Origin of the sequence: Mariprofundus erugo (assembly GCF_005818865.1) — a bacterium.
GTDB classification, from domain to species: domain Bacteria; phylum Pseudomonadota; class Zetaproteobacteria; order Mariprofundales; family Mariprofundaceae; genus Mariprofundus; species Mariprofundus erugo.
Window position 1 is genome coordinate 171,142 of the sequence record NZ_VBRY01000002.1, and the last position, 115,343, is coordinate 286,484.

The 115,343-nt window shown below is 56.5% G+C and carries 102 protein-coding genes, 3 tRNA genes and 1 other RNA gene (2 of these 106 only partly in view); 58 read left to right on the forward strand and 48 right to left on the reverse strand.

Annotated elements, in window-relative coordinates; translation table 11 throughout:
• Positions 1-677, forward strand: partial view of a hypothetical protein gene (locus tag FEF65_RS02770; RefSeq protein WP_138238264.1) — the 3' portion only. The gene continues 373 nt to the left of window position 1, outside the view; the window shows 677 of its 1,050 coding nt (coding positions 374-1,050); its start codon lies beyond the left edge, outside the window; it ends in the stop codon at positions 675-677.
• Between the two features lie 2 nt (positions 678-679).
• Here the strand turns inward: FEF65_RS02770 and FEF65_RS02775 are convergent, their stop codons facing one another.
• From FEF65_RS02775 to FEF65_RS02790, 4 genes are all read right to left on the reverse strand, one after another.
• Entirely contained in the window at positions 680-1,087 is a 408-nt protein-coding gene (locus FEF65_RS02775) for a DUF5615 family PIN-like protein (RefSeq protein ID WP_138238265.1), read from the reverse strand.
• Complete coding sequence (locus FEF65_RS02780; RefSeq protein WP_138238266.1) at positions 1,084-1,752, reverse strand: DUF433 domain-containing protein; 669 nt, start codon at positions 1,750-1,752, stop codon at positions 1,084-1,086. Before FEF65_RS02780 ends, FEF65_RS02775 begins: the two co-directional genes overlap by 4 nt.
• A gap of 113 nt (positions 1,753-1,865) precedes the next feature.
• Positions 1,866-3,086: a tyrosine-type recombinase/integrase gene (locus FEF65_RS02785; protein ID WP_138238267.1), complete on the reverse strand. Its 1,221-nt coding sequence runs from the start codon at positions 3,084-3,086 to the stop codon at positions 1,866-1,868.
• 191 nt (positions 3,087-3,277) lie between these two features.
• Positions 3,278-3,364 (reverse strand) — tRNA-Leu (locus FEF65_RS02790).
• Positions 3,365-3,434: 70 nt separating this feature from the next.
• Here FEF65_RS02790 and rnr point away from each other — a divergent pair.
• The 3 genes from rnr (at position 3,435) to FEF65_RS02805 (ending at position 8,712) form a co-directional block, all read left to right on the forward strand.
• Positions 3,435-5,519 (forward strand): ribonuclease R, encoded by a 2,085-nt coding sequence (gene rnr, locus FEF65_RS02795; RefSeq protein ID WP_238701130.1) that lies wholly within the window; start codon positions 3,435-3,437, stop codon positions 5,517-5,519.
• Positions 5,520-5,610: 91 nt separating this feature from the next.
• Positions 5,611-8,514 carry a PAS domain S-box protein gene (locus tag FEF65_RS02800; RefSeq protein WP_138238269.1) on the forward strand — a complete coding sequence of 968 codons (2,904 nt, stop codon included), beginning with the start codon at positions 5,611-5,613 and terminating at the stop codon, positions 8,512-8,514.
• A gap of 111 nt (positions 8,515-8,625) precedes the next feature.
• Positions 8,626-8,712, forward strand: a tRNA-Leu gene (locus FEF65_RS02805).
• Between the two features lie 475 nt (positions 8,713-9,187).
• Here FEF65_RS02805 and gcvPB read toward each other — a convergent pair.
• The 5 genes from gcvPB to folD all read right to left on the reverse strand — a co-directional run bounded on the left by gcvPB (position 9,188) and on the right by folD (position 14,720).
• Entirely contained in the window at positions 9,188-10,678 is a 1,491-nt protein-coding gene (gcvPB, locus tag FEF65_RS02810; RefSeq protein WP_138238270.1) for an aminomethyl-transferring glycine dehydrogenase subunit GcvPB, read from the reverse strand.
• Positions 10,675-12,021: an aminomethyl-transferring glycine dehydrogenase subunit GcvPA gene (gcvPA, locus tag FEF65_RS02815; RefSeq protein ID WP_138238271.1), complete on the reverse strand. Its 1,347-nt coding sequence runs from the start codon at positions 12,019-12,021 to the stop codon at positions 10,675-10,677. The genes gcvPB and gcvPA overlap by 4 nt, the downstream gene beginning before the upstream one ends.
• Positions 12,022-12,318: 297 nt before the next feature.
• Positions 12,319-12,696, reverse strand: a complete 378-nt coding sequence (gcvH, locus tag FEF65_RS02820; protein WP_138238272.1) for a glycine cleavage system protein GcvH — start codon at positions 12,694-12,696, stop codon at positions 12,319-12,321.
• Between the two features lie 60 nt (positions 12,697-12,756).
• Positions 12,757-13,848: a glycine cleavage system aminomethyltransferase GcvT gene (gene gcvT / locus FEF65_RS02825; protein ID WP_138238273.1), complete on the reverse strand. Its 1,092-nt coding sequence runs from the start codon at positions 13,846-13,848 to the stop codon at positions 12,757-12,759.
• A gap of 2 nt (positions 13,849-13,850) precedes the next feature.
• Positions 13,851-14,720, reverse strand: coding sequence for a bifunctional methylenetetrahydrofolate dehydrogenase/methenyltetrahydrofolate cyclohydrolase FolD (folD, locus tag FEF65_RS02830; protein WP_138238274.1), 870 nt, complete (start codon positions 14,718-14,720; stop codon positions 13,851-13,853).
• Between the two features lie 49 nt (positions 14,721-14,769).
• Between folD and FEF65_RS02835 the strand changes: the two genes are divergently transcribed.
• The 4 genes from FEF65_RS02835 to FEF65_RS02850 all read left to right on the forward strand — a co-directional run bounded on the left by FEF65_RS02835 (position 14,770) and on the right by FEF65_RS02850 (position 17,481).
• Positions 14,770-15,666, forward strand: coding sequence for an ROK family protein (locus FEF65_RS02835; protein WP_138238275.1), 897 nt, complete (start codon positions 14,770-14,772; stop codon positions 15,664-15,666).
• The gene (locus FEF65_RS02840) at positions 15,666-16,028 is read left to right on the forward strand and encodes a VOC family protein (RefSeq protein ID WP_138238276.1); all 363 of its coding nucleotides are present in this window, start codon (positions 15,666-15,668) and stop codon (positions 16,026-16,028) included. The genes FEF65_RS02835 and FEF65_RS02840 overlap by 1 nt, the downstream gene beginning before the upstream one ends.
• Positions 16,029-16,162: 134 nt before the next feature.
• Entirely contained in the window at positions 16,163-16,969 is an 807-nt protein-coding gene (locus tag FEF65_RS13585; RefSeq protein WP_238701131.1) for a glycine zipper domain-containing protein, read from the forward strand.
• A gap of 5 nt (positions 16,970-16,974) precedes the next feature.
• On the forward strand, positions 16,975-17,481 hold the full coding sequence (locus FEF65_RS02850; protein ID WP_138238277.1) for a PaaI family thioesterase: 507 nt from the start codon (positions 16,975-16,977) through the stop codon (positions 17,479-17,481).
• 36 nt (positions 17,482-17,517) lie between these two features.
• On the opposite strand, the gene FEF65_RS02855 is transcribed toward FEF65_RS02850, so the two are convergent.
• The 5 genes from FEF65_RS02855 to FEF65_RS02875 all read right to left on the reverse strand — a co-directional run bounded on the left by FEF65_RS02855 (position 17,518) and on the right by FEF65_RS02875 (position 22,112).
• A complete protein-coding gene (locus FEF65_RS02855) occupies positions 17,518-17,883 on the reverse strand; it encodes a Rieske (2Fe-2S) protein (protein WP_238701132.1) in 366 nt (121 codons plus the stop codon).
• A 167-nt stretch (positions 17,884-18,050) separates the two neighbouring features.
• The gene (locus tag FEF65_RS02860; RefSeq protein ID WP_138238279.1) at positions 18,051-19,208 is read right to left on the reverse strand and encodes a tetratricopeptide repeat protein; all 1,158 of its coding nucleotides are present in this window, start codon (positions 19,206-19,208) and stop codon (positions 18,051-18,053) included.
• Entirely contained in the window at positions 19,208-20,332 is a 1,125-nt protein-coding gene (locus FEF65_RS02865) for a hypothetical protein (protein ID WP_138238280.1), read from the reverse strand. Before FEF65_RS02865 ends, FEF65_RS02860 begins: the two co-directional genes overlap by 1 nt.
• Positions 20,332-21,321 (reverse strand): porphobilinogen synthase, encoded by a 990-nt coding sequence (hemB, locus tag FEF65_RS02870; RefSeq protein WP_138238281.1) that lies wholly within the window; start codon positions 21,319-21,321, stop codon positions 20,332-20,334. Before hemB ends, FEF65_RS02865 begins: the two co-directional genes overlap by 1 nt.
• A 2-nt stretch (positions 21,322-21,323) precedes the next feature.
• Positions 21,324-22,112, reverse strand: a complete 789-nt coding sequence (locus tag FEF65_RS02875) for a uroporphyrinogen-III synthase (protein ID WP_138238282.1) — start codon at positions 22,110-22,112, stop codon at positions 21,324-21,326.
• A gap of 125 nt (positions 22,113-22,237) precedes the next feature.
• Here FEF65_RS02875 and FEF65_RS02880 point away from each other — a divergent pair, with 125 nt between their 5' ends.
• The gene (locus tag FEF65_RS02880) at positions 22,238-22,570 is read left to right on the forward strand and encodes a DUF190 domain-containing protein (RefSeq protein ID WP_138238283.1); all 333 of its coding nucleotides are present in this window, start codon (positions 22,238-22,240) and stop codon (positions 22,568-22,570) included.
• Complete coding sequence (locus FEF65_RS02885; RefSeq protein ID WP_238701133.1) at positions 22,557-23,246, forward strand: Crp/Fnr family transcriptional regulator; 690 nt, start codon at positions 22,557-22,559, stop codon at positions 23,244-23,246. The genes FEF65_RS02880 and FEF65_RS02885 overlap by 14 nt, the downstream gene beginning before the upstream one ends.
• A 111-nt stretch (positions 23,247-23,357) precedes the next feature.
• Here the strand turns inward: FEF65_RS02885 and FEF65_RS02890 are convergent, their stop codons facing one another.
• The 7 genes from FEF65_RS02890 to FEF65_RS02920 all read right to left on the reverse strand — a co-directional run bounded on the left by FEF65_RS02890 (position 23,358) and on the right by FEF65_RS02920 (position 32,770).
• Positions 23,358-24,203 carry a radical SAM protein gene (locus FEF65_RS02890; RefSeq protein ID WP_138238284.1) on the reverse strand — a complete coding sequence of 282 codons (846 nt, stop codon included), beginning with the start codon at positions 24,201-24,203 and terminating at the stop codon, positions 23,358-23,360.
• A 3-nt stretch (positions 24,204-24,206) separates the two neighbouring features.
• Positions 24,207-24,509 (reverse strand): hypothetical protein, encoded by a 303-nt coding sequence (locus tag FEF65_RS02895; RefSeq protein ID WP_138238285.1) that lies wholly within the window; start codon positions 24,507-24,509, stop codon positions 24,207-24,209.
• Positions 24,510-24,550: 41 nt separating this feature from the next.
• Positions 24,551-25,837, reverse strand: coding sequence for an adenosylmethionine--8-amino-7-oxononanoate transaminase (gene bioA, locus FEF65_RS02900; RefSeq protein WP_238701134.1), 1,287 nt, complete (start codon positions 25,835-25,837; stop codon positions 24,551-24,553).
• Between the two features lie 2 nt (positions 25,838-25,839).
• Complete coding sequence (gene holA, locus FEF65_RS02905; protein WP_138238286.1) at positions 25,840-26,829, reverse strand: DNA polymerase III subunit delta; 990 nt, start codon at positions 26,827-26,829, stop codon at positions 25,840-25,842.
• Positions 26,830-26,871: 42 nt separating this feature from the next.
• Positions 26,872-27,393 carry an LPS-assembly lipoprotein LptE gene (locus FEF65_RS02910; protein ID WP_238701135.1) on the reverse strand — a complete coding sequence of 174 codons (522 nt, stop codon included), beginning with the start codon at positions 27,391-27,393 and terminating at the stop codon, positions 26,872-26,874.
• Positions 27,390-29,846: a leucine--tRNA ligase gene (leuS, locus tag FEF65_RS02915; protein ID WP_138238287.1), complete on the reverse strand. Its 2,457-nt coding sequence runs from the start codon at positions 29,844-29,846 to the stop codon at positions 27,390-27,392. Before leuS ends, FEF65_RS02910 begins: the two co-directional genes overlap by 4 nt.
• 104 nt (positions 29,847-29,950) lie before the next feature.
• Complete coding sequence (locus FEF65_RS02920) at positions 29,951-32,770, reverse strand: hypothetical protein (protein ID WP_138238288.1); 2,820 nt, start codon at positions 32,768-32,770, stop codon at positions 29,951-29,953.
• A 217-nt stretch (positions 32,771-32,987) separates the two neighbouring features.
• Between FEF65_RS02920 and FEF65_RS02925 the strand changes: the two genes are divergently transcribed.
• Complete coding sequence (locus FEF65_RS02925) at positions 32,988-33,548, forward strand: YajG family lipoprotein (RefSeq protein WP_138238289.1); 561 nt, start codon at positions 32,988-32,990, stop codon at positions 33,546-33,548.
• Between the two features lie 16 nt (positions 33,549-33,564).
• On the opposite strand, the gene FEF65_RS02930 is transcribed toward FEF65_RS02925, so the two are convergent.
• The 6 genes from FEF65_RS02930 to FEF65_RS02955 all read right to left on the reverse strand — a co-directional run bounded on the left by FEF65_RS02930 (position 33,565) and on the right by FEF65_RS02955 (position 39,540).
• Positions 33,565-34,389: an RNA polymerase factor sigma-32 gene (locus FEF65_RS02930; protein ID WP_138238290.1), complete on the reverse strand. Its 825-nt coding sequence runs from the start codon at positions 34,387-34,389 to the stop codon at positions 33,565-33,567.
• A gap of 99 nt (positions 34,390-34,488) precedes the next feature.
• Positions 34,489-36,498 (reverse strand): NAD-dependent DNA ligase LigA, encoded by a 2,010-nt coding sequence (gene ligA, locus FEF65_RS02935; protein ID WP_138238291.1) that lies wholly within the window; start codon positions 36,496-36,498, stop codon positions 34,489-34,491.
• A 265-nt stretch (positions 36,499-36,763) separates the two neighbouring features.
• On the reverse strand, positions 36,764-37,321 hold the full coding sequence (locus FEF65_RS02940; protein ID WP_138238292.1) for a peroxiredoxin family protein: 558 nt from the start codon (positions 37,319-37,321) through the stop codon (positions 36,764-36,766).
• Positions 37,318-37,599 carry a glutaredoxin family protein gene (locus FEF65_RS02945; RefSeq protein WP_238701136.1) on the reverse strand — a complete coding sequence of 94 codons (282 nt, stop codon included), beginning with the start codon at positions 37,597-37,599 and terminating at the stop codon, positions 37,318-37,320. Before FEF65_RS02945 ends, FEF65_RS02940 begins: the two co-directional genes overlap by 4 nt.
• Positions 37,596-39,008, reverse strand: coding sequence for a DegQ family serine endoprotease (locus FEF65_RS02950; RefSeq protein ID WP_238701137.1), 1,413 nt, complete (start codon positions 39,006-39,008; stop codon positions 37,596-37,598). The genes FEF65_RS02945 and FEF65_RS02950 overlap by 4 nt, the downstream gene beginning before the upstream one ends.
• Positions 39,009-39,081: 73 nt before the next feature.
• Positions 39,082-39,540: a SoxR reducing system RseC family protein gene (locus FEF65_RS02955; RefSeq protein WP_138238293.1), complete on the reverse strand. Its 459-nt coding sequence runs from the start codon at positions 39,538-39,540 to the stop codon at positions 39,082-39,084.
• Positions 39,541-39,675: 135 nt separating this feature from the next.
• On the opposite strand from FEF65_RS02955, the gene nadB reads away from it, so the two are divergent.
• The 5 genes from nadB (at position 39,676) to FEF65_RS02980 (ending at position 47,313) form a co-directional block, all read left to right on the forward strand.
• Positions 39,676-41,262, forward strand: coding sequence for an L-aspartate oxidase (gene nadB / locus FEF65_RS02960; protein WP_138238294.1), 1,587 nt, complete (start codon positions 39,676-39,678; stop codon positions 41,260-41,262).
• Positions 41,262-41,540 carry an acylphosphatase gene (gene yccX, locus FEF65_RS02965; protein WP_138238295.1) on the forward strand — a complete coding sequence of 93 codons (279 nt, stop codon included), beginning with the start codon at positions 41,262-41,264 and terminating at the stop codon, positions 41,538-41,540. Before nadB ends, yccX begins: the two co-directional genes overlap by 1 nt.
• A gap of 78 nt (positions 41,541-41,618) precedes the next feature.
• The gene (locus FEF65_RS02970; protein ID WP_161595162.1) at positions 41,619-42,728 is read left to right on the forward strand and encodes an efflux RND transporter periplasmic adaptor subunit; all 1,110 of its coding nucleotides are present in this window, start codon (positions 41,619-41,621) and stop codon (positions 42,726-42,728) included.
• Between the two features lie 56 nt (positions 42,729-42,784).
• Entirely contained in the window at positions 42,785-45,895 is a 3,111-nt protein-coding gene (locus tag FEF65_RS02975; RefSeq protein WP_138238297.1) for an efflux RND transporter permease subunit, read from the forward strand.
• Positions 45,892-47,313 carry an efflux transporter outer membrane subunit gene (locus FEF65_RS02980; protein WP_138238298.1) on the forward strand — a complete coding sequence of 474 codons (1,422 nt, stop codon included), beginning with the start codon at positions 45,892-45,894 and terminating at the stop codon, positions 47,311-47,313. Before FEF65_RS02975 ends, FEF65_RS02980 begins: the two co-directional genes overlap by 4 nt.
• Here FEF65_RS02980 and FEF65_RS02985 read toward each other — a convergent pair.
• Positions 47,297-48,310: an alpha/beta hydrolase gene (locus tag FEF65_RS02985; protein WP_138238299.1), complete on the reverse strand. Its 1,014-nt coding sequence runs from the start codon at positions 48,308-48,310 to the stop codon at positions 47,297-47,299. The two genes, FEF65_RS02980 and FEF65_RS02985, sit on opposite strands and share 17 nt — an antisense overlap.
• Before the next feature lie 122 nt (positions 48,311-48,432).
• On the opposite strand from FEF65_RS02985, the gene FEF65_RS02990 reads away from it, so the two are divergent.
• From FEF65_RS02990 to FEF65_RS03010, 5 genes are all read left to right on the forward strand, one after another.
• Complete coding sequence (locus FEF65_RS02990) at positions 48,433-48,717, forward strand: hypothetical protein (protein ID WP_138238300.1); 285 nt, start codon at positions 48,433-48,435, stop codon at positions 48,715-48,717.
• Positions 48,714-48,899, forward strand: coding sequence for a hypothetical protein (locus FEF65_RS02995; protein ID WP_138238301.1), 186 nt, complete (start codon positions 48,714-48,716; stop codon positions 48,897-48,899). Before FEF65_RS02990 ends, FEF65_RS02995 begins: the two co-directional genes overlap by 4 nt.
• Before the next feature lie 139 nt (positions 48,900-49,038).
• Positions 49,039-49,365, forward strand: coding sequence for a hypothetical protein (locus FEF65_RS03000; protein WP_138238302.1), 327 nt, complete (start codon positions 49,039-49,041; stop codon positions 49,363-49,365).
• Between the two features lie 3 nt (positions 49,366-49,368).
• On the forward strand, positions 49,369-49,986 hold the full coding sequence (purN, locus tag FEF65_RS03005) for a phosphoribosylglycinamide formyltransferase (RefSeq protein WP_238701138.1): 618 nt from the start codon (positions 49,369-49,371) through the stop codon (positions 49,984-49,986).
• A gap of 130 nt (positions 49,987-50,116) precedes the next feature.
• Positions 50,117-50,914 carry a hypothetical protein gene (locus tag FEF65_RS03010; RefSeq protein ID WP_238701139.1) on the forward strand — a complete coding sequence of 266 codons (798 nt, stop codon included), beginning with the start codon at positions 50,117-50,119 and terminating at the stop codon, positions 50,912-50,914.
• A gap of 9 nt (positions 50,915-50,923) precedes the next feature.
• On the opposite strand, the gene FEF65_RS03015 is transcribed toward FEF65_RS03010, so the two are convergent.
• Positions 50,924-52,456 (reverse strand): sensor histidine kinase, encoded by a 1,533-nt coding sequence (locus FEF65_RS03015; protein ID WP_238701140.1) that lies wholly within the window; start codon positions 52,454-52,456, stop codon positions 50,924-50,926.
• A complete protein-coding gene (locus tag FEF65_RS03020; RefSeq protein ID WP_138238303.1) occupies positions 52,437-53,120 on the reverse strand; it encodes a heavy metal response regulator transcription factor in 684 nt (227 codons plus the stop codon). Before FEF65_RS03020 ends, FEF65_RS03015 begins: the two co-directional genes overlap by 20 nt.
• A gap of 68 nt (positions 53,121-53,188) precedes the next feature.
• On the opposite strand from FEF65_RS03020, the gene FEF65_RS03025 reads away from it, so the two are divergent.
• Positions 53,189-53,794, forward strand: a complete 606-nt coding sequence (locus tag FEF65_RS03025; RefSeq protein ID WP_238701141.1) for an NUDIX domain-containing protein — start codon at positions 53,189-53,191, stop codon at positions 53,792-53,794.
• Positions 53,795-53,866: 72 nt separating this feature from the next.
• Positions 53,867-55,225, forward strand: a complete 1,359-nt coding sequence (trmFO, locus tag FEF65_RS03030) for a methylenetetrahydrofolate--tRNA-(uracil(54)-C(5))-methyltransferase (FADH(2)-oxidizing) TrmFO (protein WP_138238305.1) — start codon at positions 53,867-53,869, stop codon at positions 55,223-55,225.
• A 51-nt stretch (positions 55,226-55,276) separates the two neighbouring features.
• Here trmFO and FEF65_RS03035 read toward each other — a convergent pair whose 3' ends face one another.
• From FEF65_RS03035 to FEF65_RS03075, 9 genes are all read right to left on the reverse strand, one after another.
• Positions 55,277-55,996, reverse strand: coding sequence for a hypothetical protein (locus FEF65_RS03035; protein WP_138238306.1), 720 nt, complete (start codon positions 55,994-55,996; stop codon positions 55,277-55,279).
• Positions 55,993-56,550 (reverse strand): CDP-alcohol phosphatidyltransferase family protein, encoded by a 558-nt coding sequence (locus FEF65_RS03040; protein ID WP_138238417.1) that lies wholly within the window; start codon positions 56,548-56,550, stop codon positions 55,993-55,995. Before FEF65_RS03040 ends, FEF65_RS03035 begins: the two co-directional genes overlap by 4 nt.
• Positions 56,550-57,554, reverse strand: coding sequence for a hypothetical protein (locus tag FEF65_RS03045; RefSeq protein WP_138238307.1), 1,005 nt, complete (start codon positions 57,552-57,554; stop codon positions 56,550-56,552). The genes FEF65_RS03040 and FEF65_RS03045 overlap by 1 nt, the downstream gene beginning before the upstream one ends.
• Positions 57,554-58,060, reverse strand: coding sequence for a ClpXP protease specificity-enhancing factor SspB (locus tag FEF65_RS03050; protein ID WP_138238308.1), 507 nt, complete (start codon positions 58,058-58,060; stop codon positions 57,554-57,556). The genes FEF65_RS03045 and FEF65_RS03050 overlap by 1 nt, the downstream gene beginning before the upstream one ends.
• A 52-nt stretch (positions 58,061-58,112) precedes the next feature.
• Positions 58,113-58,479, reverse strand: an RNA gene (gene rnpB, locus FEF65_RS03055) — RNase P RNA component class A.
• 90 nt (positions 58,480-58,569) lie between these two features.
• The gene (locus FEF65_RS03060) at positions 58,570-59,073 is read right to left on the reverse strand and encodes an RDD family protein (RefSeq protein ID WP_138238309.1); all 504 of its coding nucleotides are present in this window, start codon (positions 59,071-59,073) and stop codon (positions 58,570-58,572) included.
• A complete protein-coding gene (locus FEF65_RS03065) occupies positions 59,043-59,927 on the reverse strand; it encodes a metal ABC transporter permease (RefSeq protein WP_238701142.1) in 885 nt (294 codons plus the stop codon). Before FEF65_RS03065 ends, FEF65_RS03060 begins: the two co-directional genes overlap by 31 nt.
• Complete coding sequence (locus FEF65_RS03070; RefSeq protein ID WP_138238311.1) at positions 59,878-60,666, reverse strand: metal ABC transporter ATP-binding protein; 789 nt, start codon at positions 60,664-60,666, stop codon at positions 59,878-59,880. Before FEF65_RS03070 ends, FEF65_RS03065 begins: the two co-directional genes overlap by 50 nt.
• The gene (locus FEF65_RS03075) at positions 60,666-61,475 is read right to left on the reverse strand and encodes a metal ABC transporter substrate-binding protein (protein WP_138238312.1); all 810 of its coding nucleotides are present in this window, start codon (positions 61,473-61,475) and stop codon (positions 60,666-60,668) included. The genes FEF65_RS03070 and FEF65_RS03075 overlap by 1 nt, the downstream gene beginning before the upstream one ends.
• A 116-nt stretch (positions 61,476-61,591) precedes the next feature.
• On the opposite strand from FEF65_RS03075, the gene FEF65_RS03080 reads away from it, so the two are divergent.
• From FEF65_RS03080 to glmM, 7 genes are all read left to right on the forward strand, one after another.
• Positions 61,592-63,808 carry a hypothetical protein gene (locus FEF65_RS03080; protein ID WP_138238313.1) on the forward strand — a complete coding sequence of 739 codons (2,217 nt, stop codon included), beginning with the start codon at positions 61,592-61,594 and terminating at the stop codon, positions 63,806-63,808.
• Between the two features lie 59 nt (positions 63,809-63,867).
• Positions 63,868-64,782, forward strand: coding sequence for a tRNA lysidine(34) synthetase TilS (gene tilS / locus FEF65_RS03085; RefSeq protein ID WP_238701143.1), 915 nt, complete (start codon positions 63,868-63,870; stop codon positions 64,780-64,782).
• 107 nt (positions 64,783-64,889) lie between these two features.
• A complete protein-coding gene (gene ftsH / locus FEF65_RS03090; RefSeq protein WP_138238315.1) occupies positions 64,890-66,821 on the forward strand; it encodes an ATP-dependent zinc metalloprotease FtsH in 1,932 nt (643 codons plus the stop codon).
• Entirely contained in the window at positions 66,821-67,657 is an 837-nt protein-coding gene (folP, locus tag FEF65_RS03095) for a dihydropteroate synthase (protein ID WP_138238316.1), read from the forward strand. Before ftsH ends, folP begins: the two co-directional genes overlap by 1 nt.
• 69 nt (positions 67,658-67,726) lie before the next feature.
• A complete protein-coding gene (cdaA, locus tag FEF65_RS03100) occupies positions 67,727-68,533 on the forward strand; it encodes a diadenylate cyclase CdaA (protein ID WP_238701144.1) in 807 nt (268 codons plus the stop codon).
• Positions 68,533-69,222 (forward strand): CdaR family protein, encoded by a 690-nt coding sequence (locus tag FEF65_RS03105; protein WP_138238317.1) that lies wholly within the window; start codon positions 68,533-68,535, stop codon positions 69,220-69,222. The genes cdaA and FEF65_RS03105 overlap by 1 nt, the downstream gene beginning before the upstream one ends.
• Positions 69,219-70,562 carry a phosphoglucosamine mutase gene (gene glmM / locus FEF65_RS03110; protein WP_138238318.1) on the forward strand — a complete coding sequence of 448 codons (1,344 nt, stop codon included), beginning with the start codon at positions 69,219-69,221 and terminating at the stop codon, positions 70,560-70,562. Before FEF65_RS03105 ends, glmM begins: the two co-directional genes overlap by 4 nt.
• A 252-nt stretch (positions 70,563-70,814) precedes the next feature.
• Here glmM and FEF65_RS03115 read toward each other — a convergent pair whose 3' ends face one another.
• From FEF65_RS03115 to ubiG, 5 genes are all read right to left on the reverse strand, one after another.
• On the reverse strand, positions 70,815-71,372 hold the full coding sequence (locus FEF65_RS03115; protein ID WP_138238319.1) for a YqgE/AlgH family protein: 558 nt from the start codon (positions 71,370-71,372) through the stop codon (positions 70,815-70,817).
• Positions 71,373-71,484: 112 nt separating this feature from the next.
• Positions 71,485-72,507 (reverse strand): 4-hydroxythreonine-4-phosphate dehydrogenase PdxA, encoded by a 1,023-nt coding sequence (gene pdxA / locus FEF65_RS03120; protein ID WP_138238320.1) that lies wholly within the window; start codon positions 72,505-72,507, stop codon positions 71,485-71,487.
• Entirely contained in the window at positions 72,504-74,213 is a 1,710-nt protein-coding gene (locus FEF65_RS03125) for a peptidylprolyl isomerase (protein WP_138238321.1), read from the reverse strand. Before FEF65_RS03125 ends, pdxA begins: the two co-directional genes overlap by 4 nt.
• A gap of 121 nt (positions 74,214-74,334) precedes the next feature.
• Positions 74,335-76,419 (reverse strand): LPS-assembly protein LptD, encoded by a 2,085-nt coding sequence (locus FEF65_RS03130; protein WP_238701145.1) that lies wholly within the window; start codon positions 76,417-76,419, stop codon positions 74,335-74,337.
• 36 nt (positions 76,420-76,455) lie between these two features.
• Complete coding sequence (ubiG, locus tag FEF65_RS03135; RefSeq protein WP_138238322.1) at positions 76,456-77,160, reverse strand: bifunctional 2-polyprenyl-6-hydroxyphenol methylase/3-demethylubiquinol 3-O-methyltransferase UbiG; 705 nt, start codon at positions 77,158-77,160, stop codon at positions 76,456-76,458.
• A 125-nt stretch (positions 77,161-77,285) separates the two neighbouring features.
• Between ubiG and FEF65_RS03140 the strand changes: the two genes are divergently transcribed.
• Positions 77,286-78,497, forward strand: a complete 1,212-nt coding sequence (locus tag FEF65_RS03140) for an EAL and HDOD domain-containing protein (protein WP_161595163.1) — start codon at positions 77,286-77,288, stop codon at positions 78,495-78,497.
• A gap of 50 nt (positions 78,498-78,547) precedes the next feature.
• Positions 78,548-79,480, forward strand: a complete 933-nt coding sequence (locus FEF65_RS03145; protein ID WP_138238324.1) for an ABC transporter permease — start codon at positions 78,548-78,550, stop codon at positions 79,478-79,480.
• A 71-nt stretch (positions 79,481-79,551) separates the two neighbouring features.
• On the opposite strand, the gene FEF65_RS13350 is transcribed toward FEF65_RS03145, so the two are convergent.
• Both FEF65_RS13350 and lipB read right to left on the reverse strand, forming a co-directional pair.
• Complete coding sequence (locus FEF65_RS13350) at positions 79,552-79,722, reverse strand: hypothetical protein (protein WP_161595164.1); 171 nt, start codon at positions 79,720-79,722, stop codon at positions 79,552-79,554.
• Between the two features lie 107 nt (positions 79,723-79,829).
• A complete protein-coding gene (lipB, locus tag FEF65_RS03150) occupies positions 79,830-80,459 on the reverse strand; it encodes a lipoyl(octanoyl) transferase LipB (RefSeq protein WP_138238325.1) in 630 nt (209 codons plus the stop codon).
• A 129-nt stretch (positions 80,460-80,588) separates the two neighbouring features.
• Here lipB and FEF65_RS03155 point away from each other — a divergent pair, with 129 nt between their 5' ends.
• The 6 genes from FEF65_RS03155 to hemC all read left to right on the forward strand — a co-directional run bounded on the left by FEF65_RS03155 (position 80,589) and on the right by hemC (position 88,889).
• Complete coding sequence (locus FEF65_RS03155; RefSeq protein WP_138238326.1) at positions 80,589-81,914, forward strand: M16 family metallopeptidase; 1,326 nt, start codon at positions 80,589-80,591, stop codon at positions 81,912-81,914.
• Positions 81,911-83,233 (forward strand): M16 family metallopeptidase, encoded by a 1,323-nt coding sequence (locus FEF65_RS03160; RefSeq protein ID WP_138238327.1) that lies wholly within the window; start codon positions 81,911-81,913, stop codon positions 83,231-83,233. The genes FEF65_RS03155 and FEF65_RS03160 overlap by 4 nt, the downstream gene beginning before the upstream one ends.
• Positions 83,230-83,763 carry a 16S rRNA (guanine(966)-N(2))-methyltransferase RsmD gene (rsmD, locus tag FEF65_RS03165; RefSeq protein WP_138238328.1) on the forward strand — a complete coding sequence of 178 codons (534 nt, stop codon included), beginning with the start codon at positions 83,230-83,232 and terminating at the stop codon, positions 83,761-83,763. Before FEF65_RS03160 ends, rsmD begins: the two co-directional genes overlap by 4 nt.
• Before the next feature lie 74 nt (positions 83,764-83,837).
• Positions 83,838-86,405 (forward strand): bifunctional lysylphosphatidylglycerol flippase/synthetase MprF, encoded by a 2,568-nt coding sequence (gene mprF / locus FEF65_RS03170; protein WP_161595165.1) that lies wholly within the window; start codon positions 83,838-83,840, stop codon positions 86,403-86,405.
• Complete coding sequence (locus FEF65_RS03175) at positions 86,402-87,802, forward strand: AcvB/VirJ family lysyl-phosphatidylglycerol hydrolase (protein WP_138238330.1); 1,401 nt, start codon at positions 86,402-86,404, stop codon at positions 87,800-87,802. The genes mprF and FEF65_RS03175 overlap by 4 nt, the downstream gene beginning before the upstream one ends.
• Before the next feature lie 163 nt (positions 87,803-87,965).
• Entirely contained in the window at positions 87,966-88,889 is a 924-nt protein-coding gene (gene hemC, locus FEF65_RS03180) for a hydroxymethylbilane synthase (protein WP_138238331.1), read from the forward strand.
• 230 nt (positions 88,890-89,119) lie between these two features.
• Here the strand turns inward: hemC and FEF65_RS03185 are convergent, their stop codons facing one another.
• A complete protein-coding gene (locus FEF65_RS03185) occupies positions 89,120-89,488 on the reverse strand; it encodes a translation initiation factor (protein ID WP_138238332.1) in 369 nt (122 codons plus the stop codon).
• A gap of 221 nt (positions 89,489-89,709) precedes the next feature.
• Between FEF65_RS03185 and pdhA the strand changes: the two genes are divergently transcribed.
• From pdhA to FEF65_RS03215, 6 genes are all read left to right on the forward strand, one after another.
• The gene (gene pdhA, locus FEF65_RS03190) at positions 89,710-90,759 is read left to right on the forward strand and encodes a pyruvate dehydrogenase (acetyl-transferring) E1 component subunit alpha (protein ID WP_138238333.1); all 1,050 of its coding nucleotides are present in this window, start codon (positions 89,710-89,712) and stop codon (positions 90,757-90,759) included.
• 2 nt (positions 90,760-90,761) lie between these two features.
• A complete protein-coding gene (locus FEF65_RS03195; RefSeq protein ID WP_138238334.1) occupies positions 90,762-91,739 on the forward strand; it encodes a pyruvate dehydrogenase complex E1 component subunit beta in 978 nt (325 codons plus the stop codon).
• A 13-nt stretch (positions 91,740-91,752) separates the two neighbouring features.
• Entirely contained in the window at positions 91,753-91,989 is a 237-nt protein-coding gene (locus FEF65_RS03200) for a hypothetical protein (RefSeq protein WP_161595166.1), read from the forward strand.
• Positions 91,979-93,265, forward strand: a complete 1,287-nt coding sequence (locus tag FEF65_RS03205) for a pyruvate dehydrogenase complex dihydrolipoamide acetyltransferase (RefSeq protein WP_138238336.1) — start codon at positions 91,979-91,981, stop codon at positions 93,263-93,265. Before FEF65_RS03200 ends, FEF65_RS03205 begins: the two co-directional genes overlap by 11 nt.
• Before the next feature lie 81 nt (positions 93,266-93,346).
• Positions 93,347-95,176 carry a dihydrolipoyl dehydrogenase gene (gene lpdA / locus FEF65_RS03210; protein WP_138238337.1) on the forward strand — a complete coding sequence of 610 codons (1,830 nt, stop codon included), beginning with the start codon at positions 93,347-93,349 and terminating at the stop codon, positions 95,174-95,176.
• A gap of 220 nt (positions 95,177-95,396) precedes the next feature.
• Positions 95,397-98,324 (forward strand): methyl-accepting chemotaxis protein, encoded by a 2,928-nt coding sequence (locus tag FEF65_RS03215; RefSeq protein WP_138238338.1) that lies wholly within the window; start codon positions 95,397-95,399, stop codon positions 98,322-98,324.
• Between the two features lie 342 nt (positions 98,325-98,666).
• Here the strand turns inward: FEF65_RS03215 and FEF65_RS03220 are convergent, their stop codons facing one another.
• Positions 98,667-99,818, reverse strand: a complete 1,152-nt coding sequence (locus FEF65_RS03220) for an MFS transporter (protein WP_138238339.1) — start codon at positions 99,816-99,818, stop codon at positions 98,667-98,669.
• Between the two features lie 143 nt (positions 99,819-99,961).
• Here FEF65_RS03220 and FEF65_RS03225 point away from each other — a divergent pair, with 143 nt between their 5' ends.
• The 14 genes from FEF65_RS03225 to FEF65_RS03290 all read left to right on the forward strand — a co-directional run.
• Positions 99,962-100,573, forward strand: coding sequence for a hypothetical protein (locus FEF65_RS03225; RefSeq protein ID WP_238701146.1), 612 nt, complete (start codon positions 99,962-99,964; stop codon positions 100,571-100,573).
• 73 nt (positions 100,574-100,646) lie between these two features.
• Positions 100,647-101,456, forward strand: coding sequence for an HDOD domain-containing protein (locus FEF65_RS03230; RefSeq protein ID WP_138238341.1), 810 nt, complete (start codon positions 100,647-100,649; stop codon positions 101,454-101,456).
• Between the two features lie 101 nt (positions 101,457-101,557).
• A complete protein-coding gene (locus FEF65_RS03235; protein ID WP_138238342.1) occupies positions 101,558-103,354 on the forward strand; it encodes a chloride channel protein in 1,797 nt (598 codons plus the stop codon).
• Positions 103,347-105,440, forward strand: coding sequence for an ATP-dependent helicase (locus tag FEF65_RS03240; protein WP_138238343.1), 2,094 nt, complete (start codon positions 103,347-103,349; stop codon positions 105,438-105,440). Before FEF65_RS03235 ends, FEF65_RS03240 begins: the two co-directional genes overlap by 8 nt.
• Before the next feature lie 76 nt (positions 105,441-105,516).
• Positions 105,517-106,266 (forward strand): triose-phosphate isomerase, encoded by a 750-nt coding sequence (tpiA, locus tag FEF65_RS03245; protein ID WP_138238344.1) that lies wholly within the window; start codon positions 105,517-105,519, stop codon positions 106,264-106,266.
• Between the two features lie 13 nt (positions 106,267-106,279).
• On the forward strand, positions 106,280-106,657 hold the full coding sequence (gene secG / locus FEF65_RS03250) for a preprotein translocase subunit SecG (protein ID WP_138238345.1): 378 nt from the start codon (positions 106,280-106,282) through the stop codon (positions 106,655-106,657).
• 44 nt (positions 106,658-106,701) lie between these two features.
• Positions 106,702-106,788, forward strand: a tRNA-Leu gene (locus FEF65_RS03255).
• Positions 106,789-107,154: 366 nt separating this feature from the next.
• Positions 107,155-108,300, forward strand: a complete 1,146-nt coding sequence (locus FEF65_RS03260; protein ID WP_161595167.1) for a Card1-like endonuclease domain-containing protein — start codon at positions 107,155-107,157, stop codon at positions 108,298-108,300.
• A gap of 59 nt (positions 108,301-108,359) precedes the next feature.
• On the forward strand, positions 108,360-111,971 hold the full coding sequence (locus tag FEF65_RS03265) for a tetratricopeptide repeat protein (RefSeq protein WP_138238347.1): 3,612 nt from the start codon (positions 108,360-108,362) through the stop codon (positions 111,969-111,971).
• 82 nt (positions 111,972-112,053) lie between these two features.
• Entirely contained in the window at positions 112,054-112,311 is a 258-nt protein-coding gene (traT, locus tag FEF65_RS03270) for a complement resistance protein TraT (RefSeq protein ID WP_138238348.1), read from the forward strand.
• Positions 112,312-112,624: 313 nt separating this feature from the next.
• Positions 112,625-113,125 (forward strand): ATP-binding protein, encoded by a 501-nt coding sequence (locus FEF65_RS03275; protein ID WP_138238349.1) that lies wholly within the window; start codon positions 112,625-112,627, stop codon positions 113,123-113,125.
• Positions 113,122-113,451, forward strand: coding sequence for an STAS domain-containing protein (locus FEF65_RS03280; protein ID WP_138238350.1), 330 nt, complete (start codon positions 113,122-113,124; stop codon positions 113,449-113,451). Before FEF65_RS03275 ends, FEF65_RS03280 begins: the two co-directional genes overlap by 4 nt.
• Positions 113,448-114,908, forward strand: a complete 1,461-nt coding sequence (ubiD, locus tag FEF65_RS03285; protein ID WP_138238351.1) for a 4-hydroxy-3-polyprenylbenzoate decarboxylase — start codon at positions 113,448-113,450, stop codon at positions 114,906-114,908. Before FEF65_RS03280 ends, ubiD begins: the two co-directional genes overlap by 4 nt.
• 22 nt (positions 114,909-114,930) lie before the next feature.
• Positions 114,931-115,343, forward strand: partial view of a tetratricopeptide repeat protein gene (locus FEF65_RS03290; RefSeq protein WP_138238352.1) — the start only. 1,489 nt of this gene lie beyond the right edge of the window; the window shows 413 of its 1,902 coding nt (coding positions 1-413); its start codon is at positions 114,931-114,933; its stop codon lies beyond the right edge, outside the window.

Below are 115,343 nucleotides of genomic sequence, written 5' to 3' on the forward strand. Positions count from 1 at the left end.
GGAAGTCGAGAGTTCCACGCGAGCTTCTTCTACAAGAAGCGGACGTAACACCTGTGACTATTGCTTCTGAGGAAAAGCCAAACCAAGTAAACGTTTTACTGATCAGCCCCATTGATAATGCATCGCTGGGTAAACAAATCAGCGAGTTTGCGACTGAGATTAGGCGCGCGGCCTATTTGGTGATGGACCCAAACCATGTAGCTGAGACTGCGAAAAAGAAAAAATCTGGCAGTTCTCCAGCCAAATCACCCTTGGATGCTGCATTGTCGGATTATTTCGATGAATTTACCGGTAAGACAGTCATACGACGTTCCTCGCAGGTCACCATGAACTGCAGGCATGGCTCCGTCGTCAAAGCCCTTCGAGAAGCCCTAGAGCCAAGAGGAACAGTATATAAGTCCCAGGCTATCGACCTGGCCGTTGAAACCGAAAAGGAAGTATTGCTTTATGAGGTGAAGACCGGTTCTGACAGCCAGTCGATTTATACCGGCATCGGCCAGTTATATTTCCATGCAGCTGCTCTTACCCGCAAATTCCGAGGAAAAAAAGTGATTCGGCACTTGGTCATACCTTATGCCCCTGCTGCCGCAAATCGGGAAAAAGTATGCAAAGAACTTGGGATAGAAATCATTACGTTTACGACTAGTAGTAAACGCATCGACCTTCCAGAACTATAAGATTAAATTTTTGTCTGTTCGAATTTTCCATTTCGGTAATTCCACTTAACTGTGAAGGCAGCACCGCCAGATATGCGTTCTGCTTGGTCGATGATCGCAGGCCACCATTGCACCAGGCGCTGGGCCTTATCCCAGTAGTTGTGATTGCTCCAACTTTTATCCAGAAAAAAAACAATCAGTCCGGCGCATCGTAAAGCTTCACGCTCTAGTCCCTTGTTTAGTTTATCATGGGTAATAACAGCCCAATCGCCTTCTTTAGCCAAAGACTCAATCCATTCCAAATCGCTAGTGTTCTGGAGAAATTTGTCTCTGAGGTGGGCCACTTCATGGTGGTCGCCTTCGTGCAGGGTCAGTTCGTGCAAAGCCCGTGCAAGGGCTGGAGGAAGATTATTGTCTACAAAGAATTTCAAGCAGCCAGGCGTTCTTCGAAGTGGATGGCAGCATTCACCGCCTGAATCGGCACTTCGAATTGACGGGCAACTCGCTGCTTGTCTTTGCCCTCTGCAAGCCAGGCTTCAAAGAGGATGTCTGTGCGAATGCCTGTGTCGGCGACGATCGGCTTTCCGAAGGCAATGGCTGGATCAAGCACTACCTTTCTGTTCTTCTCAGGGAACCAGCGCGCGGCGCGATCCCCGGCATCGAACTCGATGCCTTTATAGAGAGAAGGCTGGATCACCTTTTCGAAAACGAACTGCTTGTTGCGCAAATCCAGCATGTCCTGCTCGCCGCTTTCCCGGGCAGCCTCCCAGAAGATGGTTTTTCCGTCGGTCTGAAAACGATGACAGGTGAACGGATAAGGGCTGTTGAACATCTCGCGGGCATGGCGAGCGGCGATGCGAATGGTTTGCAGGCTTACATCGTACTTGCGAAAAGCCTTCACGAATTGCACTTCCAACAGATCATGGAAGCTCAGACCATCAAGATCAGCTTCTGCTAATTCAGCCTGCCAAAGCGGAGGCATATCTTTGCCGCCGGCTTTGTAGCCGCAAAGCCAACGACGCAACTCACCGGACTTGATGCCGGTCAGCCTTGTCGCTTCCTGAAATGTGTAGAGTCCAATCCCGGTTAATTGCATGAATCTGTGAACCCCGCTTGCGGCACCAGAGCTATTTCACGGCACACGCTTCACATCCCGGAATATAGCAGTATTCGAAGTGGATAACCAAGGAGGGTGCTTTCCCCATCCGCTTATCCATCCCGCTTGATTGGAATCACCTGAGCCCCTTCGCGTAAGGCATCCAGATAATCCGCCCACTGCTGCATCATTGTCCGGCGCTCAGGAAGATGGCGGGCATGATTGTAGGCCCCTTTAATTGCATTCCCCTCTTTGTGGGCCAATTGCCGCTCAATAACATCACTGTTCCAGCCTTGTTCATGCAGGATGGTTGAAGCCATGGCTCGGAATCCGTGGGCACAAATCTCTGATTTATCGAAGCCCAGTCTGCGGAGGGTGGCATTGACCGTATTCTCGCTCATCGGGCGATGCATGTTCCGGATCGATGGAAAGACGTATTTGCCGTTTCCGGTCTGATTTTTCAGGTCTCTCAGGATTTCGACAACCTGCGTAGCCAGAGGGACAATGTGCATGACGCGCATTTTCATCTTCTCGGCAGGGATGCGCCATTCGGCCGCATCGAGATCGATCTCTGACCATTCCGCGCGACGTAGTTCGCCCGGGCGTACAAACACATAGGGTGTGATCTTCATGGCGCACTGCACAACGAAGGTGCCCTCAAAGCCATCGATTGCCCGGAGTAGTTCACCAACCTTTTTCGGGTCTGTAATTGTTGCCCTGTGCTCATTCACGATAGGCGTTAAAGCGCCTTGCAGGCCAGCCGTGGGGTCATGCCTGATGCGCCCGGTCGCGATGGCATATCTAAATACCCTGCTACAAACCATCTTGAGCCTGTGAGCAGTCTCCACGGTGCCTCGGCTCTCAGCTTTCTGTACTACGGCGAGAATGTCCGGCGCTTCAATCTCATCAATAGGCAGTGAACCAATCCATGGGAACAGATGCTTATCGAGTTTGGCCTGGGTGTTTTTGATCGTTGTCTCAACCCACTTCTTCGACTGGCGATCCATCCATTCTCTGGCAACTGATTCAAAGGAAACAGACTTCTTCTCTCGCGTGAGCTTGCGCCTTTCTGACTGCTTGTGCTGGCTGGGATCGATATTTTCATCGAGCAGCTTCTTGGCTGCCTCCCGCTTATCTCGCGCCTGCTTCAGCGAGACTCGCGGATAGACGCCTATCGCCAGAGTTTTCTGCTTCCCTCCGAAGCGATAGTTCATGCGCCAATACTTTGCGGTGGGGGTGACTTGAAGATAGAGGCCACCGCCATCGGACAATTTGATCTGCTTTTTGCCTTCCGGAACTGTGGCTGCCTTCAATTTCGCATCAGATAACGCCATAACGACACCTCCGACTTTGTTGGTACATAGTACTTCAGAAAACTGGAGTCGAATTGAGATACCAACGAAAATACCCGCTTTTTGTTGGCATCTCGTTAAACATTATAGAACATGAATGGAAATGAAGGCAAGAAAAAAGCCCGCAAACATTACGTTTACGGGCTCTTCTTGAATCCTGTTGGATTCCGTCATGGTACCGAGGACTGGAGTCGAACCAGCACTTCCGTGAGGAAACTGGCACCTGAAGCCAGCGCGTCTACCAATTCCGCCACCTCGGCGTAGTCTCTCGCCGTCACACCTCTCGATATGCCTTGCGGGAGGCGCGCAACTATAAGGTGGAGAATAGCCGTGTCAACAACTAAAAAAAAGAATCGCAATAAAACGAAATGGCCGGGGAAACCGGCAAGCCGCCACGACCACTCCAAGCGTCAGGACACCCGGGGGGAAAACGGGCGGGAAGATCGCCGTGACCGCCGTCCGCCCCGCCCCGGAGCAGCCAAGTCCCCCTGGGAAAAGGTGGCTGGCAAGGAGCAGAAGACATTCACCGGCAAAGTCTCCGCCCACCCGGATGGATTCGGTTTTGTCGATGTTGCCGGTGTAGAGAAGGGATTTTTCCTGCCCCATGAGGAGATGTCCGGACTGATGCACGGTGACACCGTCGAAATCAGGCCGGTCCGCTCCCGTGGCCGTCAGTCTGCCGAGGTGGTTCGCATCGTCGAACATGCACCATCGATCATCACAGGTCAGTTTCTGATACAGCGGGGGCTCGGCATTGTGCAGCCGCGCGCACGCAACATGCCGCAAAGCATTCTGATCAAGCGCGGCGATGCCGGTGAAGCGCGTGATGGTGACTGGGTAAGGCTGGAAATCAGCCGCGACGGAGGCCATGTACGGGGCCGCATTATCGCGGTGCTCGGAGAGGATCTGACCCCGTCACAGCTGATTGATCTGATCGTCGCCGAACAGCAGCTGGATGCCACCTTTCCAGCGGCCGAAATGGCGGAAGCCAATGCCCTGTCCGATCAGGTCAGCGAAAAGGATATCGCCGGCCGCAAGGATCTGCGCCACCTCCCCTTTGTCACCATTGATGGCGAAGATGCACGCGACTTCGATGATGCCGTCTGCGTCATTCCGCGCGGAGAGGGTTTTGAAGCCTGGGTTGCCATTGCCGATGTATCCCACTATGTAAAACCGGGCTCCGCACTCGATGCCGAAGCCCTCAGGCGCTCCAACTCATTCTACTTTCCCGACCGGGTCATTCCGATGTTGCCGGAAAAGCTCTCCAACGGACTGTGCTCACTGAATCCCGATGTGCCACGACTGGCCATGACCGTACGCATGCGTTTTGATGCCAACGGCAAACGCCACTCCATCCATGTCTATGAGTCGGTCATCCATTCACAGGCTCGTCTGACCTACACCCAGGCGGCCAGATGGCTGGAGGAGCGCGACAGCTCGGCCATCGGCAGTGAAGAGGTGCGCAACATGCTTGATCAGACGGGCAAACTGTTCCGCAAACTGGAGAGCAAACGCAAACAGCGCGGTGCACTGGATCTTGATATGCCGGAAGTGCGGGCAAAGCTGGAAAACGATACGGTGATCGATATCTGCGAAAGCCCCCGCAACATGGCCCATCGCCTGATCGAGGAGATGATGCTGGCTGCCAATACCGCCGTTGCCGAATATATGGAAGCACACGAATGCGCCCTTCTCTACCGGGTGCATGCTCCGCCCGAGCGTCAGGCCATCGAAACACTCAACGAGTTTCTTGCCCCATTCGGCATGTTCGTCAAACTGCCAAAAGCCCGGGATGAAGAGGCATTTGTCAGGCCGGAAGATGTGCAACAGGTCCTGGAGAAGTCAGAGGGCAAACCTTTTGCCCACGTTCTGCATCGCCTGGTGTTACGGTCGATGCAGCAGGCCAAATACACACCGGTCAACGAGGGGCACTTCGGTCTCGCCTATCAATCCTATACCCACTTCACCAGCCCGATCCGGCGTTATGCCGACCTGATTGTTCACCGCCGCCTGAAAGAGCTGATTCATGGCCGCGATGCCAACAAGGTTCAGCATGAAAAAACACTTGTTGCCATCGGAGAGCAGACATCCATACAGGAGCGCAAACAGCAGCGGGCCGAGTGGGATACGCAGGCGATGCTTGCCGCCCTCTTCCACCACAAGGATATTGGCAAGGTGATGCAGGCTCGCATCGCCGGCTTAAGCAAACGGCGCATCTTCTTCGAGATTGAACCAACCATGGCGGAAGGATCGCTGGCCATCGATGATCTGCCCGGCGCTTTTGTACTGGATGAAAGCGGCCATCGCCTGACAGCCCGGCGCGGCGGCGCCTCCTATCATCTCGGCGATCAGCTTGATGTCGTCATTGAATCGACCGATCCGGTACGCGGCTCGATCAATGTGCGCCTGGCCTGAATGCAGCGCGTGCGTCATGGCGTCATTTGCCATGGCGCACACCTGCAGACTATATTGCAAACCACGCTATTGAAACGCAGGTCGTGAGCCTATGAGCCAACAACATATCAGGGAACTGATGGATGAGAATCAGCGTCTGAAAGATGAGCTTGCCCGTCTTCGCAGCCAGCTACCTGCCACACCGGAGGCGGACGGGGGGATTCAGCATAGCGAACGCCATTTCCGCCAGCTGGCGGAATGTATCGGGGATGCCTTCTGGATCGTTTCTCCGGACTGGAACCAGTTGTACTACATCAGTCCGGCCTATGAAAAAATCTGGGGCAAAAGCTGCCAGAGCCTCTACGAGAATCCCCACGCATGGATGGAAAGCATTGTCCCGGATGACTGCCACAGGGTTGCGGCCGACATCGCTATAAAAAGCACCGGCAACTTTGATAACCCGGCCTTTCCTGAATACCGGATCAGGCGCCCGGATGGCTCGATACGCTGGATTCTGGCCCGTGCCTTTCCGGTCAGGGATCATAGCGGCGCCATTTGCTGCATTTCGGGCATCGCCGAGGATATCAGTGAACGCAAGGAAGCTGAGGCGGCACTGCTGCAGAGCGAGGCCCGTTACAAAGTCCTGTTTGAGCAGACAGCCGACTATGTGTTCGTCCTTGATCCCTCGTCAGGCGATATTCCACTGATTGTCGATGGCAATGAGAATGCCTTCAAACAGCATGGCTATACGCGGACTGAACTGGTCGGACAGCCGGTCAGCCTCATCGATCCCCGGGCCACGCCTGAAGAACACCGGCAAAGAACCGGCCGGATCAAAGCCGGTGGCCTGGTCCATTTCGAGGCCGAGCACCAACGCCGGGATGGCTCCACATTCTTTGTCGATATCGCCATTCAACAGGTCCGCTTTGGTGACAAGGAGCTGCTCTATTCGGTGGAGCGCGATATAAGCGAGCGCAAGCAGGCGGAGAACGAGCGTATCGCCTATATCGATATGCTGGAGGGGCTGCAAAGCGTATCGGATGCAATCAACTCCCCCGATCCGGCCGACAAGGTCATTGATCGAGCTATCAGCATCGTTCGCGAAATATTTTCTGCTGATCGCGCCTGGCTGCTGTTTCCCTGTGATCCGGACAGCGACACATGGGAGGTCCCGGTAGAATCAACCACCCCCGAATATCCCGGCGCCCTGAGTTTAAAGAAAAGATTTCCGGCCAGTGACATATCCACCCGTATTTTTAATGAGCTGCTGGACTCAAAACATCCGCTGACCTATGCCCCCATACCGGACTGGCAGAAGCAGGGGGACAGCTTCGACGTTCGCTCGCAAATGGCGATGGCCATACGCCCGCGGCATGGCCAGCCATGGGTACTGGGCCTGCATCAGTGCAGTCATCAGCGCCAGTGGAGCAAGGATGAGCAGCGCCTGTTTGAGCAGATTGGCCTGCGCATCGCCGATCAGCTCAGTGCCGCCTGGCAGGAAAAGATGTTGCGCAACCTCTCCTCAGCCGTCGAGCAGGCGGGTGAATCGGTCATGATTACCAGCCGGGAGGGTACCATTGAATATGTGAATCCCGCATTCACCGCTATCACCGGCTATAAGCCTGAGGAGGTCATCGGACGTGACCCATCCATTCTCAAAAGCGATGCACAGGATCCGGCCTATTATCAAAAGCTGTGGCAAACCATCACACGCGGAGAGGTATGGTCCGGCACGCTGATTGACCGGAAAAAGGATGGCAGCTTCTATCCCGCCCTGATGACGATTGCGCCTGTACATAATGAGGAAGGCAGCATCACACACTTTGTCGCCACCCAGCAGGATATATCCGAGCATAAAAGGCTGCAGGAGCAGTTTTTCGAGGCCCAGAAGCTGCAGGCCATCGGCACACTCGCCGGCGGCATTGCCCATGATTTTAACAATATGCTGGCCGCACTTCAGGGCAACACCTTTCTGGCCGCCCGACTGGCAGGCGATGACCCAAAGCTGGGCGAGCGCCTGAGTAATATTGATACCATTATCCAGCGAGCTGCGGCCATGGTCCGACAGCTGCTGACTTATGCACGCAAAGACCATATCAGCATGGCTCCGTTTACCCTCAACCTGTTAATCAAGGAAGGGTATAAAATGGCCAGAACAGCGATCCCGGAAAATATCGAATACACCTGTGATCTCTGCCCTGAGCTGATGATCGTGAATGGCGATGCCAACCAGCTGCAACAGGTGTTGATTAACCTGCTTATCAATGCCCGCGATGCGGTCGAAGAGACCATCAACCCGAAGATCAGCTGCTCGCTGACTCCTTTTGTGGCCGATGAGCCGTTTTTTGACAGCCACCCTGAACTGCGCAACAGACCACTGGTGCGTATGAGCGTGCGAGATAACGGCTGCGGCATCAGCGCTGACAAATTCTCGAAAATTTTCGAGCCCTTCTTCACCAGCAAGGAGGTTGGCAAAGGCACCGGCCTCGGGCTCGCCATGGCCTATGGCTCGATTAAAACGCATGGTGGCGTCATCGAGGTGGAGAGTGAACTGGGCCGGGGCACGGCCTTTCATGTTTTCCTGCCGCTGGAGAAACAGCTGCAGGCAACCGATCTGCCCAAAGAGTCCCACCATATCTCGCAGGGACAATCGGAAACAGTGCTGCTGGTCGATGATGAGGAGACGCTGCGCTCTGTCAGTGCCGAGGTGCTCAGGGATATTGGCTACACAGTGATGGCTGCCTGTAACGGCAGGGAGGCTCTGGAGCTGCTTCGCGAGCATACCATTGATCTGCTGATTACCGACATTGTCATGCCCGAGATGGGCGGCATTGACCTGGCTGAACAGGTACGCCGTCACCGCAGCTCGTTGCCGATTATTTTTGTCACCGGCTACAACAAGGACTACACCCTGAAATTGCAGACCGGCATCGACAACAGCATCGTGCTGAACAAACCCTTCGAGTTTGGCACCCTGAGCCAAACCATCCGGCAACTGCTCGATGGCGCCGCATAAATATCTGGAACCTTCAGCCCTGATGATACGCTGAGCCCAGACCTCGTTAACTGCGCATCCTTGCGCAATCCTGCTGCTTTGGCAGGATTGACGACCTGCAATCGCTGCAGCGCCGGGATGGTGGAATTGGTAGACACAAGGGACTTAAAATCCCTCGGTAGCAATACTGTACGGGTTCGAGTCCCGTTCCCGGTACCACTAAGTGATTATAATAAAACGACTTTAACAGTCCGACTACTATCTTTAGCCACATTTCGCTTCATCGGATTTAAAAGTGCCACTGTGGCAAAAGTGCGGCAATGCAATAAGGGTATCAATGCATTGCCCATATTCCCCTCGCCAAATATGGAGAAGCATCCCTGCATTGATCGTCGGAAGTCACGCGTTGTTTACAGAGTTCTTTCTGAGAATAGCGCAAACTGTACTCGAACCTGGCCATCTAAACCGGCCAACTTCAGTCACTCAACCCAATAAGGGTAGCGTCCCCTTTTATCAAGTAAGCTGCTTTTGCTCTCTGCCAATGTTATCCGGATTTGTGACCAGATTGCGTCCATCTGATTGACAGCACGCACAGATTTCGACTCCCGTTCCCCGCACCAACAAAAGGGGGAGGTGAATCAATCACCTCCCCCTTTTGTATTTGCCCTTCAGGCGTGCATCTTGCGGCAGCCTGTTACTTCGGCCAGACCAGCACCGGTTTCCTTGCTGCCTGGGTTTCATCCAGCCTGCGGCGGAACGGTTTTAGCGGCGCGTCATGCAACATGGCCGTATCACCTGCCTCGCATGCATCGGCAATGTCGATCATCGCATCGCAGAAGGCATCGAGCGTCTCGCGCGACTCCGTCTCGGTCGGCTCAATCAACATCGCACCGTGCACAATCAGCGGGAAGTAAACGGTCATCGGGTGGAAACCAAGATCTATCAGGCGCTTGGCGATATCGATCGTTTTCACGCCATGCTTCTCCTGCCACTCATCGGTGAGCAGGCACTCATGCTTGCACAGCCCGTCAAATGGCACGTGATAGCGTCCCTTCAGGCGATTCAGGACATAGTTGGCATTCAGCACAGCATCCTCGGCAATCCGGTGCAGATGCTGGCGACCAAAGGCCGCGATATAGGCGCTGGCGCGCAGCAGCACACCGATCTGACCGGGAGCCCCCAGCACCGGTCCAACCGATGTTTCACAGCTATGAACCAGTGAATAGGTGTCACCATGCTTTTCAATACGCGGCACAGGCAGGTATGGTGCCAGCGCCTCATTCACCGCCACAGGCCCTCCACCGGGGCCGCCACCGCCATGCGGGGTGGAAAAGGTTTTATGCACATTGATATGCAGGCAATCAATGCCCATATCGCCGGGACGGGCCACACCCACCAGCGCATTGAGGTTGGCACCGTCACCATAAACCAGCGCACCGGCCTCATGCACCAGGCGGCAGATCTCCTTGATATCGGACTCGAATGCACCGGCCGTATTCGGATTGGTCATCATCAGCGCAGCTGTCTCATCATCAAGATGGCGCTTGAGCTCTTCCAGATCGATGCGTCCATCGGCACCGGACTTCAGCTCCACCGTATGCATGCCGCACAGCGTTGCAGAAGCCGGATTGGTACCGTGGGCGGAATCGGGTACCAGCACCTTGCGGCGATGCTGCTGACCACGGGCATCCAGTGCCGCACGGATCATCATCAGCCCCACCAGTTCACCATGCGCACCGGCTGCAGGCTGCAGGGTCACATATGGAAGACCGGAGATCTCTCCAAGCCAGCCCTGCAGCTCATACATCAGCTCCAGTACGCCCTGCGTGGTCTCCTCAGGCTGGTCCGGATGGATATGGGCCAGGCCCGGCAGGCGGACCACCTGCTCATTCACGCGCGGGTTATACTTCATCGTGCACGAACCCAGCGGATAAAAGCCGGTTTCGATACCGTGGTTCCACTGACTCAGACGAACAAAGTGACGCACCGCCTCAGGCTCGGAAAGGCCGGGAATACTGGCCGGGGTTTTACGTGCGAAGGCACTCAGCTCCGGTGAAATATCACCATCTACACCCGGCAGATTGATCGATTCAGGCGCCTCATGTGCATGCTCAAACAGCACCGGCTCCTCATGCTGCATACCAACCGTGCCTGAATATTTGAAGGTTGTATCGCTGATACTCATTTTGCCACCTCAAGCAGGTCCAGATAGTCATTGATATCATCCGCCTCGACCATTTCGGTCGTTGCGATCAGCAGATGGCGTGGTTCAGCCGCAGCATCGATCTGCTCCAGCGGAATACCGGCAAACAACGCACGCTCTTTTGCCGCTGCCAGAAAGCGGTCGCGTGCGGCTGAATCGGCAAAACTCAATACGGTTTCATTGTAGCGGGCACCTTGTGCGGCCCGGACATGCGCCGGCAGGCGTGCAACCAGCGACTGCAAGGCTGCTGCTGAATGACGAGCGACCGTATTCAGCCCCTCATCCCCCATCAGTGCCATATAGGTCACGGCGGCCGTACACATCAGTCCCTGATTGGAGCATATGTTGGAGGTCGCCTTTTCACGACGGATGTGCTGCTCACGGGTGGAGAGCGTCAATACAAAGCCGCGTTTACCGCCGGCATCCGTTGTCAGGCCGCAAACACGACCGGGCATCTGGCGCATATACTGCTGTTTACAGGTAAACAGCCCCAGGTGCGGGCCACCAAAGCCCATCGGAATACCCAGCGACTGTCCGGAACCCACGGCAATATCTGCTCCCAGTGCGCCGGGAGACTCAATCAGGGCAAAGGCGGAAATATCGGAAAATGCCACCACCATCAGGCATTTGGCCGCATCACAGGCCGCCCGCAGCGGGGCAAGATCATACACAGAGCCGTAAAAGTCGGGATACTGGACAATCACGCAAGCGGTCGAGGCATCAATCGCGCCGATCACCCGATCAAGGTCGGTCCCGAAACAGCCCATATCCACTTCAACATAATCGCCATCAAGCCTGGAGAGATAATTGGCCGTCACAGCCCGATAACGGGGATTGACCGAACCCGCCATCACCACGCGACTCTTGCGAGTCACCCGGCGCGCCATCAGCGCGGCCTCGGCTGTCGCCGTTGCCGCCTCGTACATCGAGGCATTGGAGACATCCATGCCGGTCAGGCGGGCAATCATGGTCTGAAACTCAAACAGCGCCTGCAACGTACCCTGTGAAATTTCCGGCTGGTAAGGGGTGTAGGCCGTCAGGAACTCCCCACGCGAAATAATATAATCGACTACCGCCGGCACAAAATGGTGGTAGGTGCCGCCACCGAGAAAATAGCGGGTATTGGTCGCATTGCGGTTCTTATCGGCAGCGCGGGTGAACTTGCGCATGATGGCAGCTTCCGACAATGCGTCACCCAGCGCCAGTGAACCCTGCTCGATATGGAATTCAGCCGGAATATCGGCAAACAGATCTCGGATAGCAGCGACGCCAATGCTTTCCAGCATCGCCTGTCTGTCGCTATCGGTATGAGGCAAAAATCGCATGATTGATTGTCCTGTTATTCAAACCGAAAAAGAGGGCAGGATATGCGGGGCAACCATCCCGGCATCAATGATGCATCCTGCCGGGATGACCCTCGACCGGGTTACCCCTGTGATACCCTGACCTCTTTTGCGATAAAAGTTTTAGGGAAGCGCTGATGTGTCGGCGCTTCCGAGCGAGCCATGGACGGCTCGCCAAATCAGACGCATAAGTGCCTGATTTGTAAGCAAAGGAAAAACAAGGCTTTTGCCTTTGCGGACTGAGTAACTTCAGGACGAAGTTATTCAGAGCTCCCCTGGTTACTCTTCGAGAAAAGTGTTGTACTCGTCGTCACTCATCAGCTCAACGCTGTCATCAGCGGTGATTTTCACCCGGGCAATCCAGCCTGCACCATAGGCATCGCTGTTCACATTCTCAGGCTCACCATCCAGGAGATCATTGACCTCGATCACCTCACCGCCAACCGGTGCATAGACGTCAGACACCGCCTTCACCGATTCAACCACTGCATAAGCCTCACCTGCAGTCAGCACCCGGCCGACTTCCGGCAGCTCAACGAACACGATATCGCCAAGTGCTTCCTGAGCATGATCGGTGATACCGAAGGTGGCCGTATCGCCATCGATACGCACCCATTCATGTTCTTTGGTGTACTTCAAACCAGCAGGAATTGTCATCTCTCGTCCCCCCATATTGACCGCAAGGCATTCATACCTCGCACCAATGGATTTCAGTTATTATTTTCTTACGTTACTGCGTACAAAAGGCAGGGTTGTACGCTCGGCGTCCACCAGCTTGCCGCGAATCTCGACGCTCAGCGCCCCGGCTTCAGCATGCTCCGGTTTCACATAGGCCAGCGCCACACCACCGGCCATCGGGCTGTGCATGCCGGAGGTCACCTCGCCACTCTCGACACCATCCACAAACACCTTGTAGTGCTCACGCGGAATACCGCGTCCGGTCAGTTTAAGTGCGATCAGTCGCTGGCGCGGACCTTCCGCCTTGCGGGCGGCAACGGCAGCACTGCCGATAAAGTCACCCTTATCAAGCTTCGTAATCCACATCAGCTTTGCCTCAACCGGCGTCACTGCATCGGAGATCTCATGGCCATAAAGGGCATAGCCCATCTCCGTACGCAGCATATCACGGGCGGCCAGACCAATCGGCAGAGCCCCGTTGGCGAGCAGCTGTCGCCACACATCCACAGCTATCGCATTGGGAATATAGATCTCGAAACCATCCTCACCGGTATAACCGGTACGGGATACAATCGCATCCACACCCGAGACCTTCACCTCGGCAAATTTGTAGTAACCGATCGCATCCAGATCACCATCCACCAGCGGCTGCAATGCCGCCTGGGCGGCAGCGCCCTGCAACGCCAGCAACGTCGTCTCATCGGACTCATCGACCACAGCAACATCAAAAGAGGCCGCCTGCGCCTGCAGATGGGCAACATCCTTGTGGCGATTGGCGGCGTTGATGCACAGGTAATAGGCGTCATCACTGATCTTGTAGGTTGTGATATCGTCAATAAAGGTGCCCGCATCATCAAGCAGGGCGGAATAGTGCACCTGCCCTTCGGCAAGCTTCGACACATCATTGGTCGTGACATACTGCAGGAAAGCCAGCGCTCCTGCTCCGGTCACCCGTACCTGCCCCATATGGGTGATATCAAACAGGCCGGCACCGCCCTCACGAACCGAGGTATACTCTTTCAACGCACCGTTTTTGTACTGTACCGGCATTTCAAAACCGGCAAAGGGCACCATCTTCCCCCCCAGTGCAACGTGCTCATCAAACAGCGGGGTTTTCGCCAGCTCAGACATGATCATGACTCTCCAAGGTGCTTTCTGAATGCCTGCAGGGTATTGGCCAGCAGCATCGTAATCGTCATCGGTCCCACACCACCCGGCACCGGTGTAATCCAGCCGGCATGCTGACTGGCAGATTCAAATTCAACATCGCCGGTCAGCGAACCATCCTCTCGACGGTGGATACCCACATCGATCACCACCGCACCGGGCCGGATCCATTCACCTTTGATCAGTCCCTGTTTACCGGCTGCCGCGATGATAATTTCGGCCCGCTCGATATGAGCCTGCAGATTTCGCGTAAAACGGTGGCACACGGTCACCGTTGCACCGGCAAGCAAGAGCTCAAGCGCCATCGGGCGGCCAACGATATTGGATGCGCCGACAATCACACACTCCTTGCCGTGCAGATCAAGCCCCGTCTCCTCCAGCAGTTTCATACAACCATAAGGTGTGCATGAACGCAGTGCCGGTTTGCGGGCAGTCAGGCGGCCAACGTTATAAGGGTGAAAACCATCCACATCCTTACCCGGATCAATCGCCTCGATAATGGTTTCCGGATTAATGTGCGCAGGCACCGGCAGCTGCACCAGAATGCCATCCACCTTCGGATCCTGATTCAGCTCGGAGATCAGCCCGAGCAGATGCTGCTGCGTTGTTTCAGCCGGCAGCTCATGGGAAATGGAGTGGATACCTGTCTTTTCACAGCCACTTTTCTTGTTTTTCACATAGACATGCGAGGCAGGATCATCGCCGACAAGTATCACGGCCAATCCGGGCGCACGCCCGTGTTTTTGGGTCAGTTCGGCGGCCTCAAGGCGAATCTGCTCGCGCATACGCGCGGCCAACGCCTTGCCGTCCAGTATTTTTGCAGTAGTAGAGTCCATATGACGCGCATTGTTGCATTAAGAATTCGTTCAGACAATGATAAGCTGCATGCGCATTGGCATTGATCTTGGCGGCACAAAAACTGAACTGATCGCTCTCGACGAAAGCGGAAAAACGCAGCTGCGGCTGCGCAAACCGACGCCTGCCGGCAGTTATACAGAGACCATCGCGCTGATCAGGATGATGGTTCTGCAAGCGGAATCCGAACTGCAATGCACCGCCTCCGTCGGTATCGGCACCCCGGGTGCTGCCTCGACGCGAACAGGGCTGATGAAAAACTGCAATTCCACCTGCCTGAACGGCCGCCCCCTGCAACAGGACCTTGAACAGGCGCTGGGCCGGGAAGTAAGAATCAGCAATGATGCCAACTGCTTCGCCCTTTCGGAGGCAGTCGATGGAGCCGCCCGCGATGCGAATGTGGTATTCGGTGTCATTCTCGGCACCGGCGTTGGCGGCAGCATCATCGCCCACCGGCAGGTGCTGGAGGGCATCAACCGCATCGGCGGCGAATGGGGGCATAACCCGCTGCCCACCCCGGCTGCTGACGAACAACCGGGACCGGCATGTTACTGTGGTCGCTATGGCTGCATTGAGACGTGGCTCTCCGGCCCCGGCATGAGCAGGGATCATGACCGGATAACCGGCAATCACCTCACTGCCGAACGTATTGCGCAACTGGCCGGGGAGGGGGATGCCGCATGCGCGCAGACCATGGCGCACTATCTTGACCGTCTGGCCCGGGCCCTGGCCGGCGTGATCAACATCCTCGATCCGGACGTAATTGTACTTGGTGGCGGCCTCTCCAATATCAACATGCTGTATGAACAGCTGCCGCTGCGATGGGGCCCATATATCTTTTCCGATTCGGTCAGCACCCGCCTGCTGCCACCGATGCATGGTGATTCATCGGGTGTGCGCGGCGCCGCCTGGCTCTGGGGGCAATGATGAAAATGGCGCATATCGCCCTGCTGGTCAGTAACCTGGAACGGGCAGCAGAATTTTATGAAGGTATCCTCGGACTTTCGCGCATTGCGCGCGCGCCGCTGGCCTTTGACGGACTGTGGTACGGACTCGATGAGGGCCAGGAGATTCACCTGATGCTGCTGGACAACCCCTATGCCGCATGCAGCAAGCCGGCGCATGGCGGCAGAGACAATCATATTGCCCTGCAGGTGGATCAGCTTGATATCATACGGCAACGACTGGATGCTGCAGCCATACCTTTTACCGCAAGCAAGTCCGGCAGGATCGCTCTTTTTTGCCGGGACCCGGATGGCAATACCATTGAACTGATGCAGGCCGCCTGAAGCAGCGACAAAACACCCTCCCGGCAAAGACTGAAAGCACTGCCACCGTGCACACTCCACCCTGCCGGCATGAAAATATCACCCCTTGTCTCACTCGTGCAGGCCGGTATGCTGGAACCACCCAAGGAGTGTGTATGAAACGATATCTATCCATTCTGACCATCAGCCTGCTTGCCGGCTGCGCCACTCCCTATCAGGAGCAAACTGCTACACAGGGGGCCGTCATTGGTGCTGCAGCAGGCGCCGTCATCGGCGCCCAGAGTGATCAGGTGGTTGAAGGTGCCATCATCGGTGGCGTACTCGGCGGACTGGCCGGTGCCATACTGGCAGACGACCGTGATGACCGTATCCAGGCATCCGCCCCCCGCTATCACCGCTCGGCCTGCGGCAGAGGGGATATCTATTTTGAGAGGGCACGCAATGAGCGGGCGCTGGAGCGCCGTATCAACCTGATGCGCCAGGGCATTGCCTACTGCCCGAATAACCCGGCCGCCCACAATGATCTTGGCGTCGCACTGATGCTATGGGGCGATCGCGATCGTGCCCGCATGCATTTTGAGCAGGCCCTGCGCTACGACCCGCACTACGATCCCGCCCGGCATAACATCGAGCGCATGGGGCGTTATCATGCTCCCGCTCACTATCAGGCCCCGGCCCATAGAGAGCAGTACCAGCCCCGCTATGAGCCATCACAGCCGCAATACAACCGCCGCGAGGAGAGCCGCCCCGGTTACCCCGCCCAAAGAACATACGATAACCAGCGCCCGCGCATGGAGCAGGAGAGGCCCCGCTATCAGCAGCCGAATCGTGAGGCACAACGCCCATCCGAAGAGATGCGCAATCGCAACATGAACACCCCGCGCAACAACCGCGACCATGAAGATGAATACAATACACAAAGGCGCGACAGGCAGGAGCGCAACAACCGCAGGGACGACTAGTTTGCATGCGCAGCAGCCTGAACCTGCTTGCCAGACTGGATTTTCTTCCAATCAGGCGAAAACTGGAGTTGTTTCCTCCTTTTTTCCTGATGCGGGTGAAAATTATCTCGCTGGCAGATGACTGGAGCAGCATTCGCCTGCACCTGCCGCTGAACTGGGCCTCAGCCAATGCTGCCGGCCACATGTATGGAGGCTATCAGGCCAGCCTGGCCGATCCCATTCCGGCCGTCGCCTGCATGCATCACTTTCCCGGTTATCGGGTTGCCACGCGCAAGCTCGAGATCGATTTCATCCGCAGCGGAAATTCCGATCTGATTCTGCATTTTGATTTTCCGGCGGAGATGGTGGCAGCCATTGAGCAGGAGCTGAAAGCGCACGGGCGCGCAACCCCGTGCTTTCATATGCAGCTTGTCAGAGCAGATGGTCAGATATGCACGGAAATCAGAAACAGCGTGGCCATTCGCCCTGCCGACTATATCTCACCGCATGAGAGCCAGAACCAGCACTCCTGATCGAACCATTACTGTTTATCTTCAGGAGATGCTGATTTATTCAGCGCGTCCTGAATGCAAGTCAGCTTGTACCGGCACCTCAACATGGCCGTCACCTGCATCCCTGAATGGCAATGCATACAGCCCGCGCGGACACGGCCCGGACAGGCAATCGCCTGAGAGCGGATCAAAAAGAGCGTGGTGGGTATGGCAAACCAGCTGTTCTCCGCTTTCAGAAAAAAAGCGGCCGGGAATCCAGTCCAATGGAGATCCGGCATGCGGACATTCATTCCGCCACGCCTTTAGCTGCCCCTGAAAACAGACAAGAAAACCCTGCGCATCCAGCTCAATCAGGCGACCATCGGAAAGCTGCACAGATGATTTCAGGGTAAACAGGGTCGCCTGACCTTCGCCGGGGCGCATTACTCGCTGCCATAGCTCAGCGGACATCACGAAGAAACCGGAGCGACCAAAAAGCGAGGCGGCCACCCGTCGATGACCGCCTCAAGCGGCTCAAGAGAACCGCTAAACCTGTTGACCTTTATATAGACGGATAAAAGCACCATGTCAAACCAGTCGCCCTGTTTAGCTCAGCTCAACTGCTGCCCGACAGCCCGCGCCAGCGCACGATTCAAACAGCTTGCTGCAGCCTGGTATTCACCGGCAGCCTCATACCAGCGCCCAAGACTTTCCCAGGCGGCAGGGTAATCCGCCTCATCCGCAAGCAACTGCATCTGCTCTCTGGCCAGACCATCCAGTTTTACCGATGCCGCAAGCTCTGCACGCATCCAGCGCAGTGAGTGACTGATGCCCGCAGAACCCTTGCGTTCAAGCTTGCGGTAATTTTTCATTGGCTCGTCCTGCTGCAAGAGCAGCAGCAGCGCGCGTGCAATCGCCATATCATCCCGGAATTGCAGATGATTCAGCCATAAACGGGTCGCATTCACACTTTTGCCATCCGCGATCTCGGCCTGACCATAAGCCAGCAACAGCTTTCCGTCATCGGGGTTCAGGCGATAGGCCTTGCGCAGAATTGCAGGAGCCTGCTCGGGCACCGACTCGGCAAATTTGAGGTAGGCATGGACAAGGCGTGGCTTCGTCGCCGCCGCCGACTGCAGCCCTTTTTTCCAGCTCTCCTCCAGCAGGGTCACCAGCTCAGGCCAGTTTTCCTCTTCCTCCAGCACATCCGCCATACGAGCCCGGGCCAGTGCAGCATTAGGACTGCTCTGCAGCCAGGCACGCAGATGGGCCTTGCGAACAGCAAGATCCGGTTTGAAATCGGCAAGCATGGACGTAGCCATACGAGCCGTCAGCGCCGTCAACAAAGGCCCCTTGTCTGCATCAGGGGCAGGCAATTCGCGCGCAGGCGTCGAAATAACCGCAAGCATCTCGATCGCCCATTCGGGAAAAATACCTTTCGAACGCTTGAGCAGCCTGGGGTCAAGATCACCATTGCCATTGAGCCAGCGGGCAATGGCCTCCTGCAAACGCCGCTCACGACGATTACTGCTGCCCAGGCGCAACGACTGCCAGATATGGCCGGGGCCGGACAGCAATGCAACCATCAGACTGCGAACCAGCCAGACCAGCAACAGTATCATAAACAGGGCAATCATAAAGGTTCCCTGGCGCGTTTCAAAAATCCAGCCGAATGCCTCCAGTCGCAATGTCTGGTCGGCGATATCAGGAAATGCAAGCAGCACCACACAGACAGCCAGTGCAAGTACAAGCAGAAATACCAGACGCATCAGACCCCTCCCTGACCGGCAGAGCGCCAGCGCAACGCTGTCTCATGCAAACGGGCAATATCCTGCTGCAACGCATCCAGATTATCCGGCAGGCCAAGCTCCGGCACCGGCTGATCATGCATCCGGTATACCGCCTCCACCTGCAGCAGCAATGCTGCACGCAGTGACTGCCATGCGGCCTTATCCGGCCAGATTTCAAGCGACAGATGCCTTGCTGCATCAAGCAGATCAGCACGCAATACATCCAGCTTCCTCGCCTGCCCGGATGGCGCCTGATAGAGATGAAACTGTCCCACCAACCATGCCAGCCACGGGTGGGCAGGCTTTGGCAGCACATCCTGATAAGCAGGCTCATTCATCGCATCAGCCCATTTCACCAGTGTTTCCCGCCACTGCTGTACACTGCGGAAGCTTTTTCCTGCCAGCTCCTGCATCTGTTGTGCCTCATCCCGCCGGGCTGCAGGCAGATCCGGCAACAGAGAGATTTCCTCCCATGCCTGCTGGGTCTGCGCAAGCGTGCTGGCCGGATCTGTCAGCCAGCGCAGGCGCACCTGCAAGTTCATCTGCTGCTGGCCATGCATACTGGCCATCAACTGCTGTTGTGCCTGCTGCATCACGGCAAGCTGCGAACGCAGGGCATCAATGGTCGCCAGCAGACGGGCCACCTCTTCGCTGCCCGAACCATGCGCCACAACCGACTCCACAACCGGCTCCACAGCAGGGGTAACGGCTGCGGATTGCTGAGGCGCCTGCGGTTCATGCCCGGAAGCAGCAGCCTCCACCTCTGTCACAGCAGCTGTTTCTTTGCCAACCTCGTGCCCCTCCTCTGCGGCAGGCGAGGAGAGAGCCGGTGCAACCACCGCCGCATGAACAGCGGGCTGAGACGTGGATAATGGCTCCACGGAAACAGTGGTAAATCTGGCCAGCAACGGCTTCAGCTGCCCGCCGGCAGCAAGTGCTGCCACAAGCAGCGCCACGACCACAAACAGCACCAGTAAGGCAAGCCAGCCTCTGAACGGCTTGCCGGCAGCCGCCGGCTCAGCCGGGCGGGCACTGTCTGAAATCACCGCATCGACGACTGCATCCACATCCGTGCCCGGCAAGGGCTGCCTTGAATCACTCATTACCGTTTATCTTCGTTCAACCAGCGCGCCACATCCAGCGCGTGGTAAGAGAGGATCAGATCGGCACCGGCACGCTTAAAGCTGAGCATCGTCTCCAGCACGACCCGTTTTTCATCAATCCAGCCCTTCTCGGCAGCAGCCTTGACCATGGCATATTCACCGGAAACATTGTACACAGCCATCGGCAGATTGGTGGCATCCTTCACTTCACGGATGATATCCATATAGGCCAGTCCGGGCTTGACCATCAGCATATCCGCCCCTTCTTCGACATCGAGCCACGCCTCTTTCAATGCCTCACGGCGATTACCCGGATCCATCTGGTAGCTGGCCCGATCACCAAAGGTCGGGGTGGAGTCGGCGGCATCGCGGAAGGGGCCGAAATAGCCGGAAGCAAATTTCACGGCATAGGACATGATCGGTACATTCTCAAAGCCCGCCTCATCCAGCCCCAGGCGAATCGCGGCAATCATGCCATCCATCATGCCCGACGGAGCAACGATATCGACACCTGCCTCCGCATAAGAGACCGCCTCTTTCTGCAAATTGAGCAGCGTCTCGTCGTTGTCGACATCCTCTCCGTGCAGTACGCCGCAATGACCATGGCTGGTATACTCGCAAAAACAGCTGTCCGCGATCACACAGGTCTCCGGACTGGCCGCCTTGGCCGCCCTGATCGCCTTCTGCACAATCCCTTCCGAATCCCAGCCACCGGAACCGATCTCATCCTTCACCGCAGGAATACCGAACAGAATCACGCCCGGAATTCCGAGCGATGCAACCTCTTTGACCAGCTCTCCCACCATCGAAAGCGGAATGCGCGAGACCCCCGGCATACTGGCAACCTGGCGCGGGGCATCGATCGTCTCATCGACGAAGATCGGGTAGATAAAATCATTCACCGATAACGTTGTTTCGCGCACCATCCTGCGAATCGTGGCGTTGCTACGCAGACGACGGGGGCGGACGATCAGATCGGGTAATGACATGTTTAAACTCCTCTTTCAGGACTACTGGGCATATAGTACTCGGCTAGCGCATCGAGCATAGCCTCAAAACTAGCGCTTTTTGCCACAAGCTGCACGCGCAACCCCAGTTTGCGTGCGGCATCGGCCATCGCAGCACTGATCACAACAATCACCGGCCGGGAAGCAAGCTCAACACTGCCAATGCGCTGTACATAGTGACTTGCAGCCCTGGCACTGCCCAGCAGCACGGCATCCACCGCATCCGCTCGCAGCAGCGCCTGCACCGCCGAGGCATCATCATCCGGACAAACCGTGCGATAGGCTGTGACCATCGTCACGCCGACCCCTTGCCCGGCCAGCGCCTCGACCAGAGCATCCCGCCCCTCCTCGGCACGAAAGAACAGCAGCTGGCAGGGCAATCCGCTGCTCACATAGGCATCAATCAAACCATCCTGTGACGCCTCTTCCGGCACAATGGCGGGTTGCACACCATACTGCTGCAAACGGATCGCCGTACGTGCGCCCACGGCAGCAACTCGCATCCCGGCCAGCGCGCGGGAAAATGACTGCCCGCTGCCAGCCACGGCTTGCGCCACCGCATCCACACCATTGGCGCTGGTAAAAACGACATCGCTGTACTGCCCGGCAAGGGAAAGAGCCTGTGTAATTTCATCATGCATCACCTCAACGGCAAGACACGGGAAAAGAAGTGGTATGCCACCCCGGTCCGAAACCTGACCGGCCAGCTCCGGCAGCTGGGCTGCTGCCCTGCTCAACAAAATACGCTTACCGGCAAGTGGCGACGAAGACATGCAGCAATCATGCTACAAGCAGAATCGAAGCACCAGATGCCAAAGCCGACATTGCCCTTGCATGCATATGCCGGCACGCTAAGCTGACCGGCATAATCCACTGTGACCCGGCATGGAGAATACCGATGATAGAAGGCTCGTGTCTGCGCATATACCTGACCGAATCAAGCAGAATCGATGGCAAGCCGGCCATGGAAGCCATTCTGAATCTCTGCAGGGAGGCCGGACTGCGCGGCGTCTCGGTGATGCGTGGCATCGAAGGCATGGGGGAGGGAGGCATTCACACCGCCTCGTTTCTTTCTCTCTCGGCCAACCTGCCGCTACTGGTAGAGGCGATTGATACCAGTGAGCGCATCGAGCAGGCGCTTGCAATCATGCGCCCGCACCTGGGTCATTGTCTGGTGGCCTGCTGGCCTGTTTCATTGATGCGAACGGAGTATCTGCATGGACATGATTAGCCTGCTAAGGAAAGTACCGCTTTTTGCCGAGCTTGATCAGAACGAGCTGGCATCGATTGCCATACTGGCCTCGAGCATTGAGGTGGCAAAAAAGAACATCGTCGTGCATGAGTTCGATCCGGGCGATTCGATGTACGTCATTCTCGATGGCGAGGTCAAGGTTTCCACCTACTCGGCCGACGGCCGTGAGGTTGTACTGGCGCTGCTCGGCAAAGGCTCATTCTTCGGCGAGATGTCGCTGCTGGATGAGGAGCCTCGCTCAGCCACCGTCACGACGATGAAAGATTCCCGGCTTGCCCATATTCGCCGGCGGGATCTGGTCCCGCTACTGATGGAGCAACCTTCAATCACCCTGAAACTGCTGAAAGAGATTGCCTCCCGCCTGCGTCGCACCAGCCGTATGCTTGAACGCATCAGCAGCATGGATGTACCCCACCGTCTCTATGCCCACATCGTCGATCAGTGCCACCGATTCGGCCAGCCGGAGGCGAACGGACGCTATGGCACCATTCTGGCGACCCACCAGCTGCTGGCCGATCAGCTCTCCACAAGCAGGGAAACCATCTCCCGCGCCATCAGCGCCCTGAAAAAGGATGGCATTCTTGTCCAGGGTGAAAGCCGGGGGCGGGTCAGCGTCGATATCGATGCACTTGAAGAGATGCTTGAGGACTTCTGACAGCCGGTGTCATGCCCGCCATCAAAGGCTTCATTGGGTTCATCGCGCATCAGCACCAAAGATGGCTGAAGAAAGGTTTTGATTCCCGGACTTCCGCGATGAAGCTTAAATTTACAGCGACAACCTGACCGGGTAACCGACAGCCTGAATGCGCGCAGCCAGCTGCTCCATCCACAGCGGCTCCAGAGCTGCAAGATGGATAGCCTCCGGCTGCATCGATGGTCGGGCCAGACCATAGAGCAACACCCCCTGCAGCGGCACTGAGTCAGCCTTAAGCCGGGTCAGCAGTGCCAGATAAGCATCCACCTCGGGCGTGGATGGCGGCAGACCATCCCAGGCAAACATACAGGTTTGAATCCAGGCGGGGCAGCCTTCTGACATGCTTTTCACCTGATGAAAGAGGCGCTCTGGCGAGAGCGACACACCATTGATTCGACGTATGCCGTCGACCGTTGCGCTGTCGACCTTGATCCACAGCTCGCCGCCACAGGTGGCCATCAGAGCCAGCCCCTGCTGCACCGTTTGCTTATCGGCATAGGAGCCGTTGGTGATCAGACGCAAGGGAATGGCAAGCCGGAAAGAGCGCATCACCGTCACAATCGTACGGACCACTGCGGCAAAGTCGCGGCAGCCGGTCGGCTCGCCATTACCGGATATCGCAATATCACAAAGCGTTCGACAACTCTCCGGCACATGCTGCTGCATAAAATCACCATGCAAAATACGCTCGAGCATGGACTGCAGCTCTTCGTGCAACAGCTGCAAATCAATAGCCGGGGCACTGCCACGCACCAGCCCGGGCACCTGACAGTAGGCACAATGCCAGTCACAGGCATGGTTGGGATTCAGATTGATACCAACAGAAACGCCGCCGGCACGACGGGAAACCACAGGATAGACATAGGTCATACCAACCACATCGCGGTCATGGTTGGCTGTATTCAGCTGCAACGTCATCGATCAGGCAAACAGGTCGACCGTGCGGCCACTGGCGGAAAAGGGGGAAAATGCACCTTCACCACGACGGGTGTAGGTCAAAGGCTGGCTACTGGCGAAATCCTGATAGGCATGACCACCACGCAAATCATTGCGCAGCCCGCTGCCATCGGCAGAGGCATCAGAAGACTTCGACACCGGCTGCACATCGATAACAGGCTCGCGCAGCTGGGCCTGGGCCGGCTGCAACCCGGAGACAAGCGGCTGCACAGCCACCGCAGGAGGGTAGCTGTCAAAGCGCATGACAAATCCGAGAGTCAATGACATATGATCATCTTAGCCGAATACCATACCACTGCAATCGGGTATTACCGCACCACACTGCACATCGCAGCGGTCACCCGTCCAAGCTCACCGGAAGTAACCACAAACGGCGGCATCGTATACAGCAATCGACCGAATGGCCTGAGCCATACGCCCATCGCAATCAATTGCCGCTGCACTGCAGCCACATCCACCGGCTCAACCATTTCAATTACGCCGATGGCACCTTTCACACGCACATCAGCGACCCGCTCACTCTCACGACAGCAAGCCAGTTCATCGGCAAGCTGCGCCTCAATGGCCGCCACTCGCTGTTGCCACGGACTGGCAAGCAGCAGCTCTATACTGGCACATGCCACGGCACAGGCAAGTGGATTGGCCATAAACGTCGGTCCGTGCATCAATACGCCACGCCCGTCTGCATGAATACCTTCACACACCCGCGCCGTGCACAGCACCGCTGCCAGCGTCATATAGCCGCCTGTCAGCGCTTTACCGACGCACATGATATCCGGATCAACGCCTGATTGTTCACAAGCAAACATCGTACCGGTACGCCCGAAACCGGTAGCAATCTCGTCAATAATCAACAGCACATCAAAACGATCACACAGCCGACGCACCTGCCGCAAAAATTCCGGCGCATAAACACGCATACCGCCGGCACCCTGCACAAGCGGCTCCAGAATCACCGCTGCAATCTCGTGATGGTGCGTTTCAATCAGCTGGCGAAAGGAGGCAATATCATCATCACACCATTCCGCATCAGTGGCTGCTGCCGGTGCATCGGCAAAAAGGTGCTGCGACAACATGCCGGAAAACAGATGATGCATACCGGATACCGGATCACACACCCCCATCGCACCGAAGGTATCTCCATGATAACCGTGGCGGATGGTCAATAAACGCTGCTTTTCACTGCGCCCCTGCGCCTGCCAGAATTGCAGCGCCATTTTGATCGCCACCTCGACCGAAACGGAGCCGGAATCCGCAAAAAACACGTGCTGCATACCTGCCGGCGCAATCGCCAGCAGCTTTTCAGCCAGCTCCGCCGCCGGTCGATGGGTCAAACCGCCGAACATCACATGTGCCATACGCCCGAGCTGCCGCTCAACCGCCGCATTCAGCTCAGGCACATTATAGCCGTGGATCGCGCACCACCATGACGCCATGCCGTCGATCACCCGTCGCCCATCCTCAAACTGCAGGCTAACACCCTCGGCCCCCGCCACGGCATAGACCGGAGCGGGATGGCACATCGATGCATAAGGATGCCAGACATGGGCCTGCTCGAAGCGCTGCCACTCCTGCATGTGATCACTGGCAGTCATATTCACACCCGCAATCGCTGTGGCGCGACAAGATCCAGCACCAGCCGCTCGATCACCACAGGTTTCTCTTCCAGCGATGCCCCCTTGATCAGCAGCTCGGCATCAGCGACCCGGCGGATTGCGGCCGTCAGCTCTGCCGCACGCCAGCAGCGCGCCTCTTCTGTCACCTTCGTTCTCGCCTCGCCAAATACCTTCGCCGCCTGTAACGGGTTACGCTCATGCCGCGACTGGTACCAGCAATACATCAACAGCTGCTGCAGACGCGTACCCAGCCACGAAATCATCTGCACCTCTGCAACCTGTGTCTCTTCGATCAGCCGGCGGGTCATACCCAGCGCCTGCCCCTGACGCATCGCCACAGCATGGCACCACTCCTCCAGCGCACCGGGGGCCCGCTCACCCAAAAGCTCACCGACCACATCCAGCGACAGCAACTCTCTCTGACCGTTCTCGTAACAAACCAGCCGCTCAATCAGCTGTCTGGCCGCCTGACGCATCCCGCGCAATCGTTCACCCAGCCACGGCAGCGTCTCCGGTGCAAGCTGCAGCCCGGCCCGATCGATCTCCCCCTCAAGCCAGCGGGTGAAGGAAGCTGTATCCGGCACCGAAAATTCACACTGCGGCAAGCTCTTCTCGACCTGCAACTTCTTGTGCAGCGCCTTGCGCCACTCAATGCCGGGAGCGCAGATAATCAGCCTGTTTTCGGCAGCGACCGATCCGATCATACGGATTAAATGATCGGACTGTTTCGGATTAGCCGACTGGGCATTGCGCACCATGGCATAGCAGATCGACGGTCCGAACAGACCGCGATTTCGCGACGCCTCCTCGATACGGGCAAGTTCCGAGATATCGACACGCAGGCGCACGGCGGCGCTGTCACCGGCAGCTAGCAACTGCTCACCGGCCTCAAACAGTGCATCCTGATCCTCACCATAAAGGTAGTAACAGCGGTGCTCAGGCGGCAACAGCCTCTGCGGATTCAAGCGCACAGCAGAACCACTGCCTGACCATGCAGGGGGAACATCGTCATATCAGAAACCGGAGCGTATCCGCCCGATCGCATCCGACACCCACTGCTTCTGCAGATCACTGAGCAAACGGGAGCGGGACGCATCGATACTGGCCGGGCCTCCGGAAACAAACAGATCACCATCGCGGGAGATCGTACCGGTCTGCCAGACGGTTTTTCCATCCTGCTCGATCATCAGCGAGCCGCTGAAAATCATATGAAACTGTGTGGCAATACCGGTCGCATCATAGGCCGATGGAACAAAAACAAGCGGGGCAATCGTGATATGCAGCAGTGCATGATGCGCCTGATCGGCAACAGCCATCCCTTCAACCAGCTGGTACTGGTCGGATCCCAGTCGCTGCCTGAGTGCCGACATCACCGAAGCATCGGCATTGCCGCTGACGGTCAATGTATGCACATCAGCCGGTATGGCTCCCGTACCCCCGCCATGGCCCACGAGATGATAGCCGCAAGACGCAAGCATCAGCATACCTGTGGCCACAGCAAGTAACCGCATGCGGACAGGCAGCAGACGGATCATGCCGGTTTCACCACAATGTTCAGCAACCGGCCCGGCACCAGAATGACCTTGACCACCTGCATGCCATCGAGCCACCTGGCAATGGCCGCATCGGCCCTGGCGGCTGCCATCGCAACATCCTGCCCGGCATCCTTCGGCACGGTAATTTCTCCGCGCTTTTTGCCCTGAATCTGCACCACAAGCATGATTTCGTTCTGCTCCAGCGCCGACTCATCGACAGCCGGCCAGTCAGTCACAACGGCCATCTTCGCCATCCCCAGACGCTCGCCGAGTTCACAGGCAAAGTGAGGCACGAACGGTGCCAGCATGGTTGCCAGTGCCTCCACACCCTCACGATAGGCCGCTTTTCCCGCCTCACAGGCAGGGTTAAAGCTGTGCAGGCTATTGGTCAGCTCCATCAGCGCCGCTATCGCCACATTAAAGGCAAAGCCCTGCTCGAAGGCATGGGTCACCTTTCTGATCGTTGCATGGATGCTGAAACGAAGCGCCTTCACATCACCGTCGGCTGTATCAGAAGCAGCATCCAGCTTCTCAAGCAGACGCCATACACGTTTGAGGAAGCGGCTGGCCCCTTCGACACCGGCATCATTCCACTCCAGCTCTTTTTCAGGCGGTGCCGCGAACAGGGTAAACAGACGGGCGGTATCGGCGCCGAACTCCTCGATAATCGCTTTCGGATCGACCGTATTGCCCTTGGACTTGGACATTTTGGTGCCATCTTTCAGCACCATGCCCTGCGTCAGCAGATTGCGGAACGGTTCACTACCAACCACTTCGCCATCAAACAGGCCGGCATCGCGCATCAGCTTATGGTAGAAACGGGCATAGAGCAGGTGCAGCACAGCGTGCTCGACGCCGCCGATATACTGATCCACCGGTGCCCAGCGCTTCATCGCATCAGCATCCACCATCGCCTCACCATTACGCGGGGAGGTATAGCGATTCATATACCAGGAAGATTCCATGAAGGTGTCGAAGGTATCGAGCTCCCGCTCTGCCGGTTTGCCACAACGAGGGCAACTGGTATGACGGAACGCATCACACTCGGTCAATGGCGATGCTCCGCCTGTCGGCTGCAGATCGGTTGGCAACACCACCGGCAACTGCTCATCAGGCACGGCCACCGCGCCACAATCGTGGCAATGAATGACCGGGATCGGGGCTCCCCAGTAACGCTGACGGGATACCAGCCAGTCACGCAGGCGGTATTGTACGCGCTCGGCGCCCTTCTCATTTTCCGCCAGCCAGTTGGTAATGGCAACCTTCGCCTCATCGGAGGGCAACCCGTCAAAGGCGCCGGAATCGATCAGCTTGCCAACCTCGGTAAAGGCTGCCGCATCGATATCCCAGTCGCCGGCATGCGGCGCAATCACCTGCCTGATCGGCAGACCATATTTTTTGGCAAATGCGTGATCCCGCTCGTCGTGTGCGGGCACGCTCATCACGGCACCGGTGCCATAGCCCATCAGTACAAAGTTGGCGACCCACACCGGCACCAGCGCACCGGTAATCGGGTGAATGGCATTCACACCCAGCGCCATACCCTTCTTTTCCATCGTTTCGACATCGGCTTCCTTGGTCGAAATCCGGCTGCACTCATCCAGAAATGCTGCCAGCGCAGGATTGGATGTCGCGGCCTGCTGCGCCAGCGGATGCCCTGCTGCCACAGCCATATAGGTCACCCCCATCAGGGTATCAGGACGGGTGGTAAAGATATCGAGTGTAGCATCGGAGTTTTCCAGCCCGAAAGAGACCTCGGCACCGGTCGAGCGACCGATCCAGTTGCGCTGCATGCCGACCACCTTCTCGGGCCAGCCAGTCAGTTTGTCGAGATCAGACAGCAGCTCCTCGGCATAGGCGGTAATGCGGATAAACCACTGCTTCAGGTTTTTACGTACAACAGGGGTATCACAACGCCAGCAAACACCATCCACCACCTGCTCATTGGCCAGCACCGTATGGCACGGATCGCACCAGTTCACTTCGGCGTTCTGCTGGTAAGCCAGTCCTTTTTCCATCAGGCGGGTGAACAGCCACTGTTCCCAGCGATAATACTCAGGACGGCAGGTCGCGATTTCACGCGACCAGTCATAGGAAAGGCCCAGACGTTTGAGCTGGGCGCGCATCTGATCGATATTGCCATAAGTCCACTCGGCAGGCGGACGGTGATGCTTGATCGCCGCATTTTCCGCCGGCAGCCCGAAGGCATCCCAGCCAATCGGGTGCAGCACATTAAAGCCCCGCATCCGCTTGTAACGCGCGACCGCATCACCCAGGCAATAGTTGCGCACATGCCCCATATGCAGGTTGCCCGATGGATACGGGAACATCACCAGGCAGTAATAGGTTTCACGACTATCAGCCGGATCGTCACTGGCAGCATCAATAGCGGCGACCTCCCACTGCTTCTGCCATCTGGCTTCAATTTCCTGGGCTTCGTAACGATCGGACACCGGCGCAAACTCCTTGCAGCAACTGCATTTACATTAAAATTAGTTGGTTGAAGGGGCGGATGATGAGGCCATCACGCACGAAAGAAAAGCATTGTCCCTGCTCCCTAACGCCTGCGAATCACAATCAGCTCGACAATATGAGACTGATAATGGTTCCATATCTCCAGGCTTTGCGGGTTCCCCAGCGGATTCATCATAATTTCCATCTGGCGCAGGCAACGGAACTCATAGCGCCGTGGAAACAGACGCATCACCAGGTTCGGACGCAAAATATCCGAGGCAATCGCCGTATCGATACGGAAACCGATCCAGATCAACCCCTCCTGCAACAGACGGGCAAACAGCTCGGAAGCATCCAGCCCCTCTTCTGAGGCCGGACAGGGGAGCACATCCAGCGCCAGCGGCACCCCCTCTTCGGCATCATCACTCATCAGGCTGTCGAGCAGATAACGCAGTGAGCGGTGCATGTCATAAACCTGCGGCGTCGCAGATGCATACATCAGATAGGAGGTATGCGCTGCATAGGTACCATAGAACTCCAGCGGTACCAGCACATTCACATCCATCTCAACAGGAAAGCGGTCCAGCTCTTTCTGCAGCATGCGCGCCTGATTGCGCGTATCGACAATGGCGAACATCTCCGGCCGGCATGCCTCCTCCTCAGCCAGCGTAAAGGTATGCGACAACACGGCTGCGACCATGGCATGCGGTTTTTTCACCACACGAGCCGGACGCGAAACAATCAGCTTATCTGCCACCCGCACATGCTCGCGCAATACCTCCATATCGGAAAAATCCCAGCGGCGAATCTCAATGTGCAGGCGTCTGGCCGCCCCTGCCATTTCCGCGATGCGCGCATGGACGTAATCACTCATCTCGGCCAGTTGCTCACGATCCATCTCATCAAGCAACATCAGATGAATCGTCTCATAGGAGTCGAGCAGCCGCTTCAGTATCAACGGCAGCGTTCCAATCCAGCCGACCGCCAGCAAGTGCACCTCCCGCTTGCGCTGCGGCAGGACAATCACCGGCGCCAGCGGCGAGGGTGGTGCCAGCTCGGACTTGCCCATATGAAGACAATACTCGAACTCACCATATAACGAGGCGTTATCGACCGCGATACCCAGCACGGATGTCACCTGCACATCCTCATGCAGCAGCGTCAGCGGGTGCACATGCAGCTTTGCATCCGCGACGGCAACCAGCGTCACCCCGCGCTCAAAGCAGCGACGCATCATCTCGCTGACCCTGACCGCGCGAATGCCATCGACAAAGAACCAGTCCTCCGACTGAAATACCATGCGGCCACGCCACTCAACCACATGCATGGCCGACTCTTCCTCACGTTCAGGGATCATCAGCCGCGACAGCACCTGATCAACATCCTGATAGACCAGCACATTCCGGATCAGGTTGGCCCGCATATCAGGTTCGCTGATCAGCACGGTCGGCTTGTTGTAGTAATCCACCTTGTCCCAGCCAATCTGCAACATGTGCCGGTAAGACTTTAAGCGTGGCTGCACCATGCCCATCACCGTATAGGAGACCGGAATATCAGGGTTAACCTGGCGAATGGCCATCAGCGAAAACATATTCTGGGACAACTCTTCGGCCACACTCAACGAGTCATCGGTACAAATCATGGCCTGCCGGGCAGAGCCCAGATTCACCCTTTGCATCGACTCGGCATCCTCGGTATCGCCCCAGCGAAACGTCACCCAGCTCTCAAGTCCGGGCGGACGCGTCGGCGTCTGACCAAGAAATACCAGCTTCAGACTGGCAAAACGCTGGTCGGACAGCAGCTTGAGCTTTTCGATAATATAGGGGGATGAGCGATTCCAGCCGATCATCACCAGATGATTGGCAATCATCAGCCGCTCGTTGCGCAAGCGCCGCATCAGGCCGGAAATAATGCTGGAGCCAATACCGATAAAAAAGGCCAGAATAAACATGCCAAGCACCACACTGAACACAGAAAACAGCGGCAGACTATCATCTCCCAGCGGATCCCTGACCAGGTTACCGGCAGCCATCAGTGTCCGGAAAGCAAACCATATCTGAACAAAGAGGCTGTCATCGGTCGGGGAGTGCACCCCGTCCTGTGAAAAATCAAAGCCAGCCATGGTAAAGTGCCCCACCACGCCACCGGTAATGGAAAGCATCGCCAGCAGCAGAATCACCAGGGTAATCTCCTGACTGAAATCACCCTCGCGAAACACCCGTATCAGGTTTTTAAAAATGACCATCCACGGCCTGAGCAGGCGCACAAGCCTGAGTGCCCGCAGGGCATTACCGTACGGAACCGAGGTCAGGCCGGGCATCATGACAATCGTCGCCATCACATCCACCACCCAGAAGCCCCACTCACTCAGCCGCGCCCGCTGACTGGCAAACACCATATTCCTCAGCAAAACAAAGCGAATCATGATCTCAACCGTGAAGTAAATGATAATTCCCCATAGCAACTCACCATCGACAAAGAAGGAGAGCATCACCACCAGCGAGATAAACATGCCGTAGCCGGGCGAAAACATCAGGCTCTGCATATCAATATAGCGGAACAACCTCAGCGCCCTGAGCAGATAGAGTGCCCTGAGAAAACGGGTCGCAGCACCTCCTTCGGTCAACATCGACTGCAGATCAAGTGCCGTAATCAGCAGCGATAACAGCGCGATGGCGTCAAAAAACAGAAACAGCATGTCAAGCTTCAGGTTCAGCGACGACTTATAGGGATTGGCCTTGCGCTTGAAGCGCATCAGGGCGATACGCAGTGCCAGCTCGGCAGAAAAAAACAGACTCAGCACGATGGCCAGCCACTGCTGATGGGTAAATGACAGCAACACCAGCCCCAGCATCAACCAGCCGTAACGTTGATGCGACAACACCCATTCAGTGTAATAGTAAAAGTAGCGTCCCTGTAACATATCCACCCCTGCTCAACGTGAATCGGTTGAGCAAGCGGCACGCCAAACAATCCGGCCGGCGGCAAAGCCGTCGATGGCCCGCTCGCAAGCGCCGACACATCAGCGTCTCCTTAACACTCTGGTTCCCGGCCATCGATCATGTCAGCATATCAGGAGTGCACACGGAACATGGCATCATCCATATGTCTGAGCCGGACCACCCCGACAGGAGTAACGCATGTGGCGATTTTCTCAAATAGTGGCGATGACTTTACTGCTGGCAGCAAGCAGCGCACAGGCAGAGAGCATGACGACGGCCATTGCCATGAAGGCAGGGGAGGGTGCAAACACGGCGCTGTCCATCGAGGATGCACGCACCACCACATCTGCAGGTCAGACCGTGGACGGCAACGTACTTGTCACGCCGACCGATATCACCGCATCGCTCTATGACTACATGACCCGCGCCCTGACCACGGCCGGATATCACGTCATTCCATATACCCCTCAGCTCGCGAGCGGCGTCGTCATTCATATTCGAGCCATTGAATACAGCAGCAGCCGTCACATGCTAAAGAGCAAGGTCGAGGTCAGGGTGGTGCTGGATGCAAAGGAAAACAGCTCGGACACCACACGTACCTACAGGATCGAGGTCGAAGACCAGTTTGCCTTCAGCCCCTCATCCGAAGATAACAGTCAAATGCTTGGCAATGGACTGGCTGCGGCCGCGACGGCCGTACTCGGCGACTTTTCTCCGACCATGGCCCCCACGCAGACAAACACTCCGGCTGGCCGGTAAAACCGCACCGGGCAGGTCAACAGGCGCCGAGGACACGCCTCAATTGCTTCATGGCACGCGACTCCAGCTGACGAATGCGCTCCATGGAAACGCCGAGTTCCTGTGACAACTCTTGTAATGTCGCCGGTTCATCCGCGAGATGGCGACGCTGCACAATCATGCGATCACGGGCGGCCAGCCCGCTCAATGCTGCATAGAGAGCTGACTTGCGATGGTTCTCCCAGTTACTGTCGACCACAATCTCTTCCGGCGAGGCCTCTGCCGAGGCCAGCGTGTGAACCATGGCATCGCCGCTCTCGTCATACGCCGCATCCAGTGACAGATCGCGTTGCAAAAATGCACCGGCGGTCTCCCGATAATCGGCCGCATTGATACCATAGTCGGCAGCCACCTCATCCGCCTTGCTGCCATCCATGGCGGCAATGGCATTTTTAGCCTGTTGCAAACCGGCAAAAATCCGCCGCTGCAGCTTGTTCGTACCAAGCTTGACGATACTCCATGAGTGCAGAATAAAATCGTGAATCGATGCCCTGACCCACCAGGAGGCGTAGGTCATCAGCCGGAATCCGCGCTCAGGATCAAAGCGTTTAACGGCATGCATCAGGCCGAGTGTCCCCTCCTGAATCAGATCCATCTCCGGCAATCCGAAATGTCTGTACTCGCGCGCAATCGCGGCCACGCCATTGAGGTTGGCCACCACCAGCTGGCGGGCCGCTTCACGATCACCGTGATCCCGCCAGCGATACGCCAGACGGGTCTCCTCGGCCCGATCCAGCCGGGGAGACTTGCGCAGATCGCGCGAAAACAATGAAAGACTTGAAAGTTCTGCTGCTGCTACCACCGTTATCCTACCTCCACGTTATCGGCCGGACTGCTTTGTCAGCACAGTCGCCTGTTGCCAGCCTGTGTAGGGATCACACACGGATGATTCAAGGTCAGCCTATGACAGGGAGGGGGCGGACCACTCCAGCCAGCTCAGTAACTGAGCCTCATCTGCCACCTCGATGCCGAGCTCACGGGCTTTGGTCAGCTTCGAGCCGGCCTTCTCCCCGGCAATCACCAGATCGGTCAGCTTCGATACCGAGCCGGCCGGTCTGGCACCAAAGCTGCGCAGGCGCTCCTGTGCCTGCCGCCGGTTCACCGCCTCAAAACTGCCGGTTAACACAATCGTTTTCCCGGCCAGCGGATGATCACTGGCCACCACCTGAGCCGCAACAGGGGTTACACCGGCATGCAGCAGGCGGTCAATCACGACCCGGTTGTGCTCCTCGGCAAAGAAGCTGCGGATACTGCCGGCCACTTCCGGCCCGACATCGGGAACGCTTAACAGTGCCTCCTCATCGGCGGAGACCACTGCAGCCAGCTCGGTAAAGTGGCTGGCCAGTGCGGCTGCTGTTGCCGCACCGACATGGCGGATACCGAGGGCATGCAGAAAGCGGGCAAGCGGGCGCGTCTTGCTGACCTCGATCGCCTCCTGAAGGTTGGCGATTTTCTTTTCCCCCATGCCGGTCCAGCCGGCAAGGCGGTGGTAATCGAACTCGTAAATATCGGCGATACTGGCAAGCAGGCCTTCATCCACCAGGCGGGCCAGCAACTTTTCCCCCATACCCTCGATATCCATCGCTCCGCGGGAGACAAAATGGCTCAATCGCTCCTTCAGTTGCGCCGGACATGCGAGACCGCCACTGCAACGAATCGCCACCTCGCCCTCAATGCGGTAAACCGAAGCACCACAGGCAGGACAGAGGTGCGGCGGTTCGGGCATGAGCGCATCGGCATCAATATCGAAAGCGGTCACCACCTCCGGAATGACATCACCGGCACGGCGAACCACAACGGTCGCACCACAATAGACCTGCTTGCGCGCCATCTCATCGACATTATGCAGGGTGGCACGTGATACAATCACGCCTCCCACTGCAACCGGCTCCATATCAGCCACCGGCGTAATCACGCCGGTGCGTCCAACCTGCCAGATGATGTCGCGAACGGTGGTGGTTACCTCTTCCGCCGGAAATTTGTGCGCAATTGCCCAGCGCGGCGAACGTGCCACCGCCCCCATCTGCTGCTGCAGGGAGAAATCATCCAGCTTGTAAACCACACCATCGATTTCATAGGCCAGGTCCGGACGCCGCTGCTGCAGATCACGATAAAAGTTCAGCAGGCCAATCACATCGGCTGCCTGGCCCGTCTGCTGGACAGCGAAACCGTAACCGGCCAGCGCGGCAAGCAGTGCCGACTGACTTGAAGCCAGCTGACGGCCACCTATACCTGCACCATAGGCGAAAAAGGCCAGCTTACGTTTCGCCGTCATCCGGGCATCGAGCTGCCTGAGCGAGCCGGCGGCTGCATTGCGCGGGTTGGCAAACGGGGCTGCACCTTCGGCGTCCTGTCGACTGTTGAGATCGGCAAAGGCGGCCTTCGACATATAGACCTCGCCGCGCACCTCCAGCACTTCCGGTACATCCCCCCCCTGTAAATGCCAGGGGATGCCGCTGATGGTACGGATATTATCCGTCACATCTTCGCCTGTCGTGCCATCGCCGCGGGTTGCTGCCATGCGCAACTCGCCCCGCTCATAACGCAGGTTTACCGCCAGACCATCGATTTTCGGCTCAATAATAAAGCGGATCGCAGCCTGTGGCAGGCTCTCGTCAAGACGGCGCACAAAGCTCTCCACCTCTTCATCAGTGAAGGCATTGGCCAGCGATAGCAGCGGTTCACCGTGCTCACGGGGGGTAAAGGTATGCGAGGGTGGAGCCCCCACCGTCTGCGTCGGGGAGTCAAGCGGAACCGGCTCACCGGAGAGCGCTTCCAGCTGCTCGAGCTCGCGCAACAGAGCATCATATTCAGCATCGCTGATGGAAGGAGCCGACAGGATGTAATAGCGATAATTATGCTCGCGCAGTTCCCGGCGCAAAAACGCTATTCGCTCACCATGAACACTCACATTTCCCCCCAAACCGGATATAGCTGGCCCTGCGCTGATTTATTCAGTGCTTCCGTGCGGGCCATGGACGCCCCGCGCAAATCAGACGCGTAAGTGCCTGATTTGCAAGCAACGAAAAAATGATCCGGGCATCATGCCCTCGCCCTGCGGGCGGCCGTTGGCCGCCCAATCGGCGTCCTGCCTCCTGGTCACGCTTTTGCCTTTACTAACTGATTTTGCCAGGAGGGCAATCAATCAGCACCTCCCTGAAACTCAGAATAACAGGTCAGTTAGCGGCCGCGACCGTCACGCCTGAAGCCATACCCGCAACAGGGGGCTCGGCCAGCATCGCCTCAATCGCACTGACAACAGGCGCCGCCATCCAGTCAACGGCCCCGACCAGATGCTGCCGTACAACACCATGGCGATCGATCAGAAAGGACTCCGGATAGCGGAACACGCCATAACGGTGCGACACAGCATTATCCGCGTCATGCAGCACCTCGAATGGCATCTTGTACTCTTTGACGAAACCGGTCAGATCATCGAGACGCTGATCAACCGATACAGCAACCACCTTCAGCCCCTTCGCTGCCAGCTTCTCGTGCAGCTGCACCATCGACGGAATCTCCCGGCGGCATGGGGGGCACCATGTGGCCCAGAAGTTCAGCAGCACCACCTCGCCCTCGGGCAACTGGCGCATGGTTCCTTCCAGGTCAGGGAGAGTAAAGGCCACACTCTTGCTGCCCGGATCCACAGCCACCGGCGCCTGCGGTAACGTCTGCCAAATGGCAGCCCCGATCATGCCAAGTACAGCCAGCACAATAAGCCAACGCGCAGTCATGCCATTTCCCCGTTCTGTATTTGCAGCAGTGCATCCTGCAGCTCTGTCTCTGTCACCCGGTGTTTGAATAACACCTTATCTTCGCATACCAGCACAGGCACATCCATCCCGTAGCGAACCAGCAGTGCCTTGTCGGTGTCGACATTGACCGCCTCCCAGGTACAAAGCCCCTGTTCGACAGCGGCAACGACCACTGCCTTTGCATCATCGCAAAGGCAGCAGTCGCGGCGCGTCATAAAACGGATATGCGGCAGTGCCACAGTGGTCCCGGAGGTCACTCTTGACCTGCGGCTTTGGGAAGCTTGATCAGGGCAAACACCTGGTCGCCACCGCGATCCAGCATGACTCGCAACACGGCCTCAGGCTCAAAATGGCTGATCATGGACATGAATGAGGCGACATCCTTTACGTCCTCGCCATTGATACGATAAATCACATCACCGCGATTGATACCTGCCCGTGCTGCCGGCATACCCGGTTGCACCTGCTGCACCACGGCACCATGCTTGACCCTGGCCTGCAACTGGCCTGCAATCTCAGGCGTCAGGTCCTGCACAACCAGGCCAAGACGGACCTTGTTCGCCTGCTTGCCATGGCCCTCACTGGCAGAGGCTACCTTGTCATCCGGCATCTCTTCGACCGCGACCGTCACCGTCTTTTCCTTGCCATCGCGAATGATGCCGATCTTCACCTTGTCACCCGGTGTATGGTTGGCCACACGAATAGGCAGCTCGTGCGCTTTCTTAATCGCCACGCCATCAATCGATACAATCACATCACCGGCACGAATACCCGCCTTGTCGGCTGCCGAACCTGATTCCACCTGTGGCACCAGCGCACCGTCACGGTTCTTCAGGCCGAGTGCCTGTGCCGTCTCTTTATCGACATCGCTGATATGAACACCGAGGCGGGCGCGGGTCACATGACCCTTGTCGCGCAATTCATCCACGGCGGACCTGGCCAGATTAATCGGGATGGCAAAACCGATACCATTATTACCGCCACTGCGCGAGTAGATGGCCGTGTTGATGCCGACAACTTCACCGCGCACATTGAACAGCGGGCCACCGGAGTTACCCGGATTGATAGCGGCATCGGTCTGAATAAAGTCATCATAGGGACCAGAGCCAATCACACGACCCTTGGCCGAGACGATACCGGCCGTCACTGTCTGCTCAAGGCCGAACGGATTGCCGATCGCAACCACCCAGTCACCCACACGCAACTGCGAGGAGTCACCGATGGTGACTGCCTTCAGGTTCTTTGCGGCAATCTTCAGCAATGCCACATCGAGTTTCGAATCGGTACCGATCACCTTCGCCTCATGCTCGGAACCGTCCCGCATCTTGACGATCACCTCATCGGCAGCATCAACAACATGATTATTGGTCACAATGTATCCATCGCCGCTGATAATAAAGCCTGTGCCTAGCGCATGCTGCTCCTGTGGCGGCATATTGCGGAAAAAGTCATGGAAGAAATCATCGAAGGGGGAGCCCTGCGGAAAGCCACCGAATCCGGGCGGCATACCCTGTGTATTGCGAACAATTTTGGTGGTACTGATATTGACCACAGAATCAGCCTGTGCCGCAGCAAGATCCGCAAAGCTGTCTGGCATCGCGTGTGCCGGAGAGATCCACATCACCGCGATGAACACGAAAGGAAACAATTGTTTAATCAGGCGCAAATTCAACTCCTTGATGACAAAATGAGAGCGCTTTTTAGCGCCCCGCAGATGAATAAATGATGAAAAAAAGCTTTCAATTTGATGACTGCGAATACGCTTGCGGCCGCTCAACCCGAACCATACGGACATCCAGTCGGGTACGTCCTGACGACACCCGCCGGTGAATCAGGGCGTAGCAGGCCAGTACGGCCACGAATCCGGCAACCGCCGCCAGTGCATCCGCCTGCGGCCAGCCGGCAGCCACGGCGATGCTGCGCACCACCACTCCGGTCACCACAAACGCCAGCATCGGCAGACCGTAGAGCTGGAAAGCCAGCGACAGTAACAGACCATCAGGAACATCCAGAACGATCTCATCACCGACATCTGCCTGCAAACTGTTCCTGACCCGCAATTCAGCCACACGCTCGACCCACGAACCCATCGTTGAGCAGGAACTTTTGCCGACACACTTCCCGCAGGCACTTGCCCGGCGCCCTTGCACCAGCACATGCTCACCCTCAATGGCCACCACCGTAACCTTTTGCTCCACACCGACTCCTGTCATGCCACAAGCGCAATGGCCGGGCAGCACGCATCATTACACAGCGGCTCCCCCTTCACCAGTAGCGCGCGACGTACGGATGCTATCGTCATCGTAAAATTGCGGAGGTATGATGGCGCCAATATGGCGACTCATAAACAGCGACTGGAAACAGATTATCTGATTATCGGAAGTGGTGCCTCAGGCCTGCTGGCAGCAAGCCGACTGGCACCGCATGGCAGTGTACTGCTTGTCAACAAAGGGGGCATCCAGAATTCCAGCACATGGAATGCCCAGGGCGGCATTGCCGGCGTGTTGTCGGACACCGACTCCATCGACTCACATGTACGCGACACACTGATAGCCGGAGCCGGGCTCTGCCATGAAGATGCGGTCAAAGGCATCATCATGCATGGCCGGAAAATTGTGCAGGAACTGATTGAAATCGGCACCGGATTCGACACCTGTAACGGCGAGCTGCACCTGACCCGGGAGGGTGGCCACAGCAACCGGCGCATTGCCCACTCACGGGATGCCACCGGCAAGGCCATTGCCGAAGCACTGCTGGCGAAAATCACTCCGCAGCCCGGTATTCAGCAGCTCGAATACCATACGGCCATTGATCTGATCACCACCCGCCGGCTCGGGCATGCCGGCGACAACCGCTGTCTGGGCGCCTATCTGCTGGCGCCTGATGGCAGCGTTATCACCGTCACAGCCCGCTGCACGATTCTGGCCACCGGCGGGGCCGGCAAGGTATATATGTATACCTCCAACCCCCATGCGGCGACAGGTGATGGCATCGCCATGGCCTGGCGTGCCGGCTGTCCGGTCATGAATCTCGAATTCATCCAGTTTCACCCCACCTGCCTCTATCATCGTGAAGGCTCGAATATGTTGCTTTCCGAAGCCCTGCGCGGTGAAGGAGCCCATCTGGTCGACGCGCATGGCCGTCGTTTTGTGTTCGACTACGACACACGCGGAGAGATGGCATCGCGGGATATTGTTGCCCGAGCCATCGACCACGAGATGAAAAAGCAGGGCGTCGACTGCATGTACCTTGATGCACGCCCGATCGGCACGGAAACCATCTGCAACCACTTCCCCAATATTCACGAGCGCCTGCTGCAGCTGGGACTGGACATGACCGCCGAGCCCATCCCGGTGGTACCGGCCGCCCACTACCTGTGTGGCGGTATCCAGGCCGACATCCATGGTCGCACAGCAATAAACGGACTTTATGCCATTGGTGAAACCGCCTGTACCGGATTGCACGGAGCCAACCGCCTGGCCAGCAACTCCCTGCTCGAGTGCCTGGTCATGGCCGACTATTGCACCACGGACATCATCACATCCGCACCTCCCGTCCCCGCCCATGCCCCTCTGTGGGATGACAGTGGCATCGAACCCGAACAGGAGCGCATCCAGATCAAACAGAACTGGGATGAAATCCGGGCCACCATGTCACACTATGTCGGCATTGTGCGGACGGATGAGCGTTTACGCCGGGCCAGAAGGCGACTGCGCGTCATTCATGAGGAGATCGACTCCTACTACTGGCGCCACCCGGTCAGTCAGGACCTGCTTGAGTTGCGCAATCTCGAACTGGTTGCCGAATTGATTGTCATGAGCGCCCAGAGCCGCCATGAGTCGCGCGGCCTGCATTATTCAACCGATCACCCTGCCACGCTGAACGAGCCGCATGACACCATTCTGATGCCGGACTTCTGATGCAGCCCCGCTGTCTGTTACTGCGCATCAGTGGCCGGGTGCAGGGGGTGGGCTTCCGCTATCATACCCGCAGCGAAGCCATACGCCTCGGGGTCACAGGCTGGGTCAGAAACCTGCCCGATGGCCGCGTTGAAGCCTGTATTTGCGGCAGCGACGGCATACTCGAACACATGCAACAATGGCTACGTCACGGACCGGCCATGGCCAGGGTAGATGATATCGAATACCTGCCTGCCACCCCGACATCGACCTGGACAAACTTTACCATTCTGGAGTGAAGAAAAGCGGGCTATCTGGCAGGGCGGGCATGACCGGAGCAGTATCACAGCTTCCGCTTGCCGGATAGCATGGCGACCATGCCTGCACTCACACAGCCATCGCCGTTAAAACGGCTCCATCGCCTGCACATGCTCTCCTTGTGTCTGCTCCCGCTGCTAACCGCCTGCGACAATCATGATACAGCCCATAAACAGACCGAACCACGTCCGGTTATCGTCATGAAGGCCCACACGCAGCCGGTCAGTGACACGATTGAGGCCCTCGGCACAGCGCAGGCGCGCGAATCTGTCACCATCACCGCAAGTGTGGCCGGCCGGCTTGACGAGATCTCTTTCACTGACGGCCAGGCCGTGCATAAGGGTGACGTCATCGCCCGCATGGATCAGGATGAAGATAAAGCCCAGCTGACCGCCGCCATTGCTCAACTGAGCGAACATCAGCGCGAAATCAAACGTCTGCAGGCACTGCTGGCCCGGAAAGCGGCCGCCACCCGCGACCTGGATGAGCGAAAAACACTGGCTGCCGTTACCGCCAGCAACATTGCCCAGATTCGTGCACGCATGAGCGAGCTGACACTGACCGCCCCCTTTGACGGCCGCCTTGGCATCCGCCGGGTCAGCCCGGGGGCCCTGATCCAGCCGGGCACCGTCATTACCACCCTGGATGCCAGCGACGCCATCGATATCGATTTTTCCATCCCCTCCACCCGCCTGCACGGTCTACAGGTCGGTGACCATATCCAGGCCACCACCGATGCCCGGCCGGGAGAGATATTCAATGGCAAACTCAGCGTCATCGACTCGCGCATCGACCCGATCACCCGTTCGATTCTGCTGCGCAGCCGCATCGATAATCATCAGGGCCTGCTGATTCCCGGCATGTTGATGCGTGTCACCCTCACCACCGCCCCCCATGAGGCACTGGTTGTCCCGGAAGAGTGCATCACCCAGAAACAGGGCGAACACTTTATTACCCTGGTCACCAGTGATGGCAAGGCGGAGATCCGGCCGGTTCAGACCGGCCTGCGCCATCATGGCATGGTTGAAATCAGCCAGGGGCTGAAAAGCGGCGAACAGGTTGTCGTTCGCGGCATGGGCTTTGTAAAGGCAGGCAAACCGGTAACGATCAGCACCACATGGACAGATATCGATCACAGCAATGAGCCACTTGCCGATGAGGCCAGGTAACCGCACCGTGACCCGCCTGCAGAGGATGGTGAAGCGCCCGCTCATGGAGAGGCTCCATGTGGCTCTCTGATACCAGCGTCCGCCGTCCCGTTCTGGCGCTGGTGGTCAACCTGCTGCTGATCGTATTCGGCATACTCGCATTCACCCACCTGCCGTTACGCGAGTATCCGGATATCGACCCGCCCATTGTTTCGATCAACACCACCTACCCCGGAGCCGCCGCCAATGTTGTCGAAACCCGGGTGACCGAGGTGATCGAAGGGCGCATTGCCGGGCTTGAAGGTATCCGCTCGATTACATCAAAAAGCCGTGACGGGCGCTCGGATATCTCGGTGCGCTTCAACATCAGCCGCGATATTGATGCCGCCGCCAATGATATACGCGATCGTGTTTCACGCATCATGGCTGATCTGCCGGACGGCGCCGAAGCGCCGGACATCAGCAAATCGGATGCAGATGAAAAAGTCATTATGTGGATTCATCTCACCGGCAAGGGCATGACCTCGATGGAGGTCACCGATTATGCCAAACGCTATGTCGAAGACCGCTTTGCAGCACTCGATGGCGTAGCGCGAGTTCGCCTTGGCGGCGCCAAGGAGCAGGCCATGCGCATCTGGCTTGATCGCAACAGGCTGGCGGCATTCGGTCTGACGGTGAGTGATATTGAGCAGGCATTACGACAGGAGAATGTGGAACTTCCGGCCGGTACACTGGAGTCACACATGCGCGACTTCACCGTTCGCATGCTGCGCAGCTATCAGAGTATCGACGACTTCCGCGGTCTGGTGCTGAAGTCAGGCAAGGATGGCTACCTGGTCAGACTTGCTGATGTCGCCCGTATTGAGATCGGCCCGACTGAAGAGCGCAGCACCCTGCGCGGCAATGGCATTGCCATGGTCGGTATCGGCCTGGTCAAACAATCCAGGGCCAACACCCTGCAGGTGGCCCGGCTGGCAAAACAGGAGATGGTCCGCATCAATGAGGTGCTGCCGACTCATATGCACCTGGAGCAGAGCTACGATTCCAGTATTTTCATCGACAATGCCATTGATGAGGTGTTCAAAACACTGCTGATCGCCATACTGCTCGTCGTACTGGTCATCTATCTTTTCCTTGGCAATGTCCGGGCCATGCTGATCCCGGCTGTCACGGTCCCCATCTCACTGATCGGCACCTTTTCAGTCCTTTACACCCTTGGCTACTCGATCAACCTGCTCACCCTGCTGGCTCTGGTACTGGCCATCGGCCTCGTCGTCGACGATGCCATTGTCGTCGTCGAAAATATTCATCGCCGCATCGAGATGGGCGAATCCAGACTGGTTGCCGCCTTTCGCGGTACCCGTCAGGTCGGATTTGCCGTCATTGCCACCACCACCGTACTGATCGCCGTTTTCGTACCCATCACCTTTCTTGAGGGGGATATCGGCCGCCTGTTCAGCGAGTTTGCCATCGCCATTGCTGCCGCCGTCACATTTTCTGCTTTTGCGGCATTAACCATCGCGCCGATGATCGCATCCAAATGGCTGGCGGGTGGCCGTGAGGCTGGTCGCCTCGCCATGCGCACCGATCACCTCTTTGATCTATTGCACCAGGGTTATCTCACACAGCTTGCCCGCATGCTGCGCCATCCGTGGCTGGCCATTCTGATCATTGCCGCCATGCTGGCAGCAGCCATCCTGCTGGCCCGGGTGATTCCGCAGGAGTACTCCCCCAAAGAGGATCGCGGCGTTTTTCACATTACCATCAAGGGGCCGGAAGGGGTCTCCTACCGCTATATGCGCGAGCATATGGATGAGGTTGAACGACGGTTACTGCCATTTACCAAAACAGGTGAATTCCAGCGCCTGCTGATCCGGGCACCGGGCACCTTCGGTGCCACATCAAACTACAGCGATGCCCGTGCCACGGTGGTACTCAGCCACTGGAAAACCGGTCGCAAACCGATCTGGTACTACATCAATGAGGTGAAAAAACTCACGGCCGACATCCCCGGTGTACGGGTATCGACGAATGTACGCCAGCCGTTTGGTGGCGGCGAGGTCAAGCCGGTTCAGTTCGTACTGGGTGGCCCGACCTATGAGGAGCTGGCGAAATGGCGCGACATCATCATGGCCAGGGCGGCAGAAAACCCCGGCCTGATCGCACTGGATCACGATTATGATGAGACCCGCCCCCAGATCGGCCTGACCATTCTTCGCGATCGCGCCGATGCGCTGGGCGTCTCGGTCACGGAGATCAACCACACACTGGAGACCTTGCTGGGCAGTCGCCGTGTCACCACCTTCATCGATCGCGGCAAGGAGTATGATGTGTTGCTGGAGAGTGAAAAGACACTCAAGCAGGAGCCCTCGGATATTGCCAACACATGGGTTCGCTCCGCACGCAGTGGCCAGCTGATTCCACTGGCAAGCCTTGTGGAGATGCGGGAATTCGCCGCCAGCAGCACCCTCAATCGCTATAACCGCCAGCGCGCCATCACCCTGGAGGCCAACCTGGCGGAAGGTTATTCGCTGGGTGAGGCGCTCTCTTACCTGCAACGACTGGTACGCGAAAACCTGCCGCCCGGTGCCACCATTGATTACAAGGGGCCGTCACAGGACTTTATCGACAGCGGCTCATCCATGTATCTGGTGTTTATACTGGCCCTGACCGTGGTATTTCTCGTACTGGCCGGTCAGTTTGAAAGCTTTATACAGCCTCTGATCATCATGCTGACGGTTCCCCTGGCCATCACCGGTGCACTGGCGGCGCTGTGGGCGGCCGACATGAGCCTGAATATCTACAGTCAGATCGGCTTGATTATTCTGGTGGGTATTGCCGCCAAGAACGGCATTCTGATTGTCGAATTTATCAATCAGCTGCGTGATGAGGGCGTTGCCTTTCACGATGCCATCCCTGAGGCCGCAGGCAAGCGGCTGCGGCCGATCGTGATGACCGCGCTGACCACGGCCATGGGGGCTGTACCGCTGATTTTATCCACCGGCGCCGGGGCTGAAACACGCCTGGTCATCGGCACCGTGATTCTGGCTGGCGTCACGGTGACCACCTTTTTCACCCTGTTTATCGTACCGGCCATGTACCAATTATGGTCCGCCCGTACCGCTTCCCCCAAAGCCACAGGCAGGCGCCTGGAGCGCGAGCTTGCAGCGTTTGAGGAACAGGTATGAGAAAGCTGCTTCTCATGCTGGCGATGCTGGCCGGCGGCTGTGCAGTCGGGCCGGATTACACACCACCCGTAGCGAGCTACAGCGACCAGTGGCATAGCGACACCGGCATGGATGGATCCGCACAGCCGGCGGCAGGCAGCCAGTGGTGGCAACAGTTCAATGACCCGCTGCTGGTCAGCCTGATTGATGAGACCATGCACAATAATCGTGATCTGGCTGTGGCACTGGCCCATATTGAACGTGCCCGGGGATTACGGCGGGAGGCAGGCAGCGGCTATTTCCCGACACTGAATGCAGGCGGGTCAGCCAATCGCACACGCTTCAGCCGGCAAACCGGTTTTGGTGCCAATACCGGTACCCGCAGCACCTTCAGTGCCGCACTGGATGCCAGCTGGGAGCCGGACCTGTTTGGCCGCACCCGCCGGGCCATCGAGGCCGCAGATGCCCGTCTGCAGGCGAGTCTCGCAGCACAGCAGGGGCTGATGCTGTCGCTGACCGCCGAAGTTGCCGTCAACTATTTCGAGTTACGCGGGCTGCAACGGCAGCTTGTCATGACAGAGCGTGATATCACCCTGCTTAAGGAGATGGAGGAGATTGCGCGCGCCAAAACCGAGCTTGGTGTCGCCAGTGACATGGATATTTCGCAGGCTCAGGGGGAGCGTGAAAACATTGCCGCAACACTGCCGGCGCTGCATGCCGGCATTCAGGCCCGCACCTTTCGCATTTCGGTGCTGACCGGCAAGGCACCTGAGTTCTACAACACGATATTGCTGCAGGCACAACCGCTGCCGGTTGTCACCGATCGGGTACCGACCGGCCTGCGCTCGGAAATCCTGAAGCGTCGACCCGATATCCGGCAGGCAGAACGGGAACTGGCGGCGGCGACAGCCGATATCGGCGTGGCCAAAGCGGAAATGTTTCCGATCTTTTCCCTGACCGGCTCCACCGGCTCCAGTGCACGCCTGTTCACAGATCTGTTTACACCGGCCACCCTGACCCGTTCACTGGGTGCGACCCTGGGCTGGCCGGTATTTGCCGGCGGTGCCATCACCGCCCGGGTTGATATCGCCAAAGCCGATGCCAGGGCAGCTCTGGCCAGCTATGAACAAAGTGTGCTGCTGGCGCTGGAAGATGCAGAAGGTGCTCTGGCCCGCTACGCCGGCGAATGGCAAACATTGCACCAGCTGAAGGCGGCTGAAGCCTCGCGCCTGCAAGCCTTCACCATTGCACGTTTGCGCTATGAGGCGGGAGAAGAACCCTTTCTGGTCATGCTCGATGCCGAGCGGGCGCTGATCACCACCAGAGATGCCATTGTCGGCAGCGAAACCCGCGTACTGACCACGCTGGCCCAGCTGCATAAAGCGCTCGGCGGTGACTGGCAGCCGGCTGATAGCAACAGCGCTAGCGCCCCCCACTGACCAGGGAGCCGGGCAGCCGCATATCATGGCTTAAACCGGCATTGCGGGAAGGGAGTGGCGCGCGCTGCAACCAGGCAAGTACATCCTGCCATACCACCTCCGCCTGCCTGTCACGCAACAGCATGTGATAGCCATTGCGGTACTGCAGCAATTGCAGCCCCTGCTCTCCGGCCACCGGAGCAAATGCCGCCGCCACCGCCGAGGCGGGAATCACCTGATCCTTCTCACCATAGAGCACCAGGGCTGGCCCCCGTATGGCAGATACCGCCTGCGCACCGGCCTGCATCAGTTCGACCAGTCCGTAAATCGTATCCACCCGCGTCGCCTTGATGACCAGCGGATCACGCCCCAGCGCCCTTAACATCTCGATATTGTCGGAGGCCATCACGCCCAGCGACTCGCCGGTAAAACGGGCCCCGGGCATCACGCAAGCAGCCATCCGCAAGCCCCACTGCTGCCAGAGAGGCATACTGCTCCAGCCCCATACAGCCGGTGCGGAAAGAATCACCCCGTTCACCTCAACCGGCTTCGTGGCAAGCGTTTCCAGCACCACGGCCGCCCCCATACTTTCACCCAAAAGATATAGCGGCGTATGAGGATAGTGCTGATGCAACAGCTGCACCATTGCCTGCAGATCAAGTGCAAACGCCTCTTTTCCCGGCCAGCGGCCATGATCGGGGGCGCCCCCGAAGCCACGCTGATCATAGGCATAAACCGCTATACCACGCGCCGACCACCAGCGGGCGGCGGCATCAATAAAGTTCGAGTAATCATTGAATCCGTGCAGTGCGATCACCACCGCCGACGGCTTTTCTGCAGGCAACCACTGCCGCAGCGGTAATCGCATGCCATCAAATGAAATCAAGGATGCATCCGTCATCACGGGCGTCACCTGCAGAGCAGCAGGCGGCATGAAGCGCGGACCACACGCCGTCAGCAACATTAGCGGCAACAGAAGCGCCGCGAATATGCGCGGGCAGGAAAAGCGATCCATCATGCGGCCCAGCCTAACGTAAAGCCGCCCCGGCCCAAACCGGGGCGGATAAGTTCGCCGCCTCACGCCACTCGTCTGCTTTTCATCTGTGACTGGTCAAACGTTTGCATCTTGATGGCTGGCGAGTGGAGTTGATCTATCTCGCCTTGCCGAGTGTGGAGATGTCAAAACTCCGCGTGGTGGAGCGGGTCGCACATGGCGGACATAATATCCCGGTCAGTGATATCGAAAGACGGTTTCCTCGCAGCATACATAATCTTCTGTTTCTGTTCGGAGAAGCCGTAGATCGTTGCCTTTGCTTTGTGAATGATGGTGAAGATCCTGTGTTGGTATTTGAACAAATTGACGAAAAACGTGATATTTTGCACCTCGATTATTATCACGAGCTACTGAACGAGGCAAAGCCATGAACGTATTGAGGAAAGAGATGCCATCCGAAGAGGGACAAATCATGCTCGATACGTTGAAGCAGGCTGTCTCGCATGCACTGGAGCGTAAGCGCCGCCTTGGTCAATATGCTGTAATCTGGAAAGATGGCCAACCCGTTCGCCTCGGTGAAGAACAGCATTCAGAAAATCAAAAGAGCAAATGAACGCCTGACTGGTTGGCCGGATGCAGTTGTTTCTTGCCAGTCGATATCGGGAACTGGATATCGGTAAACAACCATTGGAAAATGAACTCAACCTGCTGAGGACTGAAAACTGTCGCCTGCAAACGCTGTTGCAAAGAACATGGCAGGAACCTGCTTAAGAAAACGAATTTTTGTCCAACCGAACGGGGCCACCTCACCATTAAAACTCAGCCGGCTGCCCGCTCATGCGCAAACTATTTTTCTGGAAGGTCAACTTTCGGCCAAAGTCAGGCATTCTCCTGTGAGTGAGGCGGAAGACCCCGCCAGATTGACCGTTTACACAAAATTCAGGACACCCTCCGTTCCGGCTCAGGCTTCAGGCATGAACATCGATCAAGATGTGAATCTGGCGGAGATCCGCGCAACTATCGCAACCTTGTGCACAGACGTGCATACTTTGACCCATTATTTGCAGGCGGGGTCATAACGCATGAATCACGGAGCAATCGCTATCATGGCTTCAGGCCGTGGCAGCAATCTCAAGGTCATACTGGCAGCGGCAAAGGCAGGGAACTGCCCTGTCGATACACGACTGGTGATCTCGGACAAGGCAACGGCACCAGCATTGCAAACAGCCCGCGATGAGGGTGTAGCGCAGGTGCTGCACATCAACCCGAAAGATTATGCGGACCGGGCATCGTTTGATGCGGCCTGCGGTGATGCCATTGAACAGGCCGGTTGCCACTGGATTGTGCTGGCTGGCTATATGCGCATTCTCTCGGCTGAATTTGTACAACGTTTTGCCGGTCGGATCATTAACATTCACCCGGCACTGTTGCCCGCATTTCCCGGCGCGGATGGTGCCGGCGATGCCCTGAACTACGGCGTCAAAGTCAGCGGCTGCACCGTTCATCTGGTCGATGAGGTACTGGATGGCGGGCCGATTCTGGCTCAGGCCGTGGTCCCCGTTCTCGATGATGATACAAGAGATAGCCTGCATGCCCGCATTCAGAGCGCTGAACACACACTCTATCCTGAAACCCTGCGCCGCATGGTCGAGGATGGCTTTCACATAGAAGGGCGCAGAGTCATCTGGAATCAGGTCTGAGAGCAGACGCCAGAGATCATGATCGCAGGTAACTGAACCCTCCCCCTGCACAGGCTGTGCTACCCGTCACATCTCTCCCGCCCCTCGAAGGCTATGGTTGGGGCTGAAAACAGGGACACGGGAGATCGATATGAAAGGCGGGCAAGTCACATTTTTCAACATGGCGTTTACACGCATCGTCATGGCCCTGCTACTGCTGATACAGGGAGCATGTGCCACCCACACATCGCATCTCACCATGGACAAAAGCACCCAGAAGAGCGTTCGGGTCATCGGCATCCCACAAATTACCGTCAGCAATAAAATCGATATTCGCCAGGAAAACCCTGTCTATGCAGTGATCGGCATCAGTGCCAAGGTCGTGCAGCAGCTTGCCCGTGAAGCCAAACGCATTCAGTACGGCGAAGCCAACCCGAACCTGCTACAGCAGTGTGTCGACCAGATGCGTGAAGGCATGAAGGCCCGGCTGCGCAAACAGGGATATATCGTCAAGGATCTGGACATGACCTACTGGCAGGCACTGGCCGGGTATCGCAAACAGAATAAAGCCGTCGCCGGCATTGATGCACTGTTGCGGATAGAGATCAAACAATTCGGCTACTTTTCCGGCTCACCCTATAAACCCTACCGTCCCGGCATGGTGATGGTCTCCGATCTCGTTTCCATGGACGAGCGCAAACCGCTGGCATCCAACGTCTATAACATCGGCTTCGACCGTGAAGATATTTCACTGTTCTCGTTCCGGGTGAATTACGCCACCAGCGTCTATGTCGCTGATCCGAAGTATTTTTACAAAAACTTCGACACCTTGCTGGCACATGCAGAACAGAGTTCGGGCGGGCTGAAATATGTCGCACGGGTTGCCGCTGAAACCGTCGCCGGTGATCTGAAGAAAAGGGCCTCCTCTTACACCATGGCCAGCCGATAGGCGCCGTTGCTATGCGGCGTCGGCATTCTCCGCCACCACATGACGCAAGCGCTGCTGATGACCTTTATCAATGGCCATCAGCGGCAGGCGGATAAAAAATGCCGCCCCTTCACCCGGGCGACTCTTGACCCAGATATCACCATCATGTGCATCGACAATACGTTTGCAGATCGCCAGCCCAAGCCCGGCGCCCTGCCCATCCTTGCGGCAACGGGCATCATCGGCTCGATAAAAGCGGTCAAACAAACGCCCCTGCTGCTCCTCGGCAATACCCGGCCCCTCATCGCGCACACAAATAATCACCGAACGGTCGGTCACATGGGCGGAGAGATAAATGGTGGAATATTCCGGTGCATGCTTAAACGCATTGGACAGGAGGTTCATCATCGTCCGCTCGATCTGGGTGGCGTCACCCATAATCTCAAGGTCATCCTCAATTTCCATATCCAGCGATATATGCTGGCTGTCAAACAGGATCAGATGCTGCTGCCCGACCTCCTGCAACAACAATGACAGATCCAGCTCCGTCTGGATCATCTCCAGCTGACCGGCATCGGCACTGGCCAGCGTCAGCAGGTCGTTCACAATCCGCTGAATGCGATCAATCATATCCAGCTGCTGACGCAATATCTGCTGATACTCCTGCTCGCTGCGGGGATGGCGCAGAGCCACCTCGATCTCTCCCTTCAGTATGGTCAAAGGCAGGCGCAATTCATGCGACGCATCGGCGGTAAAACGCTTTTGCGTGATAAAACTTGTCTCCAGATCGGCAAACATCTTGTTCAGCACCCGCACCAGCACACCGATCTCTTTTTCCTGGGCCCGCGAGGTCAGGCGACGGGACAGATCGCCGGCAGCAACGGCCCTGGCAATACGCGTAATCTCCTGAATCGGGTCCAGCGCACGCTTGGCCATATAGTAACCGGCTGCAGCACTGATCAGAATGGAGATAATGCCGAGAATGCCGCCGATCAGGTACATCAGATTAAATACGGAGCGAATATCAGCGGTGCTATGCCCCAGCATCAGCGTCGCAACAATGCGCCCGTCGCTAAAAATGGGAAACGCAATCACACGGATATTGGCCTTGTTCAGCAGCGACTCGGTCGAGGCGAAAGCCGGGTGACCACTACGGAAAGCCATACCCAGTGCGCGACTCACATCATTACCGCCACGATCGATCAGGGAGCGGTCGGAGCGGAAAATTTCGATACCATTGGCACTGATCAGCTGAATCGCGCCGGCATAGTGATCGGCAAACTGATTCATCGGGGCTGACCAGAAGTAGATCGATGTGTCTTCCAGCTTGCTTGCCAGAGAAGCGGCCTGATTCACCAGCTGCTCATCCACCTCGTTGTAAACCCGATTGGCCAGTGCCGTGTACAGCACAACGCCGGCGAAGAGCAGAATCCCCAGCTCCAGAGAGACATAAAGCAGCGCCAGTCGACCGCGAAAGGTTCGGAACATATTGGCACGCATCCGGTTTACTACACCAAAGGGGTTAATCGTCAGACCCGACCGCTCAGGCTGGCGGTGTGTCATCAGTCAGCAGATAACCCTGCCCACGCAGTGTGTGCAGCAGCTGTTGTTCGAAACCCTTGTCGATCTTTGAACGCAGATGGCTGATATACACATCAATGACGTTACTTTCCGGGTCAAAATTCATATCCCACACATGCTCTCCGATCAGGGTACGGGACAGAACCTTGCCGGGATTACGCATCAGGTACTCAAGCAGTGCATACTCTTTGGTGGTCAGGCGAATGGAGCTGCCCTCGCGGCTGACGCGGCGGCTGATCGGATCAAGCTCAAGATCCCCGACCTTCAGAATCGGCGACTTGCTCTCGGATTTGCGCCGTAACAGCGCCCGCACCCGGGCCAGCAACTCTTCAAAGGCAAACGGCTTGGCAAGATAGTCATCTGCTCCGGCATCAAGGCCGCGCACCTTATCCTCAACCGAGTCACGCGCTGTCAACATCAGCACCGGTGTGGAGACGCCGCTCGCACGCAATTCACGGCAAACCACAATGCCATTCTTTTTCGGCAGCATCAGATCCAGAATGATAAGATCGTAATCGTTAACCTCAGCCAGAAACTCGCCATCCTCTCCGTCATAGGAGACGTCGACCGCATGCCCCTCTTCCTTCAGCCCTTTCTGAATAAAATGCGCTACGCGCTCTTCATCTTCAACCACCAGAATCTTCATGCGGCTTAGTGTAGCATCCCCCCTGTCATTTCGAGAAGCATCAATTTCGCCACAGGCAGGAGTGCATCATGGAATATAAAATTGTCAGCAAAAAACCGGTATATCAGGGTTTTTTTTCCATGGATGTGTGTACCGTCGAGCATGAGCGCTTCGATGGTCACATGCAGACCATCGTGCGTGAAAATATGGAGCGGGGAGATGCGGCGGCGATGCTGTTGTTCGACCCGGCCACAGATCAGGTGCTGTTGCTGGAACAGTTCCGCATTGGCCCGGCCATGCGCGATGATAACCCGTGGCTGATTGAAATTGTCGCCGGTATTGTCGATGCGGGAGAAAGCATCGAGCAGGCGATTATGCGCGAGGCGCACGAGGAATCCGGCTTTGTTCCCTATCAAACGACCTGGCTGGGCCGCTACTACACCACGCCGGGCGCCTGCTCCGAGCGGATTGATCTCTTTCTCGGACTGGTTGACAGCACCGCTCCGGTTGGCGATGGCGGTGGCATCGCCGATGAACACGAGGATATCCGTATCAGCTGGGTTTCACGTACGGCCGCCATGCAGATGCTGGCGGAAGGACGCATTGCATCCGGTGCCCCGATGCTGGCGATGCTGCTTGCTTTCGGCACTCCCGGCATCGTCAATCAGCAGCTTTTGCAAACACCGCAAGCGTAAACAGGAGGCATGCCGGGATAAGGTGCAACGCTTTTAGCTTGTCTGACCTGCCGGCGCGATTAGCCTGACGCGATGAGCGAATTATCCACCCCCACAGTGACTATTATCGGCGCGGGCCTGGCCGGCTCCGAAGCCGCCTGGCAGCTGGCCCGGCGCGGCATCCGGGTCCGATTGCACGAGATGCGGCCACAGTTGATGACGCCGGCCCATAAAACCGGCAACTGCGCCGAGCTTGTCTGCTCGAACACATTCCGCGCCGATCACCTGGAAAATGCCGTCGGCCTGCTGCATGAAGAGATGCGCCGGCTGGACTCGCTGATCATGCGCTGTGGCGATGAGGCCCGCATTCCTGCCGGTACAGCTCTGGCTGTGGATCGCGAGCAGTTTTCCGAACTCGTAACCCGCGCATTAAAAAATGAGCCGCTGATTGAGTTTGTCGACGGTGAAGTCACCGAAATTCCGGCCGAAGGCCTGGTATTGATCGCATCCGGCCCACTGACCAGCGATACACTGTATGAACGCATCAAGGAGCTGACCGGCGAAGACCGGCTCTGTTTCTTTGACGCGATTGCGCCGGTCGTGGATGCCGAGTCCATCAATATGGATGTGGCTTTCTGGAAAAACCGTTACGACAAAAATGTCGAAGAGGGTGAGGCTGGTGACTACCTCAACTGCCCGATGAATGAACAGCAGTACAAAACATTCATCGCCGAGCTGGTGGCCGCAGAAAAGGTCGCCTTCAAGGGCTTTGAGGATATCCCCTTTTTCGACGGCTGCATGCCGATCGAGGAGATGGCGGAACGGGGTGAGGATACCCCTCGCTTCGGCCCGATGAAACCGGTCGGCCTGGATCACCCGGAAACCGGCGAGCGCTATTACGCCGTCGTACAGCTCAGGCGCGACAATCGCATGGGCAGCCTGCTGAATATGGTCGGCTTCCAGACCAAGATGACCTATGGTGAGCAGAAACGGGTTTTCACCACCATTCCGGGACTCGAAAATGCCGAGTTCTTCAGACTTGGCTCATTGCATCGCAATACCTTCATCAAATCCCCTGCACTGCTCGATGGCACCCTGCGGCTGAAGAGTGATCCGCGCATTCTGTTTGCCGGCCAGATTACCGGTGTGGAAGGTTATGTCGAATCGGCAAGTATGGGGCTGATGGCAGGGCGTTTTCTGGCCGACATCGCCTGCGGCCGCGAGCCCGTCGCCCCCCCCTCCGATACCGCTCATGGCGCCCTGCTGGCCCATATTTCGCAAACACGGGTCGAGGATTTCCAGCCGATGAATATCAACTTCGGCCTGTTGCCAGCCGGTAAAAAGCGCGATGGGAAGCGCCGCTTCTCACGTGCCGAGCGCCGCCATGCCGTATCCGATCGCGCACTGGCTGTGCTGGATCAGTGGCTAAAGGAGCAGCCCCAGGCCGAATAGGTACTCTGCACCGGCAAGGGATACGCTGACGTATTCAGATGACGCCAGGCGTCAGTGGTTCTGCTGCTCCAGCTCCTCGGCCATGCCGGTCAGCTGCTGTTTCAACCATACAGGCCCCGGCCGCAGGTGCTGCTCAAACGAGCGCAGCTCCAGCTCTTTCAGGGCCGGAATGAGAATATCCAGGCGACGGGGCAGATAGGTCAGCATCGTCTGCAGCACCTGCTGGCGAATATCCCACTGCAGACGACCGGCACTGCTGTGCAGTATTTCGAGCAAGGCATCGTCATCCGGAGGAGGGGCCAGCGTACACTGCTTCATCGCCAGCAAGCGCGAAGAGAGCTCCGGCGGCAATGAGGAAAGCTCCCCTCGCCATGCCATCGCCAGCGGTCGCTGCAACTCACGGGCCCGCTCAACACAATGGAACAGCGCCTGCGCCACCGCCACCTCCAGCGTACCGGCCTCGACATCGAGCAGCCACATCGTCTGCCCCTGCAGTCTGATCAGCCACTGCTCAACCAGCTGCCAGGCCGTCAAACGGCCGGCTGAGGCCGCAATATCCAGAGGCACAATGGTGCCGCTCTCACGCCCGACCGTACGCAGGAGGTGCGTTTTGCCAGCCGGCTCCTGCGAACGCAGCCATAAAGAACCGCCATGCACCGACCACAGCGCCATGCTGTTACAGGCATCCTCGACGCCATCATGGCGTATCCACGCACCATAGTCATAACTGACAGGGATACTCAGAGCCAACCGCATCTGTATCTTACTCATGGCTTTTCCGCACGCACGGCCTTCTGCATCCACAACACCATATACTGGAGACCGGAAATACAGGTAAAGGCAAAGGTAAACCAGGTCACCAGCTCAAGCACCATAACACCGGGCTGCTGCCAGGCCATATCCGCCAATACGCACAGCACCAGCATAATTTGCAGGAACGTGGTAATTTTGGAGGTGAATAACGGCGTCATCTCCAGCTTGTGGGTGACCATTTCATAGGCTGTTGCACCAAGAATGATGACCATATCGCGAAACACGACAGCCAGAAACAGAAAGGTCGGTATATGACCGAGAAAATAGAGCGCCACAATCGTACTGATCAGCATCAGCTTGTCGGCCAGCGGGTCCATAAATGCGCCAACGGTGCTGCGCTGGTTAAGCAGACGGGCAATGGCACCGTCCAGCATATCGGTAATGCCTGCAATACCCATCAGAAGCAGGGCCATCACCGCCTCCCTCTCGAGAATCGCATAGACAATAAAGGGCGTAATAATAATACGCGCCAGCGTCAGAATATTGGGAATATTGAGGATACGATCCTGCATCACCGGGTTGGCAACTCCTGTTGGGCCACCCAACCCTCAATGGTCGGAGTTAAGGACATGCCCCGGCGCCGGAACCACTCGCCCAGCCACTGATCATCGGCCCCTTTCAGGTGCAGTCGGTACTGCTGACCATCCTGATTCACCTGCCTGAGCGAGAGATCAAGGATACGCCTGTCATGACGCAGCTCATCCTCAAACAGAATCTGCTCGGGCAAAGAGGCCTGCCGCTGCACCTTCAGCAACAGATAACCATCCTGCACCGGCGGTACAACCGGCAGTGCCGCACCGGCGATGGCAGCTGGCTCCTGTGATGATGCATCATCCGCCACCGGAACAGCTGCGGGCTCAACATAGCTGTCACGCGCACGCAACAACACTTCATCCAGCCATGGTGTCAGCTGTGCAACCGGATCACCGGAACCGAGCGTACGTGTTTCTGCATACTCGCCCAGTGGCGTATTACCCCGCACACTCAGGCTGACCGTACGCCCGTCCAGCCAGTGCCATGCCACAATCAGACCGGAAGCGCTGTCATCCAGGACAAAACCATCCTCCGCAGCAACCTCGCGCGCATGCTGTTCAAGCAGTGCCGCCGATTCTGTCATGGTACGACCTGCCGCACTTTGCAGCTCGACACTCAAATGCCATGCAGGCTGCTCTGTAATAACAGGGATGTTATTCGCCTTGAGCCAGGCAAAAACACGGCGTGGTTGAAAGTCGACGGTCACACCACTCTCACCCGGGATCGCTCGCTGCACCAGCGTAATCGCCTTTACATTGCCGGGGACGTTACGACGGGAGTGAACCGGCACAATGCGCTGAATCAGTCGCGGCAGTGCCAGCTCTGCAGCGCCGGTAATATTGGTCTGCAACGAGGCAAGGGTGCTCCCCTGAGCCTCATCCGGCTCCACCAGCACCTGCATGCGGCTATCCGGCGCAGCCCATGCCGTCTCAACAGCCAGGCAAAGCGCCATCACACAAGCGGTAAAAAGATAGCGTGCCATTATTTAACCACACGCAAATGACTGGTTTTACGCTCTTTCGGTGTCTCGCCGGTCGGCGTGTTGCCACCCTCAATCACCGTCATCGATGCTGACGAGCCATGCTCTGCGGCCACAGAGCCCGCATCACCGCCCTCTTCATCCGGCATATTTTCCTGCAGCGCATCGACAATCGTACGAATCACCTCAGGCACACTCTCATCCCAGATAATACCCTGCTCAAGCTCACCTTCAGGCTGATAGGCAGCCCATATGGTATGCATTGGAATACGGCAGGAGAAAATACGCCCTGAAAATGAAAAATCGGAGTCCAGCCGGTCGTCGCGGATATGGATCTGCTGAGGCATGCGCATATTCAGCACCAGACGCAGCGCAGGATCCCCTTTCAGGTTATCGGGCACCACCACCTCATCACGAGTCGCATCCACAACAATATATATGCGGCCGTAACGGTTAAAATACTCCCGTAACTGCTTGGCCTTGACCGCATCCGAAAAGCTAAGACTCATGGTGGTACCTCCAGTGCAGCCCAAGGCTAACGGCAAAGAAGGGGAAGATAAAATGCGGAGTGGCTCTGTAAGCCGGGTTCTGTTCCATTGCGTTGCCGCAACGGTGATGATCATTCATCTGGGCCTGCCATTACTGACAGGCTCGAGCAGCCTACCCGGAAGCAAACGCGGGCCACGTTTGGCGCTTCCCTATTTGGCCTTGCTGCGAACGGGGTTTACCCTGCCCCGGCCCGTTACCGGACCGGGCGGTGCGCTCTTACCGCACCGTTTCACCCTTACCGGCCATATAACGGCCGGCGGTCTGTTTTCTGTGGCACTGTCCCGGGGTCACCCCCACCGGACGTTATCCGGCGTTCTGCCCTGTGCAGCCCGGACTTTCCTCGACAGGTCGAACCTGCCGCGATCACCCGAGCCACTCCGCCGGCGAAGTGTAGGAAATTTATCCCTCCGGCGCACCCGGATCTTTTTCTTTCAGCGCTACAGCACCCTCACTGCAGCACTGAGGCTGATCACTCGACGCGATAAATGGCCGTACCCGCGATCAGATCATGCAGCGGACTACGCTCCCGGCTGATCGCCATGGTGGCCATACTGACGGCCGGCACCACCGCCGCGACAAAGAAGAGAAAGTGGCCGGTGTCGCGGGTGATCAGGTACCAGAGCGTCATCCCGAGCGAGAGCCATGTGATCATCAGGGCAATAAAGCGCACCGATGCGGCAAACCAGGTCAACGGATCACCACTGTCAGCAACCACGACACGCAACTTCCACGGCCGCATGCCGGTCGTAGCCCCCCCTTTGACCCAGAAACCGACAAAATAGGCATAGGCAATCACGATCTCCAGACTCCCCTTCAGCCACTGCTGCATAGGACCGAGCTGATTCTCAACCGCAGTAATCAGGCTGAAGGCAATAAAAAGAAGACCGAAAAGAATCAGCACATCATATCCGCTGGCCAGCAAACGAATACCAATACCGACCTTTACCCCTTTCTTGCGTTTGATTTCAGCCATACCACCCCCCAGTTCGAAGCCCAACTTAATACAAAAAGAATACACAGTGCCATCACAACCGAAGCGCCCGATGGCCACTCCAGTGCATACGACCAAAGCAGACCAATCCACGTGCCAAGCAGAGAGAACAGTGTCGACAGCAGCCACAAGCCCCCCAGTGAACGCCCCCACAGCCAGGCACATGCGGCAGGCAACACCATCAGGCCGGCAGTCAGCACGATACCCGCCAGCTTGACGCAAAGAATTACAGTCAGGCCCACCAGCCCGTAGAGCAGCAGACGCAAACCGGCCACAGGCAGCCCTGAGGCTTCGGCCGTGACCGCATCAAAAGCAATGCTCCACCATGCCCTCGAGGCCAGCGCCAGGGTTACCAGCACAAAACCGGCAAGCAGATACAACCAGAAACGATCCTCGCCTGAAACGGTCAGAATATTCCCAAACAACAGACCGAAAAGGTCCACCCGGGCACTGCTGGCTGAGGAGATCAAAATAATCCCCAGCGCCATACTGCCGGCAAACAACATCCCCGTACCGGCATCCTCGGAGATCCCCTTGCTGCGCGGCATCAGCGCCAGCAGCAACGCAACCAGCACGGCAAACAGGGTGGCTGTCGGCAACAGTGGCAGGGAAAGCGTCACTGCAAGTCCCAGTCCGGCCAGCGAGGCGTGTGAGACGCCGACCGTCAGATAGGAGAGGCGGTGGGCCATCACCATCACCGACATCGAGGCTGTGACCACGGCAATCAACAGCGATGGCAACAGCGCATCAAGCATCACCGGGCTGGCAAAAAACGAGCGCAGCAGATCAAGCATCCTGATCTCCTGCCACTCCGCAACCGATACATCCGGCATCATGCGAAACAATATGGATGCGATCACCATACATCGCCCGCCATATCTCATCGGGAATATTTTCACCGCGCATGGCGTGATAGTGGATTTTTCCGTTCAGGCAGGCGACCGAGTCCACGTGTGAGCTGATCGCAGCGATATCGTGCTCCACCATAATGACAGCCATGCCGGTCTCATCACACAATCGCCGCAACAATTTGAACAGCTTTTCCTGGCGCACACTGTCAAGCGCCGCCGATGGCTCATCCAGCAACAACAGGCGTGGCTTGCGCACCAGCGCGCGCGCCAGCCGCACCCGCTGCCGCTGACCACCGGAAAGATGGCGGAAATCGGCATCGGCATGCGCCTCCATATCCAGCAGCGCCAGCGCCTCGCCGATGGCCGCACTGCGCACCGAGCGCTGCCAGGGTCGATTATAGGCGGGCAACCCCATCGCAACGACATCGCGCACCCGCATCGGCATCGATGGCTGGTGATCATGCAGCTGATGCAAAAAGCCGATCTCACGCAACAGCTGCAGATGGTTGAAACGGCGCAGACACTGGCCCATCAGGTCAATATGGCCGGCATCCGGTCGGCTCAGGCCGGCCACCATATTCAACAGCGTACTTTTGCCCGCCCCGTTCGGCCCGACAATGCCCAGAAAATGGCCTGCTTCAAGCGTCAGGCATATATCATCCAGCACCGGATGATCCGGCGGGCCAAGGCGAAGATGATTGATCTGAACGACAGGTGCAGTCATCACTGCCCGTGCAGGCGATCGATATTTTCCTGCATCAGTGCCGGCCATGACACACCGCACTGCCCCAGCACATCGAGCGTCACCCGATGAGCAGGCGTTTCGGCATGAGCCGCCAGCCAGTCCAGCGCCTTGCTGTCATGACCACGATCACCCAGCAGCCACACCCCCGGATGCTGATGCATTTTCGTCAGCGCATCCTCCAGCATATGAGGGCCATACTCATGGCCGTGATGCCCCGATTCGAGCACCGCAAGAACCGGCACCCCCATCTCGTCAAGCAGATGGCCCCATGCCGGATGCTGCATCATCACACCTGTCTGCCGGGCAGACTGCAACTGCTGCCGCCACAACTGCTCGATTTGCGTCACCTGCGCGAGCGCCTGCGCCAGGTTACTCCTGATTCTCGCTTCACTCGCCGGCTCCCGACTGATCAGTGCCTGCGCAATCTCTGGCAAAACCCGGCGCACCTCGGCAGGGCTGACCCAGCCATGATCCCGTTGCGGCCAAAGATCCAGCACACCGGATTGAGCCGCCAGCAACGGCCAGCCACCATCGTCACGCGAGGCACGGATAAACAGATCGCTCTTCCTTAAGCGCTCCACCATGCGCGGCTGCATCTGAAAGTGATGCGGATCAGCTCCTGCGGGTAACAGACAGAAGAGCTCTGCCCGCTCATCGAGCATCGAAACCAGACCCGCCAGAGGAGGAAGCGTTACAGCCACTGTCGTTGCACTCGCAACAGCCGGCAGCGCCCCTGAAAACAGGGCTCCCAGCAGCAGTAACCGCAAAAGTGAAAAACATGCACGCATGGCCGGCATGCTATGGGGCCACGGAATAAATGCACCCTGAAGTTTTTACCCGCCGGGTATGATCAGCAGCACAGACACTTGCGCCGCCCCCCATTTCAGTGAACACTGTCAAGCCTATGATTTCACCTGATTATTTTTCTTTCCGCTGGAGCTGGTACCGCCCCATTCTGAATCGTATGGAGCAGCCCTCTGCACGCTGTAAAATAGAGGTGCGGGAACTCCCCATCCGCATCGTTGGCCCGGATGCAGCGGAATACATCCCCTATGTCGTGCATCCGACCGTGGCTCACAACATTTCCACTGCGTTAAACAGGCTGCAGGAGTACACCATCCGTTACATGGTGCGGGGAGAAAAGGTGTCCGCCCACAAACTCCCCTCCATGGATGAGAAGACACGCGCCATGGTCAGTTATCTGCGCAGCCAGAATCCCCATCTGTCACGCGATCTGCTACATCACTGGTGTGCCGATCCGGCCGGAGCCCCGGCACTGCTGGGAGTCTGTGAGGTACTGTGGACACAGGGATGGAAACAGGATCAGGCCGATGCCGCGCCCTGGGTCCCGGCAGTCAATATTCTGCTGCTGAAGCTGATCCGCAATGAAATCGCCACACTGACCGATGAACACAGCGATATCACCTCCCATGTCATGCTGCATATGACCGGTGCGCTATACATCTGGGCGCTGCAGGGCTTTCTCAAACGCTATCTCGAAGGCGCGGTCGAGGTAAGGCGGATTGCCAGTTATGAATCGATGATGATTCCCGCTACACCCATGGTGTTCATGCAATATCAGCCGGACTCATCACTGCTGGCAGATGACAGCAAGGTGATTCGCGCCTACGGCCTGGAGCCTGAAATCGTGCCGCGTATGCGCCAGTTGCGTGCCCAGGTCGGCATGCGCAACGAGGGCGGCATTCTGCAGCTGCTGGCCCAGGATACACTGGGCTCCCATCTGCAACGCCGTACCTGGGCCCGTTTATCGCTGTGGAAGCTGGCCATGGACAGCCAGCAGGGCGGCTGGATGCGCTACGTCCTGAACGCCAAACGGCTTGATCAGCTCCTCGCGGGCCAGATTCAGCCGGAGCCCCCCCTGCTGGAAAACCTGAAGGCCCACGCGGATGTGCCTGTTGCTGCATGGCTGCTCGCCTGCATAAGCGGCGGCCGTGATGCAAAAAATGCCGGTGAACCATGGCTGCATGACAACATCACGCTGATGGCCTTCCGCGTTTTTGATGAAGATGTGAATATCGAAACAGCCAGACGGCAAGCCGAAAAAATATGGCTGGAGCGAAAAGAGGGCGGATCAAAGTCCGGCCCTGCACCGCTGCAAATCGCCGGCCTCCGCCGGACAGGAGGCGTGCGCAGCGTCGAAGGGCGTCAGAACGATGTCGATCCGAATCTGACCAAAGCCTGGCAGGATGGCGAATTTGTCTACATTCAGCCAGACATCACCCATGCCCTGCACAGTGGCAAAAAGGTCGCCATCCGGCATGCCAGCCTGCGCATCGAGTGGTCGGAATACCTGAGCCACATGCAGGCGCTGAATACAGCGGGCATGGATGCGTTTCTCACTGCCACACTGCTGCCCGGCGTCATGTCCTTGCTGGTCGAGCGGGAGGAGATTTTACTCGATGAGTGCTCTGCCTCCGGCTGCCTGCTGCGCGGCCCTGTCACCCTGCTGACCGAAGCCGGCTGCACACTACGCAAGCGCCTGCAACAATGGTTCAGCGATGCGGCAGGAGAGGCCGATCACATTTCGCTCCGGCCCGAAATGCCTCCCGTCTCCATCTGCATAGCCATGGGGGGCGAGTGGAGCTTTGCCGAAATCAGGCAGCCCCGCTCAGGCGATACACGCCGGATTGCCAGTGCCCCCTCGGTTGCCCAGGCCGGTGCCGGCGCCTGTCGCAATCAGGCGGTCGCGCAGCTGGCTGCAGCCCAGGACAGCAAACTTGGCCTCTCCCCGCTGGGCCGCATCCGGATCGAGGCATTACGCACAGCCTCCGGTGAGATTGTGCGCCTGCTGGATAACAGCGGCTTTGCCATCACGGCACCCGCAGTCATCGAGCTCACCCGCGCATTGACCGGAAAAGCCTCCGTACGCGAAGTTCGGCTCGAAGGCGCGCAACTTAAAGGCGTACTCGATGAGTTCCGACTGCCTCCACTGCCAATGGAGCTGCTGCACATTCGCCGCCACAACCATGAAGATCAGCCCTGGTTGCTGATCAAAACAGGAACCGTTCATATTGCCGGCACAGATGTCGCCCTGTTTGAAATGATGGATGAGCACAACAAAGCCATCCGCCTTCTTTTTGAGCGAGGACTGATCCGCTGATTGCTGTCCCTTCTGCCAGCTTTGATCTGCTGCCGGAAGCGGGTAAACTGCCGATCAATGTGGCAGTTGGCTGGTCTGGCGGTGCAGATTCAACCGCGCTGTTACTTGCCCTTGCCGGCAAGGGTTATCGGGTCCACGCATGGCACGTCGATCACGCCTGGCGCAGCTCATCTTCCGATGAGGCGCAGTGGCTGACCAGGCAAGCTGCCGGGTGGGGCATTCCGGTGCTGACAACCCGCCTGCCAGCGCCCGCCGGCCACAACAGAGAGGCTTCGGCAAGAGAGGCGCGCTACCAATGCTTCGAGCGATGGGCACAACAGACAGGCATCGACACCCTCTGTCTTGGCCACCACAGGAATGATCAGGCCGAAACCGTTTGCATGCGGCTGCTGCAGGGGGCCGGCATCTCCGGCTGTCGCGGCATGCTGGACAACCGGAGACAGGGATCGCTGAACATTGTCCGGCCTCTGCTGCACACCCCCGGCAGTAAACTCAGGCAATGGCTGACCGAAACGGGCACCGGCTGGATTGAAGATGCAAGCAACCATGATCTGAGCATCCGCCGCAACCATATCAGACACCGGCTTTTTCCGGCGATCATGGCAACCGGCATTGATCCGGCAGAGCTTTTTTTGCGCTGGCAACAACAGGCCGCACGGCTGACAGAAATGCTTGAGCGCGATGTTGAGCCATTACTGCCGGACACATCGGCATGGCGACATGATGAACAGGGAGCATTTATCAGCTGGCGCCTCTGGTCGGCTGCATCGCCGCCGGTAAGGGCCCGGCTGTTGCAAAAAATGATGGCCTTTGTGCTTGGTGAGGGGGCAACTCCCGGACGACGCCACATCCTGCTGGTGGAGGAGTGGACGCAAAAAAGTGGCCTGGGCGGACTCGATTTGTCACGCTGCCGCCTGCAAAGACGGCGTAAGCACTTGCATCTGTGTCGAACGACGGCAGGCTTGCATTCTTAATCTTGTTTTCATGAAATGGCATGCAAGCTTGGCGCTACCACTCGCATGATTATATAATAATTCGGCAATATATTCACATCAAACTTGCCGGAAAGGATTTGGATTTAATGGGAAAGAATATTCTACTGTGGGTTGTCATCGGTCTGACCATGATGAGCCTGTTTAATATGTTTTCGGCTCCGCTGGTGAAAGGGGACAGAATGCCCTACTCCACCTTCGTCGAAAAAGTTAATCAGGGCATGGTTGAAACCGCTACCATCAAGGACAACCGCGTAGTCGGCCAATATCGCGACTCTTCCGGCGAGCTGAAAAGCTTCGATGTCACCGTTCCGAACGACCCTAATCTCTCCCAGCGCCTGCTGGATCAGCATGTGCAGGTAGACGTCAAGGAGCGCGAAGAGGTGCCGTTTATCATCTCCGTGCTGATCTCCTGGTTCCCGATGCTGCTGCTGATTGCCGTATGGGTCTTTTTTATGCGCCAGATGCAGGGTGGCGGCAAAGGCGGAGCCATGGGCTTTGGCAAGAGCAAGGCCAAGCTGCTGAACGAAAATACCGCCCGCGTTACCTTTGAAGATGTCGCCGGCTGCGATGAAGCCAAGCAGGAAGTCACCGAAGTTATCGAATTTCTCCGCGAGCCGTCCAAATTCACCCGTCTCGGCGGAAAAATCCCGAAAGGCATGCTGCTTGTAGGGCCTCCCGGCACCGGTAAAACACTGCTTGCCCGTGCCATTGCCGGCGAAGCAGAGGTGCCGTTCTTCTCGATCTCGGGTTCTGACTTTGTCGAAATGTTCGTCGGCGTCGGCGCATCCCGTGTGCGCGACATGTTTGAGCAGGCGAAAAAATCTGCCCCCTGCATTGTGTTCGTTGACGAAATCGATGCCATGGGCCGTCATCGCGGTGCCGGCATCGGCGGCGGCAATGATGAGCGGGAACAGACTCTGAACCAGATGCTGGTCGAAATGGACGGCTTTGAATCCAATGAAGGTGTGATTCTGGTTGCCGCCACCAACAGACCGGATGTACTCGATCCGGCCCTGCTGCGACCAGGCCGCTTCGACCGCCAGGTCGTCGTCCCTCGTCCTGATCTGCTTGGCCGCGAACAGATCCTGAAAGTACACATGCGCAAGGTGCCGCTGTCAGGCAATGTGGATGTCAAGGAGCTGGCACGTGGCACGCCAGGATTTTCCGGCGCAGATCTGGCCAATCTGGTCAATGAAGCTGCATTGAATGCCGCACGCTTTGATCGCGACAAGGTCACCCGGGCCGATTTCGAAACGGCCAAGGACAAGGTCATGATGGGCACCGAACGCCGTTCGATGATCATCTCCGATGACCAGAAAAAGACCACAGCCTACCACGAGGCAGGCCATACACTGGTCGCCAAATACCTGAAGAATGCCGATCCGGTCCACAAGGTCAGCATTATTCCGCGTGGCCAGGCACTCGGCATCACCATGCAGATGCCGGTTGAGGATCGCTTTAATCATGACCGCGAGTACCTGCGTGATCAGATCTCGATCATGATGGGCGGCCGACTGGGTGAGGAGCTTGTGCTCGGCCAGATGACCACCGGTGCCTCCAACGATTTTGAACGTGCCACCCAACTGGCCCGCAACATGGTAACCCAGTGGGGCATGTCGGATGAAATGGGCCCTATGGTTTACGGCGAGCGTGAACATGAGCCATTCCTCGGTCGTGAAATCACCCGTCAGACCAATATCTCCGAAGAGACTGCCCGCAAGATTGATATCGTTGTGCGCAAACTGATCGAAGACAACTACGCACGGGCGAAAAACATTCTTGAAGAGCATATGGACCAGTTGCATCTGCTGGCCAACGCACTGATCAAATATGAAACCCTCGATACCACCGATATCGATCGCGCCATGGAAGGCAAGGAACCTCTGTTGATCAAGGAGTCCCAGTCGACCACCTCCACCGGCCCGCTGCCGCCGGAAGAACCATCCGCGCGGGTCGACATCGGCCAGAGCAATGAACAGAACAAGCCTTCCGATAGTGAGGCGGGACAGATTAACTGATGCGCTCACGCTGGCATCGACATAAAGATGCATGGTTGATGGGGGTGCTTAATTGCACCCCCGATTCGTTTTCGGACGGAGGCAACTTTATTGATGTTGAGGCGGCGACCCGCCATGGCCTGCGGATGCGGGACGAGGGCGCTGCCATCATTGATGTCGGCGGTGAATCCACCCGTCCTGGCGCCTGCGCTGTCCCTGTACAGGAGGAGCTGGACAGGGTGATTCCGGTGATCCGGAGCCTCAGCGCCGCCGGCTGCCTGATCTCACTCGATACGATGAAAGCCGAGGTGATGCAGCAGGGCATCGCTGCCGGTGCCTCACTGATCAATGATGTCAGCGCCCTGACCTATGATCCGGAGAGCATGAATGTCGTCGCCGCAGCAGGTGTCGATGTTTGTCTGATGCATATGCAGGGATCCCCCGCCTCGATGCAGGTATCCCCCCAATACCGCAATGTCGTGGATGAGGTCTGCGCCTATTTCGACGCACGCCTGAATGCCTGCCTGCAGGCAGGTATCCGCGAAGCATCCATCCTGATTGATCCCGGCATCGGCTTTGGTAAACGGCTTGAGGATAATCTCGCCCTGATCCGCAATATTCCGATACTCAAGCAGCGCTTTGGCCTGCCCCTGCTGCTGGGAGTCTCGAGAAAATCCTTCCTCGGCGCCATCACAGGCAGCGATGTATCCGACAGGGAAATAGAAACCTCTGTCGCCGGTGGCATGGGCATTGCTTATGGAGCTGACGTGCTGCGCGTGCATAATGTCGCACTGCAAATGAGGGCAATTCAGGTGGCCAGCGCAATCGCCGGGGAGCCATCTTGCATGCCGGAGTAATCCGGCTATTCTGCAGAAATTGATCACACAGGGCCGCCAAGCCCCGGTGAATAAAGGCGCTGTGACGGTATGGTGGTAATGGACAACTGGCAATTCGGTATTACTGACCTCGCTGATATTACGGTCGTTGCGGTTGTGGTTTACTTCTTTCTGCGTCTGATTCGCGGTACGCGTGCCGTTCAGATGCTCATTGGCGTCGCCATCGTTGTCGTTGTTTATCAGCTAGCCCGTGAATTCGGCCTGTTCACCGTTGAATGGATGTTCAGTCACTTCTTCTCGGCCTTCATCGTCATTCTCGTCGTGCTGTTTCAACAGGAAATCCGCCGGGCCCTGATGCGTGTGGCCGTCAATCCGCTAGCTGCCGGCAATACGCCGGGAGAAACCATGATCGCCATGCTGGTCGAATCAACCTACGCCCTGGTTCACCGCGGCTGGGGCGGGCTGATCGTCATCGAGCGGGATACCGGCCTGCGTCATCTGTTCGAATCCGGCGTAGAGCTGGATGCCCCCATTCAGCCGGACATGATTCAGGCACTCTTCTGCCCCGATGCCCCGATGCACGATGGCGCGATCATCGTACATGGCAATCGCATTGTTGCCGCCAGAGTACTGCTGCCACTCGCCCAGGCCAATGCTGTCCCCGGTGACTTTGGTACCCGTCATCGCGCGGCTGTTGGCCTGTCGGAAGAGACCGATGCACTGGTGATTGTCGTCTCTGAAGAGACCGGTGCCGTGCACCTGGTGGAAGAAGGTCAACTCGGCAACAACCTGACCAGTCGCGCACTGCATGATCGCCTGAGCAGTCGCCTGTCATCCCTGCAAAGCCATGCCCATAAAGACCATGAGCAAGATGAATCTGAGGCTGGAATCGACTGATGCAACATTTCATTAAACTGTTCCGCCGTTATAACCTCCACTTCTGGGCGATTATGATCGCTATTGCCCTGTGGCTGCAGGTGCACGGGCAGGGGGATGGCTCGCTGAGCATGGACGTTCCCTTGCAGGTACAGGGGCTGCCGGCGGATATGGTGATCGTCAATGACTTTCCCGAACATGTCCGTATTACCATCAAGGGGTTGCAAACACGCCTGAAAGACCTGCGCCAGCAGGATCTTACGGTACCACTGGATGTTTCGGACCTGACCACACCCGGCGTCGTTGAACGAAGTCTGCAGATCGGTCTGATTTCACTCCCTGTCGGCCTGCGTATTGAAAAGGTCAAACCAGAGCGTCTGCAGCTGCAGGTTGACCGGCGCGTCACCCGCTCGATCCCTGTCCATGCCCACTTTGAATTGCCCGAAGGCTGGCAGGTAACACAGGTAAATATTGAACCGGCCCAGGTCAAACTGACCGGACCTGATGTCTGGCTGGAGACACTGCGCGCGGTTGAGACCACACCGATTCGACCGGAACTGAAGGAAGGCCCCATTGAGGCCAAAACAGGCGTGGAAAGCCCCTCGGGCAAATCGATTCGACTTGCAGGCGGCAAGGTTGAAATCATTGTCCGCGGCACACTTGAAAAGCTGCCCATCTCCATCAAGAGCAGCCCTGGAGGAACAAATTGAGACGCTACTTTGGAACAGACGGAGTCCGTGGCACCGTAAATCAGTCACCGATGACGGCTGAGTTTGCCCTTACTCTTGGTCGGGCAGCCGGCCATGTATTGACCCGTCACCTGAAGCACAAACCGCACATTCTGATCGGCAAGGACACCCGCCTCTCCGGTTATATGATTGAATCGGCACTTTGTGCCGGGTTGACGGCCCAGGGCATGAATGTGCTGCTTGTCGGCCCTGTTCCCACACCTGCAGTTGCCTACCTTACCCGCAGCCTGCGAGCCGATGCCGGTGTCATGCTCTCTGCATCCCATAACCCGGCCGGTGACAACGGTATCAAGTTTTTTGCAGCCGACGGATTCAAGTTGCCCGACGAGATCGAGCTTGAAATTGAGCAATGCATTGATGCACTGCCTCCACTTCCGCCGGCCCTTGAGGTTGGCAAGGCAAGCCGTGTGGACGATGCGCGCGGACGCTATATCGAGTTTTTGAAAGCAGCACTGCCGCGAGGCATGCGATTTGACGGATTAAAAGTGGTCATCGACTGCGCCAACGGTGCTGCCTATGACGTGGCACCGCGCATTCTGCGCGAGCTCGGCTGCGATGTGATCGCCATGGCAGCTAGTCCCGATGGTTACAATATCAACAAGGGCTGCGGCTCAACCCACCCGGAAGGGATGACCGCCCGGGTCGTTGAAACCGGTGCGGATATCGGCCTTGCCCTGGATGGTGATGCCGACCGCCTGATCGCCTGCGATGCAAATGGCGATATTGTGGATGGTGACCGGGTGATTGCCATTCTGGCTGAGCATGCGGCCAGCCAGGGCCGGCTGCAGGGAGGCGCTGTAGTCACAACACTGATGAGCAACATGGGGCTTGAGCGCTACCTTGCCGGCCTCGGACTGGATATGCACAGAGCCTCCGTCGGTGATCGCTATGTGCTTGAGATGATGAATGAACTGGGCTGCAATATCGGCGGTGAACAATCCGGCCATATGATTCTGCTCGATTACAACACCACCGGTGATGGCCTGATGTCGGGGCTGCAGTTGCTGGCGGCCATGAGTCAGCAGGAAAAGCCATTGGCTGAACTGGCTGCCGGCATGAACCTGTTCCCGCAGAAACTGTGGAATATTGTCATGCCTGAACGCCGTGATGTACTGGCTGATGCCGCCGTCGCCAGCCTCATTGCGCAGGCCGAAAGCCGGCTGGCCGGTAACGGACGCATCAATGTGCGCATGTCCGGCACCGAGCCGAAGCTGCGCATCATGGTTGAGGCGGAGGATGAAGCGCTGATGCTTGATATCGGCGACAGCCTGACCCGGGAGATCAGCACCATCGTCTGTTAGGGCGATTGATTGTCAGCGTTTGCAGGCAAACCAGGCAAGGTCGTCCAGTCCGGATTGGACGGCTTTGCCGCCGCCAGGTGAGCGGCAGGATGCAGCGAATCAAATCAAACGCGTAAGTGTTTGATTTGTAAGCAAAGGAAAAATGACTCGGGCATCCTGCCTCTTGGTCGCGTTTTGCCTTTGCGATCTGATTTTTGCCAGGAGGGCAATCAATCAGCAGCTCATTAGCCGACCTTGCCGAAGATGATTGCGTTACGCGTGACCAATCTGACTGGAGAGATGAGAGCGGGTGATTCCCATACAGCGGGCGCCGAAATCCCAGCGCATTTCCGGTGGTTCCTGAAAAATAATCCGGTGACTGGCCGGTGCAATCAGCCAGCTGTTTTCTGCCAGCTCCTGCTCAAGCTGGCCGGCATGCCAGCCGGCGTAACCAAGCAGCAACATAAAGTGTTCAGGGCCATCACCACGGGCCAGCTCCTCCAGCACATCACGCGAAGCCGTCAGGTGCAACTCAGGCGTCACCTGCATCGTCGAGTCATAGATATGCCAGCCATCATGCAGCAGAAAGCCTCTGAACTCATCCACAGGCCCTCCCTCAAAAACAGGCAATGTCCGCCTTTCGGGCACAACCTCAAGCTGCAGATCATCAAACACATCACCCATCACAAGGCTGCGCGGCCGATTAATCACCAGACCGAGACACCCCTCCGGATCATGGTGGCAAACCAGTACCACACTATCCCTGAAGTTGGGATCCTGCATGGACGGAGTAGCCAGCAATAACTGACCGGTCAGTTGATTGATATGCACAACAGGCCTCCTTGCCATCTGCACCATGGAAGCGCGGATAAATGCAGAATTCCCTGCCGGCTACGAAAAAGCCGCCACATGCAAGCACAGGAAAACCTGACCATCGCCACAATCACCCGGCTTTTGACACCATCATTTCAGCCATCCGGATGGCTGCCATCATACTCGAATACAATACGTCTTCCCTGCCCACACGATCAAGCGCAGTGCCGTGATCCACACTGGTACGCACAAAGGGCAGCCCCAGCGTCACATTCACCGCATCACCAAAACTGAGAGCCTTGAGAGGAATCAGTGCCTGATCATGATAACAGCAGACGATCGCATCAAAACGTGCGCGCATAGCCGCAGAAAACAGCGTATCGGCCGGTAAAGGGCCCGTAATATGCACTCCATGCTGACTGGCAGCCGCCACAGCAGGGGCCAGGATATCAATCTCCTCACGCCCGAAATGGCCCTGCTCGCCGCCATGAGGATTGAGTGCACACAACGCGATACGGGGCTGGTTGATTGAAAAGCGATGACGCAGATCGTGATCAACGATTCGCAAGCAATCAATCGTCGCCTCGGTTGACAGGGATGCCGGCACTTCACTGATGGCAATATGGGTGGTCAAAAGAGCCACCCGCAACACATCACTGGCCAGCATCATGACATGATCCATATGCGTGGCAGAAGCAGACTCACCATCTCTGGCCAGCCAGGCCAGAAATTCGGTATGACCCGGAAAATTGAAGCCGGAGGACTTCAGAACAGCCTTTTCAATGGGGCCGGTCACCAGTGCGGAGGCTTGCCCGGCAATACAGGCACGGGAGGCCGACTCAATACAGGCAATCACCGCTGCAGCCGTCGCAGCAGACGGCACGCCCGGCTGCACCGGTCCAATCGCCAGCGATGAGGACAATGGATTCCAGCAGCGCAAGCCAGCGGCTTCATGCCGGTCAAGGCTGGTCAGATCACTGATTTCATATAAGGGTGGTAGAATACCAATCTGTTCTGCACGCTCACGCAGCCACGAGATCGGCGCCACAACGACCGCGTGCTCAAACAGCTCCGGCGCATGCTTCCATGCACGCAGGACACAATCCGGGCCGATGCCCGCCGGCTCACCAAGCGTGATCAGCAACGTCGTCATTTGGCCGGTACAGCAGCCATTTCACGCACAATTTTCCAGCTGTCACCCTCTTTCTTCAGCAACAAAAGCTTAAGATCACGTCGCTCCGCACCAGCCGAACGATAATTCTGGGTGAATTCGACCCGGGCATTCGTTTCATCCAGACGGGTCAGTTTCAGATCGCTGATCGAAATACGCACCGGCAGGCGGGCGGCCATCGCAGCCGTACGTTCTGCTTTCCACGCGGCCAGGCTGGCAAAACCTTTACCTGCATTAAAGTGATCCGAGTAGTAGGAGAAGTAACTGTCAACGTCTCCATCCTCCCAGGCTCTGGTCCAGCCCTGCAGGGTGGATCGGATCGCTTCATTAAACTGAATTTCAAGTGCTGCAGCTTCATCATCAGCCGGTGCTACTGCTGCAGAGAAACCGGGGCAGTTGTGCCTGTCGATCGAGGCTGAGGCTCGCAACGAGGCAATCCAGCGCGGCATCTGCTCCTGTGTTTCGACACTGCTGAGGATCTGCTGAATCTGGTCGCGATGCGCCTCCAGCGAGTTCGGATCAATGTGGCGACGGGCAACGATACGAATGATATGGAACCCGAACGGACTTTGTACCACGCCACTGGTCTCACCGGCTTTCAAAGCAAACGCAGCCTTTTCAAACTCGGGCACCATGGCTCCCTTCTTGAACCAGCCAAGATCGCCGCCGCGCTCGGCACTCGGTCCCTGCGAATCCTCTTTCGCACGAGCCGCAAACTGGGCATCCGTAGACCCGCTCAAATCACGGGCCAGTGCTTCAGCACGCTGACGCACCTTCTTTTTGGTCGCCTCATCGGCAAATGAAGGAACTTTCAGAAGAATATGGCGGGCATGAATCTCGTCATAGCTTTCGGCATTACTCTCCGGATCCTTCCAGCGCTCATCGACAACCTTCATGATATGGAAGCCGGATGGAGAGCGAATCGGCTCGGAAACAGCGCCTTTAGGCAGCTCAAGCACGGAGGAGAAACGCTGGGCAACACCGCCCTGCATAAACCAGCCCATCACACCCTGCTGTTGCCGGTCCGGAGACTCCGAATAAATAGCAACCATCTGACCGAAATCCTTGCCTGCCATTAACTGCGCGCGAATGCTGCGCGCCTTTTGCCGGACGGCACTCAACTGTGCGGGAGTCGGCTCTGCCGGCAGCGACAGAAATATCTGGGCTACCTCCACCTCGCGACGCGGCTTGGGAACGGCCAGATATTTGCGGTAATACTCGAGAATAGACTCTTCGCTGACCTGAATTTTACTGCTTACCGCGATGTTCACTACTTTGTTGATCAACATCTGATCACGCAGATTGTTGCGATAATCATCGAAATCCATCCCCTGACTGGCAATGGCATCCTTTAACTGGTCGGGTAACAGTCCATTGCTGGAGGCAACATTCTTGATGGCATCATCAAGCTCCTCATCGCTGACCGAAAGCTCAAGCTTGCGCGCCTCCTGCAACTCCAGGGTTTTGACAATACTGCCATCGAGGGAGCGCTGGCTTAAGTCAGCTGCAGCAGGCAAAAAGGTCGAGCCACTCTGCCGCAACTGCTCCAGCATGGTCTGGGCATCCTGTTCTACTTCAGAGCAGGTAATGGCCTCGTTATTGACAACAGCTGCGATTGAATCGAGCTCCTCCGCCCGGGCAGGCGCAATCAACAACAGCAAGCCTGCCAGAAAGGTAATCAGTTGCATGAAGCCTCCAGTCAGGTAAAACGGATTAAGCGGGATTATTTCCGAACATTTGATCGGCCGCTGCTCCGGGTGAATCAATCCAGCAGCACAGCAACCCCAACCGTGCGCAATCATAACAAGGTTACGAACCGACGCTACCCAGCCCTTTAAATTCAAGCAACAGACGGAAGCCCGTGTTGGCTGCAGTGGTCGTGCCACTGCGACGGTTGATCCGGTATGTCTCAAGCCCCAGCGTCCAGCACGGGTGGTGGTATTCAAGCCCCACCGTTGCCTGTTGGGACAGCTTCAGCACCCGGTCATATTGCCAGCTGGCTGTTGCCTGCCAGCGGGGAATCAGCGAAAAACTGCCTCGCAAATCCAGCAGTTCTGTCCGTGCACTATAGCGCTGGTCAATGAAGAGGTAACCGGCATAGAAAGAGTAGCCTCTGCCGGTCAGGTTAAGATAAGAGCTGGTCGACGACCAGTAATGGCCTGCCGGATTATACTGCCCCGAAGCGTAGAGGGCCGCACCGGCAAGTGGCTGCCAAACCACCTCCCCCAACAGATTGGAAAACGGCTGCGTTGCCACCGGCTGCAGCAGAGGGTCTACACTGCGCCGCATCATGTCATAGGCCGCTCCGCCACGAACAATCAGCACATCACGCGCGCCATCACTCTCTCCGGCCCGTGTCTGCAGCCGGTTTTCCAGCACCATGCTCAGGCGGTTTGTTTTTTCAATGCGATCCAGCCCTGAAAAACGGTTGCCGGACAGCAGGTTGGTCCAGGTCAACAAACCGAAAGCCGAATCAAAATTCGGTAGCAACGACTGATCCGGTGCCCCCACATAGTCATAACGCACAATCGGCGAAACGACATGACGCCAGTGATGCCCCTCTGAAATCCGCTCGAAATCCGAACGCAGCTCCATACTGGCCTCGCCGGTGGTACGGGTAGGGCGGGAAATATTGGGGGCAGCACTCTTCAGCCAGTAGCGGGTATGGCGCATACCTCCGGTAATCGTGCTTCTGATACCGCCCCCGGACAACTCCCAGGGCAGCTCAACATAAGGGTGCCAGTCCATACGCCAGCCATCCACACCGATACGCCGGTCAAAACGGGTGGTTTGTTGTTCCAGATGGGCGACAACATTCGGAGAAAACTGCCATTCGGTATGGCTCTGCAGGCGAGGCAGTATCTGCAATGTCGTTGCATTACTGGTCAAAAGCAGGTCCTGCAAGTGCTGTGCCTGCAATGACCAGTCAGTTCGGGTATCAGCCAGGGCAAACTGCTGCGACAGAGAGGCTTCACTCTGCAGGTAACGCAAACTGACATCCCCGACACCGGCATAATCGGCCAGATATGCGTAGTCACTGACATGATCTGCCTTCGCCCTCAGCACAGCCGAGGCAGGCAGTTGCCACTGCATCTCCCCCTTGACGCGTCCGCGCACCCGTTTTGCCACCGTATCATCGATCGCGGCACCACTGATCCGCTCATAGCCCATGGTGGAGATATGGCGGACCTCGGCCTCACCCATCATGCCACGCACACTCATCCAGTGAGGTATCAGCGTAGCATCCCAGTTCTCGGCCGGGGCGATATAATAGGGAACCGACAGCTCAGTCCCGCGCCGCTTGCCGGTATTCACCGATGGAATCAGCAACCCGGACTTGCGCCTGAGCGGCTGTGACCACCAGGGGGAGTAAAGCACCGGCACTTGCCATAACTCAAGGCGGGAGCCGGTTGAAATCAGCTCTCCCGCTTCCTGATCGACCACAGCATGATCCGCTGCGATACGCCAGGACTCCTCATCCGCCGGGCAGGATGAATAGATGGCATGCTCCGCCTCAAAGCGCTGATCATCTATGCGGCGTACCTGCTCCGCCTTTATCCGCTCGCCCCCCGGCAGGGTGATGGTGGCATGCTGCATCGTACCGGTATGACTCTGTGTTTGCAGCTGGGCCTGATCGGCATGAATGGTCGCTTTTGCCGAGCGAATCATCACATGGCCGGAAGCCTCCATCGTATGGCGGGGGGTATGATAGATAACCTGATCTGCCACCAGCGTTTCATCCATTCGCTTGATAATGACATGCCCGGTGGCCGTAATCGTTCCATCTTCCGAACGGGTCATCTGATCGGCATCAATATCGACCGGCTCGGCATGGGCAAGCGAGCATGGCAGCAGCAAACCGCACAGCAGTGCCGGCTTCAGAAAGTTATGCACAAAATCCGTCAGGACAGAGCTCAGGATAAGCCCCCGTCAGGCGGGCTTGACGGCAAAACCGAGATAATTAACCGAAAGGTCGTCAGAAAGAGAAAATTGGTCCGACAACATCGCGTAACTCATGCCGCGCAAGTCGCGAATTTCAAGGCCTGCATCACGAAGGGCGCTATTCATTTCCGATGGCTTGATAAATTTGGCATATTCGTGGGTCCCCTTAGGCAACCAGCCAAGTACATATTCCGCGCCAAGAATCGCCTTCAGATATGCGACCGGGGTCCTGTTCAGGGTGGCAAAAAAGAACAGTCCACCCGGCTTGATCATCGCGGCACAGGCCGCCACGGTACGTGGCACATCAGGCACATGCTCCAGTACCTCGAGGCAGGTGACAGCGTCATAACTCTCCGCATGCAACAGAGCCCATGTTTCAGCGTCATTTTCTTCGTATTGCACCTGAACGCCGGACTGTTCACTGTGCAAACGAGCCACACCCAGCGCTTTGGGAGAGCGATCAATACCGGTCACCATCGCTCCACGGGCCGCCATCCCTTCCGCCAGCAGGCCGCCTCCGCAGCCGACATCCAGCAACTTCGCCCCCTGCATAGGAATCTGGCGGGCAATGTAATCCAGGCGCAGCGGATTAATCCGGTGCAGCGGCCTGAACTTGCCATTCGGGTCCCACCACTCTTCGGCCATCGCCTCGAACTTTGCAATTTCACTGTCGTCGTAGTGCTGTACGTGCATCGCCACAAGCTGCGTTTGCCAACATGCGAAGGCAAGTGCAGATTAAACACTGGCCAATGGCATACGATTTGCTCAAAGTTCATGCACGCGGTCACGCCTGGCCGCAGCCTGGGAGGAAGCCAGTCATGACAGATAAGATCATTATCGGGCGGCAGCCTGTTTTTAATAAAAACTACAGTGTAGTCGGCTATGAGATTCTGTTCAGAGGCGAGATGCCGACCGGTGGTGTTGATCGCACCGCCCAGGTGGTCGTCAACACCCTGATCGACCTGGGTCTTGATAAGGTCGCCGGCTCACTGCCGGTGTTTTTCAACATTGATGAAGCGTTTCTGCTCAACGGTATCCAGCTGGCCGAGGCTCTTCCACCCGAACAGGTTCACTTTGAAATACTGGAGACCGTGCCGCCAAGCGAAGCTGTACTGCAGGCCTGCAGAGCACTGAAAAGCAAGGGGTACAGCCTGGCACTCGATGACGTCACCAGCATTGAGGCGGCAAAACCGTTTATTGATATCGTTGATATCATCAAGCTGGACTGGCTTGCCACAGCCGACCCGTTGCCGATCATGCGCGAGTTCCGTCGCTCCAACGTCAGATTCTTGGCAGAAAAAATTGACAGCTATGAAGCAGCTGAAGCGGCCAAGGCAATGAACTTCGATCTTTTCCAGGGCTTTTTCTACTGCCACCCGGAGATCGTCAGCGGCAATAAACCGCCGGAGTCGCGCATGTCGATTCTGCGCGCCATGCAGCAGGCCATGGTCGCCGCCTCCATCGATCAGATGTTCACAGTCATCAAACAGGATGTCACTCTCTCATATCGTCTGCTTAAATATATTAACTCCGCCTCTTTCGGACTGAAACGGGAGGTCCAGTCGATTGAGCAGGCGCTGGCACTGCTTGGACTGAGAAATATCCGGCGCTGGCTAACCCTGCTGACCATGACCTCACTGGCCGAAAACAAACCGCCGGAACTGGTTCGTCAGGCGATGTATCGTGCCCGTTTCCTGGAAATGCTGGCCAAGCGGATGGGCGAAGATGTCATTGATGACGATTTTCTGCTGGGGCTCTTCTCGATCCTGGACGCATTGCTCGATTGCACCATGCAGGATTCACTCAAAGAGATCAGTCTGGCCCAGCATGTGCAGAGCGGCCTGCTTGATCTCAACTCACCGATGGGACAGAAGCTCGCCGTCTGCCTGTCACTGGAGCAGGGCAACTGGGATTATATCAGCAAATTCACCGAAAACGGTCGCCGTATCGATTACCGTGAGATCAACATGATACAAACCGACGCCATGCAATGGGCGGATCAGCAGATGGCTGTACTATCGACACTCTGATCAACCGGCTGCCTCACGGCTATTTCAGGCGCGCATTCGCCATTTAGAAGATGTTCCGACGCATCCTGTTAAAGAGGACAGCACAGGCGCTTCCTACCCTGCTCGGAGTAGCCACCCTGGTGTTCTTCCTGCTCCATATGGTACCCGGCGACCCGGTTGATGCCCTGCTGGGTGAGACGGCGATGCCGGCTGACCGCGAGGCGCTGCGCCATGCCCTCCATCTCGATCAGCCGCTTATATATCAGTACGGGATCTATCTCTCCGGCCTGACAACCGGCAACTGGGGTACCAGCCTGGTCGACCACAGACCTGTACTTGAGCGTATCACCGAACGCATACCTGCCACACTATCGCTGGCCACAACCAGCCTGCTGCTGGCACTGCTGCTGGCACTGCCGCTGGGTTACTGGGCGGCACGTCATGCCGGCAAGTGGCAGGATCGATCGGCCATGACCTTTTCACTGCTGGGCGTATCGATCCCCAACTTCTGGCTCGGACCATTATTGATGCTGCTCTTTGCCGTCGCCCTTGGCTGGTTGCCGGTTTCGGGCATGGCGCAACCCGGAGCGATGGTATTACCAACCATCACACTGGGCACCGCCCTTGCCGCCATTCTTTCCCGTATGGCCCGCTCATCATGGCTTGAGGCCATTCACACAGACTCCATCCGCACAGCCCGTGCCTTCGGCATCTCCGAGCGGCGTATCTGGTGGCGACACGCGGCAAGAATTGCAGCCGTACCTCTGGTCACGATGTTTGCCCTGCAAATGGGGGCGGTGCTGGGGGGAGCGGTGATCACAGAAACGGTATTCGACTGGCCGGGTCTGGGACTACTGACCATCGAGGCGATTCAGCAGCGTGATTATCCGCTGGTTCAGGGCTGTGTACTACTGATCGCATCATGCTATGTGCTGGCAAACCTGCTCGCCGATCTGCTCGGCCTGTGGCTGGACCCGGGACAGCGCAAATCACAGGCGGCATAGCGGACAACTACGCAAAGACGGGGCTGTGCACCCTGATTCACTGACAAAATATCAATGCATCAGCACCCGCTTCAAATAACAGCCTCACAACTCTGCCGCTCATTCGATGTCAAAACCGGCTGCACGTCGACCGGAGATATGCCGATCAGAAACTCAAGGTCAGCCTGCGGAATATGAGCATTACGCTCGCTGATCCACTTCAGCAATTCAGAATGATTTCTGGCAAGATCCATCGTAGTCACATGCAGCTCCTTGATTGGGAGGTGCGGCCCGTCTGCACCACACGCAGGCGGCACTATAAAATCGAATACGTCAGGCGTATGTCAGCGAGGTGACATGGCCATGACAGTCACACCGCTGCGACCAGCGGGTCAAACAGTGCATGACAATGACCGATGAGTACCTGCTCAAGCCGGGCACGCGGGATATCCAGCCCCAGCTTCTGCATCGACGTAACCGGCTGATCCTGCATACCGCAAGGAACAATGCCTGAAAAATGTTTCAAATTCGGTGTGTTATTCAAGGCGATGCCATGGAATGTCACCCACTTGCGACAACGCACGCCGGCTGCGGCAATCTTCAACCCGTCCACCCACACACCGATCCCCCGGCTATCCCTGCCCGCAACCACACCAAAATCGGCCAGTGTACGAATCACCATCTCCTCCAGTCGCCAGATATGGCGGTGCAGATCAGGCTCCCGTTTCAGGTCGGCAATCACATAACAGACCAGCTGGCCGGGGCCGTGATAGGTCACTTCGCCTCCCCGTCCCGTCGGATAAACAGCAATACTGTCTCCATCCACGCTACGACTGAGGATATCGCCGCTATGACCGGATGTACCAATCGTATAGGTCGGCGGATGCTCGGTAAGAATCAGGCTCGATGGCATCGAACCGGCCAACACCGAGGCAACCATCTGCTCCTGTTCAGCAACAGACTCGGGATATGGCTGCTGTTTGTGGAAAATCACATGCATAGCCTGAAGCCTATGCGCAGCCCCCGTTCTTTGCACCTCCGGTCGCAAAAACCGCACCGCGCCGGGGTTTGCCACGCCCCTGCCTTTCACCCATCATCCCGGCCGCCACTTCATCGCCAAGGAGTTCACATGTCGCTGAGAATGATCACCGTGTTGATGTTGCTGATCAGCACACCTGTTGCCGCATCTGCCGCCGCCCTGCAGGAGGCCACCTTAAAAAACGGCGCCAGACTGATCGTCGAGGAAGATCACTCGGCACCGGTCGCCATGGTCCAGATCTGGCTCAAGGTTGGCGGACGGGACGAAGTACCCGGCAAAACAGGTCTCGCTCATGTCTTTGAGCACATGATGTTCAAGGGCTCAAAAAAGCTTGCTCCGGGAGAATATTCAAAACGCATTTCAGCCATGGGTGGTAACGACAACGCCTTTACCACCACCGATTATACCGCCTACTTTGAAACCATTCCTTCCGGCCGGGTCGATGAGGTGCTGGGACTGGAGGCCGAGCGCTTTGCCAACCTGGCCCTGCTCGACAAGGAGTTTCAAAAAGAGATCCGGGTCATTATGGAAGAGCGCCGCATGCGCACCGATGATGACCCAAACAGCCACATGTTTGAGGAACTTTCCGCAGCATCACTGCGCCTGCACCCTTACCGCAACCCGGTGATTGGCTGGATGCAGGATCTGAAAGCCCTGACCATTGAAGATGTTCGCGCTTTTTATAAACAACACTACGTACCGGGCAATGCTACGGTGGTCGTTGTCGGCGATGTCGATTTCGCCCACGTTAAAAAGGTCGTTGAAAAGACATTCGGCCATATGAAAGCCCGCCCGGTCCCTGCCCGTTTCAACCCTGTCGAGCCGGAACCATTCGGCCCCAAACGCATTCAGGTCAAACTGCCAGCCCAGCTGCCGATGCTTGCGGTGACCATTCCGGTCCCGGTCTGGCAGCCGGGTAAAAACGATCGTGAAACAGCGGCACTGGCAGTGGCCACACAGATTCTTGCCGGTGGACGCAGCGCCCGTCTGCAGCGCGAGCTGGTAGACGATCAGCGGGTCGCCTTTTCAGCCGGCGCAGGCTATGACGCCTTCGGTATGGGCCTGGACCTGTGGTATCTCTATGGCATGCTCGGCCCGAAACAGACAACGGCCGCATTTGAAAAATCATTATGGGCCCTGCTGACCGACATGGCGACCAAACCGGTTGCAGAGGCACCGCTGGCGGCTGCCAAGCGCAACATTATTGCCTCCGAGGTCTTCGCACAGGATTCCCTTTACCTGCGCGCCAAGGAAATTGGTCGCATGGAAGTGTCCGGCATTGGCGCCTCACATCGCGATCAATGGCTGGAGGCCATCAAGCATGTAACTGCAGCCGACGTACAGGCAGCCGTTGCCCGCTGGCTGATCAAAGATCGTTCAACAACAGGTATCCTGACACCCGAGGTGAAATCATGAAACGCTGGTTGACTCTTCCCCTTTTCGCTCTGCTGCTGATAGCCCAGACCGCTGCCGCTGTCCCGGCCATACAGGAGGCCCGCACCAACAATGGCTTGCGTGTACTGTTGATGGAGGCGCATAACGTGCCGATGGTCTCCATGCAGCTCTCCGTGATCGCCGGCAGCCGCTTTGATGCCCCCGGCAAGGCGGGCACAGCAGCCATGCTGGCGGCCATGCTGGGTGACCATACTGCGCGCCACAACCACAAGGCCTGGAGTGACGTGCTCGATGCCGATGCCATCCAACTGGGAGCCGGTGCCAGCCAGGATGAGATGAGCCTGTCGATGACCACACTCAGGGAAGCACTTGAACCTGGGCTTGATCTGTTTGCCGAAGCCCTGCTCATGCCCGGCTGGGATAAAACCCGCTTTGCCATTCTGCAACAGGACTCCGTTGCCGCTGCCCGCAAGGAGCTGGAAGAGCCGGGCGCCCAGGCTGCGACTGCCGCCGCCAATCTGCTCTTTGGTACACACCCCTATGGCCATCGGGCCAGTGGCTCTGCCGAATCACTGGCATCCATTCGCATCCCCGACATGCAGTCGCTATACAAAGCGCAGGTCAAGCCGGATGGGGCTGTACTTGCAGTCAGTGGTGATATCACCATGGCTGAACTGCTGCCGTTGCTCAATGCCCGCCTCGCCGGCTGGCAGGGTAAACCGGCACACAGTCTGATGGACCTGGCCATAGCGGCCGATGTACACGGTAAATCGGCCGATGTGGCCCTGCCAACCAGCCAGACACTGGTGGAGCTGTTGCGTCTTGGCCCGTCGCGCGCTGATGCCGACTTCTTCCCGGCATTTGTGTTGAATCATATGCTGGGTGGTGGCGGCTTCGGATCGCGTCTGATGGAGGAGGTGCGTGAGAAACGTGGTCTGGTTTACGGGGTCTACTCCTATTTTGTACCACTGGCTGTACCCGGCCCGTTTGTAATCTCCCTGCAGACCAGAGGAGACCAGGCAGACAAGGCTGAGGCCGTGGTGCGCGAAGTCCTGCAACAAATGGCCGCCGGGCAGATCACCCGCCAGCAGCTGCAGGCCAGCAAGGACAATCTCAGCGGCAGCTTTGCCCAGCGCATGGACTCCAACCGCGAGCGTGTAGGGCTGATTTCGATGATCGGACTGTACAATCTGCCGCTGGATTACCTGTCCACCTGGACCGCCCATGTCGACGCAGTCACCCTCGATCAGGTCAAGGCGCAAGCGGCACGTTTCCTCAAACCCGATGAGTGGAACCGCGTCCGCGTCGGCGCCAACCTCGGCAGCAGTCACGCAAAATGAATATAACCGCCGGCACACTGCGCGGCCGCAAACTGCAGGTGCCTGACCTTCCCGGCCTGCGCCCGACACCGGCCAAGGTCAGACAGGCTCTGTTCAATATCCTCGCTGACGTCGACGGCATGCGCATACTGGATCTGTTTGCCGGTTCAGGTGTCATGGCGCTGGAAGCGTTGTCCCGAGGGGCGGCAAGTGCCATCTCGATTGAACAGCAGCGCCCGGCCACCCGTGCTATGGAGCTGATTCGCACAGGCTGGAAGCTTGAAGAGCAATGGAAGGTCATGTCCGCGAGTGTGGAGAAGGGGCTTGCCACCCTCTCCGGTCACCATTTTGACCTCATCTTTGCCGACCCGCCCTACAACAAGGCATTCACCACACTGCTGCCACAGTGGCTGGATCAGCATGCGATTAGCTGTGAACTGCTGGTCATGGAGGAGGCTGCCCGCGTTGAACCTGAATGGCCTGCCGGCTGGCAATGCCGACAATCCCGCCGTTATGGCGATACCACCCTGCATTTTCTGTCACACATATAGCTGATTCACCGGCTTCCTCCGGCAAAGAATCGATTCATACACCGGCGGACCAGCCACACCAGAGGTATGACATCATGAACAGACTGTTCATCAAGCTGACAAAATATGCTCCTGTCATCAGCATTGCCCTGATCATTGCTGCCGTCGCTGTCATCCATCATGAAATTGCTCTCTATCACTGGCAGGAGATCAAGGCAGCCGTATCAAGCATGCCATTGACCCTGCTGCTCGGCATGGGGGCATGCACACTGCTGGGATATCTCAGTCTCAGCCTGTATGACTACCTTGCACTGGAATATGCAGGCGAAAAACTGCCCTGGTACAAAATACTGCTGGCCTCATTCCTGGGCTATGCCATCAGCAACAATATCGGCCATGCGCTGGTTTCCGGTGGCTCCCTGCGCCTGCGACTGTATACAGGCTGGGGAGTATCGGCCGTATCCGTTGCGAAAGTGATACTGTTTTGCTCCATTACCTATTTGATCGGTGCGATCACCCTGATGGTCGGCACTTACACGGCCCTGTCCGGCCAAGCCCTTACAGCGCTGAACCTGCCGGACCGGCAAATAACCGGGATCGTTATGAGCACAGGAGCATCGGCTCTGCTTGTATGGTGGGGGATTATTCTGTTTTACAGAAAAGACATCACCATCCGGGGCTTCACGCTTTCCCCGCCGGGGGGATCTCTCGCCCTGCGGCAAACGCTGGCCGCCCTGCTCGATCTTTTGCTTGCTTCAGTCGTGCTTTATCTGCCGCTCACACACTTTATCGATATACCCTTCAGCACCTTTCTGATGATTTACATCCTGGCCCAATTGACCGGCCTTTTCAGTCAGGTCCCAGGTGGCATCGGGGTATTTGAGGGTAGCTTCATGTTTCTGGCATCCGGTCACTACCCTGCCTCCCAGATACTGGCGGCACTGATCACCTACCGGGCTGTCTATTATTTGCTTCCACTGCTCTTTGCCGGACTGATTCTGACACTATACGAGCTGAAGCCGCACAAATGGCTTGCAAAAAACACCGAAATCAAAGCCATACTGGACAGCCTTGAGCCCGCGATTCCCCAACTGTTTTCGCTGCTCCTGCTGCTCGGCGGATGCGTCCTGCTGATTTCCGGCTCCACTCCGGCCGTAGCGGAACGTCTGCAATGGCTTCACTACATTTTACCCCTTCCACTGATCGAGTTTTCCCACCTTCTGGCCAGCATGGCCGGTGTCATGCTGCTGTTTCTGTCACGAGCCGTTCATCAGCGTATGGATGCGGCCTACTATGCGACGATCGTCATGCTTGTGCTGGGCGCGCTGGCTTCACTGGCCAAAGGGTGGGATTTTGAAGAGGCGACGATCCTGACCTTACTGCTGCTGCTGTTTTTACCTGCCCACAAACATTTCTACAGAAAATCATCCCTGCTTGCCGTCGACCTTCCTGTTTCGTGGGTAGCACTGGTGATTCTTTCGATCGGCCTTTCCGCATGGCTTGGATTTTTTTCATTCAAGCATGTGGAATATTCAAACCAGCTGTGGTGGCAATTTTCCCTGCACGGCGACGCCCCGCGTTTTCTTCGCTCGCTGGTAGCTGTTTCCGTACTCGCATCCGGCCTCATTCTGTATCGCCTGCTTACTCACACGACCAGCACCCTCGCCTTGCCGGATCAGGCGATGCTGGACAGGGCTGCAGTGCTGGCAGGCAAAGCTCCCAACACCATGCCGCACCTGGCGCTGCTCGGAGACAAACATCTGTTGTGGAGCGAGTCGGGCAACAGCTTTCTGATGTTCGCCACCACCCCGAAAATGTGGGTCGCCATGGGAGATGCCGTAGGCAACCCGGATGAATATGATGAGCTTGCCTGGAAATTCCGGGAAATGGCCGACCAGCATGCTGCCAACATCGCCTTCTATCAGGTAGGCCAACATCATCTCCCGCTTTACCTCGACTTCGGCCTGTCGTTACTCAAGCTTGGTGAAGAGGCGCGCGTACCACTGCAAGGGTTCAGCCTTGAAGGGCGACAACGTCAGAACCTGCGACATGCCTACAACAAAATTACCAGGCAAGGCATCAGTTTCACCATTGTACCGGCTGCCGATGTCACCGCCATACTTCCTGACCTGCGCACCATCTCTGATCGCTGGATGCAAACCAAACAGGCGAGGGAGAAGAGGTTTTCGCTCGGCTTTTTCGATACAGACTACCTGAGGCGTTGCGATATCGCGGTTGCCATGAAAGACGGGAGCCCCCTTGCCTTCGCTAATATCTGGAAAACAGATGGCAGGGAGGAGCTCTCCATTGACCTGATGCGCTACACCCCCGACGCCCCGAACGGAGTCATGGAGTACCTGATGGTTTCACTGATGCTATGGGGTAAAGAAGAAGGATATCAATGGTTTAATCTCGGCATGGCTCCACTGTCCGGGCTCAGATCACATCCGCTGGCACCGGTATGGCAACGCATTGGTCATAGCATCTTCCGCTTCGGCGGAGAGTTCTACAATTTTGAAGGCTTGTATCACTACAAGGAAAAGTTTGATCCTGACTGGCAGCCCCGCTACCTCGCAGCCCCATCCGGCCTGAAGGTCGCCTCCACCCTGCTATCTGTCACCGGGCTGATTTCAGGCGGTATCGAAGGAGCGATCAGAAAATGAGTCAACAGATATGCATCGCTATATGCGCCATATTACTCTGGGTGACTCCGGCCCATGCCGGCGAACTGATTGAATCCACCGATAGCTTTGGCCCTTTCGGCACCTTGCATATGTATCAGGCAAACAACCACCCGGATCACCTCGTATTATTGATCTCCGGTGATGGCGGCTGGAACCTGGGCGTGATCGATATGGCCCGCACCCTTGCTGCGCTTGACAGTATGGTGGTCGGTATCGACATCACTCATTACATTCCCCGGCTGAATAGCGCCCGCGACCGCTGTAACTATTCCGCTGCTGACTTCGAAACGCTCAGCCAGTATCTGCAAAAGAAATACCGTTTTGAGCACTATGTCCAGCCGGTACTGGTCGGTTACTCATCCGGTGCCACCATGGTCTACACCATCCTGGCACAATCTCCGGCCAACACGTTCGCCGGTGGCATCAGCCTCAGTTTCTGCCCGGACCTGAAAACAGACAAACCCTTCTGTCGGGGCAGCGGCAACCTGAAAGCAAATCAGGATGCGCAGCTGGGCTTTATTTACCATGCCGTGGATCAACTTCCGTCACCATGGTCGGTACTGCAAGGGAACATTGATCAGGTCTGCCCATCCCCGGCAGCCCAAAGCTTTGTCACAAAGGTCGCGGGGGCCGAATTCATCGACCTGCCCAGGGTCGGTCATGGCTTTTCAGTCCGGCACAACTGGGGCCCGCAGTTTAAAAGCACATTTCAACGTATGGTCAGTACGCAGGCCGCGCACGCCACCCCGGCTCTCCATGATGCGGAGGTGAGAGACCTGCCGTTGATCGTCATGCCGACTGCAAAACAAAGCGATGTCATGGCCGTCATTATCTCCGGAGATGGAGGCTGGGCCAGCCTCGACAAACAGATCGGCGAGACCCTGAACAGCAAGGGGATCGCAGTGATCGGCCTGAATGCCCTGCAGTATTTCTGGAGCAAAAAGACGCCCGATATCGCCGGTGCCGACATGACCCGCATCCTGACCCACTACAGCAGGAAGTGGGCAATCAACCGCTTTCTTCTGATTGGCTACTCCCGTGGTGCGGATACACTTCCATTTATGGCCAGCAGACTCCCTGCAGCACTTAAAATGAAGGTGGTAAGCATCACCCTGCTCGGTATGGAAAAAACCGTGGATTTTGAGTTCCACGTCGGCGACTGGTTATCGAGCAGCAGCGGTGAATATCAGGTGATCCCCGAGGTGGCAAAACTCGCTCCTGTGAAGGTGATTTGCATTTACGGTTCAGATGAAAGCAACAGCGGCTGCTCAAAGCTGACCGGCACCGCCAAACCAATAGAAATGGCTGGCGGCCACCATTTTGGTGGTGATTACAAAAGAGTGGCCGACATCATCATGCAGCAGAGCAGGCACTAAAGCCGCTACCTGACCTCAGAGCGGGCAGAGCATCGATAAAGTCATGGCAGCACATCCGTACGTGCATACAAACAGCCGAGGCATCGGATGGATCATCGTGCAGAGCTTTTTACTTCAGCAGGCCAAGCAGGTACGTTTCGCTTTTCCCATCAGGAGGACCCCAGTGCCACATATCCGTATCGCTACCCGCCGCTCACCGCTCGCCCTCTGGCAGGCTGAATATATTGCTGCCGAACTGGAGAAGATGAGCCCGGACATCACCACAGAGCTTGTCAAGATTGTCACCCGTGGCGATAAAATCCTCGATGTGCCGCTGGCACAGGTAGGCGGCAAAGGGCTGTTCACCAAAGAGATCGATGAGGCGCTGCTGGATGGGCGTGCTGATATTGCCGTCCACTCGATGAAGGATGTCCCCACCATGCTGCCGGAAGGAACCAGCATTCGTGCCCATCCAAAGCGTGAAGACCCGCGCGATGCCGTCGCCACCATCACCGGTGGTGGCCTGGCCACACTGCCTGAGGGGGCCACAATCGGCACCTCAAGCCTGCGCCGGGTCGCCCAGCTAAAGGCAAAATACCCTTCATTCAACTTTGTGTCTGTACGCGGCAACATCCAGACCCGCCTGTCAAAAATGGGCAATGAGGTGGATGCAGTGATCCTGGCTGCCGCCGGCATCCGCCGCATGGGCATGGAAGATCAGATGCACGAGTTTATTGATACCGAAACCCTGCTGCCTGCCGTTGCGCAGGGCACGCTGGGCATTCAGACACGTGATAGCGATGATGCCATCAATGCGCTGGTCGACCGCCTCAACGATACCGATACCGTCGATCGCACCCGCGCCGAGCGCGCCTTCCTGGCACGCCTTGAGGGTGGCTGCCAGGTACCGATTGCAGCATTCGCCACACTGGACGGGGAGCAGCTGCACCTTAAAGGACTGGTAGGATCGGTCGATGGCACTGTGGTGATCCGCCGTGAAATCAGTGGCCCCCGTGGTACCGGTGCAGCCATGGGCGTTGCCCTGGCGGATGAGATTCTTGACGCCGGCGCCCGTCCGATTCTCGAGGCACTCTACGCCGGCGAATAATCCCGCCGGCCACGGACAAGGAAAGTGAACCAACGCATGTTTTTTTCATTGTGTGGTCTGTGTCACAGAATTGTCATCAAAAACAGACAGGATTCGCCACATACTGTTAGCGGCAGTTGAAAGAAGCATCCTCGAAATATGCAAAAGGCGGAGCAGGCACTCCGCCTTTTTTCATTTCCGGAGGCGCCTGCAATACTACGTCCCGGTAAATATCGGAACGGACCGGCCTCTCAACCGCCAGCGAGCCTGGCGCGATGCCCCGCCTGCTCCAGCAATAGCAGCAGCTTTTCCCGGTGATCACCCTGAATTTCCAGACAATCGCCCTTTACCGCACCACCGCAGCCAAGATGCCCCTTCAACTGCTTGAGTAACTGCTTGAGCCCCTCCTGATCCAGTGGCAAACCATCAATCACACATACCGATTTTCCGCCACGCCCCTTGCTTTCCCGGCGGATACGCACCCCTTGCTTGGCAGGATTTTTAATCGGCTCGGCCTTGCTTTTCTGCCCCGGCCGCTTTTTGCCGGCTGACTGCTTTTCCATCGCTTTGCCGAGCTGCCCCTGCTCGGTGGAATATACCGCTCTGTAGCGCTCACTCATGGCGTTCCTCCAGCTTGAATCGGCGCAATCATGACAGCGGCAACACGGCTTTCCCAATGCTTTTCATCCCTCCGCAGCCAGCTTCGGTCAAACGACATGCACGACGAGCGATGGTCCGGATTGGTTTTCGGGAGCGAAAAAGACCATAAATTTGCTGCCGGTTGCTGGTCTGTCCGGGCTGGGGCATCATTCGCAGTTATTAAATATTATCCGGGGGTACCATGTCTGCAGAGCAGAATCAGGGTGCAGGGATTATGCATGATGGTGTTTTCTACAATGCGGAAACACTTCATCAGATGCATGATTCCATGCTGTTTATCCGCCGCTTCGAAGAAAAAGCCGGCCAGATGTACGGTCTTAAAAAGATTGGTGGTTTCTGCCATCTCTGCAACGGCCAGGAAGCGGTGTGCGTTGGTTTGCACCATGCATCCGAGCCAACCGACTATATGATGACCAGCTATCGCGATCATGGTCACATTCTTGCACGCGGCAGTGATCCGACGGCAGTCATGGCTGAATTGCTGGGTCGCAAGGGCGGTATTGTCAAAGGCAAGGGTGGTTCGATGCACATGTTCGACATCACCAAAAACTTTGCCGGCGGCAATGGTATCGTTGGCGAGCAGGTGCCAATCGGACTGGGCTTCGGCTTTTCCAGCTGGTACCGCAATGACGGCCGTGTCACCATCTGCATTATGGGTGATGGCGGTATCAATCAGGGCGCTGTTTACGAGTCATTCAACATGGCTGCACTGTGGAAGCTGCCTATTGTATTCGTGGTCGAAAACAACCAGTACGCCATGGGCACCTCCCTCGATCGCGCCTCGGCTGAAACGCAGCTGTTCAAGCGTGGTATCTCATTCAAGATCCCGGGCATGAAAATTGACGGCATGGATGTGCTTGAGTTCGAAAGAAAAATGCGCACAGCCATGGCCCATGCACGTTCCGGTGAGGGCCCGATTCTGGTAGAGGCCATGACCTATCGTTATCGCGGTCACTCCATGTCGGATCCTGCAACCTATCGCTCACGCGCTGAAGTGGATGAGTGGCGTACAGGCCGCGACCCGATTGCCCGTATTCAGGGCCAGATGATCGAAGCCGGCATCGCCACGGAAGAGGACTTCAAACAGAAAGACCGTGATATCAAGAAAGAGGTCGCTGCAGTTGCCAAAGCAGCTGAAGAGCAGCCCGAGCCGGATGCGGCCGAGCTGTGGACCGATGTATACAGCGACCCGATTGAAGGCGCATATCCCTATCCCGGCAAGGTGAGTTAACCATGAAAATTACCTATCGTGAGGCTCTCAATCAGGCCATGTGCGAGGAGATGGAGCGCGATGATCGCGTCTTCCTGATGGGCGAAGAGGTGGCTGAATATAATGGCGCCTACAAGGTTTCGCAGGGCATGCTCGACAAATTCGGCCCCAAACGCGTGATCGACACCCCGATTACCGAGCTCGGTTTTGCCGGCCTTGGTGTCGGTGCCGCCATGACCGGCCTGCGCCCGATCATCGAATTCATGACCTGGAACTTTGCCATTCTGGCACTCGATCAGATCGTCAATGCTGCCGCCAAGATGAAATACATGTCCGGTGGCCAATACAGCGTACCGATGGTCTTTCGCGGCGCCGGCGGCTCGGCTGCCCGCGTGGGAGCCCAGCACTCGCAGAGCCTGGAGAACTGGCTGGCCAACGTCCCCGGCCTGAAGGTGGTCATGCCATCGAATCCGGCTGATGCCAAAGGGCTGCTCAAGGCTGCGATTCGCGACAATGATACCGTTGTATTTATTGAAAACGAGATCAACTATGGTGACGTGGGCACCGTACCGGACGGCGAATATATCATTCCGCTGGGCAAGGCTGACGTCAAACGTGTCGGCAATGATGTCACCATCGTCGCCCACTCCCGCATGACCGGTTTTGCACTGGCTGCTGCTGAAGAGCTGGCCAAACAGGGCATCGATGCCGAAGTGATCGATCCCCGCACCATTCGCCCGCTGGATGAAACCACCATTCTTCGCTCGGTAGCCAAGACCAACCGCGTTGTCACCGTTGAGGAAGGCTGGCGCTTTGCCGGCATCGGTGCGGAAATTTCCGCCCGTATTATGGAGAAGGGCTTTGATGACCTTGATGCACCGGTCATTCGTGTCACCGGCAAGGAAGTGCCGATGGCCTATGCGGCAAACCTTGAGGCCATGACGCTGCCAAGTGTCGCCGATATTGTTGAAGCCGCTCGAGTGGTGTGCGGCCGCGCCTGATGCAATCAAGCAGATGCTGATTTATTGCCATCAGGAAAAAATCAGCCGGCAAATGCAACGGTGTGGTTTTGCATTTGCTTACAAATCAGGCACTGACGCATCTGATTTGGCGAGCCGTCCATGGCTCGCTCGGAAGCGCTGGATGAATCAGCGCTTCCTTAACCACAAAGCTGGCGCGACAGGCACAGCCATCTGCTGTCCATCAGCCCTTTTTGTGGCAAAGGATTTTGAGGACCAATATGCCAATTGATGTATTTATGACCCAATTATCGCCGACGATGACCGAAGGGAAAATCGCGCGCTGGCTGAAAAAAGAGGGCGATGAACTGGTGTCCGGTGATGTACTGGCCGAGATCGAAACAGACAAGGCAACCATGGAAATGGAGGTTGTCGAAGAGGGCATACTGCACAGCATTATTGCTCCCGCCGGCACCGTTGTACCGGTCGGCGCGGCGATTGCCGTCATTGCAGAAGAGGGTGAGGAGATTGCTGCCGGTTACCAGCCCGGAGCAGATACCCCTGCAGCAGTTGAAACCGCCACAGCAGATGCAACTCCGGCAGCTGCACCGGTTGCGGCAACCGTCGCAGCACCGGCACCGACTGAAGCTGCGCAACCGGCTCGCAGCGGCCGCGTCAACGCCAGTCCGCTGGCCAGACGTCTGGCAAAGCTCAAGGGCATCAACCTGGCCGCCATGACCGGCTCAGGACCAAACGGCCGTATTATCAAAGCCGATATTGAGCAGGCGATGCGCCGCGGAATCAACCTCGGTGGCAATACTGCAGCGACAACCCCGCCACCGGTCAGACCACTGCCGGCAGGTCCGCTGCCATATCACCCGGATGAGTATGAGCGCGTTGAAAACAGCATGATGCGCAAGGCCATTGCCCGCCGCCTCAGCGAGTCCAAACAGCAGGTTCCACACTTCTATCTGAGCGTGGATGTCGTGATGGATCGCCTGATGGATCTCCGCAGCCAGCTGAATGATGCCGCCAGCGGCACCTTCAAGCTCAGCGTCAATGACTTCATCATCAAGGCCGTTGCCAAGGCTCTGGTCGATGTTCCGGCGGCCAATGCAGCCTGGACCGAAACCCATACACTGATGCACAAACACGCCCATATCTCTGTCGCCGTCGCGATCGAGGGCGGCCTGATCACCCCGGTCGTCCGCTTTGCCGAGCAGAAAGGCATTGTCGACATATCATCAGAAGTGAAAGAGCTGGCTGCCCGCGCCCGTGCAGGCGCTCTGAAGCCGGCTGAATATAGTGGCGGTACATTCTCCATCTCCAACCTCGGCATGTATGGCATCAAACAATTTGCCGCCATCGTTAACCCGCCTGAGGGGGCCATTCTGGCCGTTGGTGCCACCGAGGCTCGCGCGGTGGTTGAAAATGGTGCTGTGGCTGTAAGGCAGATGATGACCCTGACACTCTCCTGCGATCATCGGGTCGTCGATGGCGCGGTCGGTGCAGAGTTCATGGCCGCACTGAAAAAGCGTCTGGAGTGCCCGGCAGGTCTGCTGCTCTGATTCCCGTGGTCAGGCAGAAATAACGCATCTGCATCTGCCTGACCCGTCTCTTTACTGGCTTAATATTTATGAGGTTTTGCAATGCCGATTGATCTATTTATGACTCAGCTCTCACCCACAATGACAGAGGGGAAAATTGCCCGCTGGCTGAAAAAAGAGGGCGATGAGCTGGTTTCCGGTGAAGTACTGGCCGAGATCGAAACAGACAAGGCAACCATGGAGATGGAAGTGGTGGATGAGGGCGTACTCTACCGCATCCTGACACCGGCAGGCTCGGTGGTTCCGGTCGGTCTGCCCATCGCCATTATCGCTGAAAATGGCGAAACCATTCCCGACGGCTATATGCCATCCGGCACCGTCTCCGAATTTGCCGAAGATGACCCGGCTGAAGAGGCGGCGGAACTGGCGGCGGAGTCGGCACCTGATGCACAGTCATCGGCCGTCATCGGCCATGCCGTTCACGATGCCGAAGAGGAGGCAGAGCTGGTCCTCAAACCCGCCGGCATGTTTAATCCCGACGGTGAATATGATGTGGTGGTCATTGGTGCCGGTCCTGGCGGCTACGTCGCAGCCATCCGGGCGGCCCAGCTCGGCCTGAAAACCGCCTGCATCGAGGCCACCCACCTCGGTGGTATCTGCCTGAACTGGGGCTGCATTCCAACCAAGGCACTGCTGAGAACGGCAGAGCTGGTCAATGTCATCCGTCATCACGGTGATGAGCTGGGCATCGGTGTGTCCGAGACCACACCGGATATTGCCAAGGCTGTTGCCCGCTCCCGCCAGATTTCCGACAAGCTGAACAAGGGAATCGGCTTTCTGTTCAAGAAAAACAACATTGAACACATTGAAGGCTATGCCCGCTTTGAGGCTGATAACACATTAACGGTGGAAGATGCCAACGGCCTGACCAAACAGGTCACGGCTAAACACGTGATTGTTGCCACCGGCGCACGGGCAAGAGCATTTCCCGGCATGGAGGTCGATGATGAGGTCATCATCACCTACAAGCGTGCACTGATTCCTGAAAAGGCACCTGAAAAACTGATCGTGATCGGCTCCGGTGCGATCGGCATGGAATTCGCCTATTTTTATAATGCCATGGGATCCGAGGTTACCGTCATTGAGGCCGCGGACCAGATTCTGCCGCTTGAAGATCATGAAATCTCCCGTGTGGTTGAGCGCAGCTTCAAGAAGCAGGGCATCAAGGTCATTACCGGCGCCAGGGTTTCAAAAGCCGTGCGTTCAAACGGCCGGGCCCTGGTTGAGTATGAGGCCAAGGGCAAACAGCAGCAGATTGAAGGGGATATCTGTCTCGTTGCTGTCGGTGTTATCGGCAATACCGATCATATCAATGCCGAAGAGACACAAATGAAGATCGAGCGTAACTGCATCGAGGTTGATGACTGGTATCGCACCGATCACCCGGGCATCTATGCCATTGGCGACGTCGTCGGCGCACCGGCACTTGCGCATGTGGCCAGCCACGAAGGCATCGTCTGCGTGGAGGCCATTGCCGGCAAACACCCGCATAAGGTGGATTATGGCAACGTACCGGGCTGCACCTATTGTCAGCCACAGGTCGGCTCCTGCGGCAAAACAGAAAAACAGTGTGCCGATGAGGGCATCCCGGTGAAAATCGGCCGCATGGCCTATGCCCCCAACGGCAAAGCGATGGGGCTGGCCGAAACCGAGGGCATGGTTAAAACGATTTTCCACGCCGAAACCGGTGAACTGCTCGGTGCCCATATCGTTGGTGCAGAAGCAACCGAGCTGATTGTCTCACTGCAACTGGCTCGTACGCTTGAAACCACCGAGGCGGAACTGGCCCACCATATGTTCCCGCATCCGACCCTCTCTGAAATGATTCATGAGGCGGTACTGGACTCGGAAGGGCGCGCCATTCACATCTGATCATTCACACTGATCCATCAAGGGGGGGGGCTGAAAAGCCCCCCGTTCTGTTTCTGTCGACTCACACCGTACCTCGCAAAGCAGCCAGGTCAGTGCCTTCGTCACCCATCGCCATGAGCGCCACCTCCCCGGTCTGCAGCAAATCTGATTTTGGCATATTTCTTGGTTGCAGCCACCACAACAGCTGCTGCAGCGATCTGCAGCCGAACAAGGAGGGGACATGCGCCCGTTTAAAGGTTTGATGTTGAAAGGCAAGTTAACGGCAGCGGCGGCAGCCCTGTCGGTCATTCCAGTCATACTGGCCGGCGTCATTATTGGTCTTCAGAGCATTAACAGCGGCTATGATGCCGTCTATAAAGAGGAGCAGAGTAAACTCGATTCGGTACTGCAGTCACGAAAGGAGGCCATCGAAGATTATCTGGGAACCATCAGAGACCAGGTGATCACCCTCTCCAACGATAAAATGACGATCGATGCACTGACTGAGTTCACCAGTGATTTCAAATCCTTCCGCAAAGAAGTCGGCATCAGCGAGCAGAATACGGAAGCACTTCGCAGCAAACTGGCGAACTATTACAAAAATGATTTCTCGCGCACCTACAGGGATGCCAATCACGGCAAGGACCCGAATGCCATGAGATTTCTTGCCAGCCTCGATGGCGACTCGGTAGCCCTGCAATATTATTTCATTCAGTCCAATCCTGCACCGCTTGGCTCAAAAAACGAATTACAGGATCTGCCGGTTGACTCCGGCTACAGCCGAACCCACCACACATATCACCCGCACTACAACGAATTCCTCAAGCGCTTCGGTTACTACGATATTTTCCTGGTCGATAATGATGGCAATGTGGTCTACACCGTTTTCAAAGAGCTTGATTTTGCCACCTCGCTGACCCACGGCCCTTATGCCAACTCGGATCTGGCCAAAACATTCCGCCAGGCCAATGCCATGAAAGATATGAATGGCTGGGCTATTTCCGACTTCCACCCCTATACCCCGTCGTACGAAGCACAGGCCGGCTTTATTGCCTCTCCGGTCATCAAGGATGGTAAAAAATACGGCGTACTGATTTTTCAGATGCCGATCTCCAAAATCAATGCGCTGATGACCAGCAACAAAAAATGGAGTGATGTCGGCCTCGGCGCAACCGGTGAAAGCTATCTGGTCGGAGCGGATCAAACATTACGCAGCGACAGCCGCTTTTTAATTGAAGACAAACCGGCATACCTGGCCGCCATCAAGAAGGCGGACATCGATGGCGCCACACTGGCAGAGATTGATGCAAGGGATTCCGGCATCGGCCTGCAGCCGGTCAACTCCTCATCGGCCACCAGTGCGCTTGCCGGCAACACCGGCTTTCACATCATTCCCGACTACCGCAACGTGCCTGTGCTCTCCTCCTATGCCCCGCTGGCTTTTAACGGCCTGCACTGGGCTATTATTGCTGAAATCGATGAGGCCGAGGCTTTTGCCGGGATTACCGCCCTGAAGACGGATATCATGATATCCGTGCTGGTCATTATTGTCCTCATCACCATTGCCTCCATTGTCATCGCAGTGTTGGGAGCCAACTCAATGGCACGCCCGATCGCACAGGCCGTGGGCATCGCTGAAAACATCTCAAAAGGACATTTTGATAACCGGATACAGATTGACCGGCACGATGAGATCGGCGCGCTGCAACAGGCGCTTGAGCAAATGCAAAGCGTACTGTTTGTCAAAATCACCGAGGAAAAGGATGCCGCACTGCGCATCAAGCAGGCGCTCGACGCTGTCGCTTCGCCGGTGATGATCGCAGATGCAAACCGCATTATTTTTTATCACAACCGGTCAGCGGTGGAGTTCATGCAAAGGCATCAGGACGCCTTCCGCAAGGTGCTGCCGCAACTCGATGTCAAAAAACTGATCGGCGCCAGTATCGATCAGTTCCATAAAAACCCTGGCCACCAGAGGGAGATCCTCGATCGCCTGACCGGCTCATACGCATCCGGTGATCTTGATGTCGGTGGCTGCGTAATCAATGTCACCGCCACGCCGGTGTTTAATGAGCATAAAGAGCGGCTGGCTACAATCACCGAGTGGAAGGACCGCACTGCAGAAGTCATGCTTGAGCGGGAGGTGGATGCAGTCATTACAGCCGCGCGTTCGGGTGATTTGAGCAAACGCCTCTCCTCAGCCGGAAGAAGCGGCTTCTATGCCAGCCTGAGTAACGGCATCAATGCACTCGTCGAAGTAAACGAGCAGGCTATTGATGACACCATCAAGGGACTTGCTGCCCTTGAGCGGGGAGACCTTACCTACCGGATTACCAATGAGTATTCGGGCGCTTTTAATGCCATCAAACAGGCCAACAACAGAACCGCCGAGAAACTGTCCGAGGTGATCGGCAGTGTGATTGCCGCTGCCGAAGCAGTCGATGCCGGTGCCGGTGAAATTGCAACCGGGAATCATACACTCAATACCCGCACCCAGGAGCAGGCGGCAGCCGTCGAAGAGACCGCAGCCAGCATTGAAGAGATTACCGGTACCGTCCAGCAAACGGCCGAAAACTCACGCCAGGCCAAGCAACTGGCTGCCGATGCCAAAGGCCAGGCGGAGCAGGGTGGCAAGGTTGCGGAACAGACCATCCGGGCCATGGCAAGCATCAATAGCAGCAGCCGCAAAATTGCCGATATTATCGGTGTCATTGATGAAATCGCCTTCCAGACAAACCTGCTGGCACTGAATGCTGCCGTCGAGGCGGCCAGAGCAGGAGAGCAGGGCAAGGGCTTTGCCGTCGTTGCCGGTGAGGTACGCTCGCTGGCCCAGAGAAGTGCGGAGGCAGCCAGAGAGATCAAGACATTGATTAACCAGAGCGTGGAAAGTGTCGAGGCTGGCAGCAAACTCGTCGACGATTCCGGCCACGCACTGGCAGCCATCGTTCAGGCGGTCAGCAAGGTCGACAGTGTCATTATGGAGATCGCTGCAGCCAGTCTCGAACAAACCAGCGGCATTGAGCAGATCAACAAGGCAATCGCCCAGATTGATGCCGGAACACAGCAAAATACGGCACTGGTGGAGGAGTCTGCAGCCGCCAGCCAGCGACTCAATGAGCTGGCTGCTGAATTGAGACAACAGGTTTCAATCTTCAATCTCGACACTTGATCCTGCTGTGACAGACAACCGGCTCCCGCCCCGGCGGGAGCCGGGCCACTGGCTAAGGAATCGCTGATTAATTCGGCGCTTCCGGGCGAGCCATGGACGGGCGCCACAATCCGGCAGGATAGCCGGATTGAACGGCTTTACCGCCGCCAGGTGAGCTGCAGGATGCAGCGAATCAAATCAGACGTGTAAGTGCCTGATTTGTAAGCAAAGACAAAACCACGCTTTTGCCTTTACGAACTGATTTTTTGCCAGGAGGGCACCCAATCAGCATCTCCCTAACCATGCAAAAAAACCGCTTCACCCGCTTCTGTAACCATCAGGTGCGATCTGCTATCGCCACCTTTATCCGCGAACCATACGACGAGGCAGCAACAGCGATAGCGGAACACCGACCACCGCGATTGCCGAACAGCAGAGAAAGGCTGCGGAAAAGCCGTAAACTTCAACAATCCAGCCACACATCATCATACCCACCGTACTGCCAAGGCCAAAACCCGCCGCTGAAAAAAGCCCCTGCGCCGCACTATGACGTGATACGGGCGCCAGACGGCGCACCCAGGCAATCGCCGCCACGTGAAATGCGGCAAAACTGGCTGCGTGCAGCAGCTGCAGAACTACCAGTATCCAGCCGTTTGTGGTCAGGCCGATACCCAGCCAGCGCATCGCTGCCAGCAACATGCAGACGGCAAAGACCCATGCCGGAGCAACCTGCTGTACGCGCCGCCCCCATAACCACATCATCACAATCTCGGCCAGCACGCCGATCACCCAGTAGGCACCGATTTCCCCGCCAGCATAACCGGCATCGCTCAGATAGAGGCTGAAAAAACCATAATAGGCGCCATGTGATGCCTGCATGATAAAGGCAATCGCCAGCAACAGCCTGAACTGCACCGAAAACCGTGGCCGGCCCATACCGGTCGATTCAGCCACCGGAGCATGCAGGGTGGGAAAGCCTGTTGCAGCGAATGCCGTCACCAGCATCAGGATCACAAGTATGGCGGGAAAGGTTTCATGCAATGAATCCCCCATCAGCCAGGCACCGCCGGCAAGAGAGGCAATGACAAACCCCACTGACCCCCACACTCGCAGGCGACCGTAATCAGCCAGTGCAGCCTCGGAGACGGAAACAGACAGGCCATCGGTCAGCGGTAAAAGAATGGCCCAGAATATACCGAACAACAGTGTCACCAGTGCAAGCAGCAGCACATGCTCGAAAGCACCGAGCATGGATGCGAAAAGTGCCGCCAGCAGCGCCGAAGAGATCAGGACTAGGCGAACGGCACCGGCATGACGGTGATCAAGGATATGACCAAGCCATGGTGGTGCAATGACACGCGCAGCCGCCAGCAGCCCTGTCATCACGCCGATCATGCCGGCCCCCAGGCCGGTCTGCTGCAGATAAACGGGAAAAAACGGCAGAACAAGCCCCATTGCTGCAAAGTAGACCAGATAAAACAGGCGAATGTAGTGCAGCGATGTCGCAGTAACCATCACGACAGGCTAGCTATTGTCCTGCGGCTGTCATCAGGCATTGCAACCGGCCAAAGACTCCGACACATTACGAAGCTGACGACATCACCCCGGAGGAATACAGTGGGAAATGACCACCACAACAGGGTTAAACGTCCGCACTGATGGATGGGTGGATAGAGATTGTAACCCGGCAGCTGATTCTCTACAGCCTGCCGGTGCTGATTTCACTGACCTTCGTGACACTGGGTGAATCACGCATCAACAGAGTGGCTGTACCGCATCCGTTTTTCGCCATCACAGGCAGAGCGGTATGGCTTCCGCTGATTGCCTCCATCGCCTTTCATCGTGGCATGATCGTAGCCCCCGGAGGAATCCTGACACCGGGCGTCAAAGGCGCCGCTATCCGCTGCACGATGCACCTGTTACTGACACTGGCGGGGTTCCTGGTTTATACCTTAAGTCTGTCGCATATGGCGCCAACCGGGCTGCCGCCACTGCATCACTGGTGGGCCAAGGTGCTGATGTTTTTCAACCTCTGCATGGCTGCACTCCATTTACTACCGCTGCCCGGACAACTGGCGGGCGAGTGGCTGCTGACAAGCCCATATTGCAAGCGGATGCTGCCGCTGTTTGAACACCGTTACAGCTGGCTGATCATGCCGTTAGTCGCCGCCTCGCCACTACCGGACCTGCTTCTCGGAGGCACAATCGTTTTTCCGGTTTATGAATCACTCTGCAGCCACGCCATGCACTGGTCGCAACAGGGGCTGTAGCCCATCGTATAGCATCGTCACAGCAAACAGGCAGCGGCTGGTATCTGGCCGCAAATTTGCTTATTATGTGGTTATGATTCATTCCGGATATAGTAGAAGCTCGACTCTCGAGCTGCTGAAGTTCAGCGATGATCTTCCATCGCTACCTGATCGTTTTGTCAAAATTCAGAAGGTAGTCCAGGACCCGAACTCGGATGCGAGTGATCTTGCCTCGGTCATTCGCAGTGATCAGGCCACAACGGCCATGATCCTCAAGTTTGCCAACTCTCCGGCCTATAATCCCACCCATACCCCCGTGGGTGAGCTGAGTGCAGCGATCGCCCGCATCGGCCTGAGAGAGACCGTGCATATCGCGACAGCCATGTCACTGATGTACGGCATGATACTGCCGACAGGCATGGCCAATATCCGCTGCTTCTGGGGTCATGCCTTCGCCGTCGCCATGGTGTGTGAGAAAATGGCACATGCCGTCGATCCGGACCAACAGCGCTGCAGCCATGAACGGGCCTTTATGACCGGCCTGCTGCATGACATCGGTCGAGCCGCCCTCGGCATGCGCGTTGATTTCACCTATTTTGAACGGGAAACCGGCCATCTGCATCAGGATGCGCTGATTCAGGCAGAGGAGGAGATTTACGGCGTCAATCACGCTGAAGCCGGCATGCAGCTGTTGCGCCTGTGGCTGTTCCCTGACGATATCTTCACCGCTGTCGGCGAACACCACCGCCCGGACAGCACGCACTTTCTCGGCAGCATCTGTTATCAGGCCAACCTGTTCTGCAATACCCACCTGTCCGACCGCATTCCGTTTGATGCGGTACATGATGCAGTACAGCAGGCCATTATCGAGCACCCGTTCGACCTGTCCGTTTTTGCCGATTAATCAGGGTCGCGGCCAGACCGGCAAGCCGGCGTACGCAGACAGGCGCTAACAAAATCATCTGTTCCTGCTAACATCCCCCTCGACCAGCGCAAGGATGTGAGATGGTATTGTGGACTAAATTACAACAACAGAAAGCGGCGCTACTGATGTGGATTCAGCGACAGGAAACCCTGATCATGGTATTGCTCGCCGTTGTCATCGGTGTACTGGCAGGCTACGTAGCACTGCTGCTCCGGTTTGCCATTGAATGGGTCAGTCTTTTCTGGACAGGCGAACGCACATGGGAAGAGGCCTTCGCCAACACACCCTGGTACATTTTTCTTATTGCTCCGACCATCACAGGGCTATTGGTCGGCTGGATTGCCGTCCGCTTTCTGCCGGGCGGAGAGCTGCGCGGGGTAACCGGTGTACTGGCGGATATGGTAGAACGACGCGGGCGCATCCATCCACGACAGCTGGGCACAGAAACGGCTGGCTCAGCTCTCTCCATTGGCGGTGGTGCCAGTCTCGGCCGCGAAGGCCCCACCGTCGCGCTTGGTGCGCTGATCGCATCGGAAATCGGCCATCGGCTGGGTATGACCGAACAGCAGCTTCGCATCCTCATTGGCTGCGGTGTTGCTGCCGGCATTGCCGCTTCATTCAATACCCCCATCGCCGGGGCTCTGTTCGCCCTTGAGGTGATTCTGGCTGATTACGCCATCGCCACATTCAGCCCGATCGTCATTGCATCGGTGCTGGCAACGGTCATTGCCCGCTCCGAAGTGGGTAATTTCCCGGCCTTTACCGTGACCGAATACCACCTGATCAGCGCCTGGGAAATACCCGCCTATATCGTGATGGGTGCCATCTGTGGCCTGGTCGCCACGGTCATGATCAAGTCGATGGCGCCGACACGAAAATATCTGGCAGGGCTCATTCCTGACCGGCGACTCAGGCCCGCTGCTGTCGGTTTTGTCATTGGAGTGATGGGACTGATGCTGCCGGAGATCATGTCAATCGGCTACGGCACGGTCGGCTCAATGCTGCTTGAACAGATCAATCCCCATATCATGGGGCTGATTGTGCCCTTGTCGTTGTTTCTCGGCGTACTGTTGGCAGGCAAACTTCTCGCGACCATTTTATGCGCTTCCGGCGGCTTCCCCGGAGGCCTGTTCGGGCCGGCTCTGTTTATGGGGGCAACCGTAGGTGCCCTGTTCGGAGATCTGGCTCATAATTTCTCACCTTCATATTCAGAGAGTTATGGCGCCTATGCACTGGTGGCCAGTGGTGCACTGACTGCCGCCGCCCTGCAGGCACCACTCACCGTCATGCTGATCGTATTCGAAATGACGGCGGATTATCACATCATGCTGCCACTCATGGCCGCCTGCAGTGTCGCCACACTGGTCACTCGCTCTTTCGGCAGAGCCTCTGTTTTTACCGAAGCACTGGAAGAGCGGGGAATTGAATCACACTGGAGCCTTGAACAATCATGGATGCGGGCGGTGCCAATCACCCGCATTCCATGGCGGGCGATACCGCGCGTATCCGGCCATGCCAAGCTTGGCGAGCTGAAGCAGGTTTACACCGGCTCCGGCAAGGGCTGCGTGCAGGTAGTGGATGATGAGGGGCTGATGATCGGCATTGTAACCTTTGCCGATTTACAGAACTGGCTGATCGATCCGGCACTGGATGAGATCGTGGTTGCCGCTGAGGTCGCCAACAGAAACGTGGCGGTGATCTCTGAAGAGGGCAGCCTGCTTGAGGCGATTACCGTTCTCGACCGGGAGACATTTGAACAAATGCCGGTTGTCGCGGCAGATAATCCCCGTAAGGTGCTGGGCATGCTTTCACGTAATGCCATTTTCTCAACCTACCATAAAATGATCGTCAAACACGGGGAGGGGGAGCGTGTCTGAACTGAACCAGGCTCAACAGGCTGCTGCCGAAGCCGGTAACGGCCCCCAGCTGATTCTTGCCGGCGCAGGCTCCGGTAAAACACGCACCATAGTACACCGGATCGGCCACCTGATAGCGGCCCGTGGTGTCGCGCCTCATCGCATTCTTGCCGTCACCTTTACCAACAAGGCTGCAGCGGAACTCAAATCCCGACTGAGCCAGCTGATCGGCGATGACGGTGGCGGCGTGGTTTCCGGCACCTTCCACTCCATATCTCTGCGCATGCTGCGCCGTTATGCCGATGCACTGGGGTTTCCACGCACCTTTCAGGTGATCGATGCCGACGACCAGAAAGCGCTGGTCAAACGGCTGCTGAAACAGGCCAACATTGCCACTGATCGACTGCACCCGTCCTACCTGCTGGGCTGGATCGAACACTGCAAACATGCCGGCCAGACGCCGGAGAGTGCGCCGGCATGTCACTGGAACGGTACCGATGTACGCGCTCTTTATGCCACCTATCAACAACAGCTGCGCGAGCATGAGCGTATGGACTTCTCCGACCTTATTCTCAACTGCGTACTGTTGATGCGTGAGCACCCGGGCGTGTCCGAAGCCCTGCGCCGGCGCTTTGACCATGTACTGGTGGATGAATATCAGGATACCAACCCCGTACAACATGAGTGGCTCACCCTGATGTGTGCCGATCACCACAACCTGACCGTAGTCGGGGATGATGATCAGAGCATCTACGGCTGGCGTGGTGCGGATGTCCGCCACATTCTTGATTTCGAACGCATCTGGAGCGGCGCCAGCGTCCACCGGCTGGAAGAGAACTATCGCTCCAGCGGGGCGATCCTGAATCTGGCCAATGCCATCATCAAAAAGAATGAAGATCGTCACGACAAATGCCTGCGCGCGACCAGAGAGTATGGCTCACTGCCCCAGTGGAATATCTGTAACGATGAGTACGATGAGGCCCGAAAGATCACGGCAGAGCTGATCAACTGGCGGAGTGCAGGCTATGCATGGCATGAGATGGCGGTGCTTTACCGCTCCAACCGCCAGTCACTTGCCCTGGAACAGGTATTGCGCGAGGCGGCATTACCCTATCGCATTGTGGGCGGCGTAGGCTTCTTTGAGCGACTGGAGATCAAGGACGCGCTGGCCTACTGGGCCCTGCTGAACCGTTGTGGTGACACGCTGCAGCTGCTGCGCATCTGCAACAAACCGAAACGGGGTATCGGCAACAAGGGCGAGGAGCAGCTGGCTGCCCAGCTGGCAGCATCGGGTCTGCGAGCCAGTGACTGGCTCGACCTCCTGGCTGAAGGCAAGGCAACCGGAGCGGCTGGAAAGCTTGCCCCTCTGGCAAAACTGATCAGTTCGCTGCGACAGGATGTTGATCAAATACCGGATCGCGGGCTGATGCAGCTGCTGCAGGCAAGCGGCTATCTCGACAGCCTGCAATCGATGGGGGAGCTGGAGGCAGCCACCCGTATCGATAATATTCGCACACTGCAGAGCTATATCGAGCTGACCATGGAGCAGGAGCTGACACCGGTTGAGTTCATGGATCGGGCCGCTCTGTTGCAGAGCAGTGAGGAGATGCAGCAGGATAATGATGACACCATTACACTGATGAGTCTGCATCGGGCCAAAGGGCTTGAGTTTGACTGTGTGGTACTGCCCGGCGTTGAAGAGGGGCTGTTGCCACACCAGCGCTCACTCGACGATGGCGAGGCCGGCATCGCAGAAGAGCGGCGCCTGCTCTATGTCGGCATCACACGTGCCCGTCGCCAGCTGAAACTGACGACTGCACGCGTACGCAGGCTGTTCGGGGAGATGCATTACCCGCAACCCAGTCGCTTCATCAGGGACCTTCCCGCTGACATTCTGCAACCTGATACACCGGTAATGCCACAAACGACCGCGATACCGGCCGCTGGTGGCGTACAAATCGGCAGCAATGTGCTTCATCCCAGTTTCGGCGAAGGCGTGATTCTTGCCAGTGAGGGAACCGGTGATGCCACCAGAATCACCGTTCAGTTCAGAAAATCGGGGCTGAAACGACTGATGCTCAAATATGCGGCGCTGCAAATTGTATGACATCTTCATTTCCGCTTGCGCATATGCACTATTTTCCTAGACTTTGCGACCATTTTTGGCTTCGAGGGGTATTACAATGACAGGTTCGAAACGCTGCCTGATTGCAGGCAACTGGAAAATGAACGGTCTGCTGCAGGAAGCCAGAGACTTTATCGCTGCTTTTGGCAGCAATCCCGCACCGGAAAGCGTCGAAATTGCACTGATGCCTCCATTCACCCTGTTGCACCCGATGTCGGCACAGCTTGCAGAGATGCAGATCGAACTCGGTGCGCAGAACGTGTACTATGAAGACAAGGGTGCATTCACCGGCTCCATCTGCCCGCTGATGTTGCGCGATGCAGGCTGCCACTATGTGATTCTCGGTCACTCCGAGCGCCGCAGCATCATTGGCGAAAGCAACGCCCAGATCCGCTCCAAGCTGAATGCCTCCTGGCTGCACGGCCTTGAGCCGATTCTCTGCATCGGCGAAACACTCGAGCAGCGCGAGCGCGGCATCACCAACATGGTGCTGGCCGAACAGCTGGCAGTACTCAAGGGCGCGCCTAAAAATGCACCTCTGACCATTGCTTACGAGCCTGTATGGGCGATCGGCACCGGTGTTACCGCAACCAAGGAGCAGGTCACAGAAACCCACGCATTCGTACATGAGGAGCTTACCCGCCTCGGACACGACTGCCGTGTGCTCTATGGTGGCAGCGTTAATCCGGGCAATGCAGAAGAGCTTCTTTCATGCCCGGGTGTTGAAGGTGCCCTCGTCGGCGGTGCCAGCCTTAAGGCCGACTCTTTTATGCAAATCGTCAAAGCCGCTATCAACGTAGCGAGCTAAGGAGAACTATAACATGACAACAATCCTGATCATCGTCCATGTGTTGATCGCAGTACTTCTCATCGGGGTCGTACTCGTACAGCGCGGACAGGGTGCCGATATGGGCGCCTCTTTTGGCGGCGGTGGTGCACAAACCCTGTTCGGCAGCCGTGGTTCCGGTTCATTCCTGGGCAAGGCTACCGGTGGCCTGGCAGCAGCATTTATGCTGACCAGCCTGACCCTTGCTTTCTTCTCGCAGCAGCAGACCGGCTCGGTTGTTGATCGGGCACTTGCAGGAAAGGCTCCGATACAGCAGGATGCGGGCGCGCCGGCACAAGAGGGTTTTGATCCGTCAAAACTGAAGAGCGATACGCCGGCATCACCTGCTGACAATCTACCGTCTGCAGAATAAGTTTCACTGTCGATCACGGGCATAAGCCCGGGGCTGACATGAATGCCGAAGTGGTGAAATTGGTAGACACGCCACCTTGAGGTGGTGGTGGGCTAACGCCCTTGCTGGTTCGAGTCCAGTCTTCGGTACCAACGACAAGAGGGGATGTGACACTGTCACGTCCCCTCTTTGCTTTTATGCCCGGCAATCGCCGGCGCGCATGTCAGCCAACAATGATCATTCGGAAAATGGGTAGCGCCTCATTTATCCCCCGTAACTAGCAACTAAAGAACTGCCCCCATTGTCCTGCCCGAGAAATGGCAAAGTTGCCTTGATCAGCCAAAATTCGCTGGGAAGGCCTTAATGTAGACCAAGGTTTTTTCCGATTTCTGCCCGGTCGAGCGGAACACGGAGAAAAAACGCGGTTATTCAGAGTATCCCTTATTGACTCATGCCATCCAAAAGAAAAACTGGGTTCATAATGAAGTAAGCTTGATGAGGGAGGGGCTATTTCTACTTTGATTCAGAATGTATCGCGGAGCGCGATACCAAACCTTGTTGCTATTCGAACGTTTAAACCATCCAAGGTCATTTGGGTTTGCCCGGAAGATGCAAAGCAATATTGCGAAAGATTATATCAGTGGGCAAAAGCGGAAGTGCCCCAGCAAGAGGTTTGGGCAGTAGAAACCTCTAACCCAAAGAAGTTGTCGTCTCAGTTGTTGGCGAAGTTTTCCGGCCTCGATTCAGAGGGGCAGTACGTTTACCATTTAAGCAGCGGACCCAAAGTTCTGACATCGATTGGGATGTCGGCTTTCTTACTCAATTTCGATCAGAAGCATGGTGAGGTCATCGTCTATGATGAACCGAATCAGTCATTTGATGTGCTCTACCCTACCGAACGCGATGATCAATATCCCAGTGAACTGGTTTCCCTGGAAGAGATGCTTAAGGCGCATGGCAATTCGTATGATCGGAATCGCCCCATGCGTTCGACACATACGTGTCAGAAAAGGTTACCGCATGTTGAGCAGCTCAAAGCACTCTCTCCAGATGTGAAGCGGGCAATGAAGGGAAAAGTACTCAATGGACTGCATGCTCCGGATTCAACTCACCGTGAGTTCTCTCTGGTCAGTAAGAAGAGTGGAAAAACCATCCACGAATTTCCAGAGCCATTGATCCGTGCGTTTCGGATAGTCGGAGAGATTGGCTTACTGAAGAATCTGACGATTGGTTCGAGTGGTCATCTGAGCTTTTCAGCTCAGGACAATAATGTGTATGGGTACATCAATGGCGGATGGCTCGAAGATTGGGTTGGTGGCGTGCTGGCAGACCTTGAATGGTCGGGAGCCGGGGTTGGCGTTCAAGTGTTGATGGATGCGGCCTTGTCCAATAATGACAGCCAGGAAATCGATTTCCTTGGCGCCAGAAACAACAAGCTTGTGTACCTGTCCTGCAAGCATACGGCCAAGCTGACTTCGGACGAATTGTTTGAACTGGATTCACTTCGTGATGATCTGTGTGGTGACGGAAATTTTACGATAGGAATCGTCCATGCCGGGGCAATTGGTTTGGGGATGATGGATAAGGCCAAGCGTCTGAATATCAATGTGATCAACCCTTGGGCCAAGAATGCTGCGCAAGAATTAAAGCGGATCATTTCATAAGGCGATACAGGATTTGTCCGTAGAACGTCTAATCTCAGCATTCCATAGGAGAAGAAGTAATGGCAATCGGTGATCGGAAGAAGAGTGATGAGTTGTTCGACACAAAGGCGCTGCAAGAGCGGCGCAACAAGCGAGCACTGCGTCTTTTCACGAATCGTGACGATGAACGAGATTTGCTGAAAAGATATTTTCATACGATCGGCACGGATGGAGAAGAACTTGAAGGGCCAGTTCTGAACTTCTGGGGTGTTGGTGGTGTCGGTAAGAGCACCCTTCTTAAAAGAGCGTGGGAAGAGTTCGAGGAAGAGCATCCTGACAGTTCATTGCGCCTAATCCACATCGACCTGGATTCGGACAAGAGCGAATCTCTTTCTCCGATTGAACTGTTATGGAAATTGCGATCCCTAGTTTTCAAATATGGGAAGGTCTCATTTCCTCTATTCGATCTTCTCTATGTGAAATATAAAAAGTTGAACGATGAACCAGTTGATGTAAAAACAGGTCCGTTGCTTTCCACTATTGAGAAATTGAGGGATGCGTCGGACATTGGGAGTAATTTTGCCGACGTTCTGGAGAAAGTGACTGGTTCAACCGCTCTTACTGTTGTGATTGGCAAGCATGTCATCAGTGCTGTGTGGGGTAAGTTCAAGCAAAGCTCTTCGGCAAAAGCTATCAGCTTTAATCTCGACGATATTGATGAGTTAAAGGTGGCCGATTTCGAAAAGATTCTGCCTGAAGTTCTGGCTGCCGAGATGGGCGCTTATCTTGTATCTGCCAATCGAACGATCTGTATCGCGCTGGATGGTTATGAACGTGTCCGGAAGCCGGTAGAGAAGCTGCTGGTGGAGCACTTTATTTCGCGGTTACTGACTAACCCTGATTACTATCCACATGTTGGAATTTTAGTAATGGGACGTAACGAACTGGATTGGTCTGAATATGATTCGGCTCTTCAGGAGCTGCTGGATGACGGTAGCGATGAGCATTGGAACCCATATCTAGATCAACATCGGCTTGGCGGATTGAGCAAAAGCTATGCAAAGCAGTTTCTTGACGTTGCAGTTGAGCTTTACCAGGAGGAAAAGCGGGATGATCTGGCGACTCTTGTCCGAGACAACAGGGATGAGATTGCAGCAGCCTCGATGGAAGCAGGAACCGAGGGTACGGAGTCTTATCATCCCTTCCACCTTGATCTGTGCCTGGAGCAGATCGAGAAACAGCGAGCTGGTTTTGATGCCGGAAAACACCTTGGCAAGACACCCAAGGAACTAAGAACCCGCTTTCTGAAGTATCTGGATGATAATAGCCGGGAATGGCATTACGCATTTGCACTTTGTGGTGAGTTCGACGAGGAGCTATTTAGTTATCTGGTTGATAAAAAATCGATCTCGGGTTCATTGCAGGAGTTCTATCGCTTCGTTTTGGGTTACTCCTATGTTACGCCTCAGAATGGCGAGAATTCTTTCAAGTTTCATCGACTGATGCAGAACTCGTTAATCGCAGACATTGCATCCAGAAATGAGATTGATCGGGATATCCTAAGAAAGAGTGTGCTGGAAAAACTGATTGGATTTTATGACAGCAGATTCGTTGGTCGGAAGCTTGAAGCTTTGCTAAAAGAGGGGTTCGAATATTATCAGCGAGCCACCGACATGCTTATTCATTCTGTACGAGCAAACGTAATTTCTTTGAGTGAGGCTAGCCAAAAGGCGGTGGAGTGGGATAAGGCATTTTCATCGGCTTTCTTGCCCGTGCGTGAACTTTGCGTAAGGAAGTGGCTATTGCTGAAGAGCGAACTTCTTGGTGATGACACCCTTCAGGTAGCAGATAGTTTATACGCCTTAGGTTTGATGTTGGCAAAACAGGGCAAGTACGACGAATCAGAGCAGGCCTTGAAATCAGCTTTGGAAACTCGTGTCAGTGCACTTGGCGAGGATCATTCGCAAGTAAGCACAATACGTCATGAGCTGGCCTTGGTGCTTAAGGCGAAAGGTAACTACATAGAAGCGAAAGAGCAGCTTTCTAAGTCTCTATGGATTAAACGCCACTCTGAGAGCCTGCCTGAGGACAGGTTCACCAAATTGAACAACTTGGCTCTGATATTAATGACACAGCGTAATTACGACGGCGCTGTCCGACTATTATGCAAATCGCTCGCCATGAAAGTATCTCAATATGGCGAAAGCTCCTCTGAATTGGTTGGTGTCCTGGATAATTTGGCTATAGCCATGGATAAGCAGTGCAACTATCACTATGTATATGCGTTGCATAATAAGTCTTTGGAGATAAAGCGCGCTTGCTACGGGAATGTAGATCTTAGTATCGCGAAAAGCCTGAGTTATTTGGGTTTTATTATGGATGTTTATGCAAACGATCTCGCAGCGGAGAAAATGTTGCGAGAGTCTTTGGGTATTTATCGCCAGATGCTGGGGGATGACAACCCGGAAGTGGCAACCGGCATGAAAAACTTGGCGGTCGTGCTAGCACATAGGCAGCAATACGTAGAAGCTGAATCCCTGTTCCGTGAGGCTATTTCTTTAAAGAAAAAACTTCATGGCGAACCTTTGGATGTAGCGGATTGCATATTTGATCTGGCTATGATGATGGAAGAACTTAAAAGGTATCAGGAAGCTGAACTGTTGTTGCGCGAGGCGCTACAAATTGCTCGCAGGTCTCTTGGCGATGAGAATGACAGGGTTGTTCACTTTTTGTATAGGCTTATGGATGTGCTTAGACGCCAAGGAAAAGTCGATGATGAGGTTGAAAGACTTTATTCCAACTGGAGTGAAAGCGATCCCTTTCATGTTCCAATGATTGCGACTGATCTAGATCGTAATTTGGAGAAGATGGCCCTAGGAAATGATGCAAAAGAAATGAACAAAGTGGCGGAAGCAAGTAAATACGATAGCAGAGGCCTAAGGTTCAGGGATAAATTCAGCAGAGCAAACGAAAAAATTGGGTTGTTCGAACGTCTTGAGGCTCTTGATGAGCAAGAAGCATGCGAAATGAGCCTAAAGGATATATTAATCGATATTGGTATCGAGGCTGATGGAATTCCAGCAGCATCATATGTCTCATATGATGATTTGGACCTCTTTGAGATAGCAAAAATCTATATTCCATCTCTAGCAGCTTCGATAATTGATGCCACTGGTGCTGGGATTTATTTAGATCCTTATAGCAAATTTGATGGGTGGATTGTTAAGGGAAGCGTTGCTATTGCGAATGGATCTGGCCCGATAATGGATAGCTCTTTGGAAACAATGCTTGCTTGGGCAAAAATCCCGTTTCTTCAAGTTGACACCTTTATAGACTATGGAAATTATGAAGAGATACGTTATTCAATTTTTTGCCCTGGGATTGGAGGGGAAGACGACCTTAAACTATCAGGCACGTTAGATGGCGATACTGACTTTGATATGGATGATATAATTCTCGCGGCCTGTGAGGAATCAATTGATTTCAACAAGTGGAATACTGGGCATGATTGGGCTGAATCGTCCAAGCGCTTAAAGCGGCTTGCTTCTCAAGCAAAAATAGAGAATCGAGATTGGGCCAGTGTAGTTGGTAATAATGAATCTCATTGGTTGGACAACTATTCGGATGAAGATATTGAATCCATGAAGACTTCTCATGAACCAAATGAGGCAGACGAAGACACGCCTTTCTAAGTGACAGGTTTTGTCCGGCTGGACTGGATACTTCACCAATACGGGGGGACCCGAACATTTAATTTGGTGAGGTATTTAAAACATGACGACGAATTTCTTTAAGCCGGTCGTCGCAGTAATCGCTCTTATTTCGCTTTGGATGTTGAGCGGCTGTGCCGCTACGCAGACGGCGATTTCCAAACGCAATCTCGATGTGCAGACCAAGATGAGTTCCACGGTGTTCCTGGACCCGGTTGCTCCTGAAAAAATGACGATCTTTGTGCAGGTTCGCAACACTTCGGACAAGCAACTTGAGCTTGATGGTGCCATCCGCACAGCCATTCAGGGCCACTGCACATAGGGGGCATGCACATAGGGGTCAGGACTCGTTTCGCGCATTTTCATCGGCGGATTTAAGGATACGACTCTCCGTTAAATGGTGCAGTCCGCAATAAGTTGCAATCTCGCATGGTATAGCCGTGTTTCCTGCAGGCTTCCCGTATTCAGTCGCCTCGCTCCCTCAATCACTCCCCGAACCCTTCGATCCGAACGATGGAACAGAGTGACAGCTGCGATTCTCAGCCCCCCAGCACTGCCAGTTGCGTTTGAACGCATTGGACGCCAAGCTTGGCAAGCAGCATAATGTGGAGACATTGCTGCCCGAATGAGGTGCCATGACAGCTAACCCATGGATACAGGACGTCGCGTTCCCGGACTGTGAAAACAGCCATGTAGGCAAGATTTGCCTGCAAATGAACTGCAACAGCGATTGTGTACATATCCTGCGCTCCATTGTGGCTGTCATGACTGCACGCACCGGCATGAGCGAACTGCAAAGCAATCGCGTTGCAATTGCCGTGGATGAACTGTTTGCCAATATCGCCAGCCATGCCTATGACGGAAAACCGGGTAAAGTCGAGTTTGAGTGTCGCATTGATGAAAGCAGCGACAGTGGCGGCGAGCTCATTATCGACCTCCGGGACTACGCCTCATGCAACTGGAGCGGCTGCCTGGAAGAGGCCGCATCCCGCACCATCGATCACGAAAACCCCTGTCCGGGCGGACTGGGATTAAAACTCATATGCGCTGTGGTTGACGAATGTGAGCATACACGCTTGCCTGATGGCAATCACTGGCGCCTTATTTTCAAATTTAACGGGAGAACAAACACATGAATGTTAAGCTGACATGCGAGCGGATTGATCAGGATCAGCATACCGTACTGTTGCGTGTGAGCGGCGATGTCACCATACACACCTCTCCCCGCCTCAGAGAGCAGCTTAAGCCTCTTTTTTCAGCCAGCATGAAGCAGATCCGCGTCGCTCTTGATGGCGTAGGTTTTATGGACTCATCCGGCATCGCCACCCTTGTCGAAGGGCTGCAATGGGCCCGGATGACCGGTGGTCGCTTTGTCCTCTCCGGCCTGAGTGAAAACGTACGCGATGTATTTGAACTGGCCAAACTGGATACCGTTTTTGAAATCGAGAGCATCCCGGCATGAGCTACCGGGACATGCGCGCCTTTATTGCCGACCTGGAGGCAAGAGGCCTGCTCAAACGGATTACCACCGAAATCAGCAGCCGGCTCGAGATTACCGAGATTTCCGACCGGGTCCTGCGGGCTGGCGGACCGGCACTGTTGTTTGAAAACGTCACCGGCTCGGATATGCCCGTGCTTACCAATCTGTTTGGCACATCCGAACGCATTGCGCTGGGCATGGGGCGCGAATCGGCTGGCGAACTGCGTGAAATCGGTGAGCTGCTGGCCTACCTGAAGGAGCCTGAACCACCCAAAGGACTTCGGGATGCATGGGAAAAGTTTCCTGTGCTCAAAAAAGTCATGGATATGCAGCCGAAAACCACTTCAAAGGCACCATGGCAGGAGATTGTTCTCAGCGGTGATGATGTCGACCTGAACCGCCTGCCGATCCAGACCTGCTGGCCCGAAGATGCAGCACCGTTGCTGACCTGGGGACTGGTGGTCACCAAAGGGCCGAATAAACCACGCCAGAATATCGGCATCTATCGCCAGCAGCTGATCGGAAAAAACAAGCTGATCATGCGTTGGCTCAAACACCGTGGCGGCGCCCAGGATCACCTTGAGGCCTCAAAATCCGGTGCAGAACGATTCCCCTGTGCCGTGGTGATCGGAGCCGATCCGGCCACGATTCTCGCCGCTGTCACACCTGTGCCCGATACGTTGTCGGAATATCAGTTTGCCGGCCTTCTGCGCGGCGAAAAAACCGTCCTGACCGACTGTCTGTCGGTACCTTTGCAGGTACCCGCATCAGCTGAAATCGTGCTCGAAGGCTATGTTTCACTCGATGAATATGCCGAAGAGGGTCCGTTCGGGGATCATACCGGCTACTACAATGAAACGGAGATGTTCCCGGTCTTTACCGTGGAGCGCATGTGCATGCGCAAGGATGCCATCTACCACTCCACCCATACCGGCAAACCGCCGGATGAGCCGGCCATTCTCGGACTGGCCTTCAATGAGGTTTTTGTCCCCATTCTGAAGAAGCAGTTTCCGGAAATTGTCGACTTCTACCTGCCCATGGAAGGGTGCTCGTATCGCCTTGCCGTGGTGTCGATCCGCAAGGGGTATGCAGGCCATGCCAAGCGGGTGATGTTCGGCATCTGGTCCTATCTGCGCCAGTTCATGTACACCAAATTTATCATTGTCGTCGATGAAGATATCGACTGCCGCTCATGGCCTGAAGTGATATGGGCCATCACGACACGCAGTGACCCTGCCCGCGACTTTACCATGGTCGACCGGACCCCCATTGATTACCTTGATTTTGCCTCGCCTGTTGCAGGCCTGGGTTCAAAGGTCGGCATTGATGCCACCAACAAGTGGGAGGGTGAAACCGATCGTGAATGGGGCAGACCGATCTGCATGAGTGATGACATCAAGCAGCGGGTTGACCTGCTGTGGGACGAGTTGGGCTTGTGATGCGTAAAGCTCCCCGGTTATCATGAATCTGCGCAGGCTGTTGCTGCTGCCTCTCATCGTTGCCGGTGCAACGGTCGGTTATTTCTACTTCTCGACACCGGATTACAGCAATATCAGTGGCGATCCGTTAACTGCCGGGACGACAGCCTTCGAGAAAGGTGACTTCGATGCCGCCGCCGACCTGTTCAAGAGCGCTGCCAAACAGGGAAGTGCGGCCGCCCAATACCGCTATGCCATGCTTTACCGGGATGGCAAAGGGGTCGCCCAGGATGATACCCAGGCCGTACGCTGGCTGAAACTCGCGGCAGCACAGGGATATAAAGATGCCCAATACGAGCTGGCCGTACTGCTGGAAAGCGGTCGCGGTGTTGACCAGACCGATCCTGCTGCTGCACTGCAGTGGTTTACCCGCTCAGCCATGCAGGGCCACGCAGG

Coding starts and splice junctions, on each gene's coding strand:
- FEF65_RS03230 (WP_138238341.1), top strand. CDS start 100,647: ATGATTCATTCCGGATATAGTAGAAGCTCGACTCTCGAGCTGCTGAAG.
- ubiD (WP_138238351.1), top strand. CDS start 113,448: ATGAGCTACCGGGACATGCGCGCCTTTATTGCCGACCTGGAGGCAAGA.
- FEF65_RS02875 (WP_138238282.1), bottom strand. CDS start 22,112: ATGTCTTCGTCGCCACTTGCCGGTAAGCGTATTTTGTTGAGCAGGGCA.
- gcvH (WP_138238272.1), bottom strand. CDS start 12,696: ATGACAATTCCTGCTGGTTTGAAGTACACCAAAGAACATGAATGGGTG.
- FEF65_RS03275 (WP_138238349.1), top strand. CDS start 112,625: ATGACAGCTAACCCATGGATACAGGACGTCGCGTTCCCGGACTGTGAA.
- FEF65_RS03220 (WP_138238339.1), bottom strand. CDS start 99,818: ATGGTTACTGCGACATCGCTGCACTACATTCGCCTGTTTTATCTGGTC.
- FEF65_RS02985 (WP_138238299.1), bottom strand. CDS start 48,310: ATGATGGATCGCTTTTCCTGCCCGCGCATATTCGCGGCGCTTCTGTTG.
- trmFO (WP_138238305.1), top strand. CDS start 53,867: ATGAGCGAATTATCCACCCCCACAGTGACTATTATCGGCGCGGGCCTG.
- FEF65_RS02785 (WP_138238267.1), bottom strand. CDS start 3,086: ATGGCGTTATCTGATGCGAAATTGAAGGCAGCCACAGTTCCGGAAGGC.
- FEF65_RS02895 (WP_138238285.1), bottom strand. CDS start 24,509: ATGTCATTGACTCTCGGATTTGTCATGCGCTTTGACAGCTACCCTCCT.
- FEF65_RS03205 (WP_138238336.1), top strand. CDS start 91,979: ATGCCAATTGATGTATTTATGACCCAATTATCGCCGACGATGACCGAA.
- FEF65_RS02975 (WP_138238297.1), top strand. CDS start 42,785: ATGTGGCTCTCTGATACCAGCGTCCGCCGTCCCGTTCTGGCGCTGGTG.
- mprF (WP_161595165.1), top strand. CDS start 83,838: ATGAACAGACTGTTCATCAAGCTGACAAAATATGCTCCTGTCATCAGC.
- FEF65_RS02860 (WP_138238279.1), bottom strand. CDS start 19,208: ATGCGTCTGGTATTTCTGCTTGTACTTGCACTGGCTGTCTGTGTGGTG.
- FEF65_RS03040 (WP_138238417.1), bottom strand. CDS start 56,550: ATGCAGGATCGTATCCTCAATATTCCCAATATTCTGACGCTGGCGCGT.
- FEF65_RS03075 (WP_138238312.1), bottom strand. CDS start 61,475: ATGCGTGCATGTTTTTCACTTTTGCGGTTACTGCTGCTGGGAGCCCTG.
- secG (WP_138238345.1), top strand. CDS start 106,280: ATGACAACAATCCTGATCATCGTCCATGTGTTGATCGCAGTACTTCTC.
- FEF65_RS02885 (WP_238701133.1), top strand. CDS start 22,557: ATGGACATGATTAGCCTGCTAAGGAAAGTACCGCTTTTTGCCGAGCTT.
- pdxA (WP_138238320.1), bottom strand. CDS start 72,507: ATGACGACGTTGCTGATCACGCTTGGTGAGCCGGCGGGCATCGGCCCG.
- folP (WP_138238316.1), top strand. CDS start 66,821: ATGCGCTCACGCTGGCATCGACATAAAGATGCATGGTTGATGGGGGTG.
- FEF65_RS03280 (WP_138238350.1), top strand. CDS start 113,122: ATGAATGTTAAGCTGACATGCGAGCGGATTGATCAGGATCAGCATACC.
- yccX (WP_138238295.1), top strand. CDS start 41,262: ATGCAGCCCCGCTGTCTGTTACTGCGCATCAGTGGCCGGGTGCAGGGG.
- FEF65_RS02800 (WP_138238269.1), top strand. CDS start 5,611: ATGAGCCAACAACATATCAGGGAACTGATGGATGAGAATCAGCGTCTG.
- tpiA (WP_138238344.1), top strand. CDS start 105,517: ATGACAGGTTCGAAACGCTGCCTGATTGCAGGCAACTGGAAAATGAAC.
- gcvPA (WP_138238271.1), bottom strand. CDS start 12,021: ATGCGATTTTTGCCTCATACCGATAGCGACAGACAGGCGATGCTGGAA.
- gcvT (WP_138238273.1), bottom strand. CDS start 13,848: ATGTCTGAGCTGGCGAAAACCCCGCTGTTTGATGAGCACGTTGCACTG.
- FEF65_RS02835 (WP_138238275.1), top strand. CDS start 14,770: ATGCGCATTGGCATTGATCTTGGCGGCACAAAAACTGAACTGATCGCT.
- FEF65_RS02940 (WP_138238292.1), bottom strand. CDS start 37,321: ATGACTGCGCGTTGGCTTATTGTGCTGGCTGTACTTGGCATGATCGGG.
- FEF65_RS03140 (WP_161595163.1), top strand. CDS start 77,286: ATGACAGATAAGATCATTATCGGGCGGCAGCCTGTTTTTAATAAAAAC.
- FEF65_RS03200 (WP_161595166.1), top strand. CDS start 91,753: ATGCTGATTTATTGCCATCAGGAAAAAATCAGCCGGCAAATGCAACGG.
- FEF65_RS02995 (WP_138238301.1), top strand. CDS start 48,714: ATGAACGTATTGAGGAAAGAGATGCCATCCGAAGAGGGACAAATCATG.
- FEF65_RS03160 (WP_138238327.1), top strand. CDS start 81,911: ATGAAACGCTGGTTGACTCTTCCCCTTTTCGCTCTGCTGCTGATAGCC.
- ubiG (WP_138238322.1), bottom strand. CDS start 77,160: ATGCACGTACAGCACTACGACGACAGTGAAATTGCAAAGTTCGAGGCG.
- bioA (WP_238701134.1), bottom strand. CDS start 25,837: ATGACTGCCAGTGATCACATGCAGGAGTGGCAGCGCTTCGAGCAGGCC.
- rsmD (WP_138238328.1), top strand. CDS start 83,230: ATGAATATAACCGCCGGCACACTGCGCGGCCGCAAACTGCAGGTGCCT.
- FEF65_RS03105 (WP_138238317.1), top strand. CDS start 68,533: ATGCAACATTTCATTAAACTGTTCCGCCGTTATAACCTCCACTTCTGG.
- FEF65_RS03015 (WP_238701140.1), bottom strand. CDS start 52,456: ATGACACACCGCCAGCCTGAGCGGTCGGGTCTGACGATTAACCCCTTT.
- traT (WP_138238348.1), top strand. CDS start 112,054: ATGACGACGAATTTCTTTAAGCCGGTCGTCGCAGTAATCGCTCTTATT.
- cdaA (WP_238701144.1), top strand. CDS start 67,727: ATGGTGGTAATGGACAACTGGCAATTCGGTATTACTGACCTCGCTGAT.
- FEF65_RS02925 (WP_138238289.1), top strand. CDS start 32,988: ATGTGGCGATTTTCTCAAATAGTGGCGATGACTTTACTGCTGGCAGCA.
- FEF65_RS03215 (WP_138238338.1), top strand. CDS start 95,397: ATGCGCCCGTTTAAAGGTTTGATGTTGAAAGGCAAGTTAACGGCAGCG.
- FEF65_RS03045 (WP_138238307.1), bottom strand. CDS start 57,554: ATGGCACGCTATCTTTTTACCGCTTGTGTGATGGCGCTTTGCCTGGCT.
- FEF65_RS03025 (WP_238701141.1), top strand. CDS start 53,189: ATGGAATATAAAATTGTCAGCAAAAAACCGGTATATCAGGGTTTTTTT.
- FEF65_RS03125 (WP_138238321.1), bottom strand. CDS start 74,213: ATGCAACTGATTACCTTTCTGGCAGGCTTGCTGTTGTTGATTGCGCCT.
- nadB (WP_138238294.1), top strand. CDS start 39,676: ATGGCGACTCATAAACAGCGACTGGAAACAGATTATCTGATTATCGGA.
- ftsH (WP_138238315.1), top strand. CDS start 64,890: ATGGGAAAGAATATTCTACTGTGGGTTGTCATCGGTCTGACCATGATG.
- FEF65_RS03175 (WP_138238330.1), top strand. CDS start 86,402: ATGAGTCAACAGATATGCATCGCTATATGCGCCATATTACTCTGGGTG.
- hemB (WP_138238281.1), bottom strand. CDS start 21,321: ATGTCATTACCCGATCTGATCGTCCGCCCCCGTCGTCTGCGTAGCAAC.
- FEF65_RS03020 (WP_138238303.1), bottom strand. CDS start 53,120: ATGAAGATTCTGGTGGTTGAAGATGAAGAGCGCGTAGCGCATTTTATT.
- lpdA (WP_138238337.1), top strand. CDS start 93,347: ATGCCGATTGATCTATTTATGACTCAGCTCTCACCCACAATGACAGAG.
- FEF65_RS03185 (WP_138238332.1), bottom strand. CDS start 89,488: ATGAGTGAGCGCTACAGAGCGGTATATTCCACCGAGCAGGGGCAGCTC.
- FEF65_RS02920 (WP_138238288.1), bottom strand. CDS start 32,770: ATGTTACAGGGACGCTACTTTTACTATTACACTGAATGGGTGTTGTCG.
- FEF65_RS03225 (WP_238701146.1), top strand. CDS start 99,962: ATGGATGGGTGGATAGAGATTGTAACCCGGCAGCTGATTCTCTACAGC.
- FEF65_RS03070 (WP_138238311.1), bottom strand. CDS start 60,666: ATGACTGCACCTGTCGTTCAGATCAATCATCTTCGCCTTGGCCCGCCG.
- FEF65_RS02980 (WP_138238298.1), top strand. CDS start 45,892: ATGAGAAAGCTGCTTCTCATGCTGGCGATGCTGGCCGGCGGCTGTGCA.
- FEF65_RS03010 (WP_238701139.1), top strand. CDS start 50,117: ATGAAAGGCGGGCAAGTCACATTTTTCAACATGGCGTTTACACGCATC.
- FEF65_RS03195 (WP_138238334.1), top strand. CDS start 90,762: ATGAAAATTACCTATCGTGAGGCTCTCAATCAGGCCATGTGCGAGGAG.
- FEF65_RS03235 (WP_138238342.1), top strand. CDS start 101,558: ATGGTATTGTGGACTAAATTACAACAACAGAAAGCGGCGCTACTGATG.
- FEF65_RS02880 (WP_138238283.1), top strand. CDS start 22,238: ATGATAGAAGGCTCGTGTCTGCGCATATACCTGACCGAATCAAGCAGA.
- FEF65_RS02865 (WP_138238280.1), bottom strand. CDS start 20,332: ATGAGTGATTCAAGGCAGCCCTTGCCGGGCACGGATGTGGATGCAGTC.
- gcvPB (WP_138238270.1), bottom strand. CDS start 10,678: ATGAGTATCAGCGATACAACCTTCAAATATTCAGGCACGGTTGGTATG.
- pdhA (WP_138238333.1), top strand. CDS start 89,710: ATGTCTGCAGAGCAGAATCAGGGTGCAGGGATTATGCATGATGGTGTT.
- FEF65_RS02850 (WP_138238277.1), top strand. CDS start 16,975: ATGCGCAGCAGCCTGAACCTGCTTGCCAGACTGGATTTTCTTCCAATC.
- FEF65_RS03060 (WP_138238309.1), bottom strand. CDS start 59,073: ATGGCTGAAATCAAACGCAAGAAAGGGGTAAAGGTCGGTATTGGTATT.
- FEF65_RS03080 (WP_138238313.1), top strand. CDS start 61,592: ATGATTTCACCTGATTATTTTTCTTTCCGCTGGAGCTGGTACCGCCCC.
- FEF65_RS03155 (WP_138238326.1), top strand. CDS start 80,589: ATGTCGCTGAGAATGATCACCGTGTTGATGTTGCTGATCAGCACACCT.
- lipB (WP_138238325.1), bottom strand. CDS start 80,459: ATGCATGTGATTTTCCACAAACAGCAGCCATATCCCGAGTCTGTTGCT.
- FEF65_RS02910 (WP_238701135.1), bottom strand. CDS start 27,393: ATGATCCGTCTGCTGCCTGTCCGCATGCGGTTACTTGCTGTGGCCACA.
- FEF65_RS02970 (WP_161595162.1), top strand. CDS start 41,619: ATGCCTGCACTCACACAGCCATCGCCGTTAAAACGGCTCCATCGCCTG.
- FEF65_RS03000 (WP_138238302.1), top strand. CDS start 49,039: ATGGCAGGAACCTGCTTAAGAAAACGAATTTTTGTCCAACCGAACGGG.
- FEF65_RS03065 (WP_238701142.1), bottom strand. CDS start 59,927: ATGATGCCGGATGTATCGGTTGCGGAGTGGCAGGAGATCAGGATGCTT.
- FEF65_RS02890 (WP_138238284.1), bottom strand. CDS start 24,203: ATGACGTTGCAGCTGAATACAGCCAACCATGACCGCGATGTGGTTGGT.
- purN (WP_238701138.1), top strand. CDS start 49,369: ATGAATCACGGAGCAATCGCTATCATGGCTTCAGGCCGTGGCAGCAAT.
- FEF65_RS13585 (WP_238701131.1), top strand. CDS start 16,163: ATGAAACGATATCTATCCATTCTGACCATCAGCCTGCTTGCCGGCTGC.
- FEF65_RS02780 (WP_138238266.1), bottom strand. CDS start 1,752: ATGCAATTAACCGGGATTGGACTCTACACATTTCAGGAAGCGACAAGG.
- FEF65_RS03145 (WP_138238324.1), top strand. CDS start 78,548: ATGTTCCGACGCATCCTGTTAAAGAGGACAGCACAGGCGCTTCCTACC.
- FEF65_RS03265 (WP_138238347.1), top strand. CDS start 108,360: ATGGCAATCGGTGATCGGAAGAAGAGTGATGAGTTGTTCGACACAAAG.
- FEF65_RS03035 (WP_138238306.1), bottom strand. CDS start 55,996: ATGAGTAAGATACAGATGCGGTTGGCTCTGAGTATCCCTGTCAGTTAT.
- FEF65_RS02855 (WP_238701132.1), bottom strand. CDS start 17,883: ATGCGCCCCGGCGAAGGTCAGGCGACCCTGTTTACCCTGAAATCATCT.
- FEF65_RS02840 (WP_138238276.1), top strand. CDS start 15,666: ATGAAAATGGCGCATATCGCCCTGCTGGTCAGTAACCTGGAACGGGCA.
- folD (WP_138238274.1), bottom strand. CDS start 14,720: ATGGACTCTACTACTGCAAAAATACTGGACGGCAAGGCGTTGGCCGCG.
- FEF65_RS03050 (WP_138238308.1), bottom strand. CDS start 58,060: ATGAGTCTTAGCTTTTCGGATGCGGTCAAGGCCAAGCAGTTACGGGAG.